The organism is Cupriavidus sp. F041, assembly GCF_057814235.1.
On the sequence record NZ_JBVASY010000001.1, the window covers coordinates 2,378,102 to 2,492,630 of the forward strand.

The 114,529-nt window shown below is 63.4% G+C and carries 98 protein-coding genes, 1 tRNA gene and 7 pseudogenes (1 of these 106 only partly in view); 55 read left to right on the forward strand and 51 right to left on the reverse strand.

Annotated elements, in window-relative coordinates; all coding sequences use genetic code 11:
• Positions 1-230 precede the first annotated feature (230 nt).
• The 3 genes from ACZY0R_RS10875 to ACZY0R_RS10885 form a co-directional block, all read right to left on the reverse strand.
• Positions 231-1,430 carry a benzoate/H(+) symporter BenE family transporter gene (locus tag ACZY0R_RS10875; RefSeq protein ID WP_488858359.1) on the reverse strand — a complete coding sequence of 400 codons (1,200 nt, stop codon included), beginning with the start codon at positions 1,428-1,430 and terminating at the stop codon, positions 231-233.
• A gap of 162 nt (positions 1,431-1,592) precedes the next feature.
• Positions 1,593-2,720: a muconate/chloromuconate family cycloisomerase gene (locus ACZY0R_RS10880; protein ID WP_488858360.1), complete on the reverse strand. Its 1,128-nt coding sequence runs from the start codon at positions 2,718-2,720 to the stop codon at positions 1,593-1,595.
• Positions 2,721-2,821: 101 nt separating this feature from the next.
• Positions 2,822-3,745, reverse strand: coding sequence for a LysR family transcriptional regulator (locus ACZY0R_RS10885; protein WP_276290552.1), 924 nt, complete (start codon positions 3,743-3,745; stop codon positions 2,822-2,824).
• A gap of 173 nt (positions 3,746-3,918) precedes the next feature.
• Here ACZY0R_RS10885 and catA point away from each other — a divergent pair, with 173 nt between their 5' ends.
• The 6 genes from catA (at position 3,919) to ACZY0R_RS10915 (ending at position 10,360) form a co-directional block, all read left to right on the forward strand.
• Positions 3,919-4,854 carry a catechol 1,2-dioxygenase gene (gene catA / locus ACZY0R_RS10890; protein ID WP_276290553.1) on the forward strand — a complete coding sequence of 312 codons (936 nt, stop codon included), beginning with the start codon at positions 3,919-3,921 and terminating at the stop codon, positions 4,852-4,854.
• 106 nt (positions 4,855-4,960) lie between these two features.
• Complete coding sequence (locus ACZY0R_RS10895) at positions 4,961-6,319, forward strand: Rieske 2Fe-2S domain-containing protein (protein ID WP_276290554.1); 1,359 nt, start codon at positions 4,961-4,963, stop codon at positions 6,317-6,319.
• Positions 6,316-6,804: a benzoate 1,2-dioxygenase small subunit gene (benB, locus tag ACZY0R_RS10900; protein WP_447432902.1), complete on the forward strand. Its 489-nt coding sequence runs from the start codon at positions 6,316-6,318 to the stop codon at positions 6,802-6,804. The genes ACZY0R_RS10895 and benB overlap by 4 nt, the downstream gene beginning before the upstream one ends.
• A gap of 38 nt (positions 6,805-6,842) precedes the next feature.
• Positions 6,843-7,865 carry a benzoate 1,2-dioxygenase electron transfer component BenC gene (gene benC, locus ACZY0R_RS10905; RefSeq protein ID WP_447432903.1) on the forward strand — a complete coding sequence of 341 codons (1,023 nt, stop codon included), beginning with the start codon at positions 6,843-6,845 and terminating at the stop codon, positions 7,863-7,865.
• Positions 7,862-8,638: a benzoate diol dehydrogenase BenD gene (benD, locus tag ACZY0R_RS10910; protein ID WP_488858361.1), complete on the forward strand. Its 777-nt coding sequence runs from the start codon at positions 7,862-7,864 to the stop codon at positions 8,636-8,638. The genes benC and benD overlap by 4 nt, the downstream gene beginning before the upstream one ends.
• Before the next feature lie 336 nt (positions 8,639-8,974).
• Complete coding sequence (locus ACZY0R_RS10915; protein ID WP_488858362.1) at positions 8,975-10,360, forward strand: MFS transporter; 1,386 nt, start codon at positions 8,975-8,977, stop codon at positions 10,358-10,360.
• A 149-nt stretch (positions 10,361-10,509) separates the two neighbouring features.
• Here the strand turns inward: ACZY0R_RS10915 and ACZY0R_RS10920 are convergent, their stop codons facing one another.
• From ACZY0R_RS10920 to ACZY0R_RS10940, 5 genes and pseudogenes are all read right to left on the reverse strand, one after another.
• Positions 10,510-11,601, reverse strand: a complete 1,092-nt coding sequence (locus ACZY0R_RS10920) for an amidase family protein (RefSeq protein ID WP_488858364.1) — start codon at positions 11,599-11,601, stop codon at positions 10,510-10,512.
• A gap of 120 nt (positions 11,602-11,721) precedes the next feature.
• Positions 11,722-13,182 (reverse strand): benzaldehyde dehydrogenase, encoded by a 1,461-nt coding sequence (locus ACZY0R_RS10925; protein ID WP_488858365.1) that lies wholly within the window; start codon positions 13,180-13,182, stop codon positions 11,722-11,724.
• 41 nt (positions 13,183-13,223) lie between these two features.
• Positions 13,224-14,576, reverse strand: coding sequence for an MFS transporter (locus tag ACZY0R_RS10930; RefSeq protein WP_488858366.1), 1,353 nt, complete (start codon positions 14,574-14,576; stop codon positions 13,224-13,226).
• A 76-nt stretch (positions 14,577-14,652) separates the two neighbouring features.
• The gene (locus ACZY0R_RS10935; RefSeq protein ID WP_488858367.1) at positions 14,653-15,735 is read right to left on the reverse strand and encodes an enolase C-terminal domain-like protein; all 1,083 of its coding nucleotides are present in this window, start codon (positions 15,733-15,735) and stop codon (positions 14,653-14,655) included.
• Positions 15,732-16,754, reverse strand: a pseudogene (locus ACZY0R_RS10940) (alpha-hydroxy-acid oxidizing protein); the annotation flags it as partial. The gene ACZY0R_RS10935 and the pseudogene ACZY0R_RS10940, both read right to left, overlap by 4 nt.
• A gap of 195 nt (positions 16,755-16,949) precedes the next feature.
• Here ACZY0R_RS10940 and ACZY0R_RS10945 point away from each other — a divergent pair.
• The 4 genes from ACZY0R_RS10945 to ACZY0R_RS10960 all read left to right on the forward strand — a co-directional run bounded on the left by ACZY0R_RS10945 (position 16,950) and on the right by ACZY0R_RS10960 (position 19,979).
• Positions 16,950-17,483, forward strand: a complete 534-nt coding sequence (locus tag ACZY0R_RS10945; protein WP_488858368.1) for a DUF6431 domain-containing protein — start codon at positions 16,950-16,952, stop codon at positions 17,481-17,483.
• Between the two features lie 129 nt (positions 17,484-17,612).
• Entirely contained in the window at positions 17,613-18,935 is a 1,323-nt protein-coding gene (locus tag ACZY0R_RS10950) for a DDE-type integrase/transposase/recombinase (RefSeq protein ID WP_488858370.1), read from the forward strand.
• 1 nt (position 18,936) lies between these two features.
• A complete protein-coding gene (locus ACZY0R_RS10955; protein WP_488858371.1) occupies positions 18,937-19,731 on the forward strand; it encodes an ExeA family protein in 795 nt (264 codons plus the stop codon).
• On the forward strand, positions 19,728-19,979 hold the full coding sequence (locus tag ACZY0R_RS10960; RefSeq protein WP_488858372.1) for a hypothetical protein: 252 nt from the start codon (positions 19,728-19,730) through the stop codon (positions 19,977-19,979). The genes ACZY0R_RS10955 and ACZY0R_RS10960 overlap by 4 nt, the downstream gene beginning before the upstream one ends.
• A gap of 87 nt (positions 19,980-20,066) precedes the next feature.
• Here ACZY0R_RS10960 and ACZY0R_RS10965 read toward each other — a convergent pair whose 3' ends face one another.
• Together ACZY0R_RS10965 and mdlC are read right to left on the reverse strand one after the other, a co-directional pair.
• Positions 20,067-20,321, reverse strand: coding sequence for an alpha-hydroxy-acid oxidizing protein (locus tag ACZY0R_RS10965; RefSeq protein ID WP_488858373.1), 255 nt, complete (start codon positions 20,319-20,321; stop codon positions 20,067-20,069).
• 19 nt (positions 20,322-20,340) lie between these two features.
• Positions 20,341-21,918 (reverse strand): benzoylformate decarboxylase, encoded by a 1,578-nt coding sequence (mdlC, locus tag ACZY0R_RS10970; RefSeq protein WP_488858374.1) that lies wholly within the window; start codon positions 21,916-21,918, stop codon positions 20,341-20,343.
• 107 nt (positions 21,919-22,025) lie between these two features.
• On the opposite strand from mdlC, the gene ACZY0R_RS10975 reads away from it, so the two are divergent.
• Positions 22,026-22,919 carry a LysR family transcriptional regulator gene (locus ACZY0R_RS10975; RefSeq protein ID WP_447432907.1) on the forward strand — a complete coding sequence of 298 codons (894 nt, stop codon included), beginning with the start codon at positions 22,026-22,028 and terminating at the stop codon, positions 22,917-22,919.
• 118 nt (positions 22,920-23,037) lie between these two features.
• Positions 23,038-23,329, forward strand: a pseudogene (locus tag ACZY0R_RS10980) (IS3 family transposase); the annotation flags it as partial.
• Between the two features lie 126 nt (positions 23,330-23,455).
• Here the strand turns inward: ACZY0R_RS10980 and ACZY0R_RS10985 are convergent.
• From ACZY0R_RS10985 to ACZY0R_RS11010, 6 genes and pseudogenes are all read right to left on the reverse strand, one after another.
• Positions 23,456-24,094, reverse strand: a pseudogene (locus ACZY0R_RS10985) (amidase family protein); the annotation flags it as partial.
• Positions 24,095-24,326: 232 nt separating this feature from the next.
• Positions 24,327-24,518, reverse strand: a complete 192-nt coding sequence (locus tag ACZY0R_RS10990) for a hypothetical protein (RefSeq protein WP_447431839.1) — start codon at positions 24,516-24,518, stop codon at positions 24,327-24,329.
• 104 nt (positions 24,519-24,622) lie between these two features.
• Positions 24,623-26,008 carry an FAD-binding oxidoreductase gene (locus ACZY0R_RS10995; protein WP_488858375.1) on the reverse strand — a complete coding sequence of 462 codons (1,386 nt, stop codon included), beginning with the start codon at positions 26,006-26,008 and terminating at the stop codon, positions 24,623-24,625.
• Between the two features lie 121 nt (positions 26,009-26,129).
• Positions 26,130-29,390 (reverse strand): ATP-binding protein, encoded by a 3,261-nt coding sequence (locus ACZY0R_RS11000; protein ID WP_488859638.1) that lies wholly within the window; start codon positions 29,388-29,390, stop codon positions 26,130-26,132.
• Positions 29,391-29,604: 214 nt separating this feature from the next.
• The gene (locus ACZY0R_RS11005) at positions 29,605-29,754 is read right to left on the reverse strand and encodes a helix-turn-helix domain-containing protein (RefSeq protein WP_488858377.1); all 150 of its coding nucleotides are present in this window, start codon (positions 29,752-29,754) and stop codon (positions 29,605-29,607) included.
• Positions 29,755-30,790: 1,036 nt separating this feature from the next.
• On the reverse strand, positions 30,791-31,384 hold the full coding sequence (locus ACZY0R_RS11010; RefSeq protein ID WP_488858378.1) for a J domain-containing protein: 594 nt from the start codon (positions 31,382-31,384) through the stop codon (positions 30,791-30,793).
• 303 nt (positions 31,385-31,687) lie between these two features.
• Between ACZY0R_RS11010 and ACZY0R_RS11015 the strand changes: the two genes are divergently transcribed.
• Positions 31,688-32,710, forward strand: coding sequence for a class I fructose-bisphosphate aldolase (locus tag ACZY0R_RS11015; protein WP_488858379.1), 1,023 nt, complete (start codon positions 31,688-31,690; stop codon positions 32,708-32,710).
• A 168-nt stretch (positions 32,711-32,878) separates the two neighbouring features.
• On the opposite strand, the gene ACZY0R_RS11020 is transcribed toward ACZY0R_RS11015, so the two are convergent.
• Positions 32,879-33,793: a LysR family transcriptional regulator gene (locus ACZY0R_RS11020; protein WP_488858380.1), complete on the reverse strand. Its 915-nt coding sequence runs from the start codon at positions 33,791-33,793 to the stop codon at positions 32,879-32,881.
• Between the two features lie 99 nt (positions 33,794-33,892).
• On the opposite strand from ACZY0R_RS11020, the gene ACZY0R_RS11025 reads away from it, so the two are divergent.
• The 4 genes from ACZY0R_RS11025 (at position 33,893) to ACZY0R_RS11040 (ending at position 36,755) form a co-directional block, all read left to right on the forward strand.
• On the forward strand, positions 33,893-34,786 hold the full coding sequence (locus tag ACZY0R_RS11025; RefSeq protein WP_488858381.1) for a pirin family protein: 894 nt from the start codon (positions 33,893-33,895) through the stop codon (positions 34,784-34,786).
• Positions 34,787-34,871: 85 nt separating this feature from the next.
• Positions 34,872-35,312, forward strand: coding sequence for a DoxX family protein (locus ACZY0R_RS11030; protein ID WP_045240288.1), 441 nt, complete (start codon positions 34,872-34,874; stop codon positions 35,310-35,312).
• 91 nt (positions 35,313-35,403) lie between these two features.
• Positions 35,404-35,832 carry a nuclear transport factor 2 family protein gene (locus ACZY0R_RS11035; protein ID WP_488858382.1) on the forward strand — a complete coding sequence of 143 codons (429 nt, stop codon included), beginning with the start codon at positions 35,404-35,406 and terminating at the stop codon, positions 35,830-35,832.
• Positions 35,832-36,755, forward strand: coding sequence for an NADP-dependent oxidoreductase (locus tag ACZY0R_RS11040; protein ID WP_488858384.1), 924 nt, complete (start codon positions 35,832-35,834; stop codon positions 36,753-36,755). The genes ACZY0R_RS11035 and ACZY0R_RS11040 overlap by 1 nt, the downstream gene beginning before the upstream one ends.
• 155 nt (positions 36,756-36,910) lie before the next feature.
• On the opposite strand, the gene ACZY0R_RS11045 is transcribed toward ACZY0R_RS11040, so the two are convergent.
• Positions 36,911-37,834, reverse strand: a complete 924-nt coding sequence (locus ACZY0R_RS11045; RefSeq protein ID WP_488858386.1) for a LysR family transcriptional regulator — start codon at positions 37,832-37,834, stop codon at positions 36,911-36,913.
• 146 nt (positions 37,835-37,980) lie between these two features.
• Between ACZY0R_RS11045 and ACZY0R_RS11050 the strand changes: the two genes are divergently transcribed.
• The 6 genes from ACZY0R_RS11050 (at position 37,981) to eno (ending at position 45,717) form a co-directional block, all read left to right on the forward strand.
• Positions 37,981-39,057 (forward strand): tartrate dehydrogenase, encoded by a 1,077-nt coding sequence (locus ACZY0R_RS11050; RefSeq protein WP_488858387.1) that lies wholly within the window; start codon positions 37,981-37,983, stop codon positions 39,055-39,057.
• A gap of 132 nt (positions 39,058-39,189) precedes the next feature.
• Entirely contained in the window at positions 39,190-40,158 is a 969-nt protein-coding gene (locus ACZY0R_RS11055; protein ID WP_488858388.1) for a tripartite tricarboxylate transporter substrate binding protein, read from the forward strand.
• Between the two features lie 93 nt (positions 40,159-40,251).
• The gene (locus ACZY0R_RS11060; protein ID WP_488858389.1) at positions 40,252-41,610 is read left to right on the forward strand and encodes a dicarboxylate/amino acid:cation symporter; all 1,359 of its coding nucleotides are present in this window, start codon (positions 40,252-40,254) and stop codon (positions 41,608-41,610) included.
• A 27-nt stretch (positions 41,611-41,637) separates the two neighbouring features.
• Positions 41,638-42,933, forward strand: coding sequence for a glycerate kinase type-2 family protein (locus ACZY0R_RS11065; protein ID WP_488858390.1), 1,296 nt, complete (start codon positions 41,638-41,640; stop codon positions 42,931-42,933).
• A 3-nt stretch (positions 42,934-42,936) separates the two neighbouring features.
• Positions 42,937-44,367, forward strand: coding sequence for a pyruvate kinase (gene pyk / locus ACZY0R_RS11070; protein WP_488858391.1), 1,431 nt, complete (start codon positions 42,937-42,939; stop codon positions 44,365-44,367).
• A gap of 42 nt (positions 44,368-44,409) precedes the next feature.
• Positions 44,410-45,717, forward strand: a complete 1,308-nt coding sequence (eno, locus tag ACZY0R_RS11075) for a phosphopyruvate hydratase (protein WP_488858392.1) — start codon at positions 44,410-44,412, stop codon at positions 45,715-45,717.
• Here the strand turns inward: eno and ACZY0R_RS11080 are convergent.
• Positions 45,703-46,446 (reverse strand): LysR family transcriptional regulator, encoded by a 744-nt coding sequence (locus ACZY0R_RS11080; RefSeq protein ID WP_488858394.1) that lies wholly within the window; start codon positions 46,444-46,446, stop codon positions 45,703-45,705. The genes eno and ACZY0R_RS11080 overlap by 15 nt on opposite strands.
• A 156-nt stretch (positions 46,447-46,602) precedes the next feature.
• On the opposite strand from ACZY0R_RS11080, the gene ACZY0R_RS11085 reads away from it, so the two are divergent.
• Positions 46,603-47,031 (forward strand): TOBE domain-containing protein, encoded by a 429-nt coding sequence (locus ACZY0R_RS11085; protein WP_488858395.1) that lies wholly within the window; start codon positions 46,603-46,605, stop codon positions 47,029-47,031.
• A 236-nt stretch (positions 47,032-47,267) separates the two neighbouring features.
• Here the strand turns inward: ACZY0R_RS11085 and ACZY0R_RS11090 are convergent, their stop codons facing one another.
• From ACZY0R_RS11090 to xsc, 9 genes are all read right to left on the reverse strand, one after another.
• The gene (locus ACZY0R_RS11090) at positions 47,268-48,269 is read right to left on the reverse strand and encodes a transketolase family protein (protein ID WP_488858396.1); all 1,002 of its coding nucleotides are present in this window, start codon (positions 48,267-48,269) and stop codon (positions 47,268-47,270) included.
• A complete protein-coding gene (locus ACZY0R_RS11095; RefSeq protein WP_488858397.1) occupies positions 48,266-49,111 on the reverse strand; it encodes a transketolase in 846 nt (281 codons plus the stop codon). The genes ACZY0R_RS11090 and ACZY0R_RS11095 overlap by 4 nt, the downstream gene beginning before the upstream one ends.
• Positions 49,112-49,155: 44 nt before the next feature.
• Positions 49,156-50,481, reverse strand: coding sequence for an MFS transporter (locus tag ACZY0R_RS11100; RefSeq protein ID WP_488858398.1), 1,326 nt, complete (start codon positions 50,479-50,481; stop codon positions 49,156-49,158).
• A gap of 79 nt (positions 50,482-50,560) precedes the next feature.
• The gene (locus tag ACZY0R_RS11105) at positions 50,561-51,310 is read right to left on the reverse strand and encodes an SDR family NAD(P)-dependent oxidoreductase (RefSeq protein WP_488858399.1); all 750 of its coding nucleotides are present in this window, start codon (positions 51,308-51,310) and stop codon (positions 50,561-50,563) included.
• A gap of 168 nt (positions 51,311-51,478) precedes the next feature.
• Complete coding sequence (locus ACZY0R_RS11110) at positions 51,479-52,357, reverse strand: LysR substrate-binding domain-containing protein (protein WP_488858400.1); 879 nt, start codon at positions 52,355-52,357, stop codon at positions 51,479-51,481.
• Positions 52,358-52,652: 295 nt separating this feature from the next.
• Positions 52,653-52,729 (reverse strand) — tRNA-Arg (locus ACZY0R_RS11115).
• 90 nt (positions 52,730-52,819) lie between these two features.
• Positions 52,820-53,581 (reverse strand): TSUP family transporter, encoded by a 762-nt coding sequence (locus tag ACZY0R_RS11120; RefSeq protein ID WP_488858401.1) that lies wholly within the window; start codon positions 53,579-53,581, stop codon positions 52,820-52,822.
• A complete protein-coding gene (gene pta / locus ACZY0R_RS11125) occupies positions 53,578-54,618 on the reverse strand; it encodes a phosphate acetyltransferase (protein ID WP_488858402.1) in 1,041 nt (346 codons plus the stop codon). The genes ACZY0R_RS11120 and pta overlap by 4 nt, the downstream gene beginning before the upstream one ends.
• A 77-nt stretch (positions 54,619-54,695) precedes the next feature.
• The gene (xsc, locus tag ACZY0R_RS11130; protein ID WP_488858403.1) at positions 54,696-56,534 is read right to left on the reverse strand and encodes a sulfoacetaldehyde acetyltransferase; all 1,839 of its coding nucleotides are present in this window, start codon (positions 56,532-56,534) and stop codon (positions 54,696-54,698) included.
• A 485-nt stretch (positions 56,535-57,019) separates the two neighbouring features.
• Here xsc and tauA point away from each other — a divergent pair, with 485 nt between their 5' ends.
• The 3 genes from tauA (at position 57,020) to ACZY0R_RS11145 (ending at position 59,769) form a co-directional block, all read left to right on the forward strand.
• Positions 57,020-58,033: a taurine ABC transporter substrate-binding protein gene (tauA, locus tag ACZY0R_RS11135; protein ID WP_488858404.1), complete on the forward strand. Its 1,014-nt coding sequence runs from the start codon at positions 57,020-57,022 to the stop codon at positions 58,031-58,033.
• A 73-nt stretch (positions 58,034-58,106) separates the two neighbouring features.
• On the forward strand, positions 58,107-58,883 hold the full coding sequence (locus tag ACZY0R_RS11140; RefSeq protein WP_045243183.1) for a taurine ABC transporter ATP-binding protein: 777 nt from the start codon (positions 58,107-58,109) through the stop codon (positions 58,881-58,883).
• 10 nt (positions 58,884-58,893) lie between these two features.
• Positions 58,894-59,769, forward strand: coding sequence for an ABC transporter permease subunit (locus ACZY0R_RS11145; RefSeq protein WP_045243182.1), 876 nt, complete (start codon positions 58,894-58,896; stop codon positions 59,767-59,769).
• A gap of 52 nt (positions 59,770-59,821) precedes the next feature.
• Here the strand turns inward: ACZY0R_RS11145 and ACZY0R_RS11150 are convergent, their stop codons facing one another.
• From ACZY0R_RS11150 to ACZY0R_RS11165, 4 genes and pseudogenes are all read right to left on the reverse strand, one after another.
• Positions 59,822-60,550 (reverse strand): IclR family transcriptional regulator, encoded by a 729-nt coding sequence (locus ACZY0R_RS11150; protein WP_428180526.1) that lies wholly within the window; start codon positions 60,548-60,550, stop codon positions 59,822-59,824.
• 284 nt (positions 60,551-60,834) lie between these two features.
• Positions 60,835-61,275 (reverse strand): annotated as a pseudogene (locus tag ACZY0R_RS11155) (IclR family transcriptional regulator); the annotation flags it as partial.
• 105 nt (positions 61,276-61,380) lie between these two features.
• A complete protein-coding gene (gene tnpA / locus ACZY0R_RS11160; protein WP_488858405.1) occupies positions 61,381-61,761 on the reverse strand; it encodes an IS200/IS605 family transposase in 381 nt (126 codons plus the stop codon).
• A gap of 86 nt (positions 61,762-61,847) precedes the next feature.
• Entirely contained in the window at positions 61,848-62,198 is a 351-nt protein-coding gene (locus ACZY0R_RS11165; protein ID WP_488857120.1) for a DUF6788 family protein, read from the reverse strand.
• A gap of 42 nt (positions 62,199-62,240) precedes the next feature.
• Between ACZY0R_RS11165 and ACZY0R_RS11170 the strand changes: the two genes are divergently transcribed.
• Together ACZY0R_RS11170 and ACZY0R_RS11175 are read left to right on the forward strand one after the other, a co-directional pair.
• Complete coding sequence (locus tag ACZY0R_RS11170; RefSeq protein ID WP_488858407.1) at positions 62,241-63,962, forward strand: IS1634 family transposase; 1,722 nt, start codon at positions 62,241-62,243, stop codon at positions 63,960-63,962.
• An 11-nt stretch (positions 63,963-63,973) separates the two neighbouring features.
• A pseudogene (locus tag ACZY0R_RS11175) lies at positions 63,974-65,167 on the forward strand (MFS transporter); the annotation flags it as partial.
• Here ACZY0R_RS11175 and ACZY0R_RS11180 read toward each other — a convergent pair.
• The 6 genes from ACZY0R_RS11180 to ACZY0R_RS11205 form a co-directional block, all read right to left on the reverse strand.
• Entirely contained in the window at positions 65,145-65,996 is an 852-nt protein-coding gene (locus tag ACZY0R_RS11180) for an EamA family transporter (protein WP_488858408.1), read from the reverse strand. The pseudogene ACZY0R_RS11175 and the gene ACZY0R_RS11180 sit on opposite strands and share 23 nt — an antisense overlap.
• Before the next feature lie 415 nt (positions 65,997-66,411).
• The gene (locus ACZY0R_RS11185) at positions 66,412-67,545 is read right to left on the reverse strand and encodes a 2-aminoethylphosphonate--pyruvate transaminase (RefSeq protein WP_488858409.1); all 1,134 of its coding nucleotides are present in this window, start codon (positions 67,543-67,545) and stop codon (positions 66,412-66,414) included.
• A gap of 89 nt (positions 67,546-67,634) precedes the next feature.
• Positions 67,635-69,365 (reverse strand): putative 2-aminoethylphosphonate ABC transporter permease subunit, encoded by a 1,731-nt coding sequence (locus ACZY0R_RS11190; protein ID WP_488858410.1) that lies wholly within the window; start codon positions 69,363-69,365, stop codon positions 67,635-67,637.
• Positions 69,362-70,462, reverse strand: coding sequence for a putative 2-aminoethylphosphonate ABC transporter ATP-binding protein (locus ACZY0R_RS11195; RefSeq protein ID WP_488858411.1), 1,101 nt, complete (start codon positions 70,460-70,462; stop codon positions 69,362-69,364). The genes ACZY0R_RS11190 and ACZY0R_RS11195 overlap by 4 nt, the downstream gene beginning before the upstream one ends.
• Before the next feature lie 98 nt (positions 70,463-70,560).
• Positions 70,561-71,592, reverse strand: a complete 1,032-nt coding sequence (locus tag ACZY0R_RS11200; RefSeq protein WP_488858412.1) for a putative 2-aminoethylphosphonate ABC transporter substrate-binding protein — start codon at positions 71,590-71,592, stop codon at positions 70,561-70,563.
• 90 nt (positions 71,593-71,682) lie between these two features.
• Positions 71,683-71,862, reverse strand: coding sequence for a hypothetical protein (locus ACZY0R_RS11205; protein WP_488858414.1), 180 nt, complete (start codon positions 71,860-71,862; stop codon positions 71,683-71,685).
• Between ACZY0R_RS11205 and ACZY0R_RS11210 the strand changes: the two genes are divergently transcribed.
• Genes ACZY0R_RS11210 through phnY form a run of 3 tightly spaced genes read left to right on the forward strand, consistent with a single transcriptional unit; the run spans position 71,861 to position 75,381 of the window.
• Positions 71,861-72,565 carry a phosphonate utilization associated transcriptional regulator gene (locus ACZY0R_RS11210; RefSeq protein ID WP_488858415.1) on the forward strand — a complete coding sequence of 235 codons (705 nt, stop codon included), beginning with the start codon at positions 71,861-71,863 and terminating at the stop codon, positions 72,563-72,565. The two genes, ACZY0R_RS11205 and ACZY0R_RS11210, sit on opposite strands and share 2 nt — an antisense overlap.
• 32 nt (positions 72,566-72,597) lie before the next feature.
• Positions 72,598-73,875: a phosphonoacetate hydrolase gene (gene phnA, locus ACZY0R_RS11215; protein WP_488858417.1), complete on the forward strand. Its 1,278-nt coding sequence runs from the start codon at positions 72,598-72,600 to the stop codon at positions 73,873-73,875.
• A gap of 42 nt (positions 73,876-73,917) precedes the next feature.
• Complete coding sequence (phnY, locus tag ACZY0R_RS11220; RefSeq protein WP_488858418.1) at positions 73,918-75,381, forward strand: phosphonoacetaldehyde dehydrogenase; 1,464 nt, start codon at positions 73,918-73,920, stop codon at positions 75,379-75,381.
• A gap of 1,037 nt (positions 75,382-76,418) precedes the next feature.
• On the opposite strand, the gene ACZY0R_RS11225 is transcribed toward phnY, so the two are convergent.
• Both ACZY0R_RS11225 and ACZY0R_RS11230 read right to left on the reverse strand, forming a co-directional pair.
• Positions 76,419-77,294 (reverse strand): TauD/TfdA dioxygenase family protein, encoded by an 876-nt coding sequence (locus ACZY0R_RS11225; protein ID WP_488858420.1) that lies wholly within the window; start codon positions 77,292-77,294, stop codon positions 76,419-76,421.
• Positions 77,295-77,328: 34 nt separating this feature from the next.
• Positions 77,329-78,303 carry a Bug family tripartite tricarboxylate transporter substrate binding protein gene (locus ACZY0R_RS11230; protein WP_488858422.1) on the reverse strand — a complete coding sequence of 325 codons (975 nt, stop codon included), beginning with the start codon at positions 78,301-78,303 and terminating at the stop codon, positions 77,329-77,331.
• A 107-nt stretch (positions 78,304-78,410) separates the two neighbouring features.
• Between ACZY0R_RS11230 and ACZY0R_RS11235 the strand changes: the two genes are divergently transcribed.
• The gene (locus tag ACZY0R_RS11235; protein WP_488858423.1) at positions 78,411-79,058 is read left to right on the forward strand and encodes an IclR family transcriptional regulator; all 648 of its coding nucleotides are present in this window, start codon (positions 78,411-78,413) and stop codon (positions 79,056-79,058) included.
• A 45-nt stretch (positions 79,059-79,103) separates the two neighbouring features.
• Positions 79,104-79,859: a DeoR/GlpR family DNA-binding transcription regulator gene (locus tag ACZY0R_RS11240; RefSeq protein WP_488858425.1), complete on the forward strand. Its 756-nt coding sequence runs from the start codon at positions 79,104-79,106 to the stop codon at positions 79,857-79,859.
• Positions 79,860-79,869: 10 nt separating this feature from the next.
• Here ACZY0R_RS11240 and ACZY0R_RS11245 read toward each other — a convergent pair whose 3' ends face one another.
• On the reverse strand, positions 79,870-80,520 hold the full coding sequence (locus tag ACZY0R_RS11245; protein WP_488858427.1) for a HugZ family pyridoxamine 5'-phosphate oxidase: 651 nt from the start codon (positions 80,518-80,520) through the stop codon (positions 79,870-79,872).
• A 367-nt stretch (positions 80,521-80,887) separates the two neighbouring features.
• Between ACZY0R_RS11245 and gdhA the strand changes: the two genes are divergently transcribed.
• On the forward strand, positions 80,888-82,231 hold the full coding sequence (gdhA, locus tag ACZY0R_RS11250; RefSeq protein WP_488858428.1) for an NADP-specific glutamate dehydrogenase: 1,344 nt from the start codon (positions 80,888-80,890) through the stop codon (positions 82,229-82,231).
• 275 nt (positions 82,232-82,506) lie between these two features.
• Here the strand turns inward: gdhA and ACZY0R_RS11255 are convergent, their stop codons facing one another.
• The 5 genes and pseudogenes from ACZY0R_RS11255 to ACZY0R_RS11275 form a co-directional block, all read right to left on the reverse strand.
• On the reverse strand, positions 82,507-83,823 hold the full coding sequence (locus ACZY0R_RS11255; RefSeq protein ID WP_488858429.1) for an RNA-guided endonuclease InsQ/TnpB family protein: 1,317 nt from the start codon (positions 83,821-83,823) through the stop codon (positions 82,507-82,509).
• Positions 83,801-84,340: pseudogene (locus tag ACZY0R_RS11260) on the reverse strand (IS607 family transposase); the annotation flags it as partial. The gene ACZY0R_RS11255 and the pseudogene ACZY0R_RS11260, both read right to left, overlap by 23 nt.
• A 119-nt stretch (positions 84,341-84,459) precedes the next feature.
• A pseudogene (locus tag ACZY0R_RS11265) lies at positions 84,460-85,646 on the reverse strand (IS3 family transposase); the annotation flags it as partial.
• Between the two features lie 57 nt (positions 85,647-85,703).
• Positions 85,704-85,796 carry a MerR family DNA-binding transcriptional regulator gene (locus tag ACZY0R_RS11270; RefSeq protein ID WP_488859641.1) on the reverse strand — a complete coding sequence of 31 codons (93 nt, stop codon included), beginning with the start codon at positions 85,794-85,796 and terminating at the stop codon, positions 85,704-85,706.
• A 78-nt stretch (positions 85,797-85,874) separates the two neighbouring features.
• Positions 85,875-86,471, reverse strand: coding sequence for a DJ-1/PfpI family protein (locus ACZY0R_RS11275; protein ID WP_428179043.1), 597 nt, complete (start codon positions 86,469-86,471; stop codon positions 85,875-85,877).
• Positions 86,472-86,562: 91 nt separating this feature from the next.
• Between ACZY0R_RS11275 and ACZY0R_RS11280 the strand changes: the two genes are divergently transcribed.
• Entirely contained in the window at positions 86,563-87,894 is a 1,332-nt protein-coding gene (locus ACZY0R_RS11280; RefSeq protein WP_488858430.1) for an aminotransferase-like domain-containing protein, read from the forward strand.
• Positions 87,895-87,962: 68 nt separating this feature from the next.
• Here the strand turns inward: ACZY0R_RS11280 and ACZY0R_RS11285 are convergent, their stop codons facing one another.
• Positions 87,963-88,460, reverse strand: a complete 498-nt coding sequence (locus ACZY0R_RS11285; protein ID WP_488858431.1) for a winged helix-turn-helix transcriptional regulator — start codon at positions 88,458-88,460, stop codon at positions 87,963-87,965.
• 266 nt (positions 88,461-88,726) lie between these two features.
• Between ACZY0R_RS11285 and ACZY0R_RS11290 the strand changes: the two genes are divergently transcribed.
• The 5 genes from ACZY0R_RS11290 to ACZY0R_RS11310 all read left to right on the forward strand — a co-directional run bounded on the left by ACZY0R_RS11290 (position 88,727) and on the right by ACZY0R_RS11310 (position 94,008).
• The gene (locus ACZY0R_RS11290) at positions 88,727-89,371 is read left to right on the forward strand and encodes a cysteine hydrolase family protein (RefSeq protein WP_488858432.1); all 645 of its coding nucleotides are present in this window, start codon (positions 88,727-88,729) and stop codon (positions 89,369-89,371) included.
• Positions 89,368-90,945 (forward strand): aldehyde dehydrogenase (NADP(+)), encoded by a 1,578-nt coding sequence (locus ACZY0R_RS11295; protein WP_488858433.1) that lies wholly within the window; start codon positions 89,368-89,370, stop codon positions 90,943-90,945. The genes ACZY0R_RS11290 and ACZY0R_RS11295 overlap by 4 nt, the downstream gene beginning before the upstream one ends.
• A gap of 106 nt (positions 90,946-91,051) precedes the next feature.
• Positions 91,052-91,369, forward strand: a complete 318-nt coding sequence (locus ACZY0R_RS11300; RefSeq protein WP_488858434.1) for a hypothetical protein — start codon at positions 91,052-91,054, stop codon at positions 91,367-91,369.
• A gap of 410 nt (positions 91,370-91,779) precedes the next feature.
• Complete coding sequence (locus ACZY0R_RS11305; RefSeq protein WP_488858435.1) at positions 91,780-92,394, forward strand: VOC family protein; 615 nt, start codon at positions 91,780-91,782, stop codon at positions 92,392-92,394.
• Between the two features lie 270 nt (positions 92,395-92,664).
• Complete coding sequence (locus tag ACZY0R_RS11310) at positions 92,665-94,008, forward strand: epoxide hydrolase family protein (RefSeq protein ID WP_488858436.1); 1,344 nt, start codon at positions 92,665-92,667, stop codon at positions 94,006-94,008.
• Positions 94,009-94,139: 131 nt separating this feature from the next.
• On the opposite strand, the gene ACZY0R_RS11315 is transcribed toward ACZY0R_RS11310, so the two are convergent.
• Positions 94,140-94,589, reverse strand: a complete 450-nt coding sequence (locus ACZY0R_RS11315) for an SMI1/KNR4 family protein (RefSeq protein ID WP_488858437.1) — start codon at positions 94,587-94,589, stop codon at positions 94,140-94,142.
• Positions 94,590-94,924: 335 nt separating this feature from the next.
• Between ACZY0R_RS11315 and pip the strand changes: the two genes are divergently transcribed.
• Complete coding sequence (gene pip / locus ACZY0R_RS11320) at positions 94,925-95,884, forward strand: prolyl aminopeptidase (RefSeq protein ID WP_488858438.1); 960 nt, start codon at positions 94,925-94,927, stop codon at positions 95,882-95,884.
• Positions 95,885-95,946: 62 nt separating this feature from the next.
• Here pip and ACZY0R_RS11325 read toward each other — a convergent pair whose 3' ends face one another.
• Positions 95,947-96,864 carry a sterol desaturase family protein gene (locus tag ACZY0R_RS11325; protein WP_488858439.1) on the reverse strand — a complete coding sequence of 306 codons (918 nt, stop codon included), beginning with the start codon at positions 96,862-96,864 and terminating at the stop codon, positions 95,947-95,949.
• A gap of 312 nt (positions 96,865-97,176) precedes the next feature.
• Between ACZY0R_RS11325 and ACZY0R_RS11330 the strand changes: the two genes are divergently transcribed.
• The 5 genes from ACZY0R_RS11330 to ACZY0R_RS11350 all read left to right on the forward strand — a co-directional run bounded on the left by ACZY0R_RS11330 (position 97,177) and on the right by ACZY0R_RS11350 (position 101,576).
• Positions 97,177-98,097: a hypothetical protein gene (locus ACZY0R_RS11330; protein ID WP_488858440.1), complete on the forward strand. Its 921-nt coding sequence runs from the start codon at positions 97,177-97,179 to the stop codon at positions 98,095-98,097.
• A 62-nt stretch (positions 98,098-98,159) separates the two neighbouring features.
• Complete coding sequence (locus ACZY0R_RS11335; RefSeq protein WP_488858441.1) at positions 98,160-98,453, forward strand: EF-hand domain-containing protein; 294 nt, start codon at positions 98,160-98,162, stop codon at positions 98,451-98,453.
• 26 nt (positions 98,454-98,479) lie between these two features.
• A complete protein-coding gene (locus tag ACZY0R_RS11340) occupies positions 98,480-99,193 on the forward strand; it encodes a response regulator (protein WP_488858442.1) in 714 nt (237 codons plus the stop codon).
• Complete coding sequence (locus ACZY0R_RS11345; protein WP_488858443.1) at positions 99,193-100,521, forward strand: ATP-binding protein; 1,329 nt, start codon at positions 99,193-99,195, stop codon at positions 100,519-100,521. Before ACZY0R_RS11340 ends, ACZY0R_RS11345 begins: the two co-directional genes overlap by 1 nt.
• Before the next feature lie 323 nt (positions 100,522-100,844).
• The gene (locus ACZY0R_RS11350; protein WP_488858444.1) at positions 100,845-101,576 is read left to right on the forward strand and encodes a DUF4410 domain-containing protein; all 732 of its coding nucleotides are present in this window, start codon (positions 100,845-100,847) and stop codon (positions 101,574-101,576) included.
• A 216-nt stretch (positions 101,577-101,792) separates the two neighbouring features.
• On the opposite strand, the gene ACZY0R_RS11355 is transcribed toward ACZY0R_RS11350, so the two are convergent.
• A complete protein-coding gene (locus ACZY0R_RS11355; protein WP_488858445.1) occupies positions 101,793-102,764 on the reverse strand; it encodes a LysR family transcriptional regulator in 972 nt (323 codons plus the stop codon).
• Between the two features lie 216 nt (positions 102,765-102,980).
• Between ACZY0R_RS11355 and ACZY0R_RS11360 the strand changes: the two genes are divergently transcribed.
• From ACZY0R_RS11360 to ACZY0R_RS11390, 7 genes are all read left to right on the forward strand, one after another.
• Entirely contained in the window at positions 102,981-103,955 is a 975-nt protein-coding gene (locus ACZY0R_RS11360; RefSeq protein ID WP_488858447.1) for a Bug family tripartite tricarboxylate transporter substrate binding protein, read from the forward strand.
• A 92-nt stretch (positions 103,956-104,047) separates the two neighbouring features.
• On the forward strand, positions 104,048-105,289 hold the full coding sequence (locus tag ACZY0R_RS11365) for a CaiB/BaiF CoA transferase family protein (protein WP_488858448.1): 1,242 nt from the start codon (positions 104,048-104,050) through the stop codon (positions 105,287-105,289).
• Positions 105,290-105,294: 5 nt separating this feature from the next.
• Positions 105,295-106,065, forward strand: a complete 771-nt coding sequence (locus ACZY0R_RS11370; protein ID WP_488858449.1) for an enoyl-CoA hydratase/isomerase family protein — start codon at positions 105,295-105,297, stop codon at positions 106,063-106,065.
• A gap of 113 nt (positions 106,066-106,178) precedes the next feature.
• Positions 106,179-108,566, forward strand: coding sequence for an acyl-CoA dehydrogenase family protein (locus tag ACZY0R_RS11375; RefSeq protein WP_488858451.1), 2,388 nt, complete (start codon positions 106,179-106,181; stop codon positions 108,564-108,566).
• 49 nt (positions 108,567-108,615) lie between these two features.
• On the forward strand, positions 108,616-109,611 hold the full coding sequence (locus ACZY0R_RS11380) for a Bug family tripartite tricarboxylate transporter substrate binding protein (RefSeq protein ID WP_488858452.1): 996 nt from the start codon (positions 108,616-108,618) through the stop codon (positions 109,609-109,611).
• Between the two features lie 267 nt (positions 109,612-109,878).
• Positions 109,879-110,367 (forward strand): GNAT family N-acetyltransferase, encoded by a 489-nt coding sequence (locus ACZY0R_RS11385; RefSeq protein WP_488858453.1) that lies wholly within the window; start codon positions 109,879-109,881, stop codon positions 110,365-110,367.
• A 124-nt stretch (positions 110,368-110,491) separates the two neighbouring features.
• Positions 110,492-112,963 carry an ankyrin repeat domain-containing protein gene (locus ACZY0R_RS11390; protein WP_488858454.1) on the forward strand — a complete coding sequence of 824 codons (2,472 nt, stop codon included), beginning with the start codon at positions 110,492-110,494 and terminating at the stop codon, positions 112,961-112,963.
• Between the two features lie 83 nt (positions 112,964-113,046).
• Here ACZY0R_RS11390 and ACZY0R_RS11395 read toward each other — a convergent pair whose 3' ends face one another.
• A complete protein-coding gene (locus tag ACZY0R_RS11395; RefSeq protein ID WP_488858455.1) occupies positions 113,047-113,775 on the reverse strand; it encodes a TetR/AcrR family transcriptional regulator in 729 nt (242 codons plus the stop codon).
• A gap of 229 nt (positions 113,776-114,004) precedes the next feature.
• On the opposite strand from ACZY0R_RS11395, the gene ACZY0R_RS11400 reads away from it, so the two are divergent.
• Positions 114,005-114,529: the 5' end (the start) of an FAD-dependent monooxygenase gene (locus ACZY0R_RS11400; protein ID WP_488858457.1), read on the forward strand. It continues 1,350 nt past the right edge of the window; only the first 525 of its 1,875 coding nucleotides appear in the window; its start codon is at positions 114,005-114,007; its stop codon lies beyond the right edge, outside the window.

Here is a 114,529-nt window from a genome sequence, read left to right on the forward strand (position 1 = left end):
ATGTCCGCATCGCCGACCACGAGCGTGCCTGCTACGACTCGGCAACAGGTGTGCGGAAGTCGTAACCACCCCCAGCCCGGCGTCCGCCGGGGTGGAATACTATAGAGCTTGTCCGTGGAATCCTTTCGCCAGGCAGCCACCTTGGGACAGGCGCCGCCTTCCGGCGTGCTTGTCGATCAGTGGCGGACGCACCTTGAGAAGAACACAGCCAGGTACGTCGCTGAGAGCTTCTATCCGGCGGTCCTTCGGAGCATGAGGTGCGCAGCCGATCCCAAGATGATTCCCCAGAATGCCGAACCAAGGCCCAGAAAGCTCATGTTCGAGGCGGTGGCGATGAATGCGATGAACGCTGCTTCCCGATGAGCTTCGTCTTGCACAAGTCCCACGATATTCGTAGCGATTGCTCCCAAGAGGGCCAGCCCCGCTAGAACCGCCACAAAAGCGTTAGGAAGTGCGGCGAACAACATGACCACCGTGCCCGCGAAGGTTCCGCCGATCAGGTAGAACAGCCCGTTCGCGATACCCGCAACATATCGACGCCGAGGGTCGCGATGCGACTCAGAGCCGGTGCAGAGCGCCGCTGTAATTGCGGCAATAACTATCGTTATTCCGCCGGTGAAAGCGACCAGAATCGACGTGACGCCTGTTCCCACCAAGACGGGACGACTCGGCGTCTCGTATCCCGAGACACGTAGGATAGCGAAGCCTGGAAGGAACTGGCCCGTCAGACTTACGATGACCAGCGGTACAGCCAGGCTGATAGTTGATTGCCAGTTCCACGTCGGCATTGTGAAAACCGGTTGGGTCACACGCAGGCTAACGGTGTCGAAATGCGTCAAACCAAGCGCCATTGCGAGTAGGCAACCGCAAGCGAGAACCAGTATCAGGCAGTAGCGCGCCGCCCAGCGCCGAAACACAAGGTAGCTACCTAGCATCCCGAAAGCGAGCAACGGACTGATGCTCACCGACTTAAAAATGTTGGTGCCAAACTGGAAGAGAATGCCCGCCATCATCCCAAAGGCAATCCCTGGCGGAATGCGCTTCGTAATCTGGTCGAACAGGCCCGTTAGACCGATTGCGAGGATGCACGCGCCGGCCACAATGTAGGCTCCAATTGCGTCACTGACAGGCATCCCCGGGAAGAGCGTCACAAGCAACGCCGTTCCCGGAGCGGACCAAGCTGTGATGATGGGTTGCTTCAGCCACCAGCTAAGCGTCAATCCCGAAACTGCGGCACCCATCGAAATCGACCATACCCAGGAGGCGACCACGTCGTTGCCGACATGAGCGGCATGCGCTGCCTGGAAGAAGATTGCCAATGGGCCGGCATAAGAGATGACGACGGCGAGCAGCCCGGCTGTGACTGCTGACATAGACCAAGTGCCATTGGCACTGATGGAATCCAACGTATCGTTCGCGTCCCGATTCATGAAGTTGCCGGCGTCATCAGCGAATCGAAGACGGATGACGCGCGAGCGGAGTTACCTGCACAGTCATGTATGGGGTTCTTACGAGATACAGCATGTCTCCTCCCGAGGCGGGACCCTCTTCCGGTAGGCCGGAAGGAGCGCCATGTCGATATAGATAGCCGTTTAAGCGTGCTTGTCACGACGGTAGAACGCGAGCTTGTCTTCGTCGATTTGCAGTCCGAGCCCTGGACCTTCGGGGATATGCAGATCGAAGTCGCGATACTGCGGACGGGCCGTCACGATGTCATCCTTGAGCAGCAGCGGGCCGAAAAGCTCAGTTCCCCACGTCAGTTGCGGAAGCGCGCTAAAGCCGTGTGCGGAAGCGATGGAGCCGATACTGCCTTCGAGCATCGTCCCGCCGTAGAGCAATACGCCCGCAGCATCTGCAATGGCGGCCGTGCGCATCATTCCGTAGATACCGCCGGATTTCGCAATCTTCAGCGCAAACACGTCGGCACAGGCATCACGCACGAGTTCGATTGCGTCCTCGGGGCCGGTAATACCCTCATCGGCCATGATGGGAACGGTGAATCGTGCCGCGAGCCGGGCAAGCGCTCCGCGGTGCTCGCGCGGCGTAGGTTGTTCGATGAGGTCGATGCCAGCCGCCTCGAGCGCTGCGATACCCAAAGCCGCATCGACTTCATTCCATGCCTGATTGACGTCCACGGTAACCTTTGCTCGGTCACCCAGTGCAGCTTTGATCTTGGAAACGTGAGCCACGTCGTCACGCACGCTGCGACGGCCAATCTTGAGCTTGAAGACGTTGTGGCGACGTTCGGCAAGAAGCATTTCGGCTTCCTCGATGTCGCGGTGGGTATCGCCGCTGGCGAGCGTCCAAAGGACTGGAAGCGTCTTACGGACGGCGCCACCGAGCAGCGCGGAGACGGGCACTCCAAGGCGTTTGCCCTGTGCGTCCAGCAACGCTGTCTCGATTCCTGACTTGGCGAACCGATTGCCCCGGGCGACCTTGTTCAGCTTGAGCATGGCCGCGTTGATGGTGGTCGCATCCTGTCCGATCAGCGCCGGCGCCAGGTAGGTGTCGATGGTCAGCTTGATGCCTTCGGGACTCTCTTCCCCATAGGACAGACCACCGATGGTCGTGGCTTCGCCAATGCCTTCAATGCCGTCGCTCGAGCGCAGGCGGATGATGACCATGGTTTGCTGCTGCATCGTCGCCATGGAAAGCTGATGCGCACGAATGGTCTGAAGGTCGACCAGAATCGCTTCGATGGATGTAATTTTGGCGTTCATACCTGGGAATGGCGAAGTGGAAAGTTGCAGTATTGCGTCAGCACTATTCGGCTGTCCAAGACCATCAACGTCTAGGGCCATACCGCCGAGGTATGATCGTCTTACTGGCCATTCTCCGTGCGAGGTGCGAAGGGAATCCGCTCTTCCTCGTATAGCCGATAGATCAGTTCCAGGATTTCCTTGATGTCACGCGACTCATCCATCGCTCGCATACTCATAATGATTGGCGACGTGAGGGTGGGGTCATCTAGCTCCATGTAGCTCACGTCGTCGCGCTTCAGCCCATAGACACTGCTCGGCACGACCGAAATCCCTTCTCCTGCTGCAACAAGCCCCAATGCAATCTGCAAGTCCCGAACGTCATAGATACGCCGAGGCGTAAGCGCCCGCTCCTGGAAGGCTGACAAGACCTGGTCCGCATAGCTAGGCCTCGGTGCATTTGGGAAGACGATGAGAGTTTCGTAGATGAGGTCCCGAAGCGAGAGCACCGGTTTCGACACTGAGAGCGGATGACCGACGGGAAGTGCAACAATCATTTTCTCCTCGCGGAGAATGACCCGGCGGATGTTCGCGTCCTCATGCCGAATTCGACCGAATCCTACATCGATGCGTCCGTCCTTGAGAGCGCGAATCTGGTCCATCGTCGACATCTCGTGCAGGCTTAGCTCGACCGATTTGTTCTCGTCCCGGAACCGCCGAATGATCTTTGGCAGCATGCCGTAGAGCGTGGAACCCACAAAGCCGACAGACAGACTGCGCTCGATGTTGCCAACGCGCCTCGTCATCGATTCCAACTCGTTCGTCTGCGCAATCAGATGCACCGCGTGCGAGTAAAAAAACTTGCCCGTCTCGGTGAGCCTGAGCGGACGAGAGTTCCGCTCGAATAGCTGCACTCCCAGTGCTTCTTCGAGCTGATGTATTTGGCGGCTCAGCGGCGGCTGAGCAATGTGGAGCCGCTTTGCCGCGCGCGTAAAGTTGCACTCTTCTGCAACCGCTACAAAGTAGCGGAGATGTCGCAGCTCCATACAATACCTCCAGGATATAGTCTGATACTAAAACAGTGTTGGACTGGGGCGTTTGCCGCCTCTATTCTGCTCTCAAGCCCAGTTTCAGGGATCGATTATACCTTCTGGGTAGATTAAGATCGGCCTGAAATGAGGGTTAACCCCACCAAAAACACAGAGAGTTAGGAGCAGACATGAGTGCCAAGGTATTCGACTCGAAGGAAGTGCAGGAACTGCTGCAGGCCGCTGCCAATCTGGGCAACAAAGATGGCAACGCTCGCACCAAGCAGATCACCCATCGCCTGCTGAGCGACCTTTTCAAAGCCATCGACGACCTGGACATGACGCCCGACGAGATCTGGGCGGGCGTGAATTACTTCAACAAGCTCGGACAAGATGGTGAGGCTGCACTCCTGGCCGCAGGCCTTGGTCTCGAAAAGTATCTCGACATCCGCATGGATGCAGAGGACCGAGAAGCCGACATCCACGGCGGCACCCCGCGCACGATCGAAGGCCCGCTGTATGTTGCGGGCGCCCCGGTGCGTGATGGCGTCTCCAGGATTGACCTCAATGCTGACGAAGACGCGGGCCCGCTCATCATCCGTGGCACGGTGACCGGACCGGACGGCAAGCCCGTGGCCGATGCGGTCGTCGAATGCTGGCATGCCAACTCGAAGGGCTTCTACTCGCACTTCGACCCGACCGGCGCGCAAGCCGATTTCAACCTTCGCGGCGCGGTGAAGACAGGCGCTGACGGTAAGTACGAGTTCCGCACACTGATGCCGGTTGGCTACGGCTGCCCGCCCCAAGGAGCCACGCAACAACTGCTTGACGCGATGGCCCGCCACGGCAACCGCCCGGCGCACGTGCACTTCTTCGTCACGAGCAACAAGGCGCGCAAGCTCACGACGCAGATCAACATCGAAGGCGACCCGCTGATCTGGGATGACTTCGCTTATGCGACGCGCGAAGAGCTCGTACCGCATGTGGTCGAAAAGACGGGTGGCGCTGCGCTCGGCCTCAAGGACGACGCATACAAGGAAATCGAGTTCAACATCGAGTTGACTCCGCTGGTGCAAGGCAACGACAACCAGCTTGTGAATCGCCCTCGCGCATCCGCCACGGCGTAACTTCTCACGCGACGGCCTTTCTCTTCAGGCCGTCAACCTCTCTGCACGAACTATCTGTACCGATGCCACTGCGCTTGACCGCGAAGTCAGCATAGGGAGACGACTCATGTCCGCAACTATCGATAAAGCACGACAACTGGACGACTTGCTGAGCAATGCCGTTCAGGATGACAAGGAAAATGGCGTCTTCCGTTGCCGCCGCGACATCTTTACGAACGCCGATTTGTATGAGCTCGAGATGAAGCATATCTTCGAGAGCAACTGGGTCTACCTCGCGCACGAAAGCCAGGTTCCCAACAACAACGACTACTACACCACGTGGATTGGTCGCCAGCCGATTGTCATCACGCGTGACAAGACCGGTGAGTTGCACGCGGTGATCAATGCTTGTGCACACAAAGGCGCCATGCTGTGCCGTCGCAAGCACGGCAACAAGGGCAGCTTCACCTGTCCGTTCCACGGCTGGACGTTCTCGAACTCAGGCAAGCTTCTGAAGGTAAAAGACGAGAAGACGACCGAGTATCCGGTGCAGTTCAACAAGCAGGGCTCCCACGACCTCAAGAAGGTCGCGCGCTTCCAGAACTATCGTGGCTTCCTGTTCGGCAGCCTGAGCGATGACGTGATGCCGCTCGAAGACTATCTCGGGGAGACGAAGGTCATCATTGACCAAATCGTCTCGCAGGCGCCGGAAGGTCTCGAAGTGTTGCGCGGCAATTCTTCGTATATCTACGACGGCAATTGGAAAATGCAGATGGAGAACGGCTGTGATGGCTATCACGTCAGTACCGTGCATTGGAACTACGCCGCAACGATGGGCCGCCGCAACGACGAAGGAACCAAGGCCGTCGATGCAAACGGTTGGAGCAAGTCAGTCGCGGGCGTATATGGCTTCGAGCACGGCCATATCCTGCTCTGGACCAACACGATGAATCCTCAAGTACGTCCGGTGTATCAACATCGCGACGAAATCGCTGCTCGCGTCGGCGAAGACAAAGCCAAGTACATCGTGAATCAGACACGCAACCTGTGTCTGTATCCGAACGTGTTCCTGATGGACCAGTTCAGTACCCAGATTCGCGTGGTCCGTCCGATTAGTGTCGACAAGACTGAAGTCAGCATCTTCTGCTTCGCACCGAAAGGCGAAAGCGCAGAAAGCCGCGCCATCCGCATTCGCCAATACGAAGACTTCTTCAATGTCTCGGGCATGGGCACCAGCGACGATCTCGAAGAATTCCGTGCGTGCCAGGCTGGTTACGCCAACACGACGTCGATGTGGAACGACATGTCGCGTGGCGCACCGTTGTGGGTGCACGGACCCGACGAGAACGCGAAGGGCATGGGGTTGAACCCGCTTATCTCGGGCGAGCGCAGCGAAGATGAAGGTCTCTTCGTGGTGCAACACGAATATTGGATGCAGGTGATGCGCGAAGCCCTGCGCAAAGAACAGGCGGAGGCGGCCGTATGAACATCGACTATCAGACAATCTGTCATGCGCTCTATCAGGAGGCGCGCTATCTGGATGACCGTCAGTGGGACGAGTGGTTGGCCTGCTACGCGGAAGACGTCACCTACTGGATGCCGGCCTGGGACGACGATGACAAGCTCACCGAAGACCCACAAAGAGAAATTTCGCTGATGTATTACGCGGGCCGTGGCGGCTTGGAAGACCGAGTGTTTCGTATCAGAACCGAGCGTAGCAGTGCGTCGATGCCGGAGCCGCGTACCAGCCACAACGTCACCAATGTCGAAGTGCTCGCTGAGCGGGATAGCGAAGTCGACGTTCGATATAACTTCAACACGCTGAGCCACCGTTATAAGGTGACGGATCAATTTTTCGGCACCGTCTACCTCACTTTCCGTAAGGTTGAAGACCGTTTGCTGATTTCGAGCAAGAAGATTGCGCTCAAGAATGACTATATCCGCCAGGTTCTCGACGTTTACCACGTCTGATGCCACGGGCCGGAATGAGAAAGGACGCAGGAGGCAACATGTCCAGCTACAACATCGCACTGAATTTTGAAGACGGCGTGACCCGTTTCGTCGAATGCAAGGCCGGCGAAAAGGTCCTTGATGCCGCTTTTCGCGCCAAGATCAACCTGCCGATGGATTGTTCCGACGGTGTGTGCGGCACCTGCAAATGCCGCGCCGAGAGCGGCAGCTACGACTTGGGCGACGACTACATCGAGGACGCGCTGAGCGACGACGAGAAGGCTAGCGGTCTCGTGCTCACGTGCCAGATGGTGCCGCAGAGTGACTGCGTCATCGCGGTTCCGGCATCGTCGACGGTGTGCAAAACCGAGCAAAGCAAATTTGCGGCGACGGTGACCAAAGTCGAACAGCACAATGATGCGGCGGTGGTCCTTGAGTTGGACGTAGATAGCATTCCTCCGGTCTTCCTCGCTGGCCAGTATGTAAACATCGACGTCCCCGGCAGCGGAAAACACCGCTCGTACTCCTTCTCGTCGGCGCCCGGTGCATCAAAAATCAGCTTCCTGATCAAGAAGATCCCTGGCGGCGTGATGAGCACCTGGCTCGAATCGGCGCAGCCGGGCCACAACGTACAACTGACCGGCCCTCTGGGCAGCTTCTACCTTCGGGCAGTGGAACGTCCCTTGTTGTTCCTGGCTGGTGGAACGGGCCTGGCCCCGTTCCTGTCGATGCTGGAAGTATTGGTTCGGGCGAACTCACAGCAGAAGGTGCATCTCATCTACGGCGTGACACGAGACCTCGATCTTGTCCAGGTTGAGGCTATCGAGGCGTATGTCGAGAGATTGCCGAACTTTACGTTCAGCACCGTAGTCGCGGAAGCGGAATCGAGCCATCCTCGGAAGGGCTGGGTGACCCAGCATATGCCGGCTGATTGTCTGAACGATGGCGATGTTGACGTGTACCTGTGCGGACCTCCGCCGATGGTCGACGCGGTACGCAAGTATTTCGACGACAACGGTGTGAAGCCCAACAGCTTCCACTACGAGAAGTTCACGCCCAACGCAGCCCCGGTGACCCCATGAGCGCCCAGCGATTCGAAGGCAAGGTGATGGTAGTCACCGGTGCCGCCCAAGGTATAGGGCGCGGCGTCGCACTACGCGCAGCGGCGGAGGGTGCGAAGGTCCTGTTTGTCGACCGCGCCGACTTCGTTTCCGAAGTCGCAGCGCAAGCAGTGGGGGCCGACACCGCCGGCTTCATTGCCGACCTCGAGACCTATGAAGGCGCAGCCTCCACGATGGCGTTCGCGGTGGAGAAGTTTGGCCGAATTGACATTCTGGTCAACGGCGTGGGCGGAGCCATTCGCATGCGGCCCTATGCCGAATTCGAACCGGCTCAGATTGATGCAGAAATTCGCCGCTCGCTCATGCCGACCTTGTACGCCTGCCACGCGGTCCTTCCGCACATGCTCGCGCAAGGTGGCGGAACGATCGTGAACGTTTCCTCGAACGCAACGCGCGGTATCCGCCGCGTGCCGTACTCGGCTGCGAAGGGTGGCGTCAACGCGATGACGCAGTCGCTGGCGATGGAGTATGGCGAGCACAACATTCGCGTGGTCGCTGCCGCACCCGGCGGAACCGAGGCGCCTGCCCGACGCGTGCCGCGCAACGCGGCTGGGGATAGCGAGCAAGAGAAGGCCTGGATGAGGGAGGCGGTGACGCAGGTTACTGAGTCGACGTTTCTCAAGCGATACGGAACGCTCGACGAACAAATCGCGCCGATTCTCTTCCTTGCCTCCGACGAAGCTGGCTACATCACGGGTGCCGTGCTACCGGTTGCAGGCGGCGACAACGGCTAGAACTCGTCGAAGACGCCGCGAAGGGGGACTACCAGTGAACGAACGTAGAACCGTTGTTCGCGCTGGGATGGAGACGGTCCACGAAAGATCCTGCACGCGGCATGTGTACGCGCCCAGCCAGAGTCGTCGAAACACTAAGCAAAGCTGAAGGGCTGCGTGAAGGACCGCCTCACCCGCTACAAGTATCAGCGCACCATCACATCCCTGCCCACGCTGCCAGGACGGCGACTGGCAAATTCAACGTTTCAGGCTCAGAAAGCCGGCGGCCACCTACGTGAACCGCAGACGCCGCGGGGGATGCCGCGGCCATTCCTAAGACAACGGAGGAGACAAATCATGCGTCACATTGACGTTCACAGGCTTGCGGACGACGCGCGCTTCAACAAATTCCATGCTGGCCTGCTATTCTGGTGCGCGCTCATCATCATCTTTGACGGCTACGACCTCGCCGTGGTGGGCATTGCGCTTCCTTCCATCATGAAAGACATGGGCGTCGACGCGACCCGCGCAGGCTTCATGGTCAGCTCCGCTCTGTTCGGCATGATGTTCGGCGCAGTCATCATGGGAACCATTGCCGATCGCATTGGCCGGCCCAAAGCCATTGCAGTCTGTATCGCGCTCTTCAGCGTCTTTACTGCTGCGGCGGGCATGACGCACGATCCGGTCACGTTCAGCATTACACGCTTCCTTGCCGGTCTGGGAATCGGCGGGGTGATGCCCAACGTCGTCGCTCAGATGACCGAGTTTTCGCCGCGCAAGATCCGCGGAACGATGGTCACGCTCATGTTCAGTGGGTATTCCGCAGGCGGGATGCTCGCAGCATTGATGGGCAAATCACTGATCGAAACGTACGGTTGGCAGTCGGTTTTCCTGGCTGCGAGCGCTCCCATACTCATCATCCCCGCTGCGTTGAAGCTGATGCCGGAGTCGTTGCCTTTCCTGATCCAGCGCAATCGTCTGGACACCCTCAAGGCAGTACTGGTCCTGATGGACCCCACCTACCGCGCCCAGATGACAGACCGGTTCGACTTGCCTCAGGCCGAGAAAGGTGCCAGCGCTCCCATCAGCATGCTGTTCCGTGATGGCCGGGGATTCAGCACCGTGATGCTGTGGGTTGCCTTCTTCATGTGCCTGTTCATGGTCTATGCGTTGAGCTCGTGGCTCACGAAGCTCATGGCCGGCGCTGGCTATAGCCTGGGCTCGGCACTGACGTTCGTCCTGGTGCTGAACTTTGGCGCGATGGCCGGCGCAATCGGCGGCGGCTGTCTGGCAGACAGGTTCAATATCAAATACGTGCTGGTCGGCATGTACGCACTTGCCGCGATATCCATCACGCTGCTTGGCTACAAGATGCCGACCGAGGCCTTGTTCTTCGTGGTCGCCCTTGCCGGAGCCTCCACGATCGGCACGCAGATTGTGACGTACGCCTATGCAGCCCAGTTCTACCCGGCTACGGTGCGGGGTACGGGCATTGGCTGGGCCTCCGGTGTCGGGAGAAGCGGTGCAATCCTCGCGCCCATTGTCATCGGCGTGCTCGTAAGCATGTCCCTGCCACTCCAGCAGAATTTTGCCGCAATGGCAGTGCCTGCTGTCATCGCCGTGCTGGCTGTGCTCCTGATCGACCACAAGCGATCGGCATCGGCGATCGATAGCAAGCCGGCCCAGGCCGCAGAGGATGCAGACCAGACCGTCGTTCTGCGTACACAACACCGCAGCTCCTGAGGTCGAGGTAACCGCTGCAGTCGAGAGGTGCGGAACCACTCTCTTCGGCGGTTCAGGATCTGAAAAAAGGCAGGCTCTCGCGGAGACGAAGAGCCTGCCATCAAAGATTACAAAAGGGCACATCCCATCCGGTTAGCGGCGGTGGCCCGCTAAGTCTTTGGCGAAGGCAAAGTACCTAAAAGCCTTTCCATCGAGATGCCTATAGCCAGAAGCTGGCGATCACTACCCACTGGCCCATCCAGCGAAATCCCGACTGGGAGGCCACCTTCGGTCATGCCTGCGGGCAACGTGATACCCGGAATACCCACAATCGAGCCAGGATCGCAGTTTCGGATGAATGTCTCGAACTCGTTGACCGGTGGTCCTCCGTTGATGCTCACTGTCGAGGATCCCTTCTCGGCATCGATGTGAACTGCCGCCAATGGCGTGGTCGGCGACAGGATGGCATCCACAGCATTGATCTTGAAGTATGCGTCGAACTGCGCGCGCATGGCCGGACGGAAGACGCTGACAGCGTTCGCATACTCCTGCTCGTTGGCGGGACTGCGCTGAAGCACTGCCTGGAACCCGGCTTTGACATCTGGATTCGCAATCGCCGCAGCGATCCGCTCCACTGTGATATCAGTCGCCCCACTAGCTGCGAAGTACTTTGGCATATCGAGTGCAGCCTCGTGAAACACCAGGCGAAAACCCGTCTTTGCAGCCAGCGAGCGGACGTTCGGCAAATCGACCTCGACGAAGGTCACACCGGCATGTTCCAGCTTTGCCATTGCTGCCTTCATGACGGAGAGGACCTCTGCATCCACCACATCCCAGTAGGTGGTCGGGATACCCAAGCGCAACCCACGCAGCGGTGCTGAATCGGCCACGTCTGTGCGGGTAATCGCTGCGTCAAGAAGGGCAACGTCCTCGACCGTGCGTCCCATGGGCCCAACCGTGTCGCGGGTGTGGCTCAGCGGCAATACACCCGTTCCGTCATAGCGACGCTCCTTACCGCCGTTGCCCACCGACGGCCGAAGCCCCGCGATTCCGTTCAGGGCAGCCGGGATCCGAACCGAACCACCAGTGTCAGTTCCCAAGCCGCCCGGCGCGATGCGCGCCGCGATCGCGACGCCGGTGCCACCGGATGTAGCAGGCGCGGGTCCCGCGCATCCAGACGCACCCGATGCGATGGTCGGAGACACCGCAACAGCGCCCGTCTTCGATACAAAACTGCGGCGACTCATCTTATGCTCCGTCATGTTTTCCTCCGCACTATAAGCGGTCAGAAGTTTGCTACCAGGATGCATTAGCAAATGCTGCCACCACCTCGCCTTTGGGGCGGGGTTGGTGGCAGCTTTGGACGCGAGCGGCGCGGGCGCTCAGAACGGATAAATGATCGGCTTGTCGAGCGCACTCACCCACTGCGTTTGTGTGAACTCATGGAAATTCGCCGGCCCCCCAAACCTGCCGCCGTTGCCCGACGCACCCATGCCACCAAAAGGCACATGAAACTCGTTATTCACGGTCTGATCATTGACGTGCACCATCCCGGCTCGAATTCGCGACGAGAGCGCGAGGCCCCGCGAGAGCGATTTGGTGTGAATGGCAGCAGCCAGGCCGTATTCGGATGCATTAGCCAGGGCGACGGCTTCGTCATCGTCACTAAACACGGTGATCGGCGCCACCGGGCCGAAGATCTCGTCCGAGAACGCAGGCATTTCCGGGGTCACCTCGGCAAGCACCGTCGCTTCGTAGAACAGTTCGTCGTAGCGGCCACCGGCCAGGAGCTTGGCCCCGGACAAGATGCTTTGTTTGACAATGCCGTCGATGCGATCGCGTTGCTTCTGGTTGATCAGCGGGCCCAGATGCACTGCTTGCTGATGCGGATTGCCCACCTTCAGGTTTCGCGCGCGCTCTGCCAGCTTGGCGGCATACTGGTCAATGATCGAGCGATGCACCAGATGACGCCCGGTCTGCATGCAGATTTGTCCTTGGTGCAGGAACGATCCCCACGCGCCATTAGACGTCGCGGCGTCGATATCGGCATCGTCGAGCACGATAATCGCGTTGTTACCGCCCAACTCGAGAGCGACCTTTTTCAGCATTCGACCGCAGATTTCCCCGATCGATCGCCCGACGGCAGTGGAGCCGGTGAAGGAAATCATGCCGACCTTGGGGTGACGCACCAGGGCGTCCCCAGTAACCGGTCCTCCAGGTATCACGTGAAAGACCCCTGGCGGCAGGCCCGCATCCTCAAACACCTTGGCCAGAAGCAAGCCGCCGGCTACGGCGCTTTGCTGGTCTGGCTTGAGGATGACGGCGTTGCCTACCGCCAAGGCCGGAGCGATAGACCGCATCGCGAGGAGAATCGGAAAGTTCCACGGCGCAATAACGCCAACGACACCGATCGGCACGTGGCGGCAGATGTTGAGACGGCCTGGCATCGACGAGGCATACAGTGCGCCTTCCGGCTGCATTGGCATGGCGGCCGCCATTTGCAACTGCTCGTACGTTGCCTGAAGTTCCCACTCCGCCTTTGCACGCGTGGAGCCGCACTCGCGGACATTCCATTCGTTGATCTCGTCTGCTCGGGATTTCAGCAGGCGGGCTGCCTCGCGGATGACCTCGGCACGGCGGTCGAAACTCGTCGAAGCCCAGGACGGTTGCGCTGCACTTGCTGCTGCTGCCGCACGGTCGATGTCCTCCGGAAGACCGGTCCCGATCGTGGCGAGATTTTCCCCAGTCGAAGGTTCGACGACATTGGCTACGTCACCCGTGCCGTGTACCCAGCCATTCGAGAAGATTCGACCTTCCCATACAGATGCACTGCTGTTCGTCATGACTTGCACTCCGCGTAATTTATGTGACAGTTTATTCAGAATTAATCCACGGTGCTCGCCAGTGGCTGCAGTGCCGCCACGGTACGTTTGGACTGCGTGGCAATCAGCAATACCGCTACCGCGGCCACTACGCCGGGGATGGCAAACACCATGAAATTGAACGACGTGGGGAACTGCTGGCTAAGGAGGTATCCACCGAGCGCCGGGCCTGACACTGCACCGAATCGGCCCGCCGCTGCAGCCCAGCCAACACCGGTCGAACGGATTTGCGACGGATAGATCTGTGCTGCATAGGCATGCACGATGCAAAGCGTCCCGATGGTCGTCGCACCGGCACACATGAGAAGCGCATTCAGTACGAAAGGCGACTGCTTGTAGCCGAGCATGCCGATCGAGATGGCGGCAAAGACGAAGAAGAGAACCAAGGTCGGCTTGCCACCATAGCGATCAGCCAGCCAGCCACTGCACAGACCGCCTAGCACAGCGCCCACGTTAAGCGTAATGAGGAAAGACAGGCTCGATCCCAGGGAGTACCCGTTCGCTGCCATCAGCTTGGGCAGCCATGTGTTCAGCCCATACACCATTAGCATGCACATGCCAAACGCAACCCAGAGCAGCAGGGTATTGACCGCACGTCCATGCCTGAACAGTTCTGCAGTACGGGCTCCCGATACGGTCTCCCCTTTCGATTCGTCCATAGCCGTCGCGAGGCTGGCCAGGCTTCCCTTGTATTGGGGTGCGTAGCGGCGCAGCAGTGGCTCGGCTTCCGCGAGACGGCTGCGCGCCAAAAGGAAAGTAATGGATTCCGGCAACCAGCGGTAGAGCAACGGAAAGGTGAGGAGCGGCAGTCCAGCAATCAGGAAATTGGCGCGCCAGCCGTACTCAGGTGTCAGGGATTTTCCAAGAACGGCTGCGATGACGCCGCCGACGGAATAGAAGCTCAGCATGATGGTCACCATGATGTTGCGCTTGCTGGGCGGCGCCATCTCCGTCATGAGTGCAACAATGTTCGGCACCATGCCTCCCAGTCCGATGCCTGTCACAAAGCGAAACACGGCGAACTGGGTGGTCGTTTCGCAGAACCCATTGGCCAGCGCGGCGAGGCTGAAGATCACCAGGCAGACCAGGATCACGCATTTGCGACCGAAGCGATCTGATGAACTCCCCAGACTAAGCGCACCTACCATCATGCCAAAGAGCGCACTGCTACCGATGAATCCTGCCGTGACAGGCGACAGATTCCAGTCGCTCATCAGATGTGGCAAAACCGACCCATAGATCACCAGGTCATAGCCATCAAAGAGCATCAGCATCGAGCACCAGAACATAATCATGAGGTGGAACGAGTTGACGCGCGTGTCCTTCAGCACATCGTCTGCGATGTTCTGGTTCATAGTTGTCTCCAAATGTGGTTATGTGCCGGTCCGTGCCGGCTTGCCGTACGTAGTGCGTGTCTTGCCTCAGTGTTTGTCACACCGTGAAGCGTTCAACCTGGTCTTCGCGCCAGAGAATGCCTGCGCCCGGTGCGTCGCCGAAGATCGCCATGCCATCCTTGAAAGCGAGGACAGGCTCGAGAATCGGGCCGGCGAGATCCATGCGCTCAAGCCAATGGCGGGTCGGAGTGACGGCAAGGAGATGAGCGCTGAATTCCTGGAAGATGTGGTTCGACATGGGGAGACCTCTTTGCTCTGCCAGAGCGCTTGCACGAAGCCACCCGGTTACCCCGCCGATTTTCATCAGATCCGGCATGCATAGGTCACACGCACGCGCATCCAGCGCCTTGCCCATGTCTTCAGTACCGAACCAGTTTTCGCCCATCTGTACGGGGACGTTCAGCGCATTCCGGACGCTCGCATGCCCTTCATAGTCATGCTGAAGCGTTGGCTCTTCGAGCCAGGCGATGCCTTCCTGCTCCAGTGCTCGACCACGGCGGATGGCCTCTGGAACGGTAAGGCCCTGGTTGTAGTCGACGAAGATCTCGACATTGCTTCCGACCGCTTCGCGAATGGCACGAACCACGCTAATGTCTTCTTGCAGCGTCGAGTAGCCAATCTTGGTTTTGATTGCCTTGAAGCCAGCCTCTGCCGCACCTCTTGCTCGCTTGGTGCCGAGCTCGACACCGTCCATGCTGTGACTGTCATAGGCGCGCAGAGGTCGCGCCTTTCCACCGAGAAGTTCGACAAGCGGTAGGTTGCTGGCTTTCGCCAGTGCATCCCACGCCGCCATGTCAATACCGGCTGTCGCCATTCGCACGATGCCCGTGTTACCGATGAGCCGGAAGCGCGATTGCAGAAGTTGATCGATTGCCACAGGCGCCAGTTCCATACCGGTGACGACGACGGCGAGGTCTTCGACCATCTTCTGAACCGATTTCAGAGCGAGCGGGGTGTAGGTGAAGACATACGCGCTTCCAGTCGTTTCCGCGTCCGTCGTCAGATCGATCAGCACGAGCGGCGAGGTGGCGACTGTTCCCACGGCCGTCTTGACCGCATATTCCAGAGGAACGTTGACGGACCGGGCGCGCAGTCCCGTGATCTTGATGTCGTGCTTCATCGCGTTGCGTAGAGAAGGGGTTTTTGGGAAGACAGGTCTGTGTGAACCTGCTGCGGGCCTGGCCAGATGAAGTCCCGGTTCAATTGCGGAATGGCTGAGCAGCCGATCTGCGCGAGCGTGGTGTCGATCTCGCTCTGGAGCAGCGATAGGACAGCTTCCACGCCTCGCTGGCCGTCAGCGGCGAGCCCATAGAGAGTCGCGCGCCCAACCAAAACCGCGCTCGCGCCCAGCGCGACCGCTTTCACTATGTCCGACCCGCGCCGAATTCCGCTGTCGATGAGCATCGGCGCGGCGACACGCTCGGCTGTCTCAGCAAGCGCGTCCATCGGTGAAATCGCGCCGTCGAGCTGTCTGCCGCCATGGTTCGAAAGAATGACGCCGTCGGCTCCCATCGCGATGCATCGCTCGGCGTCGTCGACGCGGCTGATTCCTTTAATGAGAAGCGTATGTGGCCAGAGGTCGCGCAGCCATTGCAGGTCATTCCAGGCGAAGCTGGCGTCCATCTGCCGGCTCATCAGTGCCGCCTGTACTTCGGTGTCAGTGGCCTCCGCCGATGCGAAGTTGGCGAGTTGCGGCATACCATGTCGCAGCAAATCCAATGACCAGCGCGGATGCAGAGCGCCGTCCATTAACGTACGCAGGTTGTAGCGGACCGGCAACGAGAATTCATTGCGCATATCGCGCTCGCGTTTGCCGTTGACACCAACATCAGTGGTGAGGATAAGCGTCGTGTATCCGGCAGCAAGGGCCCGGCGCACAAGGCCCTCGGCAAGCTTGCGATGCACGATGTATAGCTGGAACCAGAGCTCGCCCGAGGCGGCATCGGCGACAGCTTCGATCGACGCCGTCGATGCTGTCGAAAGCGCGAAAGGAATGCCGAATCTTCCCGCAGCCCGGGCAAGCGCCAGATCACCATCGGGCCAGAACACACCATTCAAGCCCGTCGGTGCAATGACCATCGGTGTCGGCAAAGATTTGCCGAACAACGACGACTGCGTGCTGCGTGTGCTGACGTCGACAAGGCGTCGTGGTTGGTGTTACGTCCCGCAGAATTTGAGGCCTAGCAAGGGGGATTCATCGCGGTTTCGGCGAGAGCAAGTTCAGGAACGTCGCCTTGAGTAACGCGAGACACGACGGACGTAAAGAGGGCCAGTACTCCTCTGATATCGTGAGATGTTTGCCAACCTCACACGAACATTAGAACAGACCGGCCCATGCATCGGATTGTATTCGCATTCCCCACGCTCGAACAACATCTTCGCGCCGTCAGGTCCACGCCGCAGTCGTATCGGCCCCAGGCCTGCGGCCATTGCGGTGGCACCTGCCTCTGGTGCCACGGCTGCTATCACCGCAAGGCCGACCGCAGCGCCGTCGCCACGCTCAATCCAGTGCCGGTGCTGCGCTTTCGTTGCCCGGCATGTCGCCGCACATGCTCGCGCTTGCCGTTGTGCATCTGTCCACGCCGCTGGTACGACTGGGCCTTACAGCAGCAAGTCCTGCTGCTCCTGCTCATCGGCGCGCCGCTACGCCGTGTCAGCGCCGTGTTCGCACTGAGCTTTGACACCGTGCAGCGCTGGTGGCGTTGGCTCCAGACCCACAGCGCGACCAGCATGTTCCATCTGCGCAGCCGCTTTGCCGAACTGGGACGCACCACCGACACCGCCGCGTTCTGGCTTACCTGCTTCGCGCGAATGCCGTTGTGCGAAGCCATGGCCTGGCTCGAGCAAGATGGCCTGGATGTCCCATGATGCGCTGACTCCAGCGTGGTGCGCGATGGGCCAATCCGCGCTGTAGCCAGCGCTACACACAGTTTGCCCACTGCCGCCAGATTCGGATTGCAGGTCTCATATCGGCTCCTTCTTTGACTAGGAACGTACATGAACGACATCGATCCGAAGGCCTTGTTTCGCCTATCCGTGCTCGGCCCGCTGGTCAGCCGAGAGAAGCTCGGCCGCGGTGAGCTGCAGCAGATGCTGCGGCAACTCGCCCAGCAGGAGTACGCCATTCCCGGCAGCCGACGGCGCCACATCGGCGAGAAGACGCTACAGGCCTGGTATTACGCCTGGCGACGCGAGGGCCTGGCAGGCCTGGCCGATAAGCCCCGCGCCGATACTGGCCGCTCCAAGCTCCCCGAGCCGGTGCAAACCGCAGTGCTGGCCGCCAAGCGCGAGAACCCGCGCCGCTCGATTCGCCAGATCCGCCTGCTGCTCGAGGCCGCCGGCGTCGTGCCGCGCGACTCGCTCTCGCGCTGCGCGGTGCACCGTCTGCTCCAGGCGCACGACCTGTCGCGCATTGCCGGCCCAACCGTCGTGCCTGACGAGAAGCGCAGCTTTGTCGCCGAACACGCCGGCTCCATCTGGTACGGCGACGTCATGCACGGCCCCACGCTGTCGCTCGGCGGCCGGCGTATGAAGACCTATCTCGTCTCGCTGATGGACGACGCCTCGCGGCTCATCGCCCATAGCGCGTTCTGCCTGTCGGAGACCGCGCTGGACATCGAGGGCGTGCTCAAGCAGGCGCTCTTGAGACGCGGCGTCCCCAAGATGATCGTCGTCGACAACGGCGCGGCCTATCGCGCCTCGACGCTGCAAGCCATCTGCGCACGCCTGTCGATCCGACTGGTTTATTGCAGGCCATACGCGCCAGAAGGCAAGGGTAAGTTGGAACGCTGGCACCGGACCCTACGCGACCAGTTCCTCGGCGAGCTCGACATCACCCATCTGCACGACCTGGCCGACCTAAACGCCCGTCTGTGGGCCTGGGTCGAGGAGGTCTATCACCGCAGCAAACACAGCGCGCTCGGCGACCAGACGCCGCTGGCCCGCTATCAGCAGGACCTGCCCAGGATCCGCCTGCTGGGCGCGCTGGCCGCGCAACTCGATGAGCTGTTCCTCCATCGGGTCGCGCGCCATGTGCGCCGCGATGGCACCGTGTCGTACCAGGGCAAGCGCTATGAGGTCCCGTACGAACTCACCGGCAAGACGGTGATGCTCGTCGTCGATCCCCACACCGCGACGGTCAAGCGCGTCGAGAACGAATCCGGACAGCCGCTGGGCGCCGCCACCGAACTCGACGCCGTCGCGAACCGCACGCGGCAACGCCGCAGACCCCAGCCGGAACCGTCTACCGGCGAGTCCGCCGCGCCGGGGCCCAACCTGATCGAGATGGTCCACCAGCGTCACTATCAGCAGGGAGAATGACATGTACCGACAACACTTCGGCCTGCGTCGCGCGCCGCTGGACAAGGATTCGACCGAACTGTGGGACGATGGCGCGCTCGCCCAGTTGGCCGAGCGCTTCCAGTGGCTGCTGAGCAGCCCCGGCATCGGCCTGCTCACTGGCGAGCCAGGCGTGGGCAAGACCGCCGCGCTACGCCACATCGCCAGCACACTCAACCCGCATCGCTATCTGGTCATCTATCTGGCCGAAACCGAGTTCGGCCGCGTCGATCTGTACCGGGCGCTGGCCCGCGCGCTGGGCCTCGAACCCAGCTATCGGCGTGCCGACCTGTGGCGCGACCTGAAGCTGCGCATCACCGAGCTCGCCGACAGCAAACAATTGCTGCCCGTATGGATCATCGACGAAGCCCAGAACCTGCCGCCCGAGTTCTTCCGTGACTTCCCATCGTTCCTGAACTTCGCCTTCGATGCCCGTGACCTGCTCACCGTCTGGCTCGCCGGTCATCCGAGTCTGGCCAGTACGCTCGAGCGCGCGCCGTACGCCGCCTTGTATGGACGCATTCAAGCGCGCGTGCAATTCAAACCGGTGATCGAGCGCGAACGCTTCGCGCAACTCATCGCGCACGCGCTCAAGAGCGCCGGCTGCACCCACACGCTGCTGGCCGACTCCGGGCTCGAACTGCTGCGGCAGGCCTCGCGTGGCCTCCCCCGGCAGGCCGGGCGCATCCTGCGCACCGCCATGCAACTGGCTGTTCCCAAAGGTCTCAATCACCTGCCTGACGAACTGCTGCAACAGGCCATCGAGGAATTGCGATGACCACCAACCCGCACAAAGAGGCTTCCAGTATGCGATCAAAGAAGAAAAAGAAGACCAGCACCGTCCGTCTTGCTATGCCTCACCTACCAGTGCCGCCGGAACTCTCGGACGAAGCCGCGGCCCAGATCCAGCACTTCCTCTCCGAGTGGTTCTTGTGGTTCAGCGCCACGTACCGCGATCAGATCCGGCGCTACTATGAACCATGGCACTACGTACCGCCGCGACACCGTATCGACGATCCGTTCTAATCGACAGCCCCGGCCCAAACCGCCGGGGCTGTTTGCACTCCGGCACCTACATCGCGCGACGGCTTCCTGACGCCGCCGCGTTCCATCTCACGCTGCACAAGATTGCCCGTCTCCTGCCGCAGCGCGCGACGACCTCCGCCGTCTCACCTCGAATAGCTCGCGAAACCGAACCTCATACAGCCCGAGACGTAACAGTTGGAATCGAATGTTCTCAAAGGCCTCACGATTGTGGCGCAGGCCAGTTTCGTCCTCGGCGCCTCCATCAAGGTAGTCGAAGACCATTCGCGGCAGGCGCTTTTTTGCAAGCGCGCGGAAGTCCGCAGTATTGACTGGTTTTACCATGACACTAGACCCCTTCCGCTCAAGCCCGAGTCTCCACCTCGATCAGCACGGGCCGGTCGCTGGACAGTGCCTTCCTGAGTGCGACGACGAGTGCCTGGCTACTGTCGGCTTGCAGCGCGTCGACGCCATAGCCGCTGGCCAAGGCGCAGAAGTCCAGGCCGGGAACGTCGAGGCCGGGCACGTTTTCGGCTTCGAGCACACCGGCAAACCAGCGCAATGCGCCGTAGGTGCCGTTCTTCATGATGATGAAGATGGCAGGGATCTTGTATTGAGCTGCCGTCCACAGGGCTTGAATCCCGTAGTTGGCGGAACCATCCCCGATTACGGCAATGACGCGTCGATCCGGCTTGGCCAACTGAATGCCGACTGCCGCCGGCAGTGCAAATCCAAGGCCGCCTGCTGCCGCGAAGTAGTAGCTGCCTTGCTCCGTCATTCTGAGTCGCTGCCACAAGATGTTGGTTGTGGAAGTGGATTCGTTCACATAGATGGCATCCCGTGGGGCCATCTCGTCAATCATGTCGAAGACCCGTTCCGGCGAGAGTGGGCCAGTCTCGTCTTGCGCCAGTGCCGGGCGAATGCGCAGGGCAGGCAGTGGGCGGGAGGCCTTGCTCACCGAGTCTGCGAGCGCGCGCAACGTGCCATTGATGTCGGCGATGATCGCGTCGCCCATTGGCGCCCTGGCCGCTTCATTCAGGTCGCATGTGATGGAGATAAGCCGTGTACCCTTCGGAAGAAAGTCACCGGGTTCATACTGGTGGTATCGAAACACCGGCGCGCCGACGACCAGCACGAGATCGTGGCCATCCAGCAATCGGCTGATGCTCGCGATCCCCGCAGGCAGCAGGCCACGGAAGCAGGTATGCGTCGTCGGGAAGGAGCAGCGCGGGGCAGAGGGCGCCATCCACACCGGCATTGCGAGTTTCTCCGCCAATGCAACGGCCGAGCCGTTCGCCTGGGTGGCGTCAACATCGGGCCCCACGACCATGACAGGGTTCACGGCCCCTTCGAGCGTCCTTACCAGGCGCGCGAGCGCTTCCTGGCTCGGCATACCCGCCATTTCGACGCGCCGGTTCGAGAGGTGCTCTACGCCCGGACCGGCTTGCTGCTTCCAGTCATCGTAGGGAATAGAGAGGTACACCGGACCAGGTGCCGGTGTAGCCGCCATATGAATGGCGCGGCTCAGTGCCAGCGGCACTTCTTGCGCACAGCTTGGCTCGGCACTCCATTTGACCAAGGGACGCGGGAGGGTTGCGGCGTCTACGTTGGCGAGCAATGCCTCTACCCCCACCATGGGGCGGACCTGTTGACCTGCCGTTACCACGAGCGGCGTGTGCGAATTCCAGGCATTAGCCAGAGCACCCATGGCATTGCCAGTGCCAGCCGCCGAATGAAGATTGACCAGAGCCGGCCGGCCAGTAGCCTGAGCATAGCCGTCCGCCATGCCTACGACAGCACCCTCATGGAGGCCCAGCACGTACCGGAAGTCCGCAGGGAAGTCCTTGAGGAAGGGCAATTCGTTGGAGCCCGGGTTGCCGAAGAAAGTGGTCAATCCCTGTGCGCGGAGGATCTCGTAAGCGGCTTGATGAACGGTAGTCATGGCAAATTTCCTTGTAACTGACCCATCGTAGGGGGCGGTCGAAAATTAATCCAATCATCATTTTTTCGATCTTATAATAGACACCATCTATATTGATGACGTCGCTCATGACTACCGATCTCAACCTCATCCGGACCTTCGTTGCTATCTATGAGACGAAGAGCGTGAGTGGCGCCGCGAAACGGCTTAGCGTGACGCAACCGTCGGTTAGCTACGCATTGAATCGCTTAAGAGACGTACTGCATGACCCTCTCTTCACCCGCACGCGGGATGGGATGGTTCCCACCTTCAATGCCACTCAGCTCTTCCATTCCTTTCGAAATGCGCTGAACAGCATCGAGTCCGCCATATCCGCTACACGCCACTTCGACCCCCAGCAGTCGACGAGAACTTTCCGACTGGCGCTTTCGGACTTGGGCGAGTTGTATTTCCTGCCGCCGCTGGTTCAGGAGTTCAAACGAATCGCCCCCCATGTCGGCCTCGACGTGGTTCAGATGGACAGTGAACGGATTGGCGATTGGCTGCAGGCGGGGAGCGTTGACGCAGCGGTCGGCAACGTGACGATCGCCGGGGGACGCGCGCGGAAAAAGACGATGTTCACTGAAAGCTATTCCTGCCTTTTGAGAACCGCTCATCCGACAATTTCAGACTCGCTATCTCTTGAACAATTTGTCGGGGCTAGCCACGTCGTGGTCGCACCATTCACCGGCCATCATCTCGTCGAAGATGTGATGAATGGAATGGGACTCGAACGCAAGGTCGCGCTGAGGGTTACCCACTTCACGAGCTTGGTGGCCGTCGTCGCATCCACAGATCTGTTGCTAACTCTACCCACCCGCATCGCACGTGCTTTTGCCAGTGAAGGCAGCATGCGGGTCTTGCCACTGCCCTTTCCCATTCCGTCGTTTGAGGTCAACCTGTATTGGTACCCGCAAACCGAAGACCTGGCGGCTCAGCAATGGCTTTGCGACACTATCAACCAGGTGCTCAGCACTCTTTGACGCGCGATCTGACGCACGCTACCTCTCTTCGATGGTTGGCGCGCTCGATTGCTCCTTTCTGATCCAGTCGATTTATCGTAAGCGCCAAATCCAGCACACCTTGAGGATTCCGGTTGTTAGCCAGTATTGCAGCAATGAGTTCCAGCGCGCCATGCGCGACTGGGGCATGCGCTCGTCCGTGAGTCGGAAGGGGAATTGCCAGGATGCACCGATCGAAAGTTTCTGGGGGACGTCTCAAGACCGCCTGTTTGCACGGAAGACAGTTCGCCACCCGGCGAGAGGTCATGGACGCGGTGCTCGACTGGATAGCCTTTTATGATCACCGACGGTTGCATTCCACGCTCGGATATCTCAGCCTCATGCAATACGAGCAACGCTGGCATGCGGCACAGCGTAAAAATGCCGCATAACCCGACAGCTAAGAGCTACACCAGACAGGGGCAACATCACAACCAGGTTGGTTCCGTCTTGGGAGCCATCACCCCGACCGCTTTCCGTGATCGCACACGGCGGTCGGGGTAAGGGGAGGTTGCCGCTTACACCGCCGAGACGCCGCTCGCTTGCGTCGCTGCGCTGAAGATCGGCGGTGCAGTGACGATAGAACGAAGCGCGGGCTCGGCAGGCCTGAGGGCGGCGAGGTCGGGAACGGGGCGGCGCAATGCCGCCGATGCGGCAAACGCCGCTTCCATCGCCTGGGCCACGCCCAGGGTTTCACCGTCGCCCCGGAAACGGCCGGTCACCTGCAGGCCGAACGGCATGCCGAGGTCGTCGGTGCCGCAGGGCAGCGAGATGGCAGGATGCGTGGTCAGGGTCACGACATACGTCAGGGCCAGCCAGCGGTAGTAGTTTTCCTGCTTCTCGCCGTTGATGGTATCCGCGTACAGGCTGGTCCACGGGAACGGCGAGACCGGCGTGGTGGGTGACAGGATGACGTCGTAGTCCCGATAGGCCTGCTGGAAGCGCTGCAGGATGCGGTTCTGCTCGGCCTGCGCCCACGCGCTATCGGCCAGTGACATCTTCGCGCCCATCTCGTAGTTCGCACGGGTGTTGGGGCCGAGGCTGGCGGGATCGCGCTGGTAGGCCTCGTGCATGCCGGCGACGAAGCTCTCGGCGCGCAGCACGTCGAAGCAGTGGTGCACGTCGCCCAGGTCAAAGGTTACCTCGTCGCACTGCCTGCCTTGCCTTCTCTCTTCACTGTGCCTGCCTTCTGCCTTCCTCGTGCCTCTTTCCTGCGCTCTTCCAAGGAGGCAAGGACGAAGGAAGGCAAGAAGAAGAGAAGGAGACCAGGGCGTGGGATACCGCTCAGATGCAGGCAGTGCTCAAACGTCTCGCCGACCTCGGCTGTCACGTCGAACCCATTGCTCATGCTGTCTAACGCTTCTTGGTAGGTCTCCCGCAGGGCCAGGCCTATCGCAACAGATAGAGCGAAAACTGCCCACCGTTTATCGGGAAAGCTGCGCCAGCCAATTCACCGAGCGCTTCCATTGCACCCAACCCACCCATCGATATGCCGCCGGCACAGTCCACGCTCCTCCCGGCGTCAGTGCAGGCAGTGAAAAGCACCAGGGCTACGAGCCCGGCCCAAACCAGCTTGCTCATGAACTTCTCCTCGCGATTCCGGCAGGCAAGGGGAGCGGGAGCCGCCGGGAATCAGGGCGGCGAGTCCCACGATGATTTCAGCAGTCGCAACCTTCGTCCCACGCTCAGGCGGGCCTGATGTTCTGGTTCACGCGGAACAGGTTTGCAGGGTCGTACTTGCGCTTGATCTTCGCCAGGCGCGCGTAGTTGTCGCGATAGGCAGCCTTCACGTTGTCGTTGCCTTCGTCCATCATCATGTTGATGTAGCCGCCGCCAGCCGAGTGCGGATGCAGCGCCAGCCAGTAGTCCTTGGCCCACTGCACGATGCGGTCGTTGTTGGCCGGGTCGGGATCGACGCCGACAATCACGCTGGCGAAGCTCGCATCGCGGTAGCTGAACGCCGTGTCATTGGGGCCCGCGCGATGCGCCGCGCCATTGATGGGATACAGGTGCATGGTCGAGTGCATGGACGGCAACTGGTGCCCATACTTGATGTGCAGATCGATGGCCTTGTCGCTTAGGTCGCTCACGAAGTCGGCTTTCCAGTACCACTGCAGGCCAGGCGGATACAGCGCATCGAACAGGCTCTGCAAGACCGGCCAGGGAATGGGGCCGGCAAAGTCCACCGCTGGCGGCATGGCGTCGCGAATCGGCTTGAAGCGCGCCGCGGCCTGATCGAGTGGACCCGTGTAGCACCACACCACGGCGCACATCTTCTGCAGGTGGACAGACTCGGGGAACGGCGGCCCGGGCGGCACCGTCACAAAGCCGAACCAGCCGTTGATGTCCTGCGGCGCAGTCAGGATGAAATCGCGCCACCACTTCATCAACTCGCGCGCCTGGTCCATCGGCCACAGCATCGGGCCGCCGTAGACCGTGCCGACGGGATGGGCCTTGAACTCGAATGAGGTGACCACGCCGAAGTTGCCGCCACCGCCGCGCAGCGCCCAGAACAGGTCCGCGTTCTCGTCGCTGCTGGCATTGACCAGTCGCCCGTCGGCCAGAACGACCTCGGCGCCAAGCAGGTTATCGATCGTCAGGCCGTAGGCGCGGCTGAGGTAGCCAATGCCCCCGCCAAGCGTCAGCCCACCCACGCCCGTGGTCGAGATGAAACCGCTCGGCGTCGCCAGTCCATAGGCGCTGGCGGCGTGGTCCACATCGCCCCAGGTGCAGCCGCCACCAACCCGAATGGTGCTGCGCTTCGGATCGACAAACACGCCTTTCATCGGCGACAGGTCGACCACCAGTCCGCCGTCGCATGTGCCGAGCCCCGCGCCATTGTGCGCACCGCCACGTACGGCCAGCAGCATGCCGCTGTCTCGCGCGGCGTTCACCCCCGCAATGACGTCCGCGACATCCGTGCAGCGCGCGATCAGCGCCGGGCGCCTGTCAATCATGCCGTTGTACACCGCGCGTGCCTGGTCATAGGCCGCATCGCCAGGCTGAATCAATTGCCCCCGAAAATGCGGCTTCAGCGCGGTGGCGACGGTTTCACCCAGAGCCCCTTCCATGGTTGTCTCCTGTCCGGTTGGTATGCAGGAGTTTTATCAACCTCGGCGTTTGAAAGGCGTTAGGCGCACCGTTATATGCGCCAATCTCCGGCGCGGTTGGCCCGGAGCGGCCAAACCATCACTAGCGCGCCAGTAACGCGCGCGCCCGGACGATGTCGGGCTGGTCGAAGCCCTCAGTGAATCGGGCGAGCGGCGGCTCGACCACTCGGCGCGCGCCGATACCCTCCCGCGGCTCGCGCAACGCCGCCAGCGACAGCGCGGCGCGTAGCTCGAGAGGGCGAGCCCGTTGGGCGGTGGCGATCTCGATCGCCTTGATCAGCGACGATTCGGCTTCGGCCAGATTGGCGCTGCGTTGCAGCAGAAGCTCGCCGCGCAGGCGATAGAGCTCCGCGTCCAGCCAGTGCTCGCCAGTGTGCTCCGCATGATGGAGCGCCTGATCCAGCGCCGCAAGCGCGGCCTCGGTCTCGCCCACGTCACCCAGGCATTCCGCCAGCATGCCGAGATACAGCGGCAGCCGCAGGCGCGCGCCGGTGCCATGAAAGCCCTCGATCGCCGCCCGCATTGCCGCCACGGCGTCGGCACCGGGCGACTGCTTTGCATTGGCCCAGGCGAGCAGCACGTCAGCCCAGGCAAGGTAGTAGCCGACGTGGTACTGATCGGCGATCGAACGTGCCTGTCGGGCGTAGTGAAGCGTGAGACCGTGCTGCCGGCGCAGGGCATGCTGCGTTGCAAGATAAGACAGCGCCAGCGCCTGGGAGAACGGGTGTGCCAGCCGGTTTGCCACCTCCAGCGCTTCGCGTCCACGCCGGAGGGCCTGATCGGCTAGCCCGGTGAACCAGAATGCATGGGCCGACCACGCCGAGGCCAGCACGCCGAAGTTTCCGCCCATCAACGACACATGCTCGGCGTGCTGGGTTTCGTCATAAGCGCCGATCGCGCGTTGATACGCTGGCTCCGCCGCCACCCAGTCACCCTGCTGGACCAGGCTCCCCATGATGTTGGTCCATGCCATCGACGCGTAGGTACCCGACCCGGAAGTGCCCAATCCCGCGATGAGTTCCTCGCTCAGGCTCCGTGCCTGGGCAAGCTCCGCACTGACGACGAGAAAGAAGGCAAGGCTGACCTGGGCGCGCGCCTGCTGACCGAAGTCGCCCGTCTGTCTGCTGAGCTCCACGGCGCGCCGCAGTGGCGCGTCGAGTTCCGGTGCCGCCCACCCACGGGAAATGCGAATCGGCGGCGCAAGGTCGAGTTGCAATGCCAGCGACTGCTGAGCGCGCTCTTGCGGATCGACGATCTGATCGGCTTGCGCCAGCCCGCGCTGCAGCAGGGCGATGGCATCGTCATAGGCGTACACACTCTGCGCAACGCCGGCCGCGCGCCGATAGAACGCGGCTGAATCGGTTGGCAGGCCCGCCTGTTCGTAGTGCGCGGCAATCTGCGCGCTGGCAGCGTCGAGATCATCGTCCGGCGCCTGTTCAAGTGCGCGTGCCACGCGTTGATGCAGGCGGCGGCGTTGCAGCGGACTGACCTCGGCGTAGGCCACGTCCCGGATCTTGTCGTGGCTGAAGTCAAAGGCAATGCCCCCGCTGTCTGGCTGGCGCACGATGCCTCGTTGCCAGAGTTCGTCCAGCGCATTCGTGAGGGCGTCCTCGCGCACGTCGCTCGCCTGGGCCAGCACATCGGCGGTGAATGCTCGCCCGATGATCGCCGCGACGCCGACGATATCGCGCGCGGCAGGCGACAGTTGCGCAAGACGGTTCGAGATTACCGTGTACACCTTGGGTGGCAACTTCGGGACCGTGCCGTGCGGCGTGCCGCCGGCCGTCGCGGTGCCGGACCGGGCGCGCATCATCTCGACCGTGAACAGGGGATTGCCTTCGCTATCCTCGAATAGCCGGGTTGCCTCCGCATCGGCCAGCGGCCGATTGATGATCTGCGCCGCGATCTTCGCAGTTTCGGCGGCATCCAGCGCGCCCAGCAACATCTCCGTGAGCTGGTCGTCGCGCCGCAAGGCGTCAAGCAGCCGGCTCACGGCGTGCAAGGGCGTGATGTCTTCATGCCGCGCCGTGGCGACCACGAGGAGCTTCGCGCTCACGTCGAAGCGCATCAGGAAACGTAGCCATTCAAGCGTCTCCGCGTCGCACCATTGCAAATCGTCGAGCAACAGCAGCAGCGGCCCGTCTGTCGCCAGCACGGCGCGCGCCAGCGCTTCGAAGAACCGCTGGCGCTGCCAGTATTCGGTGAGTGGGGAGGGCGGAGGCAGGCCGGGTTGTTGCGTCAGCAGCTCTGGCAACAGGCGCGCGACTTCGGTCAGCCACAGTCTGTCGAGTCCGCTCATCGCTTCGTGCAAGGCGGGGCTGCGCAGCCAGCCGGTGACCGGCGCAAACGCGACCCGCCCCTCGGCCGCGTACGCGCGCGAGTGGGTCGTGGTGAAGCCTTGCCCGGAAAGGTGCACGAGCAATTCCTCCGCCAGGCGCGACTTGCCGATGCCCGCCTCGCCCGAGATCAGGGCGAACTGCTTGTCGCCAAGCTGACTACGCTGCCACACTTCGAGAAGCCGCCGCCATTCGTCGTGGCGTCCGATCATTGACAGCATGGGGTCCCGTGGGCGTCGACGCGGTGTTGGCGCAGCCTGGGCAGCAAGGCGCGCATAGGCCTCGCGCAAGGCTTCACTGGGCACGATGCCCAGCTCGCGCGTGAACGTTTCAACGCAGTTGCGATAGGCGCGCAGCGCGGATGCATGATCGTGATTCAGGGCATGCAGGCGCATCAACGCCATATAGGTGGGCTCGCGCAATGGGTCGAGCCGCTGCAACTGCTGCGAGTGTTTCAACGCCTTTGCGTAGTCGCGTCTGTCCTCGCTCAACTGGCTGAGCCGCACGAGCGCCGCGATGCACGCTTCGCGTAACTGATCGCGCTGCGGGGCGATCCATTCATCGTAACAACTGGCTAGCAGGTCGCCCCGATACAGTTCCGCTGCATGCGTCAGGAGCTCTTCCTCGGTGGCCGCGTCGTTGTTGCTTGCGGCCCGCGCCGCGGTGGCCAGGGCCGACTGAAACTGCGCGACATCGAGATCGAACGCGGAATCGGGCAACCATCGCACCATTTGCGCATCGGCGTGGACGAAACTGGCTGCGTGCGGCCATGACTTGCGTAGATGAAACAGGAGCTGACGCAATGCGTTGCGTGCCTGCGCTTGCGTGGAATCGGGCCAGAACAGGAAGGCGAGTTGCTGGCGCGACTGCGGCACGTCCCGATGCAAAATCAGATAGGCAAGCAGCGCCTGCAAGCGGGGAGAATTCGCGTCAGGCATCGGCGCGTCGGCGCCGTCGAGATGGAACTCGCCGAACAGGCGGACAGAGTAGCGAGCTTCAGGCGCCATGCTGGTCACCGGCGATCTAGGCGACTTCGGCGGCGTCGTGGAGGCCGGCCCACGTCCTGGTACGCTGGACTGCCGATGGCGGTGCGGACGCACTCGACAAACGTGCGTAATCGCGCAGGCACGCATCGGACTTCAGCGTGGGCGATGTCAATGGACTCCGGAGCCGGAGGCGATGCGCCATTCCGGGTAGGCGCCAGCCGTCGTGTCGTGCGTCTCAGCAGGGTCGCTCCCAAAGAATTTTTTCCAGATCGGCCAAGCGCTCGCTGACGACGGATTTGGACAGATGGAGGCGGCGCGCGGCCTCGCTGATCGCGCCAGCCTCCACTACGGCGACGAAGCCGACCACGCCTTCGAGCTTGCGCATTGTTCGGATCATCCGGATGGCAGTTCTGCGTTCTTCAGTCTAGTGCGAACTACGCTCGCCGCAGAGGCTTGCCGGGACGAAAGCGAAACCGCTCGACGGGTTCGCGGCTTGACAAGTGCATTTAACGCCATAATCTCCACGCGGTATGTGCGCTGCATCATGGGATCAGCCTCGACGCTTTCGTCGAGATGTCACGCCGGTGCGATATGCGGTCTCAGGAAGAGTTGGATGAAGCGCTGAGACTTCATCACGCGAATCTATTGGCCACTTTGGAACACGTCGCGTCGAGCCACTTTGAGGTCGTCCTGGAGCTCGTCCTGCGTGACACAAAAAAGCTAGACGAATGTATTGCGGCACCATTCCCTCGCCGGACAATTGTGGTCTGCGTCTGGAGTCCACTTCCAGCTTTTTGAGGAGCGCGAACGCGCCAGGCCAGGTGGCAGCAGTAGTTCGACGCGCAAGATTGCTTTGGTCCTCATCGAAACACAAACGGCTCGGTAAAAGCTGAGGCGGTTTCTCACTGCCCGATAATCAAAGCGCCGACTTGCATTGCCCGAAGCGCCAGGGCACGCTGACAGGGCTATGACAGCTCTTGTCAGACGCCCACAGCGGACCGAACTCAATTGCCGGATTCAAGCGTACTGCGAAGCCGGCTTAACCGGGCGACCGAAACTGCTTGGCTTCCGCCATCGGGGCCCGTGGGACGGAGGTCGGCTATTCGGCCTTTGCCGCCGTTCGGCAACGGGTCGTCGGCGTATAAAGAGATCGCAGCGGCCGGCAGGTTCGCGCCGAGGCCACCCAGCGCAATCGCCGCGCGCTGGCGGCAGGAGGTCCCTTAGAAGGCTTGACGGAGCTTGCGTCGCTTGGCGTAACGGGCCCGTTCACACATGTGCGTTTCGACTATGTGCTCCAGGACGCGCCGTGCGAAGACGAAATGATGGCCGCGAGCCGATACGATACGGCAGCGCTCCGATCGCGCGGATCGGCGTGGTAGGGCGGCATCGTCATGATGCCGTTGGCGCAGCCCGCTCCGCCCCTATGAGCGGAGGCCGAACAAGCCGTGCCAGAACGAATCGAAGGCGCCGGGGTGACGCCTGGGCCGCGTCACCTCGTCGGGGTTTGACGCCGTCGCCCCGGCGGCCTCGGTGTCAGGCGCGTCCGCGGCCGGCACGGTTGCCCGCCGCGACTCCTGCAAGGCCCATGTGCTGTCCGCGATGCGTGCCGCCAGTTCCGCGTCGCAGTCCCGGCCGAGCAGCACGCCGAAGATGACGTCGCGGTTGTGGCCGTCGCCGGCAAAGCGCATCGCGGTGGCGACCATCTTCTCATAGTGTTCCTGCGCGACGCGCTGGCCCTCGCGTTGCGCCTCGCGCTCCTGTTCTTCCTGCGCCTCGCGCTCGGCCTGGCAGCGCCGCATCTCCCGCTCAAATACCTCGTCGTAGATCTGGCGCTGCCCGGCATCGGAAAGAATGGTGTAGGCATCGCGGATCTCCTGGAATGCCTCGTGCGCCTGCGCCTCGCGGCCAAGGTTGCGGTCGGGGTGCCACTTCATCGCGGCGCGGCGGTAGGCGCGCTTGATCTCGTCCAGGGTGGCGTCCGATTGCACGCCGAGGGTCGCGTAGAGGGTGGTCATGGGCCTGGGGCAGCTGCTGGGGGGCTTTTATCCTAGCACGGGGTGACGCGCCAGCAGCGTCACCGCCGTGTCAATGTGGTGCTGTTACTGGTAGTGCACTTCTACGCATATCGACGCCATTCGGCACGGCGCACGCCTACGGCAGCCCCGGGGAGATCGCCGCTTGGCTCGAGCAGGCCAAGGGCAAGCTGCGCGAAGTGTTCGGCCGGCCACCATGGGCACTGGCTGCGCGCCCCGGCTCGCTTGCGCGATTGCGCTTATGAGTAAATGCTTGTTTCCATGTCACCTTTACGGAGCCACATCATGGACACACGAAGTGAGCTGCAAGCCACTGTGGACGCCCTGGTTCAAGCGGGCAAAGGCCTGCTGGCCGCCGACGAGAGCGGGCCAACGATCGCCAAGCGGTTCGAGCGCATCGGTGTGGCATCGAGCGAGGAGAGCCGCCGGGCGTGGCGCGACCTGCTTCTGTCGACACCAGGTCTTGGTGAGTTCATCAGCGGCGTGATCCTGTACGAGGAAACGCTGGGCCAACGCGCCGACGATGGCACGCCGCTGCCGGAGCTGGCGGCGCGCCATGGCATCGTGCCAGGCATCAAGGTGGACAAGGGCAAGCTCGCGCTAGCCCACGCTCCCGGCGACGAGATCACCGAGGGCCTCGACGGGCTGGCCAAGCGGCTTGCCGGCTATCGCCAGCAGGGCGCGCGCTTTGCCAAGTGGCGCGCGGTGTACAACGTGTCCGACAAACTGCCCGGCCGGCTTGCCATCCAGGCCAATGCGCAGGCGCTGGCACGCTATGCCGCGATCTGCCAGGAGACGGGCGTGGTGCCCATCGTCGAGCCCGAGGTGCTGATGGATGGCGCGCACTCCATGGCGCGTTGCGCCGAGGTCACCGAGACCGTGCTGCACGAAGTCTTTCACGCTTTGCACCGGCATGCGGTGGTGCTCGAACACATGCTGCTGAAACCCAGCATGGTGCTCCCCGGCAAGGAGGCCGGGCACGCGCCGCCGGCCGAGGTTGCCATGCAGACCCTGCAGGTGCTCAAGCGCACGGTGCAGGCGGCGGTGCCGGGTATCTTCTTCCTGTCCGGCGGTCAAACGCCTACTGAGGCCACCGCCAATCTCGATGCCATGAACCGGCTCGGCCCGCTGCCCTGGCGGCTGGCCTTTTCCTACGGACGCGCCTTGCAGGAGCCGCCCCTGCTGGCCTGGCGCGGCGAGGCCGCTAACGCGGCGCAAGCGCAACGGGCGCTGCTGCAGCGCGCCCGGCTGAATGGCATGGCCTGCCTGGGGCAATACGAAGCGGCGCTGGAGACCGCTGCGGGCTGAGCCTTCGGCAGGCGCGGTCTGGACCGGGCGCTCAAACGCTTGCGCGCCACTGACCTGAATTGCCTGCATCAGGCGCCCGCTCTGCTCGGGTTCTGCGGGCGCCTTGTAGACGGAGTGACGTGACCGCGAGCATCACATGCTCGCGCTTCCAGCTTGCGGTAAGCGCGCTCAGTATCGGTGCAGAAAAGGTCGCTGCGAAGTCTGCTTCAGCCGGTTGAGGAACCAGCGGCCGGCGGGGCCGGGCGGCGTGTCCTTGCGGTAGACCGCGAACATGGCGATCGGCGGGGTACGCGGCTGGAAGTCCAGCCGCAGCGCCACCAGGTCGCCCGCATCGATATCCCCCTGCACCATTGCCGCTGGCATGTGCCCCCAGCCGAAGCCGGCGCGCAAGAAGGCATGCTTCGCGCCCAGATCGGCCAGGCGCCAGGTCAGCGGCGAGAAGACGCCGAAGGTCTCCCCCTCAGTCAGCGTGGTGCGGTCGGTCAGGACCAATTGCACGTGGCCCTCCAGTTCGCGTACCCGGATAGCCCCCTTGCGCGATGCCAGAGGATGCGATGGCGCGGCCACGGTGACCATTGGCACGTCGAGCAGCTTTTCCGCATCCAGCGTCTCGGGAACCGCGGGCATCGATCCGCTGATGCCAAGCCGGCAAACGCGCTCGATTACGGGGCGCATGACCGCGCCAAGCGCCTCCACATACAAGCGCAGCGGGGTGTGTCGAAACGCATCGCGGAACTCGCCCACTGTCACCGTCAGCGACGCCATCGGGTACATGACATCCACCACCACAGACAGCTCGGGTTCAAGTCCTTCGGCAATCGCGCGCGCCTTGGATTTGAAGCCGTCCATGCCGCTCACCACCAGCCGCGCCTGCGCCAGAAGCGCGGCGCCCTGCTCGGTCAGGCGCGGATAGCGGCCGCTGCGATCGAACAAGTGGACATCGATTTGCCCCTCCAGGTTGGCAAGCGTCTGGCTCACCACCGACTGCGCGCGCCGCAGCTTCCGCCCCGCCGCGGAGAAGCTGCCCTCGTCGGCGGCCGCGATGAAGGTGCGTAGCTGGTCCAGGGATACGCCATCAAGCATGTATCTATTCCTTAGATGGATTTCATCTAGAAATATAGGCTACCAATATATATGTCAAGCACCTAACCTTCGGTCATGTCATCACCGAAGGAGATTTTCATGGAGTATGCAACGCAGACCCGTCACGCCGGAGACGCGGGCCAGACCCAGCACCACGCCGCGCAGCCGGATGCGGCGAGCCATCGTGCCATCGTGCTGCGTACCGGTGGCCGCCGGCATGGTCCCGTTTCACGGATCGTCAGTCCCGGCGACGTTGGCAAGCTGATCAAGCCCTTCGTCTTTCTCGACTACTTCGATTTTGCACCCTCAGGCGACGCGTTGTTCCCCATGCACCCGCACTCGGGCATCGCTACCCTCACCGTGCTGCTCGAGGGCGAACTGCACTACGAAGATACGACCGGCGCGGCCGGCGTGTTGGCGGCGGGCAGCGTCGAATGGATGCGGGCGGGCAACGGCATCTGGCACGCAGCCAGCCCCGCGAAGGGGAGCCGCTTCCAGGGCTATCAACTGTGGATCGCCCTGCCGCGCAGCCTGGAGAACGGCACGCCACACAGCCAATACCTTCCGGCGTCCTCGATACCGCAATCAGGACCGGTGCGCCTGGTACTGGGCTCACTGGATGGAAAAGACAGCCCGGTTGCCGCGCCGTCCGGCGTGGCACTGCTGCACGTGCGCCTGGCGGCGGGCCAAAGCTGGCGCTATCAGCCGCCCGCAAGCCACACCGTGGCCTGGGCACACGTCAACCGTGGCACGCTCGCGACGGGTGGCGAGTTGCTGCAGGACGAACTCGCGGTCTTCTCACAGTCCGAGGGCGCGCTCGATTTCACCGCCGAAACAGATGTGGATTTCATCGTCGCGTCGGCGGTCCCCCATCCGCACGACCTGGCACTTGGCTACTACTCAGTCCATACATCGAACGACGCGCTCCGCAGGGGCGAAGCCGAGATCGCCAGGATCGGGACGCAGTTGCGTGCCGATGGTCGTCTGCGGTGATGCGAGTGACTCCCAGGCAAGGCATTTACCGCTTTATCTCCACGTTTCATTCTTGATTACTTACTTTCCATTTCTTCACCCAAGGATGCACACCATGAACTCGACGACCGCAACTTCGCGCCTGGCCCTTCCCCTGATCGGCCGCACCCTCATCGCCACCATCTTTCTTGTCAGCGGCCTTGGCAAGCTGATGGCACCCGGTGCGACCATCGCTTACATCGGCTCGCTCGGCCTGCCTGTGCCGCTGCTGGGCTATCTCGGTGCGCTGGTGCTGGAACTGGCGGGCAGCGTGCTGTTGATTGCCGGCTATCGCACGCGATTGACTGCTGCGCTGCTTGCCGCCTACGCCGTGGTCACGGCGCTGATCTTCCATCACGCGCTCGGCGATCAGAACCAGATGTTCCACTTCCTGAAGAACCTGGCGATGGCCGGCGGTCTGCTGCAGGTGGTGGCCCATGGCGCCGGCGCGCTTAGCATCGACGGTCGCCGCAGCACGACCGGCACGCGCGCCGTCGCGGCGCATTGAATGCAACGTACCCAACAATCCGGGAGCACGTAGTTGCAGGTTCGCGGCAAGAATCTCCGCTACCACCGCGCCCGACACGCAAGGAAATATCATGAGCGTCGCAGCAGAGTTGTTGCAGCAACACCTCCAGTGGCTGGTTGATGACCACCAGCAATGGCAGGAACTGATTGCCGAGGACATCGTATGGGAACTGCCCTACGCGCCGGGCATCGGGCATCCGTCGAAATTGAGCGGCCGGGACGCGGTGATCCGCCATGTCTCCTGGTTCATTGGTGCGGTATCGAATTTCCGCTTCTTCGACGCCGAGATCCTACCCTCGGCAGACCCTCGTCAAGCCGTTGCGCGGGTGCACGCCGAAGGGCTGATCCAGTCGACCGGCCGCATCTACCGGCAGGAGTACGTCGTGTTCCTGACGGCCCAAGACGGCAGGATCGCGCATCTGCGTGAATACTTCGACCCGGTGCAGGCTGCGCTGGCACTCGATACCCCGATTGTCGGCATTACCGCAAGGAGCCTTTGATGAAAGCCATTCGTGTAGCCGCCTACGGCGGCCCCGATTCCCTGTCGCTGCAGGAACTCGATGATCCTCGCCCCGGTGATGGCGAGGTGCTGATTGATGTCGCCGCCACCTCGGTCAACCCGATTGACTGGAAGATCGTCAGTGGGGCCATGCAGGCCTTCATTCCGCTAACCCTTCCCTTCACGCCCGGGGTGGATGCTGCGGGGACCGTCATTGCGGTCGGACGCAATGTCACCACACTGGTGCCGGGAGACGAAGTGCTGGGCTTCATCGGCATCGTCGGCGGCTATGCAACGCGCGCCGTGGTGGATGCGGGTCGCCTTGCCCGCAAGCCGAAGGGCCTCGGGTTCCTGGAGGCCGCTGGCATTCCCGCGGCGGCTTTGACTGCCTGGCAAGCGCTGCACGACCATGGCAAGCTTCAGGCGGGACAGAAAGTCTTGATCCACGCCGCAGCTGGCGGTGTCGGTAGCGTGGCCGTGCAGTTGGCGAACCTGGCCGGCGCACAAGTGATCGGCACCGCTTCGGCCGCCAACCGGAGCCACCTGCAAGGCCTGGGGGCGACAGATGTGATCGATTACACCGAGGACGATTTTGCCGCCAAGGTTTTGAATGTCGATCTTGTACTCGACCTGGTCGGCGGCGACACGCAAGTGCGTTCCTGGTCAGTGCTCAAGCGCGGTGGCACGCTGGTATCGAGCGTCAGCCCGCCGGATGCCAGGCGCGCCCATGAAGTCGGCGCCGACGGAAAGCACTTTGCGACGCGCCCTGATGGTGCCCAGCTCTCCGCGCTGGCCATGCTTTACGCATCAGGCAAACTGCGTGTCGAAATTGAGTCCACTTATCCACTGGCTCGAGCCGGAGAGGCAATGGCGAAGAGTATGGCCAGGCATGTGCGCGGCAAGGTGATTATCCAAACGGCATAAGGCGCCGGCTGGCACGCGCGCGAGGCGCTGCCATCTATCTTCCGCCCGCCGAACGGCCGGTGAAGGGGCGGGGCCGCCGGTCCGACTCTACGTGCGGTCCCCTTTGCGCGCCATCGGTACGGCAGGCGTGGCGCCCGATTCATCGCAACGTCCGTCTACCAAGACGAGGTACCCCCGCGCGCCCTGAGCAGTTTTCCTTCAAAGTGCGCAACCAGGAAGTCGAGGAACGCCCGGACCTTGGCCGACATGTTCAACCGCTCCGGGAAGACGGCAAAGATGTCGGCTGGTGGCAAGGCATAGTCTTCGAGCAGCAAGACCAGGCGGCCACTTCGGAGGTACTTGGCAAGGTCCCACTCCGCGCGCTGCAAGATCCCTTGCCCGGCCAGGCCCCAGGTCAGCGTCACTTCGCCATCATTGCTGCTCAGGGCGCCGCGCACCTTTACCGTTTCCGTCTTCTTGCCTTTGACGAAGCGCCAGATGCCATAGGCGGAGTCGTTCTGGCGCAGCACGATGCATTGATGCTGGGTCAGATCGTGTGGCGTGATCGGCGTGCCGTGTGCTTTTAGATAGGAGGGCGCGGCGCAGACCAGGCGCCGGTTGTCGGCAATCTTCCGCGCTATAAGGCGTGTGTCAGGAATCTCGCCGAACCGGATCCCTATGTCGAATCCCTCATCGCCCAGGTTCATCGGCCTGTCCGTCAGATGGAGCTGCACCTCCATTTGTGGATACCGTTTCGCGAAATCGGATATCGCGGGCGCGATGTAGGTTCGCCCGAATCCCAGCGGGGCATTGACCCGCAACGTCCCGCGCGGCGCCACATGGCTGCTGGAGATCAGTTGGTCGAGATCCTCGATCTCCACGAGCAGGCGCCGGGCGTGCTCGAGGTAGACCTCTCCCTCGGCAGTCAGGCCGATGCGCCGCGTCGTCCGGTTCAGCAACCGCACGCCAAGCCGCTTTTCCATTTGAGCCAGCCGTTTACTGATGGCCGCGGGGGTGACGTCTTGTTCACGCGCTGCCGCTGACAAGCTGCCCGCCTTGGCCAGGCCAGCGAAGAAGGCAAGTTCCGAAGGCTGTCCCATCTTCAACCTCAAGTTAATATTAGTTTGAAATTAAGTTTATCTTACTCCCTCAGTTTTCAACGATAGTTAGCTCACAGAAGGCGCCGGCATGCCTGGCGGTTGAAAGCGGCCTTCGGTGTGTGGAAAACAATGAGAGGAGCAACGCTATGCGTGAATACAAGATTGCAGCCATTCCTGGCGATGGCATCGGCCCGGAAGTCATCTCTGCCGGTTTGCAAGTGCTGGAGACCCTGGCGGGACAAGATGGCGGCTTCAGGCTGAGCGTCGAGCATTTCCCTTGGAGCTCCGACTACTATCTGGAGAAAGGCTACTACATCCCCGAAGGCGGGCTGGAGCGCCTGAAGCAGTTCGACGCCATCTTCTTTGGCGCAGTGGGCGCCCTGAACGTACCCGATCACGTGTCGCTGTGGGGCCTGCGTCTGCCTATCGCCCAGGGCTTCGACCAATACGCCAATGTGCGTCCGGCGCGCGTCCTGCCGGGGGTGAAGAGCCCGCTGGCGAATGGCAAGGACATCGACTGGGTCATCATCCGCGAAAACTCGGAAGGCGAGTATGCAGGCAACGGCGGTCGTACTCACCGTGGCCTGCCCATCGAGACCGGCACTGAAACAGCTGTCTTCACGCGAGCCGGGGTCGAACGGATCCACCGCTTCGCATTCGAGATCGCACAGAAGCGCCCCCGCAAACACCTCACCCTGGTGACCAAGTCGAACGCGCAACGCTTCGGCATGGTGATGTGGGACGAGATCTTCTATGAAGTCGCCAAGGGCTATCCGGACGTCAAGGTTGACCGCGAACTGGTCGACGCCGTGACCACGCGCATGGTGTTGAAGCCCCATACGCTGGACGTGGTGGTTGCGACCAACCTGCATGCCGACATCCTGTCCGACCTGGCAGCAGCGCTGTCTGGCAGCCTCGGCATCGCGCCGACGGCCAACCTGAACCCGGAACGCCTGTTCCCGTCGATGTTCGAACCGATCCACGGTTCTGCCTTCGATATCACGGGCAAGGGCGTGGCGAATCCGATCGCCACCTTCTGGACCGCGGCCATGATGCTCGAGCATCTGGGCGAGAAGCCCGCGGCGGACCGCCTGATGGCAGCCATCGAGCAGATCACCGCCAACGGCGTCTTCACCCCGGATCTGGGCGGCAATGCGACCACCGCGTCTGTCACCGAAGCCATCTGCAAGGTGTTGGCCGATCAGGTCAAGAAGGCGGCCTGAAGCTGGAAAAGTAGTGCGGCTTGCCGCGCCGCGCCGCAGCAAACCGCTAGCGGGTTAGCACCGGCACAGGTGCCCCGCACCGTGCCGGCCCTGAATGGGCCGGCCAACAAAGAATTCCATCAGGAGACAGGCATGCAATCCGTTATCCGGACTGCGGTGGCTGCGTTCGCCCTCGCTCTCGGCGCCGGCGCCGCTTTCGCCCAGGCATATCCCACCAAGCCCATTCGCCTCATTGTCCCGTTTCCCCCGGGGGGCACCACCGATGTCCTTGCCCGCACGGTGGGACAAAAGCTCACGCAGGCGCTGGGCCAGCCCGTCATTATCGAAAACCGGCCGGGCGCTGGTGCCACCATCGGCGCGGACGCCGCCGCAAAGTCTGCGCCGGATGGCTACACGCTGCTCATGGGCGCGGTTCATCACACCATCGCACCGAACGTCTACAAAAAGCTCTCCTACGACTTCCAAAAGGACCTGACACCGGTCTCCGTCGTTGCCATCGTGCCGAACGTACTCGTCGTCAGCCCGAGCTTCCCGGCCAGGAACGTGCAGGAGTTGGTTGCCTATGCCAGGGCCAACCCAGGAAAGCTGACCTACGCGTCCAACGGCAACGGCACGGCCCATCACCTGATCGGCGAGCAATTCAAGGCACAGACCGGCAGCAACATCGTCCACGTTCCCTACAAGGGGAGCGCCCCGGCTATCACCGACCTGATGGGCGGCCAGGTCTCGATGATGTTTGACACCGCGTCGTCCGCGCTGCCTTACATCAAGGCGGGCAAGCTGAAGCCGCTGGCGGTCGCCACGGCCAGGCGCTCTTCCGCACTGCCGGATGTGCCTACCCTTGCCGAGTCGGGCTTGCCAGGATTCGACATCGCCTCCTGGTTCGGCATCCTTGCCCCAACGGGAACGCCGCCTGAGATCGTGAACCGGCTTTGCACGGAAATCACCAAGGCCCTGGCACTCCCCGATGTGAAAAAGCAATTTGCCGCCATCGGCGCAGAACCGGTCGGCAACACCCCGGCCCAGATGACGGCCCAGATCAAGGAAGAAGTCACCCGCTTCGGCAAGCTCGTCAAAGAGGCGCGCGTAAGCATGGACTGACCAGGAGGCACGGCCGTCGCGAAGACGTCGGCCGCATCCGTTTGATGAAGGCAAGACAGGCTGCGCTGCAAGTGCGTCGCCACAGGAGACATCATGAAAAGGCGACTCATAAGCTCACTGTATGTCCAGGTGCTCATTGCCGTGGCGGCGGGCATCCTGCTGGGTATCTTCATGCCCCATATCGGCAGCGAGCTCAAGCCACTTGGCGATATCTTCATCCGCCTCATCAAGATGGTGTTTGCACCCATCATCTTCGCGACGGTCGTGCTCGGCATCGCCAAGATGGAAAGCATGAAAGACCTTGGCAGGGTAGGCTGGCGTGCCTTGCTGTACTTCGAAGTGCTGTCGACATTTGCGCTGCTGCTCGGCGTCATCGTGGTCAACGTGGTACAGCCCGGCCACGGCATGAACGTCGACCCGGCGACGCTCGACACTAAGAGCATTGCCGCCTATACGGCGCAGGTGAAGCATGACGGCGTCATGGACTTCCTGCTCAACCTTGTGCCGATGAGCATTGTGGATGCACTGGCCAAGAACGACATCCTGCAGATCCTCGTGTTCTCGGTATTCATGGGCGTGGCCCTGGCCCATCTTGGAGAGCGCGGCAAGCCGTTCGTCGCCGCCCTGGACTCGTTCGCCAATGCCATGTTCGCGATCGTCGGCATGATCATGCGCCTCGCGCCGATTGCCGCGTTCGGCGCGATGTCATTCACGGTGGGCAAATATGGCTTTGGCTCCATTGCTTCGCTTGGCAAGCTGGTCGCCACCATGTATGGGACCTGCGCGCTGTTCGTGCTGATTGTGTTGGGTGCCATTTGCCGCATCTGCGGATTCAGCCTGTTCAAATTTCTGAAGTACATCAAGGACGAAATCCTGACCGTGCTGGGAACGAGCTCGTCCGAATCCGTCATTCCGCAGTTGATGCGCAAGCTGGAGAACGTCGGCGTGTCGAAGCCCGTCGTGGGGCTGGTGGTGCCGGCGGGGCTTACCTTCAACCCCGATGGCCAGTGCATCTACTACACCATGGCCGCGATCTTTATCGCACAGGCAACCAACACGCCATTGACCCTCACCGACCAGTTCGTCGTGCTTGGCGTGCTGCTGCTGACGTCGAAGGGTTCCGCGGGCATCACCGGCTCGGGTTTCATCACCCTGGCGGCAACGCTCGCGTCGCTGGGGAAGATTCCGGTGGCTGGGATGGTTCTCCTGCTTGGGGTGGACCGCTTCATGTCGGAGGCGCGCGCCATCACCAACACCATCGGCAACGCGGTTGCGACCATGGCGATTGCCAGGTGGGTCGGCGCACTCGACGAGGACCGCGTCCAACGCGTGCTCAATGGCGAAGTCGACCCCGAGGACCTCGATCAACTCTATGAAGGTGTCGCCCCGGAACCCGTCCCGCTGGTGCCGCTGCAGCCGAACTATGCCGCCGACGCCCGCAAGAGCGCTTGATACCGGAACGGAAACAGGTAGCGCATCGTGAAACACCTCGCCATTGAACCCCCTCGTGCATTCCTGGAGTCGCTTTTCCGGACTGCCGTATCCGCAGCGGACCCGCGGGACTGCCTGGCGTCCGCATTACCCGAGCCGCCTGCCGGTCGCACCATCGTCGTCGGGGCCGGCAAGGCCGCCGCCAGCATGGCCCGGGCGCTGGAACAGGCGTGGCCGGGCCCACTCGCTGGACTGGTTGTGACGCGGTACGGCCACGCCACGCCGACCTCGCGCATCGAAGTCGTCGAAGCCGCGCATCCGGTACCCGACGCGGCTGGCCAGCGCGCCGCGGTTCGCATGCTGGATTTGGTCTCAGGGCTGGGCCCGGACGATCTGGTCATCTGCCTGATATCCGGCGGCGGATCCTCGCTGCTTAGCCTTCCGCTGGCCGGCATAAGCCTGGAGGAAAAACGCGCCGTCAACCAGGCGCTGCTGGCCAGCGGCGCGACCATCTCGGAGATGAACTGTGTGCGGCGGCATCTTTCCGGCATTAAAGGCGGAAGGCTTGCCGCTGCGTGCCATCCGGCTCGCGTCGTTACGCTGCTGATCTCGGACGTACCCGGCGACGACCCGGTCAATATCGCTTCCGGACCGACGGTATGCGACGCGACCACGTGCCAGGACGCGCTGGATATCGTCCGGCGCTACGGGATCCTGCTCCCGGCCAGCGCGGAGCGTCTCCTGGCGTCCGGCAGCGGGGAGTCCGTCAAGCCTGGCGACGAACGGCTCGCGCACAGCGAGGTGCGCATGATCGCGACGCCTGCCATCTCCCTTGCCGCCGCGGCGCAGGCAGCGGCGGCCGCGGGCATCCAGCCCTATGTACTGGGGGATCGCATCGAAGGCGAGGCCACCGACGTCGGCAAGGTGATGGCTGGCATCGCCTTCCAGGCCGCGCAGGGAACGGCGCCATTCCAGCTTCCGTGCGTGCTTCTGTCAGGGGGCGAGACCACCGTCACGGTCAGAGGCAATGGCCGCGGTGGGCGCAACGTGCAATTCCTGCTTTCCCTGGCCATTGCGCTGGACGGCCACCCGGGTGTCTTTGCGCTGGCCGCCGATACGGATGGCGTGGACGGCATCGAAGAGATCGCAGGGGCATACGCCGACCCCACGACTCTCTCGCGAGGCTGGCAAAGGGAGATGGCGCCGCACGCCTTTCTCGCCAACAACGACGGACACACCTTCTTCGAGGCGCTAGGCGACGCCATCGTCACGGGCCCCACTCTTACCAACGTCAACGACTTCCGCGCCTTGCTGATTACCAGCCCGGCCGGGAAAGGATGCTAGATCATGCGCCGCACTCGAAATGCCAAGATTGTCGCCACCGTTGGACCGGCCAGCAGCGATGCTGCAACCCTTCGCCGCCTGTTCATGGCCGGCGCCGACGTTTTTCGGCTGAACTTCAGCCACGGCACGCATGCCGACCACAAGGCACGCCTCAACCTCATCAGGGATCTGGAGACGGAGCTGGGACGGCCTATCGGCGTCTTGCTGGACCTGCAAGGGCCAAAGCTGCGCGTGGGCCAGTTCGGGAACGGTCCCGTTACGCTCGTGCGAGGCCAGACGTTCCGGCTTGACATGGACAAGGACCGCCCGGGCGACGCGACCCGGGTTGCGCTGCCCCATCCGGAGATCTTCGCGGCACTGAAAGCGCAGACCGACCTGTTGCTCGACGATGGGAAGCTTCGCCTCCGGGTAAAGGCATTCGGGCCGGACTATGCCGAGACCGAAGTGATCGACGGTGGGGTGCTGTCCGACCGCAAGGGCGTTAACGTGCCAGGCGTCGTGCTGCCGCTGTCGGCCTTGACCGCGAAGGACCGCGAAGACCTGGACTACGGCTTGTCGCTCGGGGTCGACTGGATCGCATTGTCTTTCGTCCAGCGTGCGGAGGACATTCGTGAGATCAAGGAGATTGTCGGAAACCGGGCCAGCATCGTCGCCAAGCTGGAGAAGCCCGCGGCCATCGCGGAGCTGCATGCCATCGTCGCCGAAACCGACGCGGTGATGGTCGCCCGCGGCGATCTTGGCGTCGAAATGCCTGCCGAGCAGGTGCCGTCCATCCAGAAACGCATCGTGCAGGCTTGCCGCAAAGCGGGCAAGCACGTTATCGTCGCCACGCAGATGCTGGAATCCATGGTGAGCTCGCCTGTACCGACGCGCGCCGAAGCATCCGACGTTGCCACCGCCATTTACGACGGCGCCGACGCCGTCATGCTCTCCGCAGAATCGGCCTCGGGGAAATTCCCCGTCGAAGCCGTGCAGATGATGAACAGCATCATTGTGCAGACGGAGGCAGACCCGCACTACAGGGAGGTCATGGAGGCGTCGCAAACACCACCGGAGCCGGACATCGCCAACGCAATCGGCAGTGCAATGCGCCGCGTGGCCGGGCTTCTCCACGTAGCCACCACCGTGGCGTACACGAGCTCAGGCTATTCCGCCATGCGCATGTCTCGCGAGCGTCCCGATGCCCCCATTATCGGCATGACCCCAAACCTGCATGCTGCGCGTGCCATGGCACTCGTCTGGGGTGTGCATGCGGTCATCATCCACGAAGTGGAGAGCGTCACCGAGATGACGACCTATGCCTGCGACACGGCCGAGAGCGAGGGCTTTGCCACTTCGGGGCAAGTCATCGTGATCTCCGCGGGCATGCCATTTGGCACGCCTGGCACGACCAACCTGCTTCGCATCGCAACGGTTGGCCAGCCGGCCGCCTGAAGACCCTCGGCACCCACGACATCACTATTTGAGGCATTCATCATGACCGTCATCCGATCCATCCGAGGCTTCGAGGTATTGGACTCCCGCGGCAATCCCACCGTGGCCGCAGAGGTGACACTGGCCGATGGCGCCTGTGGATATGCGGCCGCACCCTCGGGCGCCTCCACCGGCAGCCGGGAAGCACTGGAACTCCGGGACAATGACCCGGCTCGCTACGGCGGCAAAGGGGTCCGGCAAGCCGTCAAACACGTCAACGAAGACCTGAGCGCAACGCTGGTCGGTTGCGACGCGGCGGACCAGGCGGCCGTGGATGGCCTGCTCCTGCAAGCGGACGGTACGGAGACGAAGTCCCGCATGGGCGCGAATGCGCTTCTGGCGGTGTCCCTTGCCGCCGCCAGGGCAGCGGCTGCATCCCAACGGGTGCCGTTGTACAGGCGCTTCTCGACGGCCGACCGCTTCGTGCTGCCGGTACCGATGATGAATGTGATCAACGGCGGCGCTCACGCCGACAACAACGTCGACATACAAGAGTTCATGATTCTGCCGGCAGGCGCCGCTTCATTTGCCGAGGCGATCCGTTGGGGTGCCGAGGTATTTCACTCGCTCAAGAGCGTGCTGCGAAAGCGTGGCCTCTCCACTGCTGTGGGTGACGAGGGCGGGTTTGCCCCTGATCTTCCCTCCAATGAGGCTGCGCTGGAAGCGATCATCAGTGCAATCGAGCTCGCCGGCTATCGGCTTGGCCCCGATATCGCGCTGGGGCTGGACGTCGCCAGCTCGGAGCTCTATGAAAACGGAGTGTATAGCCTGGCCTCGGAAGGCAAGCGCTTCGACGCCAGCGGCTTCTGCGACTATCTCGCGGCGCTGGCGAAGAACTACCCCATCGTCACAATCGAGGATGGAATGGCAGAGGACGACTGGATAGGATGGAAGCTGCTGACGGAGACGCTCGGAGAACGCATTCAGCTTGTGGGCGATGATCTGTTTGTCACCAACACGGCCATCCTGGAGAGAGGCATCGAAGAAGGAATCGCCAACTCCATCCTGATCAAGCCGAATCAGATCGGTACCCTGACAGAGACTCTGGCCGCCATATCGATGGCCACTGCGGCAGGATACACCGCGGTCGTGTCCCATCGCTCCGGTGAGACGGAAGACACGACGATTGCCGATATCGCGGTAGGGACTTCGGCCACCCAGATCAAGACAGGCTCACTCTGCCGCTCGGATCGTGTGGCCAAGTACAACCGGATACTGCTGATCGAAGCCGAGTTGGGAGAACTGGCTACGTATGCGGGATCGACCGCGTTTGGGCCGCCAGCCCGCCGCGCGCGTTCAAGGCGGCGCTGACATCTCCTGCAAGAGCGGTGCCTTGTCGTTCACTGCCGAGCCAATCAGCGCAAAGCCGATAGTGCGTCCTGTCGCCGGATCGGAGCAGATGGCCCGGATGCTGTTGCGCACATCGTGAGGATGCAGCGCAATGCTCCACGCGCCGCTGGGATGCGTTGGTGTGGCGATGACGGCCGGGGTGGCAGCCGTTTTCAGGCTAGCGGGCATCACCGGAAACACCACGCGTTGCGGGTTGCCGGCCAGCGTGCGCGCGGCGTGCATGATGGGCGGCACGTATGGCTGGAACAGCCCTTCCATTTCCGCGCAGTCACCGAGCGCGTAAATGTCCGTGGCGCTGGTCCGGCACCAGGCATGGGTACAGATGCCGTGGCCGACATCCAGCCCGGCCCCTTGCGCGAGTCCGATGTCCAGGTAGTCCGGGCAAGCTATGCGGAAGGTGCGGGTGGCGGTGGCCGGGTCGAACGGCAGCGCCGGATTGAGGATGCTGGTCATGCCGCGCAGTGCCTGCGATACCGGCTCGATCATGGCCAGCGCCTGCGTGGTGGGCACCATGCGGGTGCCGCTGCGCACCAGCAGCGGGTCGCCGGTCATCTCGCGCCGCCGCCGCAGTGCAACACTGATCGCCGGCTGGGACTGGCCCAGCAGGACCGCTGTGCGGGAGACGCTGCACTCGGTCAGCAGGGTATGCAGGATGCGGAGCAGCTGGAGGTGTAGCGAGGCTTTGGACATCACGATTGGGCAAGGTTGGTTATCAGGACGGGAGGCATTGCCGCCGCTTGCGAACGCGGTATGATCTGGCGATCCATGGCCCGGACGCCAGCGATGCTCCGGGACGGTGCACTTGCGGCCAGGCGGTGGCCGCCGACATAACGCGGTGAGGGAAAGATGAAAACCAGCGCAAGAAACAAGCTGACCGGCAAGGTGACGGCAGTCCACCAGGGCGCGGTGAACGACGAGATCGAACTCGAGGTTGCCGGCGGCGCGAAGATCGTCGCTACCATCACCAGCGACAGCACCAAGCGGCTCGGGCTCGCGGTAGGCAAGGAAGCCATTGCGCTGATCAAGGCGTCGTCCGTCATCGTTGGCGTGCCTGAACCGGACATGCTGCTCTCCGCCCGCAATCAGCTTGTGGGCACGGTTTCGGGGGTCAAGACCGGCGCCGTCAATGCCGAAGTCGTCATTGGCCTGAAGCAGGGAGGCGAGATCGTGGCCATCATCACCAATGACAGCGTGAGCAACCTGGGGCTGGTGCAAGGCGGCGCGGCCGTCGCCATCTTCAAGGCCTCCAGCGTTTTGCTGGCCACTCGCGCCTGACCCTGCCTACCGTGCCGCCGGCGCCGCGAACACTTCCAGGCTGATCAGCCTGGAGACGTAGCGCCCGGCCTAGCCGTCGTTCGGGACTACCAGCCGGGCAAAACCGGTGGCGGTTGCCGGCGCCGCCGGATATGCCGGCGTTTGCGGAGATCGTGCGGTGGATTCGGGAGGGGCGGTGGGTGGTTATCCCACCGCCGCCGAGCCGCGCTTGCCTGCCTGCGGCCTTTCGTCACTCGTCAGCCTAGCCAGCCCTTGATGGTCGCCGCCATGACGTTGGCCGAGATGCCGTAGCGATCGTGCAACGTAGGCAGTGCGCCAGCGTCCAGGAACGCGTCCGGAAGGCCAATCTGCCGGAATGGCGCGCTAACGCCCGCGCGCATCAGCGCAGTCGCCACCCCTTCGCCGAGACCGCCGATTACCGTATGGTTCTCGGCGACGACGATGAGCCGGCCGGCGCGCTTTGCCTCTCGCACGATGGTTTCGGTGTCAAGGGGTTTGATCGTCGGCACGTGCAGCACGCCAACGCCCACGTGATCTGCTTCCAGCGCCTTGGCGACTTCGAGCGCACGCATTGTCATGATGCCAGACGAGATAACAAGCACCTCCGCGCCGTCGCGCAGCAATTTTGCCTTGCCAAGTTCAAAGCGATAGTCATATTCATCGAGCACCATGGGGACGTTGCCGCGCAGCAGTCGCGCGTAGACAGGACCGCGATGTGCCGCGATGGCGGGCACCATTTGCTCGGTGTCCAGCGCATCGCACGGATCGATGACGGTCATGTTCGGCATCGCGCGCATCAAGGCCAGATCCTCGGCGGCCTGATGGCTTGGTCCATAGCCTGTCGTGAGGCCGGGAAGCGCACAGACGATCTTCACGTCCAGGTTGTCTTCGGCGATGGCCTGGTGCATGAAGTCATAGGCGCGGCGCGTGGCAAAAACCGCGTACGTGGTGACAAAGGGCTGTGCCCCCTCGTGCGCCAGGCCGGCGGCAGCGCCCATCAGCAACTGCTCGGCCATGCCCATCTGGTAGTAGCGTTCGGGGAACGCCTTCGCAAAGAGATGCAGGTCGGTGTATTTGCCGAGGTCGGCCGTCATGCCGATTACGTCGGGCTTGTTGCGGGCCAGTTCCACCAGCGCATGTCCGAACGGGGCAGGGCGGGTCGCCTGGCCCTCTCCGGCAATCGACGCGATCATTGCGGATGTCTTCAGACGCGGCTTGTTCAAGGTTGCGTTGCTCATGCTTGCCTCCCGGCTTCCAGTGCTTCCAGCGCGAGCTGCCACTCGTGGGCGTCGACGCGGATAAAGTGATTCTTCTCGCGTTGCTCCAGGAAAGGAACACCGCAGCCCATGCGCGTATCGCAAACGATCATGCGTGGCTGCGCGCCCGGATGCGATCGCGCCGTATCGAATGCCGCTGCTACCGCCTCGATATTGTTGCCATCGACGCGCTGCGTAAACCAGCCAAATGCCTCCAGCTTCTCCACCAGCGGTTCGAATGCCATGATCTGCGTCGATGGCCCGTCGGCCTGCTGGTTGTTGACATCGACAATTGCGATGAGGTTGTCCAGCTTCCAGTGGCTCGCGGACATGATGCCTTCCCAGATCGCGCCTTCATCCAGTTCGCCATCGGAGAACAACGTATAGACAAAGGCATCGGAGCCCTTGCGCTTGAGGCCAAGGCAACGGCCAACGGCTATCGTCAGGCCCTGCCCCAGAGACCCGCCAGACATCTCCATGCCTGGCGTGTAACTTGCCATGCCTGACATCGGCAGGCGGCTATCGTCGCTGCCATACGTCTCCAGCTCTTCCGCCGGGAGAATGCCTGCTTCGAACAAGGCGGCATACAGCGCGATCGCGTAGTGCCCGTTGGACAGGAGGAAGCGGTCTCGCCCTTCCCACTCCGGGTCTTCCGGCCGGTAACGCATGGCACCGAAGTACGCGACGGCAAGGACGTCTGCGATGTCGAGTGCCTGCCCGATATAGCCCTGGCCTTGCACTTCACCCATCAACAGGGCATTCCTGCGGATTCGATAGGCGCGCTCTGGCAGTGCCACGGGCGCTTCGGATGAGGATGAATTCATATTCGTCTCCTGCGTATATCTGATGGTCAAGGGGATGGAGAAGCTCAACGGTTGACAGTCTTCGCCGGGACAAGGAAGACAAGCAGTGCGCCGAGCACGATGACGCCTGAGATAAAGATCAGGCCGGCCGTCGATTTTCCGGTCAGGTCGTTGAGCCAGCCTACGATGGCCGGGGAAAAGAAGCCGGCAAGGTTCGCGAAGCAGTTGACGGCTGCGATCCCGGCCGCTGCCGACATGCCGCCCAGCAAAGCGGTGGGCAATGCCCAGAACTGCGACGAGGACGTCAGGATTCCCGCCGCCGCGATGCTCAGGCAAACGATCGAAGCACCGACGCTGCCAAGCAGAGGAAGCGTCGCAAAGCCAGCCGCCGCCACCAGCATCGGGATCGCCAGGTGCAGGCGCCGCTCGCGGCGCCGGTCCGCGCTCAAGCCGACCAATGGCAGCGCAATAATCGCGCACAGGTACGGCAAAGCGGTAAGGATGCCCACCCACAAGGGGTCCGCGACGCCGGACTTCCTGACGATGGTCGGCAACCAGAACGTCAAGCCGTACTGTCCGAGCACGACGCAGAAGTAGATGGATGCCATCAGCCAGAGCCGGCGATCGGCGATGAACGCGCGGATCGACACGTGCGAGACCTTCTGGGCGTTGTCGCCAGCGACGTTGCGCGCAAGCAGCGCTTTCTCCGCTTCGGTGAGCCACTTCGCACTCTGGATGCCGTTGTCCAGGTAGAGCAGGATGGCGATGCCGAGAACGAGCGATGGCAGCGCCTCCAGCATGAACAGCCACTTCCAGCCGGCCAGATCCAGCACGCCGTGGAATGTGTGCATGATGTAGCCGGACAGTGGTCCGCCCACGATGCCCGCCAGCGGTATCGCCATGAAGAACATCGATAGCGCTTTGGCTCGCCTTTCCGACGGAAACCAATAGGTCATGTAAAGAATGACCCCGGGCGCGAATCCGGCCTCCGCGACGCCTAGCAAGAAGCGCAACACGTAGAAGGAGGTGGGCGTGCTGACAAACGCAAAGCTCGCCGAGATGATGGCCCACGTCAGCATGATGCGCGCGAGCCAGTTGCGCGCACCCACCTTGTGCAGAATCATGTTGCTCGGGACTTCGAAGAGGAAATATCCAAGAAAGAAGATGCCGGCGCCAAGGCCATAGATCGTTTCGCTGAAGCGCAGGTCATTGAGCATCTGCAGCTTGGCAAATCCCACATTGACCCGGTCCAGATAGGCGCCGAGGTAGCAGAGCATGAGGAACGGTATCAGGCGCCGTACCACTTTCGCGTAGGTTTTGGATTCAAAGGTGGCGGCATCCGTGTGCGCCATCACATCGCCCGCGACGGGCGAAGCGTACTTGGTCTTCATGTTGTCTCCTGCCAGGCGCCCCGGGTTAGCCCGAGTGCGCCGATTGTTCCGCCAGGTGAAGGCGGCAGTCGAGGGACGGTCAGTGAATCAGCATCCCGCCATTGACGTCGAGTGTGATGCCGGTGAGGTAGGCGGACAGATCGCTGATCAGGAAGAGGCAGGCGTTGGCCACATCGGCGGCATCGCCGAGACGCCCGAGCGGAATGCCTTTGATGATGTCGGCCCGCATTTCCGGCGTTAGCTTGTCGCCGGTGATGTCCGTCTGGATCAGGCCTGGCGTAATGGAGTTGACGCGAATGTGGTCGCCGCCAAACTCCCGGGCCATGGCGCGTGCGAGGCCAAGCACGCCCGCTTTCGCCGCGCTGTAGTGCGGACCGCCAAAAATGCCGCCGCCACGTTGCGCGGAAACCGACGACATGCAAACGATGCTGCCGTGCTGCTGCGCCTTCATTTGAGGGATGACGGCCTGCGACATGTAGAGCGTGCCGCGCAGGTTCACATCGACGACGGCATCGAAGTTGGCCGGTTGGATGTCCAGCGTCCGCAGGGGCTGCGTAATGCCGGCGTTATTGATCAGGCCATCGATGCGGCCGTATTTTTCGAGGGCGGCGCGCGCGGCCAGTTGGCAGGCCGCGCGGTCCGTGACATCGCATGCAATGCCGAGGTGATCTTCGCCAAGGTCCAGTGCCGCCCGCTCCGCGTCTGCCTGCCGCAGATCCAATATGACTACCCTGGCGCCTTGCGCGGCCAGCGCGCTTGCCGTTGCCTTGCCGATACCGCGGGGGGATGCGGCACCGGTCACGATCACAACCTTGTTCTCGAGCATCATGTCTGTCTCCTGACTGTTGAAATGATGGTTCGAGTCTGGTGCCTCGCGCGGCTCCGATCAACGCAGTCCGTCTCAGCTATTGCTGAGAAATTTTCAGATGAGAGATGTGATTCCAGGAGGTAAATTCCTGGTGCGCTGCACCATGCGTGAGCCGCATGGGCCGCATGCCTACTTCAATTCCCGGTCGATCCAGTCGAGGAATCGCTGTACCCGAGGCAAGTCCGCATTCTGGGATGGGCAGACGATGTGATGCGCGCCCACCTCCACGGCATACGTAGGGTCAAAGACCGGTACCAGCGTCCCCTTGCTGAGATGGACCGACGCCAGCAGCATGCTTTCCAGCGCCACGCCGATGCCAAGGGCCGCCGTCTCCAGCGACATGTACGAGCGGTCAAAGGAAAAGTCGAACGCCTGGTGCTCGCCTGAGACGCCGAATCTGGCAAACCACTGCTGCCACTGGACGAGAGGCGTCTCGGAGAAAACCAGGCGCTGGCCCAGCAGGTCGGCCGGAGTGCGGATAGGGTGTCGGGCAAGATATTCCGGGGAGGCCAGGGGAGCAATGAACTCGTTGCGCACTGTCTTGACCTGCAGATCGCGCCAGTGCGCGGAGCCGTAGCGGATATCGACGTCGTAATAGCCGCTTGTGAAGGAGATGTCCTCATAGGAGCAGGCTACGTTCAACTGAATGTCGCCGTTGTCGGCCTGAAACGATTTCAGCCGAGGCAACAGCCACATCAAGCCGAAGCTCGGGCTCGAATGCACCCTGAGAATGTCGACTTCAGCCTGGCTCGATGCACGCTCGGTCGCGCGGTTCAGTTCAGCGAGCGACCCGGTCACGTCTCGCAGGTATTGCTCCCCGACCGGCGTGAGGGCCAGCCCCCGGCCCTGCCGGAAGAAGAGCGGCTGGCCAATGATGGACTCGAGGTTGGCAATCTGATGGCTCACCGCCGAGGCGGTCAGGCCCAGTTCCTCGGACGCCCGGCTTACGCTCTTCGTTCTCGCGACGCTCTCGAACGCAATGATCGACTTCAGCGGCGGAATGCGCATATTCAGCTCTCCGGTGACGGCGGTAAGAGTGGTTTGTACTTGGAGCGGCCTCGGCAACTGTCCCCGGCCGGCTGGGGATACGCCCGGGACATGGCAAGGAGCGACAGAACTTCACCGCTGCCCTGGCGGGATCCATGATGATCATATCGCGTTGGTGGTCTCGCGCGTCGAAGTTGCCGACGTGTAGCGCTGGCGAAGAGGACTCCCGCAAAGGCCCGTCAGCAATGCTGCGTAAAAGCAAAAACGGCTTAGAGACTCAAATTCTCTAAGCCGTTGATTTGCTAAACGTAACAGGTGGTGCGGCTGGCAGGATTCGAACCCACGACCCCTTGGTTCGTAGCCAAGTACTCTATCCAACTGAGCTACAGCCGCACGCGAGGGCGAGACTATATCGCACCCTGGGGCAAATACAAGTATTTCCGCAGATAAGAGAACACACGGGGGGCGCGGGGGGCTCAGCCACTAAGTGACGAGGTCAATCAAGCCCGGCAACATCAGGTACGCCCCAATCACCACCAGCACCCCGAACGCAATCCGCCGCGTTGCCACCGCCGAAAGCGGTGGTGGAAATCGCCGGGCCGCAATCGTAGTCACGGCCACGACAGGCACCGCGAGCGCTGCCTGCACCCAGATATCGGTGCCGAGCTGCCCCTGCCACGCGCTGAACAGCGTCCGAGTAACCGAGGTGGCCGTGAACACAAGAATCAGCGCACAGCGAATCTCCACCATCGACAGCGGCTGGCGGTAGAACTGGAAAATCAACGGTGGCCCGGACACGCCGAACATGCCGCTGAGCAGCCCGCCAAAGATGCCGCTGACGAAGAAGCTGCGGTCGCCGGAGCGCCGCACCAGCGGGGCAGGGCGCAGCGCGGCGCTCAGCCCGCCATACAGGACCACCGCGCCCAGCAGCACCTGCAGGATGCCGGCGGCGGCGCCGCTCAGGTAGTCGAGTATCAGCACGCCGGCCACCACGGAAGGCAGGATGCCCAGCGTGGCCGCGCCGACGGCACGCCAGTCGATATGGTGCATCTTGCCCGGCAACGCCACCGCACTGTTGGCCAGCGTCACCAGGCTCACCAGCGTGGCGACGGTGGCGACCGGCGCGAGGCCCAGCCCGCTGGTCGCGCCCATCACGATCATGCCGAGGCCAAAGCCGGTTACCGTCTGGAAGTAACTTGCCGCGCCCATCAGTGCGAGCAGCGGCAGCAAGTGGTCAGCGGTCATGACAGTTGCGCGGCCATCGGGGCTTCCGTCCGGGCTTGCGCGGCGGCTTGCGCCTGCACTGCCGTTACGGCAATCACATAGAACACATCGTCCGCGCTGCAGCCGCGCGAGAGATCGTTGGCCGGCTTCTGCAAGCCTTGCAGCAAGGGCCCGATCGCCTTGGCGCCGCCCACGCGCTCGGCCAGCTTGTAGCCGATATTGCCGGCTTCCAGGCTGGGGAACACCAGCACGTTGGCGCGGCCTTCCACCCTGGAGTGCTCGATCTTCTTCATGGCGATTTCGGCAACGATGGCGGCGTCGAGCTGCACATCGCCATCGATCGCCAGGCCGGGCCGCTGCGCAGTGACGAGGCGCGTGGCCTCCACCACCTTGTCGACGGCCGCATGCCGCGCGCTGCCGCTGGTGGAGAACGACAGCATCGCCACGCGCGGCGTGTCCATCAGCAGGCTTTGCGCGCTGTCGGCCGCCGCCATCGCGATCTCGGCCAGTTCGCCGGCATCGGGGTCCACCACCAGCCCGCAATCGGAAAAGATCAGCCCGCCCTTCAGTGCGTGGAAGGGCTCGCACAACATCATCAGGAAAAAGCTCGACACCAGCTTGAACGCAGGGTGGATGCCGATGACCTGGATGGCGGTGCGCACCACGTCGGCGGTGGTGTGCACCGCGCCGGCCACGGAGCCGTCCGCATGGCCCAGGCGCACCATCAGGTTGGCAAAGCACAGGGGTTTGAGCACCTCGCGCCTGGCGTCTTCCAGTGTCATGCCCTTCTTTGCCCGCAGCGCGAACAGTTTCTGCGCGAAGGACGGCGTTAGCGCGGAGCTGGCCGGGTCGATCACGTCCATGCCGGCAAGGCCGATGTCAGCAGCGGCGGCGGCCTGGCGGATGCGCGCGGCATCGCCCACCAGCACGATGCGTGCCGTGCCCTCGCGCGTGGCGCGTTGCGCCGCCTGCAGGATGCGTGGATCCTCTGCCTCGCACAGCACGATGCGCTGGGGCGCCGCGCGTGCGCGCTCGATAATGCGGTTGATCGCTTTCATGATGGGGTCGCTCAGAATGGAATATGGCCGGAAGCAGCGGACGCCGCTTCCGGCCAGACGTCCGCTACTTCACTGGCTCAAACGTAGTCCTTGTACTTGTCGAGCATGCGCACGGGCTTGGCCAGCGCATCGCGGCGGAACGGGTCGCCCAGCTCGCGGGTGCACATGATCTCGATGATGGTGGTCTTGCCGTGGTTCATCTGCAGGTCGATGGCGCGCTTGAGCGCCGGGCCCACATCCTCCAGCTTGTCCACCACGATGCCTTCGGCGCCCATGGCGCGCGCGATCTCGGCAAAGCTCTGGTTGTCCAGTTCGCCGGCGACGAAGCGGCGGTTGTAGAAGTCCACCTGGTTCTTCTTCTCCGCGCCCCACTGGCGGTTGTGGAACACCACGGCCGTCACCGGGATGTTGTGGCGCACGCAGGTCATGGTCTCCATCAGGCTCATGCCCCAGGCGCCGTCGCCGGCATAGGACACGGCCGGGCGGTGGGGTGCCGCCACCTTGGCGCCGATGATGGTGGGGAAGGCATAGCCGCAGTTGCCCCAGCTCATGGCGGCGAAGAAGCTGCGCGGCTTGTTGAAGCGCAGGTAGCTGTTGGCCACCGAGTTGATGTTGCCGATGTCGGTGGAGACCATCACGTCTTCCGGCATGGCCTTCTCCAGTTCGCGCAGGACCTGGCGCGGATGCAGGTAGTGGCCGCCGCCGGGCGTGCGTTCCTGCTTCTGCTCCTCGATCATGTCCAGGCTGTAGGGGTCACGCTCGTGGGTCCACTCGTCGAGCTCCTTCTCCCACGCAGCCTTCTCGGCGGCGATCTGGCCGGCGCGGTCTTCGCGGGAGGCGTCGCACACCAGCGTGCGTCCGGCGAGACGCTCGGTCAGCGCCACGGCGGCGGCCTTGGCGTCGCCGCAGATGCCCACCGAGATCTTCTTCACCAGGCCAAGCATCTTATGGTCGGCATCGATCTGGATGATCTTGGCGTTCTTGGGCCAGTAGTCCATGCCGTGCTGGGGCAGGGTGCCGAACGGTCCGAGGCGCGAGCCGAGGGCGATGACGACGTCGGCGCGGGCGAGCAGCTTCATGGCCGCCTTGGAGCCCTGGTAGCCCAGCGGGCCGCACCACAGCGGGTGGCTGGCGGGGAAGGAGTCGTTGTGCAGGTAGCTGTTGACCACCGGCGCGCCCAGCCGCTCGGCCAGCGCCTGGCACTCCGCGATGGCATCGGCCATGACCACGCCGCCGCCGGAGATGATGACGGGGAATCTGGCCTGCGCGAGCAGTTCGGCGGCTTCGTTCAGGCGCTGGTCGCCGCCGGGGCCGCGGTCCAGGCGCTGGGGCTGGGGGATATCGGCCTTGATCTGTCCGTAGAAGTAGTCGCGGGGGATATTGAGCTGGGTGGGGCCCATCTCGGCCATGGCGCGGTCGAAGCAGCGGCCGGTGAATTCGGCCATGCGGGCCGGGTGGGTGACGTGGCCCTGGTACTTGGTGAATTCCTGGAACATCGGCAGCTGCTTGGCCTCCTGGAAGCCGCCCAGGCCGATGCCCATGGTGCCGGCCTCGGGGGTGACGATGACCACGGGGCTGTGGGCCCAGTAAGCGGCGGCGATGGCGGTGACGCAGTTGCTGATGCCGGGGCCGTTCTGGCCGATGACGACGCCGTGGCGGCCGGAGACGCGGGCATAGCCGTCGGCCATATGGCCGGCGCCCTGCTCGTGCACGACGGGGATCAGGCGGATGCCGGCGGGGGCGAAGATGTCCATGGCGTCCATGAAGGCCGACCCCATGATGCCGAACATGTCGGTCACGCCGTTGGCGGCGAGGGTCTCGACGAAGGCTTCCGAGGGGGTCATGGCCTGCGGGCCGGTGGCGGCGGCGCCGTCGGCGGGTTGGGTCTTGAGGGATTCGGGCAAGTGTTCGCTCATGGTGTCAGGTCTCCGGTCTATCGATCTCAAAACGGAACCAAATGTTCCGAAAAGTGTTCGTGAGTCGAAATGTAGGATGTGAGCGCGAGATGGTCAATAGAAGAATTCGATAAACGGAATGCCGCGTACCTAAAAACGGTAGTAAATACCCTTTAAAGTGCGGCAAAGTCAACCTGGCGGGGCGTGTGGACCCACAGTTGGTCCCCGCTGGCTCTAACCCGGCGAGGGCCGGCTTTCTACCATAGGGCTACACCGCGCTCAGGGCTTGCTTCAACAGCACCCGGTGCGCGCCGGGCTGACTCTCCGCAGAGAAGAGCGCCGCTAAAACGAGAGGACGCAAAGACGTCCCAACCAGACGGAGACATTGGCATGCTTCATGCACATCACCTCTTCCTCCTCGAGCAGGCACCGCCCTGGTGCCAGGCTTCCCGTGCCGGCGATCTCCGCCACAGCACACCACACAGTCAATCTTGAGGAGGTTCATCATGCGTTGGATCAAGCAGCTTGCAGCAAGCGTGGTCATGGCGGCGGTCGTCGCCCCGGGCGCCTACGCGCAGACCAAGGAAGTCGTCATCGCCTACCAGGACATGGTGGTGCCGTGGCGCTACGCGCAGGACATGAAGGAAGTCGAGAAGCAGACCGGCTACAAGGTCTCGTTCCGCCAGTTCGGCGGCGGCGGCGACGTGATCCGCGCGATGGCTTCAGGCCAGATCGCGATCGGCGAAGCCGGCACCTCGCCGATTGCCTCGGCGCTGTCGCAGGGGCTGGACGTGGAGCTCTTCTGGATCCTGGACGACATCAACGCGGCCGAGGCCATGGTGGCGCGCAACGGCAGCAATATCAACAGCGTGGCCGACCTCAAGGGCAAGCGGGTGGGCGTGCCCTTTGTCTCCACCACGCACTACCACATGCTGGTAGCGCTGGAGCAGGCCAAGATCAATCCCAAGGACGTCAAGATCATGAACATGCGGCCGCCCGAAGTGGCCGCGGCCTGGGAGCGCGGCGACATCGACGCCACTTTCATCTGGGATCCGGTGCTGGCCAAGCTCAAGCAATCGGGCAAGGTGCTGGTGACCTCCGGCAAGATCGCCGCCGAAACCGGCAAGGCGACCTTCGACGGCATGATCGCCAACAAGAAGTTCGCGCGCGAGAACCCCGAGTTCATGGTCAAGTTCGTCAAGATCCTGGCCGCGGCGGATGACAAGTATCTCCAGGACAAGGCCGCATGGACCGCGGAATCGCCCATGGTGAAGGCGGTTGCGAAAGTCTCCGGCGCCAAGGCCGAAGCCGTGCCGGCCAGCATGGCGCTGTACGGATTCCCCACGCTGGAGGAGCAAGCCTCGCCTCGCTGGCTGGGCGGCGGCGCGGCCAAGGCGCTGCAATCGGCGGCGCAGTTCCTGAAGGAGCAGGGCACCATCCAGACCGTGCTGCCGGACTACGGAACGGGCGTCAATGCGGAGTGGGTGAAGCGGGCTCTCGCTACCAGGACGCCGGCCTGATTGTCTTGTGCGCCGCGGAGCGGGCGATGTCCGCTCCGTGGCCTTGAATGACCTTTTCCGGAAGTTTGCAGCTATGGCCAAACTCGAAATCGACAACCTGAGCGTTAACTACGGCGGCCGTGGCGGCGCCGAAACGCTGGCCCTGTCGCAAGTCAATCTCACTATGGAGCGCGGCGATTTTGTCGTCGCGCTGGGCGCCTCCGGGTGCGGCAAGACGACCTTGCTGTCGTGCATTGCCGGCTTCATGCAACCCTCGGAAGGCGAGATCCGCCTCGACGGCAAAACCGTGCACGGCCCTGGTGCCGAGCGCGGCGTGGTGTTCCAGAAGCATGCATTGATGCCCTGGCTCAATGTGCTGGACAACGTGGCGCTGGGCCTGCGGCTGCGCGGCGTGCCGCGCGCCGAGCGCTTGCGCATCGCGCAGGAAAAGCTGGCGCTGGTCGGCCTGGAGAAGGTGGCGGCCAAGCCTGTCTACCAGCTCTCCGGCGGCATGCAGCAGCGCGTGGGCATTGCCCGCACGCTGGCCAACGACCCTGCGGTGATGCTGATGGACGAACCGCTTGGCGCGCTGGATGCGCTCACGCGCGAAACCATCCAGGCGCTGATCCTCAAGCTGTGGGCCGCGGAACAGAAGATCGTGTTCTTCATCACCCACAGCGTCGAGGAGGCGTTGTTCCTGGCCACCCGCCTGATCGTGATGACACCTTCGCCGGGACGCATCGCGCATACCTACGAGCTGCCCTTCGCGCGGCGCTTCATTGCCTGCGGTGATGCCCGCGAGGTCAAGTCCGATCCCGAGTTCATCCGGTATCGCGAAGAAATCGTCGACCTGATCCATGCCACGCCCTGAGGAGTCCGACATGACTGCTACCGCCCAACGACTCGAACCCCCTCCCGGGGCCGGCGCCATGCCCGCCAGGCCGGCCGCGCGCCGCATGAAGGCCGTCTCCGGCTACCGCCTGCCAGGCGAGGGCTCAAGCTCGCGCATCTCCACCATCACCGTGGTCTCGCTGCTGGCGCTGTGGTGGATCGCCAGCCACCTGCGCTGGCTGCCGCCACTGTTTCTGCCCACGCCGGAATCCATCATCAATGCCTTTGTCGATGCCTGGAACGGCAATGTGCAAGGCGGCCTGCCGCTGACCGAGCATTTCCGGGCCAGCATGGTGCGCGTGTTCGGCGCCTTCGCGCTGGCCACGGTCACGGCGGTGCCGGTCGGCGTGATGATGGGCGTGTCGCGCATCGCGCGCGGCGTGTTCGATCCGCCCATCGAGTTCTACCGGCCGCTGCCGCCGCTGGCTTACCTGCCGCTGATCGTGATCTGGTTTGGCATCGATGAAACGTCGAAGATCCTGCTGATCTTCCTGGCCTGCTTCGCGCCGCTGGCGATGTCGGCGCAGGCGGGGGTGCGCTCGGTCACTATCGAGCAGATCAACGCGGCGTATTCGATGGGCGCCAACCGGTGGCAGGTGATCCGCCATGTGGTGATTCCCGCTGCGCTGCCTGACATCCTGACCGGCATGCGCATCGCCATCGGCTTCGGCTGGACCACGCTGGTTGCCGCCGAGATGGTGGCCGCCACGTCGGGCCTTGGCCAGATGGTGCTCAACGCGTCGAACTTCCTGCGCACGGATGTGGTGATCATGGGCATCGGGCTGATCGGCCTGATTGCCTATACCTTCGACCTGCTGATGCGCAAGATGGAGAAGTGGCTGGTGCCCTGGAAGGGAAGGATGTAAAGCCGAAGCCTGTGTTGTGCCGGGCGGCAGTATGCGCCGCCCGTTTCCCCGCCTAGAACGTAGCGGCCAGCTCCCTGGCCGTTTCCTGCAAGCGCGGCACGAACTCCAGCGAGCGCGACAGCGGCGAGCGTGCCGTGGGCGCATGCACCGCCAGGGCCGCCACCACCTGCCCGCGCTCGTCGCGCACCGGTACCGCCACGCAGGAAATCCCCGCCACGAATTCCTCGTTGTCCACGCCAAGCTGCTTGTGGGCGCTGCGGTCCAGCTCGGCTTCGAGCAGTTCCACATCGGTGACGGTATTGGGCGTGAAGCGCTCCAGCGGCAACTGCCGCACCAGCGCGGCGCGCTGCTCGCGCGGCAGCAGCGACAGCAGCAGCTTGCCGCTGGCCGAGCAGTGCAGCGGCACGCGCGATCCTGGTTTCAGGTCCAGCCGCAGCGGCCACGGGGCTTCCATGCGGTCCAGGTACAACACCGAGGTTTCGTGCAGCATGGTCAGGTTGACCGTTTCGCCGATATCGGCCACCAGCCGTGCCAGGATGGCATGGCGCAACTGGCGCGTGCCCGAGTGCGTGACGATGGCCACGCCCAGCCGGGACAGGCGCGGCCCCACCGCGTAGGCATTGCGCGCGCCGGGCTCGCGAATCACCAGCCCGCCCGCTTCCAGCGCGCCAAGCATGCGGTGCAGGGAAGCCTTGGGCGCTTCGAAACCCTGCATGATTTCCGCCAGCGACAAGGGCCGGTCGGCCGCCACCAGGAATTCCAGCAGCGCGAAGGCGCGCAGCGTTGGGGTGTCGCGGTCCGCCGCCGCGTCGGCTGCGGCGTTCGGGACCGGCGCCGTGGCGGCCGGTTCTTCCAGTCGCAAGGGTGCCGCCGCGCGTGCGCCTTTGGCGGATTTTTCCTTGGGTGCCTCAGGAGGCGCTTTTCTTTGTGCTGCTACTGTTGCCGATTTCAATTCGGACTCCGTTCCGGAAAACGAGACAGATTGATTGTATTCCACTTCAGACCTTCGCTTGTGGGCGCCATCAGCCGGCGCGTCTGCCGCCCCCATCGGGAGCCGGCAAGGGCTTAGCGTTCGTCGCAAAGTACTTTTGCCATGCCGCGCGCAGCCTCGCGCAACGTCGGTACCGCTCGCACCAGCGCCTCCAGCGATACCCGGGCCGTGGGCGCATGACAGGCGATAGCCGCGATCACGGGGCCATCCGGGGCGGCGCTGTCAGCCGTGCCGCCGCCGGCGCGCACGGGTACCGCCACCGCCGTCATGCCGCGGACGAATTCTTCGTTATCCACGCCGATACCCTGGGCGCCGAGGCGGTCCAGTTCAGTGTCGAGCGCGCCGATGTCGGTCAGGGTGCGCGGCGTATAGCCGCTGATTTCCAGGCGCCGCAGCGTCTGCTGCCGCTCCGCGCGCGACATGGCCGCAAGGAACAGCTTGCCGCTCGCCGTGCAGTGAAGGGGCACGCGGATGCCCGGTGAGAGTTGCAGGCGCAGGGGCTCATCCGTCTCCACCCAATGCGCGGGAGGCTCCATCCAAATCGGCGCGTCGCGTAGCGACACATAGGCGGCGCCGTCCGATTTGGTTGGAGGGGGATAGCGCCCGGCTCGCAGAGCCGGTTAGTCGTTAGGGCGAGCTTGCTGCTGGATGTATTGCTTGATGACGTCCAGTGGCGCACCGCCGCAACTCAGGATGCAGTAGCTTCGGCTCCAGAGCACTGGCTTGCTGTAGTAGTAGCAGTAGCGCGCCAAGTGTTCCTTAAACTGGTTTCTCCGCCGGCGGCTGGTGCCTGTCTTTAGGGCATTCACGAAGTCAGCCGTCGCGACGGTAGGCGGTAGCTCCAGCAAGAGATGAATGTGGTCGGCTTCGCCGTTCACTTCCAGCAGCGTCCCTTCCCAGGCCACGCAGCGCTCCCGCGCTTGCGTGCCGAAGGCGCTCAGCATGGCATCCGTCAGACATTTTTTGCGGTACTTCACTACAATGACTAGATGGTATTGCAACGCCTAAACGCAGTGGGATAGGGACTTGACTTACTTTCCGCAGGTCGCCGATTGAATTTCCGCGTAATTTCCCGGGCGCCGGTAGGTCAGGGTTTGCGGGGCGCTTCGGCGTCTATCAGGCGTTCGGTTTCGTCCTCCCAGGCCTGCATCAGCCTCTTCGCCTGCCGGTAGTTGGCGATGGCACGCCGTAACACGGCGGCTTGCTCGGGTGAGACCGTCCGATGGACAAGCTTGCCGTCTTTCATGTGCCCCCACTCATAGTACGGGCCGTGGCGTGCGTCGGGATCCTGCGCGCAGCGGCAGCCCGGTTTGCCGCAGACCTTCATGCGTTCCAGTAGCGTCCCGGAACACAGATAGTCGATCGCATTTAGCCTCTCCCGGATGCGCTCGATCCGCTCGCGAGCTTGCTTGATGATGGTTTCGGGACGGCGTGGCATAAACTTGACTTTTAGGCGTCTGTCGCTAAGCTTAGCGACAGAATGAAAGGCACGCAAGAACCTTCTCCGCACAAGGCTCGCTTCATCCTTCACAGCGAGCGATTGGGTCCTTTACCCCTCATCAATCACTTCATTCAACGCATTGGCCTGGAGGACGTGCTCGATCGACACGTCCCCTCGGACGCACGCTGTGCGGTTCCTCACGCCAGAGCCCTGGGCGTCCTGCTGCGCTCGATCATCGTCGAACGCGAGCCGATTTACCGCCAACACGACACCGTGCACGGCTTCGCCAGTGGGATGTTCGGCATCCATGCGGAGGAGATGGCGCACCTCGGCGATGATCGGCTCGGACGCGCGCTGGATCGGCTGTTTGACGCCGACCGGGCGGCCTTGTTGACCGAGGTGGCGTTGGCAGTCGGGGAGCGTTTCGGCGTGAACTTCGACGAGTGCCATAACGACAGCACTTCGATCCGCTTCTGCGGCAGCTATCGTGGCGCCTCAGGCCGCAAGATTCGCGGGCGAACCGCACCGGTGATCACCTATGGCCACTCAAAGGACCATCGCCCCGATCTGAAGCAGTTGCTGTTCATCCTCACCATGACCGCCGACGGCAACATCCCCATCGCGTTTCGCTGTGCCGATGGCAACGCGAGCGACTCGCGTACCCACATCGAGACCTGGAATACGCTGCGCGCCGTGGCAGGGCGCAGCGACTTTCTCTATGTGGCCGATTCAAAACTGTGTTCGCGAGAAAACACGGACTACATTGATCGCGCGGGCGGGCGCTTTGTTACCGTGATGCCCCGCAACCGGTTGGAAGACAGCGAGTTCCGCCACTGGATCCAGACCAACACCCCTGATTGGACCTGTGTGTGCGACCACCCCAATCGACGCCACAGCGACGGGCCGCGCGACTGCTGGTATGTCTATCGGGCGCCGTTACCGTCTGCCGAAGCCTGGCCAGTCGTGTGGGTCTGGAGCCCGCTACTCACGCTACGCCAGGAGGCCCGGCGGCGCAGAAACATTGCCGCGGCCATTGAAGCGCTCCAACAGTTACGCGCGCGGCTCGCCGGCGCGAAGACGAGACTGCGGGGCGCCGCCGAGATCGATCTGCAGATCAAGGGGATTCTCGAGAAGCACCACGTCGGCCGCTACCTGAAAGTCCGCCGCACCGTGCGCGAAGAACATCAGTACAAGCAGACGCAGCGGGGTCGCCCCGGACCCGAGACCGCTTACCGCAAGATCACCAAGCGGCGCTTTGACATCGAGTGGACCACGGACGATGAGGCGATCGCCTATGACCACAAAAGCGATGGCATGTACCCGCTGATGACCAACGTTCGCAGCCTGTCACCGGCCCAGGTGCTGGAAGCCCACAAGGGCCAGCCCATGATCGAAAAGCGCTTCGAACAGGTCAAGACCGTGCACGAGATCGCGCCCGTGTTCCTGAAGGACGAGGGCAGAATCGAGGCGCTCTTCACCCTCTACTTCCTCGCGCTACTCGTGCAGGCGCTCATCGAGCGCGAGCTACGTCTTGCTATGAAGCGCGAGCACATCGATGAACTTCCTCTGTACCCGGAGCAGCGTCAGTGCAGACGCCCCACTACCGAACAAATCTTACGTTTATTCAGTCTCGCTGAGCGCCACAAGTTGATCGAAGGTGCGCACACCGTGCAAGTCTTTGACGTGCCGCTCACGGATCTGCAGCGTCAGGTGCTCACGTTACTCGGCGTCTCAGAGCACGCCTTTCGGACGCCAGGCTAGCAACGAAATTCGCGTCAAATTGTGTCCTCGACGTGCGGAATGTAAGGCTGGTGGCAACCATGCTGGCCTACACGACCTTCGCGGTCGGGTTCCTGACGCGGCCGCTTGGCGGCGTGATCTTCGGCCACTTCGGCGACCGCATCGGCCGCAAGAGCATGCTGTTGATGACGCTGATGATCATGGGCGTGTCCACATTCCTGATCGGGCTCGTGCCGACCTACGACAGCATCGGCTTGTGGGCACCCGTGCTGCTGTTGCTGTTGCGCGTCTTCCAGGGGATCGGGCTGGGCGGGGAATGGGGCGGGGCGGTGCTGATGGCTTATGAATACGCGCCGGCGCACCGCAAGGGCTTCTACGCCTCCCTGCCGCAGATCGGCCTGTGCCTGGCATCGGGCGTGGTCGCCTTGCTCTCGCTGCTGCTGACCGACGCCCAGTTCCTCGCCTGGGGCTGGCGTGTTGCCTTTATCGTGTCGGCGGCGATGGTCTTCGTCGGCATGTATATCCGCCTGAACGTCAAGGAAACGCCGGAGTTCGCCGCGGTCAAGCGGCAGAACGCCGAGACGCAGATTCCTTTCGTCGACATGATGCGGCGTTATCCGGGCAATATCCTCAAGGGCATGGGCGCGCGGTATATCGACGGCGTGTTCTTCAATATCTTCGGCGTATTCTCGATCACCTACCTGACCCAGACCATCAACATCTCGCGTACCCAGGCCCTGGTCGGCGTGATGGCGTCCGCGGTGGTGATGTGTTTCTTCATCCCGTTCTTCGGCGGCCTGTCGGATCGCATCGGGCGCACGCGTGTCTACTTCTGGGGCTCGCTGATCACCGCTTTCTCGTCGTTCCCGGCCTTCTGGCTGATGCTCAACGGCGGGCAGAACGTGATGCTGCTCTGGCTGGCCATCGTGGTGCCCTTCGGTATCTTCTACGCGGCCGTGTACGGGCCGGAGGCCGCTCTGTTCTGTGAGCTGTTCGACGCCAGGGTGCGCTATACCGGCATCTCCTTCGTGTACCAGTTCTCGGGTATCTTCGCCTCCGGCATCACGCCCATCGTTGCCACCGCCTTGCTCAAGAGCGGCGGCGGAGCGCCGTGGCAGATCTGCGCCTATGTGGTCTTCGCCGGTGTGGTGTCGGCACTGTGCGCCGCTTTGATCGGGCGGCAGATGCGCCGGGTGTCCACGATCAGCGCGCCAACTGTAGCGTGACGATGCCCGCCACCACCAGCGCCGTCGCCACCAGGCGGCGCTTGTCGAACGGCTCGCGCAGCAGGAAATGCCCGAGCAGCGCCGCAAAGATCACGCTGGATTCGCGCAGCGCCGCCAGCTTGGTGACTGGCGCCATCGTCATAGCCCAGAGCATCAGCGCGTAGGAACCCACGCGGTTGATGCCGCCGATCCAGGCGCGTTTCCATTCCTGGCGGAACAGGGTCAGCAGCGTTCGCCCGCGCTGGCTGAAGGCAAAGCCGGGCATGAAGATATGCGACAGCAACTGCAGCCAGGCGATATAGGAGAAGACGTCTCCATATCGCTTGACCGCGGTGCCATCGATCACGGTGCCGCCGGCCAGGCATGCGCCCGCCAGCAGGGCGAAGGCCATCAGGTCGAGGGACTGGCTGCGCCAGCGTACCAGGCTGACCAGGCCGATGCAGATCAGGGCGATGCCGGCATAGCCGCCGGGGCCGAGCCGCTCGGCGCCGGTCAGCAGGAGGATCATGGCGACCATCAATGGGGCGGAGCCGCGCATCAGGGGGTAGGCCTGGCTGAAGTCGCCGCGGTTATAGGCGGCTACCAGCGATAGTTTGTAGCCGACTTCCAGTGTGACGGTGGCGAGCAGGAAGGGCCATACCTGAGGGGCGGGCAGCGGTACCAGGAATATCATTGGCAATGCCACCAGGAAGCAGAAGGTGTCGATCAGCGCCATTGACGATAGGCGGTCGCCGCCGATCTTGACGATGGCGTTCCAGGAGGCGTGCATGATCGCGGAGAGCATGACGGCTAGGAAGGGGGTGGCGGGGAAGTCGGGGGGGAGGGGCATTTGGGGAAGGGGGGCTCGGGGCTGATGCAACGGCTTAATGTCAAAGTCAAAAGCCTAAAGTCAAAAGCAGTTTCACCACCCCTGCGGGGCGGCGACCTACTTTCTTGTCTTGCCAAGAAAGTAGGCAAAGAAGGCGCCCCATACGGCCTGGTACACCTACACGGCTCGCTTCGCATCGCGCTGGGGTGTGGACCGCCCTTGGGGGCGCTCCACACGGCTACACCGAATCGTTGATCTGGTGGCGCCGCCGTCGTTTGATGCCCTCGGATATCAAGCGTTATGGCTAGCGTCCGGTACCTGCTTCTGCCGGCGAGCCGCCGCTTGCCATCCACTGGTTTTCTCCCCTCTCCCGCTTGCGGGAGAGGGGACGGGGGAGAGGGCCGGCATTCGCCTGGGCGACGGCGGTGCAAGTGCCTCAAGCCGCCCGCGCCAGCGGTGCCTTCATTTCGATGCCCATTTCCCGGAGCGCTTCGCCGATTGCGCTCACCACGTTGCGCATCTCGTTGGCGTCGATGGCGCCGATGCAGCCAACGCGGAATGTCTCGACTTGTGTCAGCTTGCCGGGGTAGAGAATGTAGCCGCGTTCGCGTACCTTGGCGTAGAAGGTCTTGAAGTCATAGCGCGCATCGGACGGTGCATGGAACGTTACGATGATCGGCGCCTGCACGGCGGGCGAGAGGAAGGGGCGGAAGCCCAGTTCCGCCATGCCGCTTACCAGCGTTTCATAATTGGCGCGATAACGCGCACCGCGTACCCGCTGCCCGCCTTCTTCCAGGAACTGGTCGAGCGCGGCACGGAAGGCCGCTACTACGTGCGTGGGCGGCGTGAAGCGCCACTGGGTGGTCTTCTGCATGTAGGTGTACTGGTCGTACAGGTCCAGCGCCAGCGAATGGCTGTTGCCCTGGCTGGCTTCCAGCACGGTCTTCTTCACCAGTACGAAGCCCATGCCCGGTACGCCTTCGATGCACTTGCCCGTGGCCGCCACCAGCGCGTCGAACGGCATGGTGCGCGCGTCGATTTCCAGCGCGCCGAAGGAGCTCATGGCATCCACGATCAGGCCCTTGCCCAGGCGCGCGCATAGCGCGGCGATCTCGGGCAGGGGGTTGAGCACGCCGGCGCCGGTTTCGCAATGGACCTGCGCCACATGGGTGATCGACGGATCGCGGGCGAGCGCGGCTTCGATCAGCGCGGCGGCCGCTGGCTGGTCTTCGGGGATCGGCAGTTCCACGCTGGCGCGGCCCAGTACTTTGCAGATCTTGAGGATGCGCTGGCAATAGGCGCCGTTCTGCGGTACCAGCACCTTGCCGTCGCGCGGCACGACGTTGGCGATGGCGGCTTCCACCGAGAAGGTGCCGCTGCCCTGCATGGGCACGCAGACGTGGCTGCCCTGTCCGTGCACGATGGCGATGAGGTCGTTGCACAGGCTGCGGGTGATAGCGTTGAAGCTGATGTCCCAGGATCCCCAGTCGCGCAGCATGGCTTGCTTGGTGGCGAGCGAGGTGGTTAGGGGGCCGGGGGTCAGCAGGATGGGGTCGTTGCCGCGGATCATGGTTGTGCTCCAGGGATGGATTCAGGGATTGGGATCGTTGGAGTGATGGCTTGCGTGCCTCGTGGGCACGGAATGCCGTTGGGTTGCGATCAGTCGTTGCGGCCGGATTGCCGCCAGGCCTGCGTCTTTGCATCGAGCACGCGCTGCAGCAGGTAGTACAGCAGGCAGGCGAAGGCGGAAGTCAGCACCACCAGCGTGGCCATGGCGGCGGCGGGACCGATGTCGCCGCTCTCGTCGAGGTTGACGATCTCCACCGAGGCCAGCTTGGTATCCGCGCCATACAGGAAGACAACCGCCGATACGGTGGTCATGGCGTTGATGAACAGGTAGCGCGAGATCTCCAGGATGGCGGGCAGGCAGGCCGGCACCGTGACCTTGAGGAAGGTGGCGTAGAAGGGCACCTTGAGCGAGGCGGAAACGGCTTCGAACTCGCTGTCGAGCTGCTTGAGCGCGGTCACCGCGGTCAGGTGGCAGGAGGCGTAGTAGTGCACGATGGTCACCAGCACCAGGATGCCCAGCGTCTGGTACATGACGTTGAGCGGGTTGGCCGCCGGCACGAAGAAGAAGATGTAGCCCAGCCCGAGCACCAGCCCCGGCACGCCCATCGGCAGCACCGCCATCAGCCGCACGAAGCCGCGCAGCCAGTCCAGTCCGCGCGTCTTCTCCAGCAGGTAGGCTGTGCTGAAGATGAAGACGGGTCCCAGCAGCGCGCAGGCAATCGCCATGCGCAGGCTGTTGAAGTACGAGTCCACCACGCCGCCTTCCACCAGGCCAACCCGGTAGTGATCGAGCGAGAGCGAGAAGTTATAGGGCCACAGCTTGACGAACGATGCGTAGATCGCCATGCCCATCACCGCCACCATCAGCGCTGCCATGATCCAGCAGAACGCGGCCATGGAAAGATCGAAGCGGCGGCTGCGGCGCGGCACGTACGGCACGGAGCGGGCGGTCATCAGCGCCATCTGGCGGCGCTGCACGCGCGCGTCGATGTAATAAGTGACGGCCACTGGCACCAGCAGCATCAGCGATACCACCGCCCCCTGCGAGAAATCCTGCATGCCGATCACCAGCTTGTAGATATCGGTGGCCAGCATATGGAAGTTGCCGCCGATCACCTTGGGAATGCCGAAGTCGGAGATCGCATAGGTGAACACCACCATGGCCGCGCTGACCAGCCCGTAGCGCGCGCCGGGCACCGTGATGGTGAGGAACTTGCGCAGCGTGGAGGTGCCGAGCGCATCGGCGGCTTCGTACAGGCGCGCGTCCGTCAGCGACAGCGCGGTGATCAGGATCATCAGCGCATGCGGGAAGGTGGCGAACACCATCGACGCGACGATGCCCAGCGGGCCGTAGATCTGCGTCTCGCCCATGTAGGGCTTGAGCAGGCCCTGGTTGCCGAACCAGAAGATAAAGGAGATCGCCGCCAGCAACGAAGGCGCCAGCAGGGGGATCATCGCCAGGTTGCGCAGCATGCCCTTGCCGGCGATGCGGCTGCGCGTGAGCGCATAGGCGAAGGTGAAAGCCAGCGGCACGGTCAGCGCGGTGGCCAGCGCCGATACCCACACGCTGTTCCACACCGAGCGCAGCAGCGCGGGAGACTCCAGGTAGGCGCGGAAGTGCGCAAGGCCGGCGAGACTGCCGTCGCGGTTCTGCACGCTCTTGGCCAGGATCATCACGATGGGCGCCAGCACGAAGCACAGCAGGGCCAGCGCGGCCACGCCCAGCAGGGCAAGCGCCAGGCGGTCGGTCCAGTGCGCGCGCACGCGGGTGGCGGCGGGGGTGGCTTCAGCCACCGGGGCGGTGGATAGGCTGAGGCTCATGCTTGGCGGAAGATGCGGATGCGGTCGGCGGGAATGGCCAGGCGCAGCAAATCGCCGGCGCTGGGGCGCAAGTCGTGCAGGTCGTTCAGCGAGAGATCGGCGTAGAGCGTGGCGCGGTCGCCGCCCGTGTCCGGCAACCTGAGCGTGAGGCGGGAAAACGCGCCCAGGAACTCGATCTTGTCGACGGTGGCGTCCAGCACATTGCCGCCGTGCTGCTCGATGCCGCGCACGCAGACATCCTCTGGCCGGAAGAACACCTGCACGGATTCATCCGTGCAACAACCGGGCGGCGTCGCGCAGCGCATGCGCGTGCCGCCAAGGTGTAGTTCGCCGTCGCCGCCCACGCGCGCCGCCAGCATATTGGTGCGGCCGACAAAATCGGCTGCGAACGGCGTGGAAGGGCGCTGGTAGATCTGCGCGGGCGTGCCGATCTGCTCGATGGCGCCCTGGTTCATCACCGCGATGCGGTCGGCCATCGACAGTGCTTCTTCCTGGTCGTGCGTGACCAGGATGGTGGTGATGTTCAGCCGCTGCTGCAGCGCGCGGATCTCGCCGCGCAGCCGCCCGCGCACGCGTGCGTCCAGCGCGGAGAGCGGCTCGTCCAGCAGCAGCAGGCCGGGCGAGGTAGCCAGCGCGCGGGCGATGGCAACGCGCTGCTGCTGCCCGCCGGAGAGCTGGGCCGGGTACTGCCCGCCGCGCTCGGGCAGGCCGACCATGGTCAGCAGTTCCGCCACGCGCTCCAGCCGCCGCGCGCGCGGCATGCGGCGGTTGACCAAGCCATAGGCCACGTTGTCCGCCACGGTGAGATTGGGGAACAGCGCGTAGGACTGGAACACGATGCCGTAGTCGCGTTCCATCGGCGGCAGGGTGGAGATGTCGCGGCCGGCCTGGATGATGGTGCCGGCGCTTTGCGATTCCAGCCCGGCGATGATGCGCAGCAAGGTGGTCTTGCCGCAGCCGGAGGGCCCGAGGAAACACAGCAGTTCGCCCTGGCGTACCTCCAGGTCGATATGTTGCAGGGCGGTAAAGCCGCCGAAGCGCTTCTGGATGCCTTGCAGGCTGAGGTAGCTATCGTGCCTGGCGGTCATGTTTTGCATGGCGTGTCGCCTCTTGTGGGGGTGAGGACTGGCTTGGCTCGCTGCCGCGCAAGGGCATGGCGTCATGCCCTTGCGCGCTGGCGGCCATATTGTTTGCCTTATTGCTTCTCCGACTTGCCGCTATAGCGCTTCTGCCATTCGTTGAGCACGCGCTCGCGGTTCTTGGCGATATAGCTGAAGTCGTTCTTGACCAGCATCTTTTCGTAGTTCACCGGGATGCTCTCCACCTTCTTGGCGATGCCGGGATAGGCCACGATGGCCCAGTCGCGGGCGAACAGTTCATTGGCTTCCTTGCTGGCCAGCCAGTCCAGGTAACGCTGCGCGGCTTCCAGCTTTTTGGTGCCCTTGACGATGCCGGCGGCCTCGATGTCGTAACCCAGCCCCTCGGTCGGGAAGATCATGTCGATGGGCGCGCCCGAGGCCCTGGTCTTGTGCGCGCGCAGCTCGAACGAGATGCCGATCGGGAACTCGCCGGCGCCAGCCTGCTTGCACGGCTTGGAACCGGAGTGCGTGTACTGGGCGATGTTCTCGTGCAGCGCGTCCATGTACTTCCAGCCTTCCTGCTCGCCGAACAGTTGCAGCCATGCGGTCACGTCGAGAAAGCCTGTGCCGGACGACGCCGGGTTGGGCATCACGATCATGCCCTTGTAGACGGGCTTGGTCAGGTCGCGCCACGTTTCGGGCTTGGGCAGGTTGCGCTTCTTGGCCTCCACGGTGTTGAAGCAGATGGTGGCACCCCATACGTCCAGGCCGACCCAGTTAGGCGGCGTGGCCTTGTCGCTGTAGTCGCGGGTGAGACGGTCGAAGCCCTTTGGCGAATAAGGCGTCAGCATGTTTTCCTGTTTAAGCAGTTCCAGGCTGGATGCAGCCAGCCCGGCGATCACGTCGGCCTGCGGATTGGCTTTTTCCGCGAGCGCCTTGGCGGTGATCACGCCGGTGGAATCCCGCACGTACTTCAGTTCGATGTCCGGGGCGACCTTGGCGAAGCCCTCGGCGTAGGGCTTCAGCGTTTCGATCTCCCACGCCGTATAGACGGTGAGGGTGGTCTTCTGCGCCATCGCGGCACTGGCGCAACACAGGGCGAGGGCGCCGGCGGCCAGGTGCGGAACGAACTTGAACGTCGCTTTCATGTTGGGCTCCTTGTGGCATTCTAGGTGGTGTTGTATGTCAATTTGGTGAATTTGTTGCAGTGCTTTGGGGCATGTTGCACCACCAGCGCATCACCACATATCACCGTTAAACTCTTGTTTTACAACGCTTGTAAGACGTGTGCCCGGACTTTCCGGGATGCTGAGCGGCGCTTCGTGCTCTTCACCGATAGCTAGTTTGTTGACAATATACAAACTGCTTGCTTTAATGACAACCAGGAATTTCGATGGTCCCGAATCAGGAGTCTTCATGTCACGGCCAGCCGCTCAGTCGAGCGATATTGCGATCCTGCAGAGCCAGTCGCTGACCACCCTGGTGCAGCGCGAGCTTGAAATGCGCATCGTGTCCGGCGGTCTGCTACCCGGCGCCAGGCTCAATGAAATCGAACTCGCAGGCGAGTTCAATGTGTCGCGCGGCCCGCTGCGCGAAGCCTTCCGGGCGCTGGAGCAGGCCGGCCTGCTGCGCACCGAGAAAAACCGCGGCGTGTTCGTGCGCGCCATCTCCCTGGAAGAAGCCGACGAAATCTATGCGCTGCGCGCGGTGCTGGACGAATACGTGGGCCGCCTGCTCGCCGCCAACATCACGGCCGAAGGCGTGCGCGAGCTGCGCGCGCTGATCGAGGCCATGGGCGCGGCCAGCACCGCGCGCGATCTCGACGAATACTCCCGCCTCAACCTCGCCCTGCACGACCGCATGGTGGAGCTCGCCGGCAACCGCAAGCTGGTGGATACCTATCGGCGCCTGGTCAAGGAACTCACCCTGTACCGGCGCGAGGCGCTGTCCGCGGACAGCAACGCCATTCCCACCTCGACGCGCGAGCACCGCGAGATCGTGTCCGCCATTGCCGGGCGCGACGTGGAGCTGGCCGGCAGGCTGATGCGCGAGCACGTGGAACGTGGCCGCGCCCGCATGCATGCCGCCGTGGATGGCGGCGCCGCTACCCATACGCCCTGAAGCCTTTCCTCTCCCGCACAGGAACCCCCGATATGTCGAACCCGAATCTTTCCAGCGTCGCCGCACCGAGCATCACTGTCAATCAGCGCACCTACCAATGGATGAAACAGCCCGTGGTGGTGGTCTGCGTGGACGGTTGTGAATTCGATTACCTGGAAGCGGCGGCGGCCAGCGGCAGCGCGCCCTACCTGAAACGCCTGCTGGCCGAAGGCGCCAGCTTCCGCGGGGCGTGCGTGGTGCCCACCTTCACCAACCCCAACAACCTCTCCATCGTGTGCGGGGCGCCGCCGGCGGTGCACGGTATCTGCGGCAACTACTTCTTCGATCGCAGCGCCAACGGCGGGCGCGGCGAGGAAGTCATGATGAACGACCCCAAGTACCTGCGCGCCGGCACCATCCTGGCCGCCTTTGCCGATGCCGGCGCCAGCGTGGCGGTGGTGACCGCCAAGGACAAGCTGCGCCGCCTGCTCGGCTACGGCATGCGCGGCATCTGCTTTTCCTCGGAGAAGGCCGACCAGGCCACGGTGGAGGAGAACGGCATCGACAACGTGCTGGAGCTGGTCGGCATGCCGGTGCCGGACGTGTACAGCGCGGAGTTGTCCGAGTTTGTCTTTGCGGCAGGCGTGCGGCTGATGGAAACGCGGCGGCCGGACCTGATGTACCTGTCCACTACCGACTACATCCAGCACAAGTTCGCCCCTGGCTCGGACGGCGCCAACGCCTTCTACGCCATGATGGACAAATACCTGGCGCAGCTCGACGCGCTCGGCTGCGTGGTGGCGCTGACCGCCGACCACGGCATGAACGCCAAGCACGACGACGCCACCAAGGCCCCCAACGTGATCTACCTGCAGGACCAGCTCGATGCGTGGCTGGGCCGCGGCGTAGAGGCGGGCGGCGCGCGCGTGATCCTGCCGATCACCGATCCCTACGTGGTGCACCACGGCGCGCTCGGCTCGTTTGCCACTGTCTATCTGCCGGAGGATGCCGACCGCGCCGCGCTCAAGGAACGGCTGGCGGCGCTGCCGGGCATCGAATGCGTGCTCGATAACGCCGAGGCCTGCGCGCGCTTCGAGCTGCCGCCGGACCGTGTGGGCGATCTCGTGATCGTCAGCGGCAAGCATGTGGTACTGGGCACCAGCCAGAGCCGGCACGACCTGTCCGGCCTGGACGCGCCGCTGCGCTCGCATGGCGGCGTGTCGGAGCAGACCGTGCCGCTGGTGTTCAACCGCGCCACGGCGGGCATTCCCGGCAAGGCGCAGCTACGCAACTTCGACATCTTCGACGTCGCGCTCAATCACCTGCACTGAGCGCAGCCCCATTTCGCCCGAATCCTTGACGCGAGAACCGACATGAATGCCCCCCAGTTTTCCGCCGGCCAGGTCAGCCCGCATTTCCGCGCCGAAGCGCTGCGCATCGACGGCAAGAAAATCACGCGCGAGCGCGTGATCGAAGTCTGCAACCCCTACGACGGCTCGCTGGTCGGCACCGTGCCGATGGCCAGCGTGGAAGACGTGCGGCATGCCTTTGCCGTGGCGCGCGCCTACCGCTCCACGCTGACCCGTTTCGAACGCGCCGCCATCCTCAACCGCGCCGCCGCACTGCTGCGCGAGCGGGTGGAGGAAGCGTCGGACCTGATCACGCTCGAATCCGGGTTGTGCAAGAAGGACTCGCTCTACGAGATCGGCCGGGTGGCCGACGTGCTCGGCTTTGCCGCCAACGAAACCCTGCGCGACGACGGCCAGTTGTTCTCCTGCGACCTGACCCCGCACGGCAAGAAGCGCCGCGTGATGACCCAGCGCTCGCCGTTCCTTGGCGTGATCTGCGCCATCACGCCGTTCAACCATCCGATGAACCAGGTCGCGCACAAGGTGGCGCCGTCCATCGCCACCAACAACCGCATGGTGCTCAAGCCGTCGGAAAAGGTGCCGCTTTCGGCCTGCTACCTGGCCGACATCCTGTATGAAGCCGGCCTGCCGCCGCAGATGCTGCAGGTGGTGACGGGCGACCCGCGCGAAATCGCCGACGAGCTGATCACCCATCCCTCGGTGGACCTGGTCACCTTCACCGGAGGCGTCGGCATCGGCAAGTACATCGCCAGCAAGGCCGGCTACAAGCGCGTGGTGCTGGAGCTGGGCGGCAACGACCCGCTGATCGTGATGGACGACGCAGACCTGGAGCGCGCCGCCGACCTGGCGGTGCAGGGCTCGTACAAGAATTCCGGGCAACGGTGCACTGCAGTCAAGCGCATGCTGGTGCACCAGGCTGTGGCCGACCGCTTCACCGAGCTGGTGGTGGAAAAGACCCGTGCCTGGAAATATGGCGACCCGATGGATCGCACCGTGGATATGGGCACCGTGATCGACGCCGAGGCCGCCGCGCTGTTTGAGTCCCGCGTGAAGGAGGCGGTGGCGCAGGGGGCGCGGCTGGTGCTGGGTAACCATCGCGACGGCGCGCGATACTCGCCTACCGTGATCGATCGTGTCGATCCGGCCATGACGGTCGTGCGCGAGGAAACCTTTGGGCCCGTCTCGCCCATTATTACCTTCCGGGATATCGATGACGCCATCCGTATTTCCAACGGTACCGCGTTTGGATTGTCCTCGGGTGTATGCACCAACCGGATGGACGACTTTGCCCGCTTTGCCGATGAGTTGCAGGTGGGTACGGTCAACCTGTGGGAGGTGCCTGGTTATCGTATCGAACTGACGCCGTTTGGGGGGATCAAGGATTCGGGGCTTGGCTATAAGGAAGGTGTGCAGGAGGCGATCAAGAGTTTTACTAATTTGAAGTCGATTACGATGCCTTGGGGGTAGGGGTTGGGGTTGTCGCTACTTTTTGGGGCGGTGTTGGTTTTTGCACCCCAAAGCGTACGACATCCCCCCTGCGGGGGGACGCCGACTTTTCTTTGCTTCGGCGCCTCGGCAAAGAAAACTAAGGAAAACTAACGAAAAGAAAGCCGACCCTGCCGGGGGCAGAGCAATCAGGGTATTGCGTGTTGGTGGTTGCGTCGTGCGGCCCAAGGTGTTGGCTGGCGTGCCTTACCGGCTCGAAGGGCAGCGTAATGGCATTACGCAGTGGTTTCGTGGTGCGGCCCCTGATTGCACCCCCCAGCGCCCATTCGGCCATCTGCCGTTCGCGGTGCAAAGGGCCACGATTATTCGAGACTTACTGGTTTCGTGGTTTTGTCTCTGACGGCAAGCGCGGTGATTGTTCGGTCCCTGTCGTTCGCGGGGGTGGGCGCCGCGTAACTTCGCAATGATGGGTTTCGTGGTGGGCGCGGTGGCCCGTGCTCCGTCACCTGAGGCCTCGCTCATGGAGTGGTAGCGAACCGCACAACACCATCGCCAGACTCTTCCGAGTTTGCTGACCGGGCCACGGTGCCCACCACGAAACGAAGACGGTTGTATTCAGTCACGGCCAGCGCCGGTACGGCAGGGTGTCGAATGGCAGGGTATTCGCCGTCAGAGACAAAACCACGAAACCAGCAAGGTATGAAATGCCGTGGCCCATTGCACCGCGAACGGCAGATGGCCGAATGGGCGCTGGGGCGTGCAATCAGGGGCCGCACCACGAAACCCGTGTGGCGCGCAGCGGTATTGCCGTTGAAGTCGGTAGGACATGCCAGCCGAAGCCACTGCCCGCACGACGGAATCACTGTCGCCAAATAGCCTGATTGTTCTGCTCCCGGCAGGGTCGGCTTTCTTTTCGTTAGTTTTCTTTGCCGACGACGCAAAGAAAAGTGACCGGCGTCCCCCGCAGGGGGATGTCGTATTCCTTTGGGTGCAAAAACCAACACCGCCCCAAAAAGTAGCGACAACCCCCAAAAAAATCCCCAAAAGCCAACCAATCCTCATCCCCCCACCGCCAAAACCCGATCCCCAGCAATCGTAGTCCGATGCAACTCCCGATCGAACCCATCATAGTCATTCATCGCCAGATGCTGCGTACACCGGTTATCCCACACCGCCAACGCCCCCCGCGTCCACCGGAACCGGCAAGTAAACTCCGGCCGCACCGCATGGCTATACAGGAACTGCAGCAACGGCGCGCTCTCCTCCTCGGTCATGCCTTCGAAACGCAGCGTATAGGTGCTATTGACATAGAGCGCCTTCTTCCCGGTGGCGGGGTGGATGCGCACCACCGGATGCGAGACCTCGCTGCTGGCGCGCTCGTCGGTGCGTACATCCATCTTGTGCGCGGGATCGCCATTGTTGACGACCGCGCCGCCGGCGCCGTATGAACGCACCGGACTATGCACGGCACGCAGCTTGTCCAGAACCTCCTTCATGCCGTCCGACAGCGCATCGTAGGCGCGATACATATTGGTCCACATGGTGTCGCCACCATAGGGCGGAATCACGCGGGCGTACAGCGCGGACCCCAGCGGTGGGGTTTCCGCATAGCTCATGTCGGTGTGCCACAGCCCGCCAAAATTGCGTTTGGTCTGCTCGGTCCTGCCCTTCATCACCGGCAGGATCTCGGGATGCCCTTGCAGCGCGCGGATGAACGGCACTTCCAGCAGATCGCCAAAGCGCGCGCTGAACGCCTTGTGCTGCTCGGGCGTCAGTTCCTGGTCGCGAAAGAAGATCACCAGGTTGTCGTGCAGCGCCGAGCGGATCTCGGCGAAGGTCTCGTCGGACAGCGGCCGGGCAAGGTCGATGCCGCGGATTTCCGCGCCGAGCGCGCCGGCAATGGGGTGGATATCGATAAGGCGGTATTGCGACATGGCTTGTCTCCTTGGTGGTGGACGGTGTCTGGCCTTACTGGACCGTGATATTCGCGCCGCGCACCAGCGTGCTCCACTTGCGCGATTCCGCTTCGATATAGCGGCCGAAAGCCTGCGGCCCGGCGCCGGAGACGATGCCGCCCATCTCGTCGAGCTTCTTGCGCACGTCGGGCATCTTCAGCACGGCCTCCAGCTCGGTGTCGAGCCGGGCGACGATGGCCTTGGGCGTGGCCGCCGGCACCAGCACGCCGAACCATCCGGCGATTTCGTAGCCCTGCAGGCCGGCTTCCGCCATGGTGGGCACATCGGGCAGCTGCGCGGAGCGTTGGGCGCTGGTGATGGCCAGCGCGCGCAGCTTGCCCGCCTTCACCAGCGGCAGCGCGGAGGGCATGTTGTCGAACATCACCGGCACATGCCCGGCCATGGTGTCGTTCAGCCCCGGCGCGCTGCCCTTGTAGGGGATGTGGGTCATCTTCACGCCCGAGGTGGTGGCGAAGAGCTCGCCCGCCAGGTGCAGCGAGGTGCCGGCGCCCGGCGTCGCGTAGCTCAGCGGGGCTGGCTGCCGCTTGCCGTAGTCGATCAGGTCGCGCACCGAATGCACCGGCAGCGCCGGATTGACCACCAGCAGATTAGGCACCGCCATCAGCATGGTCACCGGGGCCAGGTCCTTGAGCGGGTTGTAGGGCAGGTCCGGATACAGCGAAGGGTTGATGGCGATGGGGCCGATATTGCCCATCACGATGGTGTAGCCATCGGCCGGCTGCTTGGCCACGTAGTCGGTTCCCACGTTGCCGCCGGCACCCGCCTTGTTTTCCACCACCACCGGCTGGCCGAGCCGCTCTCCCAGCTTCTGGCCGACGATGCGCGCGAGCATGTCGGTCGAGCCGCCGGGCGGATAGGGCACGACCCATTTGATCGGCTTGGCGGGCCAGGCATCGGCGGCCTGCGCGGCCGGGGCCAGCAGCGCCAGGGCGAGGATGGAAGCAAGTGCGGGGGCGATGGTCTTCATCTTGTCTCCTGTGCAAGAGGTGAGGCGCGGTGCTTGCCGCCGCCTTCTTTCTGCTTTAGTATGTTCACCTAATGAACGATATGTACTCTAGGTGAACGAAATATCGGATGAAGAATAATAGATCGATCCAGCGGTGTCTAGCGATCCTGCAAGCGTTCCGCCACAACGGCCGGCCAACGCTGGCGGAGCTGTCGCGCGCGGTGGACCTGCCGCACCCCACCGTGCTGCGGTTCTTGCTGACGCTGGAAGAGGACGCGTATGTGGCGCGGGAAGGCAATCGCTGGCGTCTCACCACGCGTATCTTCGAGATCGGCTTTGCCGCGCTGGAAAGCCTGGGCGTCACCGACGCCGTGCAGGAAGGGCTGCAGAAACTGGCCGACGCCTACTCCGGCACGGCCAACCTTGGCGAGGCCAATCCGGAGGGCGTGATCATCATCGGCCGGGCGATGGCGCCGGCCGAGCGGCGCCGGCTGGTGGTCATGAACCTGCGGGTGGGCAGCGTGCTGCCGGCGGCCAGCGCACTGGCGACGGCCTTGCCCTTGCCGCCCGGCGAGTGGAGCGTGCTGGCGTACCCGGAGAGCAACCAGGTATCGGTTGCGGTGCCCCTGCCGGCGGCGGGCTCGCGGACATTGTCGCTGGGCATTTCCACCTCGGCGGGCGAAGCCACGCCAGAGCGCATCCCCGCCGAAATCGTGCCCGCGTTGCAGCAGGCCGCGGCCAATATCAGCCGGCTGATCGGGCTGGCCCCGGTATGACGGGGTTAGAATCCACCTTTGTTTTTCCTATGCAGCGGAGTCCACGTGCTGGCTGAGCAGCGGCAAAAATTCATTCTCGACCAGCTCGCCGCCAGCGGCGCGCTGGCGATCAGCGAACTGGTGAGCGAACTCGATGTCTCGCGCGAGACCGTCCGCCGCGACCTCAATGCGCTGGCGGCGCGCGGCCTGCTGATCCTCACTCACGGCGGCGCGCTCACACCCGAGCGGGCCGAGCCCGACACCCAGACCCGCGCCGCGGTCAATGCCGAAGGCAAGCGCGCCATCGGCATGCGCGCGGCGGAGCTGGTGCCCGACGGCGCCTCGCTGATCCTCGACTACGGCACCACCACCCACACCGTGGCCCAGGCCCTGCACGGCCACCATAACCTGCTGGTCTACACCAACGACATCTCCATCGCCATGCTGCTCGGGCGGCGCAACGGCAATCGTGTGGTGGTGCTTGGCGGGGAACTGCAGGATAACGAGGACGCTACCCACGGCTGGGACACCATCGAACAGCTGTCGCGCTACCACGCCGACTTCGCCTTTATCGGCACCGGCGGCATCACCGCCGATGGCCAGATGAGCGATTTCTCGCGCTCAGCCGCCGAGCTGCGCAGCCGCATGCTGCTGGCCGCCAGCGTGGCCTGCGTGGTGGCCGATCACACCAAGTTCGGCCGCAACGCCGGCGTGCTGGTCAAGCATTTCGAGAAGGCCGCCTACCTGATCTCCGATATGGCGCCGGAACCTGAACTGGCGGCGGCGCTGAAGGAACGCGGGCCGGTGCTGCGGATCGCCTGAGCGGGCGCGCTTAGCCGAGGCCGGCCACAAGCCCGAGGACTGCCTGTTCCATTGCCTCAACCGGCATGGGCGCGGCGGGAAAGCCCCGGCGCTTGCGCAGCCCGGCAATTTCATAGTCGATGCCGTGGCAATCCACGCCCAGCACGCGAACGCCGGCCGGGGCGGCCAGGGACATCGCTTGCACGAGTCCGGCCTCGGTGTCCGGCGGCACCTGCGGCAATGCCCGCCATGCATCCTCCCCGATCCAGCCCATCCGCGCGATGCCGCCGATAAACCGGATGGTTTTCGGGCTGATGCGGAAGAAGTGGAAATCCAGAGCCAGCAGGGGCTCCGCGGCCGGTTCATAGCGCAGGTATCGCGCCAGCTCGGCTGGCCCCGGCTCGAAGCGGGCCGCATCGCCTGCCAGCGTCAGCCGGCGCGCGTTCTGCACGTCCGTGGCGCCTGGCTGCAGCACGGACAGGCTCACTCGCGGATCGGCCAGCAGATTCCGGGTGTGCTCGGCCAGCGCGCTGACGCAGATAACGGGCGCGTTGGCGTGGTCGGCCACGAATGGCACGACCGTGGCATAGGGGTAGCCGGGCAGGGCGGCCGCGTTGGTGGCCAGGGTGCCGTAGGCCGCCTCGTGGATAAGACTGACCGCCTGATCGATGGGAATTTCCACGCGCTTGAGCCTCGTCCGGGAGCAATCCGCCGATTGTACGGCGCGCGGCTTCCCGTTGCGATCCACTCCATGTGGCCGTTGATCGCACAAAAATACATGCAAACAGCCTTTATATGTCTCATCATCAAAGGTGTTTTGACTGTCGTGCGTGGCCGCGCCAATGCTAAGCTTCGCCCCTGGCGATACATCCAGCCCCAATCCTGAATGTATTGACATGCTCCGGCAGCGGCTGCTGCCGGGCTTTGCCGCGTTTGCGCGCCCGAGCCGTTCCGGGCGCACCGTGGCATCCCTCGGCACGCCCGCCGGACAAGTATCCGCGGCGGCCGTCTCCTGCCAAGCACCAGCACATCGAATCGAAGAGACACTTGTGACATCCGCTTCCCTTGAAACATTCCTGGCCGGCGTTGCCCGGCGCGACCCTGATCAGCCCGAATTCCTCCAGGCCGTGAAGGAAGTCATGATGACGCTGTGGCCCTTCGTCGAGCAGCATCCGCGCTACGGCGAGCAAGCGCTGCTGGAGCGGCTGGTGGAACCCGAGCGCGTGATCCAGTTCCGCGTGGCATGGACCGACGACCGCGGCCAGGTGCAGGTCAACCGCGGCTTCCGCGTGCAGCACAGCTCCGCCATCGGCCCCTACAAGGGCGGCATGCGCCTGCACCCCACGGTGAACCTCTCGGTGCTCAAGTTCCTCGGCTTCGAGCAGACCTTCAAGAACGCGCTGACCACGCTACCCATGGGCGGCGGCAAGGGCGGCTCCGACTTCGACCCCAAGGGCAAGTCCGACGGCGAAGTCATGCGCTTCTGCCAGGCCCTGATGACTGAGCTATACCGCCACCTTGGCCCGGACACCGACGTGCCCGCCGGCGATATCGGCGTGGGCGCGCGCGAGGTGGGCTTCATGGCCGGCATGATGAAGAAACTGTCCAACAGCTCCGCCAGCGTCTTCACGGGCAAGGGCATGGCCTTCGGCGGCAGCCTGATGCGGCCCGAAGCCACCGGCTACGGCACGGTGTATTTCGCGCAGGAAATGCTCCATCGCAAGGGGCGCGGCTTCAACGGCCTGCGCGTGCTGCTCTCCGGCTCGGGCAATGTGGCCCAGTACGCCGCCGAGAAAGCCATCGAACTCGGCGCCAAGGTACTCACGGTATCGGACTCCGGCGGCGTGCTGCACTACCCCAAGGGCATGAACAGCGAGCAACTCGCCGCGCTGATGGCCTTCAAGAACGAATCGCGCGGCCGCCTGGCCGACTTCGCCGCACAGCAAGACCTGCACTTCGAAGCCGGCCGTACACCCTGGCACGTACCGGCCGACGTGGCGCTGCCCTGCGCCACACAAAACGAGCTGGACGGCAACGATGCCGAACGCCTGCTCGCCAACGGCGTGTTCTGCGTGGCCGAAGGCGCCAACATGCCCTCCACGCTGGACGCCGTCGACCGCTTCCTCGCCGCGCGCATCCTCTACGCGCCGGGCAAGGCCAGCAACGCCGGCGGCGTCGCCACCTCGGGCCTGGAAATGTCGCAGAACGCCATGCGCCTGTCGTGGCACCATGCGGAGATCGATGAGAAACTTCACGCCATCATGAAAGACATCCACGGCAACTGCATCCACTACGGGCAGAAGGCGGACGGGTATATCAATTACGTGGAAGGGGCCAACGTCGCCGGGTTTGTGAAGGTGGCGGACGCGATGCTGGCGCAGGGGGTGGTTTGAACGCGGGCTTCTGCGGGTAAGCCGGGGAGCCTGGTGGTAAGCGAAGCGGGATGGGCGGTGGTGCCATCCCGCTTTTTTTGGGTGTATCGCCGAATCGCGGGATGGGCAGCGTCACGCTGCCAGCTTGGCGCAAGGCGCATACCTGTGGCCAGACTCCGCAGGGAAGTCGCGCGATGGATTGCCCGCGCGGCCAAAGCACCGTTTCGAGAAACCAGCGATCGTCGATAACAAGTCGGCCAGGGCGGGGCGGGTCCTCCCAAGTCGAGACTGCTATCCTAAACGTGCACAAATGTGAACGCATCCGACCCTCGCGGGTCTTCCAGTTTCTGCCCCGATCCCCCTTGTTGGCGGTGATCGTCTCTGACAGACGTAACTTTCCCGATAGCCTCGGGTAGTAAAACAACCTGCTCAAGGTTTTGACTTGCGTTGAAGTCCCGATCATGTGTCGTGCCGCAATGCTGGCACTTCCATGTCCGATCGCTCAACGTCAGGGCCCCGTTAAGTTCACCGCAGCTAGAGCAGCGCTTTGAGCTCGGGAAGAAGCGGTCCGCTTCGATCAACGTTGTCCCATACCAAGCGCTCTTATAGCGGATTTGGCGACGAATCTCGCCAAACGACACATCCAGGATGGCCCGGTTTAAGCCGGATTTCTGCCGGACACGCTTGCCCGGCCTCTCTGCCGTGCCCTTCGCACTCGCTGTCATCCCTTTAACGCTCAACCCTTCCATCACAACCGTTTGGTTTTCGCGGCTGATCTCCGTGGTCATCTTGTGCGTAAAGTCATTGCGAATACACCTGATCTTTCGATGTTGATCAGAGAGCCTTCGCGATGCCTTCTCGCGATTCTTCGAAGCAACGATGCGCGTCCCCTTCGGGACGCGATCCTTTTGCGACAGACCCATGGCCTTCTTTTGCGCCTCAACCTTACGCGATACCGAACGCTGCAGTTTTGCCAGTCGGCGCTGAGCCTTCTTGAGCGGGCGCGGTGCCTCATATCGCTTGCCGTTCGAGCAGACGATTTCATTCACGTTAAGGTCGACGCCGACGACCGGCCGACGATCCACCTTGGTCAGCCAGCAGACATCGAGTTCGATCTGAACCGCCAGAAACCAGCGTGTTCCGTCCCGCGAAACCGAGGCGCCTTTCACTGTGCCACCAAAGCGCATCGATTCCTTCATGGCAACGCGGCCAATGAGGGGCAAGCGAACGCTGCGCTCACCAAGCGTCAGCTTGTCATTGGCCACGTAAAAGGAATCGCGGGACTTCCCCTTCTTCTTGAACACAGGCTTGTTGGCCTCGGCACCATCCTTCTTCAGATCATCAAAAAAACGACTCCATGCCCTCGCCAGGTTTGAGAACGGCTGTGCATGGGCGTCGCGATGCACCTCTTTCATCCACGGGAACTCGCTGTACTTCAGTGCATTGAACCGCTTCTTCATGGCCAGTGCATTGGGCCGCTGACCTGCTGCGTACTGCCGATTCCATTCTGCGAGTGCCCAGTTCCAGACGAACCGGGCCGTTCCGCAGGCTCGGCGGAAATAGCTCTCTTGGTCAGGACTCGGACTCAGTTCAATGCGATGGGCGATCAGCATCCAGGGCTTCCTGAAGTTTCTTCTTGTAGTTCCTCAGACCATATAGCCGGGACGAAAAGCAGTGAACAATGGTCATCAGGTCCTGCACCATCTCTTGCTCTGGCGACAGTCGCTCCTGATTTAGTACAAGGATCTCACAGCCGTTCCTCCTCGCATAGTGCTCGAACCACTCGTACCCAAATCGGGTTAGCCGATCGCGGTGGGCAATCACAAAGCGTTCTCACTTCTCGCCGACCGATCTCGTCCATCAGCGCCAGAAATCGCTTCCGCTGAAAATTGAGGCCACCCCCAATTTCCTCGATGAAATCAACGTTCGCCAGGCCTTTGGCCACAACGAATTCCTCAAGCACTCGCCGCTGATTGGCTAGGTCTGGCCTTTGCGCTGCGCTGGACACTCGCAATAGGCGACCAATCGCGTCGGCGCCTGACCACCACTACGCTGCAAGCCAAGAAACTCACGCAACTGCGATTCGGTGTACAACCGCCTGTTGCTATCGCTGCGAGCCGCGGGAATAAAGTGGACCCCTCAGTCAAGACAGCTTTCAACCGAATTTAAGCTGCATCCATTTCTTCACATGCAGCGGAACAGCGCTGCCCTGGTTGTGCGCGGGGAGAATCCCCTGCGCAGCGTAGCGGAGCAGGGGATTCTCCCCGCGCACCGCCGAACTTATCGACAATCATTGCCCCACCGCCCTCGCCGCTGGCATAGACGGCATCCGGCGTTTTGTAGCCCAGCGACTGGTGCGGTCGTTCCTCGTTGTAAAACGAGAAGTACTGCGCCAGCCCGATCATCAGCTCCGCCATGTTGGCGTACCCCTTCAGGTACACATCCTCGTGCTTCACGTTGCGCCACAGCCGTTCGACGAAGATGTTGTCCAGCGCCCGGCCGCGACCGTCCATGCTGATGGCGATGCCCTCGCGCTTGAGCACGCGCGTGAAGACGTGGCTCGTGAACTGGGAGCCCTGGTCGCTGTTGAACATCTGCGGCCTTCCATACTCGCGCAGCGCATCCTCCAGGCAGTCCACGCAGAACGACGCGTCCATGCTGTTGCTCAGGCGCCAGGACAGCACCTTCCGGCTGTACCAATCGATGATCGCCACCAGGTAGGCAAAGCCGCGCGCCAGCCGGATGTAGGTCACATCGGTCGACCACACGTGGTTCGGCCGCGTCACCGCCACGCCGCGCAGCAGGTAGGGGTAGACCTTGTGCTTCGGATGCTTGGCGCTCGTCGCCGGCCCTGGCGCCATGCCCGCCAACCCCATCTCGCGCATCAGGCGCTGCACACGCTTGCGGTTCACCACGCAGCCCTGGCCGCGCAGGAACACCACCATGCGCCGGCTGCCGTAGAACGGCCGGTTCGTATATTCCTCGTCGATCAGCCGGCACAGCCGCAGATCCTCGTCGCGCTCTTCCCGCGTGCTCTTGCCCAGCCGCCGATACACCGTTGCGCGCGACACTTCCGCCAGGTCGCACTGCCGGCTCAAGGGCAATTCCTCCGCGCCATCGATCCATCCCATCCGGGCTTCCCGGCTCATTCCCCCAACTTTTTTTTGAGCCAGTCCACCTCCATCTTCAGCCGCCCGATCTCGCCGTACAGGCGATCCTCGCCGCTCTTGTCCTCGGCCGGCTTCGGGCCGCGCCTGGCTTCGAACAGGGCGCCGGCCCGCTCAAGAATTTCTTTCTTCCACTGCCCAACCAACACCGGATGCACGCCGTATGTCTGCGCAATCTCGCTGATCGTCTTCACCCCGCGCACCGCCTCCAGACCAACCTTGGCCTTGAATTCCGCCGTGTGCACCTTGCGTTTCTTGCCTTCACTCATTCGCCATCACCCCGTCAAGGACGACAGCTTAAACTACCGCCTGATCACTGCCTCAAATCATGGGTCCACTTTAGGAATGAGCCTTCCCTCGCGCTCCCAGCGCTGCAGGGTCTTGACGGTAACGCCAAGAATCGTGGCAGCACTTACCAGTGCTTAACGTGTTTTCCATGGACACGATAATACACGGTAGAGCACATCATGAAAGATTTGAGGCTATCTCCGTGCGCATTAGAGGAATGGCAAAATGTTCGCCATCGCGCGCGTCACGTAGGCCTCCTTTTCCCCCACTGGCGCCACATAGTGAATCGCGCTACGTGCCGCCTCGACGCCTTCCAGGCGTGCGATGAACCAGGCCGCCAGATACTGCGACGACAGGCACCCGCCGGCGGTCGCGACGTTTCCCTTGGCCACGAATGGCTGATTGAGCACAGCCACACCTGCCTCCTCGACCCACGGCTTGGTGGTCAGGTCCGTGCAGGCCGGGACGTCGTCCAGCAGGCCCAGCTTGGCAAGCATGAGCGTGCCCGAGCACTGCGCGCCCAGCAACTGGCGCGTCGGGTCGAACCTCAGTTGCGACATCAACGCGGCATCAGCGACGACGTCACGGGTCCGTATCCCACTACCCACCAGCACGGCGTCCGCGTCGCATGCGTCCTTTAGCGACGCTTGCGCCTCCATCACCACACCGTTCATCGAACGCACCTTGTCCGCCGGACTGGCGATCGACACCCGCCAGCCCGGCTGCTTGACCCGGTTGAGGATGCCGAGCGCGATCAGCGAGTCGAGTTCGTTGAAACCTTCAAAGGTCAGGATGGCGATGTGCATGGGGGGCCTCGTGCGAGTGGAGACGTTGTATTGCGCCATCGTAGAACCGATAATCAATACATTCAAATAATTGTCATGGATACGTTCAGGCATGCCTCAGCCCCGCTACAAACAACTGGTCGACCGTCTCGCGGCGGATATCCGTGCGCGGCGGCTGCGTCCCGGGACGCGACTGCCAACGCACCGTGAGCTCGCGGCTCGCGAAGGACTGGCACTGGTCACGGCCACGCGCGTCTACGCGGAGCTGCAAGCGATGGGGTTGGTGAGTGGGGAGACCGGTCGCGGCACGTTCGTCAAGGAGGCGCTCCCTCGCGGACAAGGCATTGATCTGCATGCCTGGAGCGCTGACACGGTGGACCTGACCTTCAACTATCCCTCGTTGCCGGATCAGGCAGACCTTCTCCGGGCAGCGCTGCGCCAGCTTGCAGCCGCAGGCGATCTGGAGGCCCTGCTTCGATACCAGCCCCACGGCGGGCGCGAGCACGAGCGGGCGACCGTGGCGCGCCACCTGGCCAGCCGGGGGCTGGCGGCATCGGCCGAAACTGTATTGCTCGTGAGCGGTGCGCAGCACGGGCTGACGACAACCGCCATGGCCCTGCTCGAGCCCGGCGACGTGGTGGCCGTGGACGCGCTGACGTACCCGGGATTCAAGCTCGCCGCCGAGGCCAGTCGGCTGGAACTCGCCCCGATTCCCGCCGCTGGACACGGCCCGGATCTGGACGCATTGGCGGCGCTGTGCAGGCGACGGCGAGTACGCGCCGTGTACGCGATGCCGACGCTCCATAATCCGCTCGGCTGGGTGATGAGCACAAAGCGACGTCGGGAACTGGTCGCCATGGCTCGCCAACATGGACTGATGCTCATCGAGGACGCGGCCTACGCGTTCCTGGCGGAAAGCGCCCCACCTCCTTTGGCATCGCTTGCCCCGGAGACGACGGTCTATGTGTCGAGCTTGTCGAAGAGTGTCGCCACCGGGCTGCGCGTCGGCTTCGTCTGTGCCCCGCGCGAATGGGTTCCCAGGCTCGAACGGGCCATCCGGGCCACGACCTGGAACACCCCGGCAACCATGACGGCTATCGCCTGCGGCTGGATCGAGGACGGCACCGTGGCCAGGCTTGAAGCCGACAAACGGCGGGATGCCACGCTGCGCCAGGGCCTTGCCACTGAAGTCCTGGGCGGGCTGAAAAGGATCAGCCATCCCGCGTCATACTTCGTCTGGCTTCCTTTGCCACAGGAGGTCCGGGCAGACGCGATCGCGATGGCGTTGATGCGCGAGCATATTTCCGTGTCGACAGCCCATCCGTTCGCGACGGCAGCGCATGTGCCTCATGCCATCCGGTTGGCACTCGGCTCCGTCAGCCTGTCCACGTTAAAGCAGTCCCTGGAAACGGTGGCCCGTGTTGTTGCCGATCAAGCCTATTGACCCACGGATGCGGCGGCGCAATCCGGCAGGGCGGTCGCAGAGCTTTCTGATGGCTGATCCGTATCGCCCTATTTCCTCTTGAAAACAGCGCGTCGTTCTGCGCGCTCCGTCGCAAATTGGCTGCCAAGTGATGCATCCAAGTCCTCTCGCTGCACCTCGTTCCCACATTGCGGACACACACTGGCGAGACCCACATCGTGGCCGCACTTACGATGCACAAAGTGCATGGCGACTTCTTCGTTGTCGTCCTTACACCACGTTTCTCCCCACGCCCGCAATGCGTAGACGACGGGATAGAAAGCCCACCCCTTTTTGGTCAGACGATACTCATAACGCAGCGGCCTCTCGTTGTACGGTTGACGCTCAACCATGCCATCCGTCTCGAGCGCCTTCAAACGCGTAGCGAGCATCTGAGGCGTCGCATTCGTCTGGATCTGTATCCCTTCGAAACGCGTTTCACCCATGTACAACTCGCGGAGCACCAGGACTGTCCACCGGTCGCCGACGATATCCAGCGAGCGCGCCACCGGACACACCGTATCTGCCTTCTCCGTCACAAGTGCCACGACTGATCTCCCACGGTTACTATTAATTTCATAGTAGCACAGGACGCGATGTCACATTCCTTTCAGATCGAGCTGCACGCGGTCGTGGCCAACCTGCCGCTCGCGAGCAGATCAGCCAGACTTCCCTGTTTTTCTTGACACTATGATTTTCATAGTTATACTTCGTCGTACCGATGTGTGAGGCGTCACGCATACCCACTCAAGCAGCCCGGCGCCACTGCGAAAAGCGACTTCGATCGCACCTATCCTTTGAATGGAGAACCGAAATGGCTAATCCTGTGTATCGCACGGAGCGAAACGGCCTGTTGCTGGTGGACCCGTACAACGATTTCCTCTCGGATGGCGGCAAGCTGTTCCCGATGGTCAAGGACGTCGCCAACGAAGTCCGACTGCTCGACAACCTGCGCGATTCGGTGGCGGCAGTACGCAAAGCCGGCATCCAGGTCTTCTACGTGCCGCATCGCCGCTGGCAACCCGGCGACTACGACAACTGGGATCATCCGAATCCAACTCAACGTCTGGTGCAGAAGCGTCACACCTTCGCAAAGGGGACGTGGGGAGGCGAATGGCATCCCGACTTCGTACCTCAGGACGGCGACATCATCATCCAGGAACACTGGGCCCAAAGCGGCTTTGCCAACACCGATCTCGACTTTCAATTGAAACAGCAAGGCATTACGCATGTCATTGTCGTCGGCCTGCTGGCGAATACCTGCATCGAATCGACGTCTCGCTTTGCTATGGAACTTGGCTATCACGTCACGCTCGTGCGCGATGCAACGGCCGCTTTCACCAAGGAAATGATGCATGCCGCGCACCATCTGAACGGCCCGACTTTCGCGCATGAAATCCTGACAACTGCCGAGCTGATTGCTGCGCTCCCCGTCACGTCTCAAGGAGGGCAAGCATGACGCTCAATGGCAATCTCCTTATCGGCGCCCAGGAAGTGGGCGCAACCGCGGGCAGTATGAAGGCCCTGAACCCCGCGACGAATCTCGAGATCGAACCCTCCTTCGCATTTGGCGACATGGCAGAAGTTGATCGTGCCGCTCGGCTCGCCGACGACGCATTCGACAGCTACAACAACACAAGCCTGGAAGTACGTGCCGCGTTCCTGGAACGTATTGCCGATGGGCTCGACGCCATTACGCCGGAACTGGCCCAGCGCGCATCGCTGGAAACCGGCTTGCCCGTCGCCCAGCTCGAAGGCGAAGCCGCGAAATCTGCGACCCAGCTTCGCCAATTCGCTACCGTCGTGCGTCAAGGACGCTTTCGCCAGGCGACGATCGATCCCGCTCAACCGGCGCGTCAACCTCGCCCGCGGATGGATCACCGTATGCAGAAGATAGCGCTGGGTCCGATCGCGATCTTTGGGGCAAGCAATTTCCCGATCTCGTATTCGGTCGCCGGCGGCGACACCGCGTCGGCACTGGCCGCTGGGTGCCCCGTCATCCTGAAGGCACACAACGGCCATCCTGGTACATCGGAACTGATGGGCCGTGCGATCCGCCAAGCCGTGAAAGACTCGGGTCTGCACGAAGGCGTGTTTTCCCTGGTCCGTGGTGGCGGCAATGCCATTGGCGAGGCGCTGGTAGATCATCCGCTCATCAAGGGTGTGACCTTTACAGGATCGGAAGGCGGCGGCATGGCACTGTTCCGGCGCGCACAGCTGCGCCCGGACCCGATCCCGGTCTTCACTGAAATGACAAGCGTCAATCCGACATTCGTCCTTCCAGCCGCGCTTTTCGCGCGTGGCAGGGAAATCGGCGACGGCTTCACCGAACGTATGCTGGTTACGGTGGGTCAGGCCTGCCTGAAGCCCGCGATCCTGCTCGCCATCGATGGCATCGGCTACAGCGAACTGAAGCAGGCGATGATCGCCCGCGTCGAAGCGATGCAGTCCCGCACAATGCTGACGCCAGGTATCTCCACGGCGTATCGCAAGAATGTGGACCGGCAGCTCGGCGCCGGTGCAGAACGCATTGCAGCGGGCGGCGAACCGCTGGGCCCATGGGACGGACAGTCGTTTCTCTTTGAAATCGACGGTTCGCGCATGCTCGACGAGCCGTCATTGTCGGAAGAAGTGTTTGGCCCTGCGGCGCTACTGGTGCGCGTGAAAGACGTTGAGCAAATGATTGCCATCGCCAGGCAGTTTCGCGGCCAACTCTCGGCGACGATGCAGATCGACCGCGCCGATCATGCATTGGCTGCGCGCCTCCTGCCCGTTCTCGAGCGTCGCACGGGACGAATCGTCATCAATGCGTTTGCGCATCCGCAAGAAGTGTCATACGCGTCGATCCACGGGGGACCCTTTCCCGCAACGTCAGATGGCCGCTTCACCTCGGTCGGCATGAGTTCGATCGAGCGGTTCCTTCGGCCCGTGTGCTATCAGGGGTTCCCTGACGAGCTATTGCCGGAAGCGCTCAAGCATGACAATCCGCGCGGCATATGGCGCCTGACGGATGGCGAATTGTCGAAAGCCTGATCGGGTTGCAGTCTGCGCGGACAGCGCCAGTAGTCTGCACGCGCCGCAACGGCGCGGGCCACGAAATCATCGTACGCAGCAACGATTTGCTCATAGGATATCTCCCATGCAGTTTCTTGTCCTGGTTTCCCTCGCCGTCCCCACTCCCCAACAGACGCCCACACGCCAAGAGCGCGAAGCCGAGTCCGAGGTCATCCGGCACCTCTATGTCGATAGCGTCGTCAGGCAGATCTGGCTGCGGGGTGATGGTGGCGCATGCATCGTTGCTGAGAGCGAAGATGCAGAGACCCTCTCGGTCAAGTTCTCCACCTTACCTTTGGTGAAATCTGGGTACCTTCAACCCCCAAAGGTAATTGCACTGAAGCCGTATGCCGCTTTTGGCCCGACCATATCAAACTCTGACTTTCAAGGAATTCGATCATGACTACCAACATTGCCAAGCGGTTTTAATTCGCCGTCGCCCTGGTTGCTGCTGCCGGTGCGCAGGCCGCCAGCCCGTCCCACGCGGGCGCACGTGACCCGTTCACGGAGGGTGCCCGTTCGATAACCGATGCAAGCGATCCGTACGCCGACGGTGCGCGCACAGTGCAGGAACCGCGCAGCCCATACTACGACGGCACCCACACACATCGCTGAACGATCACGGAGCGCATTTCACACCCATAGCCATGACGTCCCGGCCCGGATTGGAGCATCCGAACGTCATGGAGTTTCCTAAGGCTCAGCCCGATGCTCACTTCCAGGAGGCATCCGCAATGGACGCGAAGCATCGCGGCCGACCACGAGGACGTTGGCCGGATCCAGCCAATCCCATCCCTCTGAAGGAGTTCTATTGTGAAGACTATTGCCACGAACGATATGAAGCTCGAAGTTGTCGTCATCCAAGTTTCGGACGTGGATCGCGCCAAGCGGTTTTACGGCGGCTTGGGCTGGAAGCTCGACGCGGACTTCACCAAGGGCGACGCGTTTCGGGTCCTGCAGTTCACGCCTCCAGGCTCGTCGTGTTCGATCCACTTCGGCACGGGAATCACGTCGGCAGTGCCGGGCTCGGCACGGGGACTCTATCTCGTCGTGTCCGACATCGGGGCCGCGCGCGCCGAGCTCGTCGGTCGCGGTGTCGACGTGAGCGAAGTGTTCCACCGTACAGTCGGGGAACCCCCGCAGAGTGGCCCGCATCCGCAGCGGCAGACCTACTCCTCGTACGCCACGTTCAGCGACCCGGACGGCAACAGCTGGCTGTTGCAGGAGGTCACCGCGCGATTGCCCGGGCGCGTGAATGCGGACACGACATTCACCTCGTCGGCTGAACTCGCGGCCGCGCTCCAGCGTGCGGCGGCTGCACATGGCGAGCACGAGAAGCGCAACGGCGGCAAGCACGATGAGAACTGGCCGGCCTGGTATGCGGAGTACATCGTGCGGGAACAGTCTGGCGAGGTGTTGCCGGAGTAAGCAGCGCCCGCGACGTGATCGTCACCAGAGGCGGCTCGTCCGGTCGCAAGCTCGCGGGCGCCACGCCGCAGGGTGTGGACGCCGAGGCCGTCCTTTCGCTGTCCATGCGCCCTATACGGTGATGCAGCGCGTGGTCCACATCCACCACTGGCTGATGGATCCAGACTTCATCACCACGGCGCTAAACGCAGACGCATCAACACGATAACGCTAACGGGCGCGTAGCCCTGCGCGCGTACAGACTCGCGCGGTCTTATACGGAAAATTACCATGTTTATAGTATCGTCAGCGCCAACCCGGCCCAGCTTTCTTGCATCAACTGCGGCTGTAATTGGCCTTGTTCTGGCCACTGCCTTCAGTTGCGCCAATGCCGTTCCGGCTTCGGATCAGCCTTCCGCGAAACCGCGTGCAACGGCTGAAGACGGCTCGATCCGCCCGTTCCCAAAAGTCCATGTGCCGCAGGAAGCCATTGACAAGCTTCGCAGACGGATCGCCGCCACGCAATGGCCGGAAAGGGAGACCGTCACAGATTCTTCGCAGGGCGTGCCGCTCGCGACCATGCAAAAGCTCGCGCACTATTGGGCAACGGACTACGACTGGCGGAAGGCGGAAGCGAAGCTGAATGTTTTTCCGCAGTTCGTGACGACGATCGACGGCGTGGACATCCACTTTATCCATGTGCGCTCGAAGAACCCCCATGCGCTTCCATTGATCATCAACCACGGCTGGCCCGGCTCCGTGCTCGAACAGACCAAGCTCATCGGATTGCTGACGGACCCCGTCGCGCACGGCGGCAAGGCCGAAGACGCATTCGACGTCGTGATTCCGTCGATGCCAGGCTACGGCTTCTCCGGCAAGCCGACGAGCACCGGCTGGGGTCCCGAGCACATGGCGCGCGCCTGGGCGGAACTGATGCGCCGTCTCGGATATACGCACTACGTCGCTCAGGGCGGCGACTGGGGTGCGTTTGTCGTCGATCAAATGGGCTTGCAGTCTCCGCCGGGACTGCTCGGCATCCACACAAACATGCCCGCGACGGTTCCGGCCGAGATCGACAAGGCGCTCCAGACCGGCGCCCCGGCGCCCGCCGGTCTGTCAGCGGAGGAGAATCGCGCATACGAGCAGCTCGCCCTTACGTTCAAGGAAGTGGACTACGCCCGGATAATGGGGTCGCGCCCGCAGACGCTCTACGGCATTGCCGATTCACCTGTCGGCCTTGCCGCTTGGCTTCTTGACCACAATGATGCTGATGGGCAGCCTGCTGCGGCGGTCGTCTCGGCACTGACCCGGACCACCAGCGCCACAGGCGAACTGACGCGTGACGAGATCCTCGACAACATCACCCTGTATTGGCTGACCAACACTGGAGTCTCCGCATCTCGTCTCTACTGGGAATATAAGGGCGGTTTCTTTAACACCAAAGGCGTCAAGATCCCGGTGGCGGTGAGCGTGTTCCCCGGCGAGCAATATCAGGCGCCGCGAAGCTGGACGGAGAAGGCGTACTCTAACCTCATCTATTACAACCGCGCTGAGAAAGGCGGCCACTTCGCCGCATGGGAGCAGCCGGTGATCTTCGCTCAGGAACTTAGGGCGGCATTCAGGCCGCTGCGCTGAGTTAGTGGACGCCGACGGACTTGCCTCTGGCCGGGAAGGGCTCCTTGACGTCAGGCAACTGGTTTCCCACTCACCAGCCACGTCAGGGCGCGTTGATAGCACGCTGCAAACAATGTGGCGGCTATGTTCGATTACGCCGGACCATTCGAAGTCCGACCCGCAATTTCGTCGTACCGCGCCTTCTTCCGACCCCACAGTTGAAGTATTGAGCTGTCCAGATAGGTAATCTCATCCCCGTCTTCCGGCCACCATTCGAAAAGCCTTCCCGAATCGATCTCGATTCCCCAACAGGGCATCATGCCAGGATCACCAAACATGATTGCCCGATCCCAAAGGCTTGGCTGAATTGCCTCCACTCGAAGTCCCAATGTAAGTGCGACGGCGGTCTGATCGTTAAACGGTTGTGGCGATAGCAGCGGATATAGAAATGCCGCGTTGGTTGGGCCGCGAAATCCATCTGCCATGCGATAGATGGCTAGCAGTTCTTCGGGCAGTGCATGTCCCAGTGCTTGTTCAGCCCGCTGGATATCAGCCTCATCGACTGGCGAACCGTGGGGAAATGCCAAGATATCGAACGTCATGCTGACCATCGCAGGTTATCGGAACACAAGCATGATATACGGTGCTCTAGTCCTGTTGCTTGTCCGGATACGTATGGCTTGCCGCAGCTAAAAATCACCGAAACTGGCCGGACGCAGCCGTCTGAACCTATCCCTGGACTACACCGCACCGCCGCCTCGGCACCCCCATCCCGCAATTCGGCGACGCCCCCTTTTTTTGCCGGTCATGCGCAAGGGCGTCAAGCGCGGCCATGCGCAAGCTGTCCGGCAACCGCCCGTTGGCTAGCCAATCCGCCACACGCACCTGCGACGGCGATACACTCTGACATTTCGGACGCATTAACCGGACCTGATCCATGCCACAACTTCGCTCGCTCTATCCCGCTATCGAACCCTATGAAACCGGCACGGTGGATGTCGGTGACGGCCACGTGGTCTACTACGAACGCGTTGGGACGCGCGGTGCCAAGCCGGCGGTTTTCCTGCATGGGGGTCCTGGTGGCGGCATATCGGCCGATCACCGCCGCCTGTTCGATCCGGCGCGTTACGACGTCATGCTGTTCGACCAGCGCGGCTGTGGCCGTTCCACGCCGCATGCGGAGCTGGAAGCCAATACCACGTGGCATCTGGTGGATGACATCGAGCGCCTGCGCAATCTGGCCAACGCCGATCGCTGGCTGGTCTTTGGCGGCTCGTGGGGTTCGACGCTCGCGCTGGCCTATGCGCAGAAGTATCCCGAGCGGACCAGCGAACTGGTGCTGCGCGGGGTATATACCGTCTCCCAGGCGGAGCTGGACTGGTATTACCAATACGGCGTCTCAGAGGTGTTTCCCGAGAAATGGGCCCGCTTCCAGGCTCCCGTTCCGGAAGCCGAGCGCGGCAACATGATGGCCGCCTATCGCAAGCTGCTGACAGGCAGCGATATGGAGAAACGGCTGGAAGCGGCCCGCGCGTGGAGTGTGTGGGAGGGGGAGACGATCACGTTGCTGCCCGATCCGGCCAACAGCGCGAAGCATGCCGACAGTCATTTCGCGCTGGCGTTCGCGCGGCTGGAGAACCACTACTTCACGCATCGCTGCTGGCTGGAAGACGGGCAGTTGTTGCGCGACGCGCATCGCCTTGCCGGCATTCCGGGCGTCATCGTGCACGGCCGCTACGACATGCCGTGCCCGGCTCGCTATGCCTATGCGCTGCACCAGGCGTGGCCAGATGCCGATCTGCATCTGATTGAAGGCGCCGGGCACGCATGGACCGAGCCCGGCATCCTTGATCAGCTCGTTGCCGCTACCGACAGGTTTGCGGCGGCGGGGGCATAGCCGGGCGCTGGCAGCCTTGGGGCGCGGAGGCTGGCAACTCGCCACGACCGCGCCGCACTCTTTCAGTTGCTGCTCACGGAGACCGCGCGGCGTGCGTCGCAGTGCTGCCGGCGCAGATTCTCCGTGGTTTCGCCAGTGCCGTCCGCGCGCCAGCCCGGCGGCATCATCACGTAGCTGATTGCGGTCCACACATTGCCCGCCGACGTGATATCCCGTGCGAGGCTGACCCAGTGTTCGAACTGGTTGACGAGCGGATTGCGCGAGTGCGTCGGCGTCACGAGGCCGTAGCGGCAAGGTTCGTCGGCGCGTTCTTCGATATAGGTGCCGAACAGGCGGTCGAACACGATCAGCACGCCACCGTAGTTCGCGTCGAGGTAGTCGACATTCGATGCGTGGTGCACCCGATGCGCGGACGGCGTGTTGAATACGTATTCGAGCCAGCCGAGCTTGGGCATCCACGTGTTATGCAGCCAGAACTGATACAGGAGGTTGAACATCAGCGTTGCGAGCACGACCTCCGGGCGCACGCCGAGCCAGACGAGCGGGGCGAAGAACATCGCCGTGCCGGTCAGCTTGCCGGTCCAGCCGAGCCGGTAAGCGGACGACAGCGTCAACTGGTTCGGCGAATGATGGACCGCATGTGTCGCCCAGAAGAACCGGATGCGATGCGAGGCGCGATGATACCAGTAGTAGCAGAACTCCTGGCCGACAAACAGTAGCAGCACCATCAGCACGCTGTTGATCGAGACCGTAAAGAGGCGATGTTCCCAGACGAAAGAGAAGATCGGCGTCGCCAGCGAAAGCGGCAGCAGCGCGAACAATTTGCGGCCGGCGAGATCGGCCAGCGACAGCCATGTTTCACTCCAGTCGAACGGCGTGCCGCTGTTGCGGTTCTCTCGCGTGAGCACGCAGGCCTCGACCAGCGAGACGGCGACGATGAACAACGTGACATAGAGCGTGATTTTTCCGGTAGTAAGCATGATGAGCACAGGTAAGGTCGGGGGGAGGCGCGCTGTCTGCGGGAATGACCGCCGTCGCGCCGGATGAGCCAACTCTAGTGGGCGGGCGCGGCCAGGAACAGGCGGAAAGTATTTCGCCCGATGTCACCGAATCGGTTCGCCAGCCCGGGAGGCTTGCGGGTGCGGCGGATGGCAATCGGCGCGCACCGTCTCTGCGGTCCGGTGTAACACCGCGACATTTTTTCCAAGGCGATTAACTGGCGATGTCGTCCTATAGTTCGTCCCGTTGCCACGCCGCAGTGCGTGACCCGACCCGAACCAGAAGGACATCCGATGAAACCCCGTTACCTCCTTACAGCGACGGCCTCGCTGATCTTCCTCGCCAGCACCCCGGCCTTCGCGGGCTGGTCCGGCCACGGCACGGCCTACACGCCGCACGGCGTCTATAACGGCGCGCACTATGGATCATGCGGAGGCGGAAGCTGCTCGCACGCCGGCGGCGTCGTCGGTCCCTACGGCGGGCTCGCGACAAACACCGGCACGGTGACCCGTACCGCGCCAGGGCAGTTTTCGAACTCCGGCACCGCGACCGGACCGAACGGGCGTTCGGTTCAGCATGCTGGCGACACCAGTTGCGCAGGCGGCACGTGCTCGCATACGGGCAACCTCACCGGGCCCAACGGACAGACCGCTTCCACGGCGGGCAGCGTGACACGTGATGCGCCGGGGCAGTACTCGTCATCCGGCACGATCACCGGTTCGAACGGCAACACCGTCAGCCACGCGGCATCGACGAACTGCGCCGGCGCTACGTGCGACCGCTCGGGGACCGCGACCGGCGCTTACGGCGGAACCGTCACGCACTCGGGCTCTGCGACCCGCGTTGCGCCGGGTGTCGTGACGACCGCAGGCGGCACTACGGTCGTGCATGGCGGGACGGTAACGACCGTAGGTGCCACGGTTGCGGTCGGTACCGCGCCGGTGGTCATCGCGCCTGCGCCGGTGGCTTATGTGCCGCCTCCGCCAGTAGCGTATGTGCCGCCCCCGCCGCTGGTCTATGTGCCGCCGCCTCCGCCGCCGAAGACGGTCTATGTCGCCCCGCCGCCGCCCAGGGTGGTGTACGTCGCGCCGCCGCTGCCGCCGAAGGTTGTGTACGCGCCGCATCCCGTCTACGCGGCGCGGGCGCCAGGTCCTGCGGTAATGGTGCCGGGACACTGGGTCGGCCGCGTCTGGGTACCCGCGCACTGGGCGTGACCGCAGTACCGGATCGATCACCCACGCCGCCGGCGAGTGTCGGCTAAACCACGGAGAAAGCCATGAAGAAGATGATCGCGATTCTTGTTTTGTGTATTGTTTCAGCAGGTGCGTCCGCCCAGAGCGCCGCACCGCCGGCGGGAAACAGCGCACGGGTTGAGCGTGCGATGCAGCAATTGCAGACGCGCTTCGCCAGTGCCAACACGACGCACGACGGCAAGCTGACCCGAGACCAGGCAGCGGCCGGCATGCCGGTGGTCGCCAGCCGCTTCGACCAAATCGACACGCAGCGGGCCGGCTACGTCACGTTGCCGCAGATCGAGCAATACCTGAGTCAGAAAATGATGGCCCGCTGATTCCCGGCCATCGCCGGAGACGCGCCATGGAGCAGGTGAACAGAATTATCGTGCTCGATGATGAAGCCGAGTTGCGCAACATGCTGCAGCGGTTCCTGACCGGGCACGGCTTCCAGGTGCGCGTGATCGCCGACGGCAAGCAGCTCGACCGCTACCTGCAACGCGAGCCATACGACCTGCTGGTGCTGGACCTGATGATGGAGCCCGAGGATGGTCTGACCATCTGCCGCCGGCTGCGCGCCGCGGGACAGACGCTGCCGATCCTGATGCTGACCGCGAAGGGCGATCCGGTCGACAGGGTGGCCGGGCTCGAGACCGGCGCCGACGACTATCTTGCCAAGCCGTTCGTGCCGGACGAACTGGTGGCACGGATCCGCGCGCTGCTGCGCCGCCAGAAAATGGCGGCGGGCGATCCGACCGTGACCTCGCAGACCCTGCGCTTTGGCGAGTTCGAGTTCGATGTCGGCAAGCAGACGCTGCTGCGCCGCGGCGAACCGGTCGAGGTGCATTCCGCGCAGATGCTGTTGCTGCACGCGCTGGGTTCGTCGCCGAACCGGGCGGTGAGCCGGGATAACCTGCTTGCGCGGGCCCGCGGCCGCGACCACGACGCGCTCGACCGCAGCATCGATGTACAGATCCTGCGGCTGCGCCAGGTCGTCGAAGATGATCCTTCCAAGCCGCGCTTCATCAAGACCGTGTGGGGTGTCGGCTACATGCTGGTGGCCGGCATCGAGTCGTAATGCGGCTCGCGCTGCCCCGTTCGCTGCTCGCGCGGAACATCGCCTTGCTGGTGGGGCTGGTCATGCTCACGCAGGTCTGTTCGCTCATTGTCTTGCTGCATTTCGTGCAGCGCCCGCACATCGAACGCGCGGCGATCATCTTTTCCGATTACGTGAAACTGCTCGACGGCGTGTTTGCCGCCATGCCGGCCGATGAGGGCCGCGCGGCGGCCGCGCGGCTCGGTGGGCAGGCACAGCCGCCGGAGCATGTGGTACAGGATCCGCACCCCAGTCCGATCCGTATTTTTCGCACGTATCAGCGCGACGTCTTCGTCGATGCATTGCAACGCTATCTGCCCCCGGACATGCCGGTGCGATGGCAGACGGGGGACGGGGGGCGGCTATGGATTCGCGTGCACGTCGCCGGCACGCCCAGCTGGATCGCCTTGCCGGTGACCGAAGACGCACAGGCGAGCGGCATCACCGCCGCGCTCGTGCTTTCAGTGGCCTTCGCGTTGCTCGCTGCGCTGACGGGTTATCTGATCCAGCTGCATATCAACCGTCCGCTGCAGGACCTGGCGCGGGCGGCGCGTCACCTCAGCGCCGGCGAAGCCCCGGTGCCGCTGCCCACCGACGGACCGACGGAAATCGCCCAGGTAAGCAGCGCGTTCAACCAGATGACGCAGGCATTGCAGCAGGCCGATGCGACGCGCACGCTGATGCTGGCCGGCGTGTCGCACGACATCCGCACGCCGCTCACCAAGCTGCGTCTCGCGATGGCGATGGCGATTCCGCGCGGCGCCGACGAACCCTTCGTGGCATCGGTGGAAGGCTATCTCGACCAGATCGACACGATCCTTCAGCAGTTCATGGACTACGCGGGCAGCGGCGAACGCGAGGTGCCGGAGCCCGGCGATCTCAATGCGCTCGTCAGTCACCTGACGGCGGATTTTGCGGGGCTCGGGCACGAATTCGAGCTGTCGCTCGGCGACATACCAGTGATTTCGTTCAGGCCGGTGAGCCTGATGCGCCTGCTGATGAACCTGATGCAGAACGCGGTTGTCTACGGCCGAACCGGCCTTTTCATCCATACCTGGGCCGAAGGCAATACGGCGTATATCGCCGTATGCGATCGTGGCAGCGGCCTCGGCGCGGAGGAGCTTGAGCAGCTCAAGGCACCCTTCAGCCGCGGCAGGAACGCGCGCGGCCATTCGGGCGGCACCGGCCTGGGGCTCGCGATCGTCGAACGTATCGCGCGCCTGCACGGTGGCTCATTGCAGTTCCGTGCACGCGACGGTGGCGGTCTCGAAGCGGTCGTGGCATTGCCGCTTGACCGGCATTCCGCGTAAGGCCGGGCTCACACATCCACGCATCGACGCGGCCATGCGTCCCATATGCCCGAGCACAAGGAAAGGGTGACATCGGGCGAAATAATTGCTGCATGGCGGGCGTAGCCGGTTTCTCCCATACTGGCTTCAGCGGGTTGCGGCTTACTCCGATAGCAAATGAGCCGCACCCAGGCAGGCGTGATCTCCGATGGCTTGTGATCCTGCGGATCGAATGATTGTCGGCGACGGCTTTACGGCTTTACGGTAATTGACGGCACGATGGTGCCGAGGACAGGATCGACATGCAGACTTCATTCAAATCCCTCGCAGACGGCGCCACGCGCATGGCGGTTGCAGCTTTCGCGACGGCATCGCTCCTGACGGCGGGCTGTGCCTGGGGCGATACAGGCGTGAATCAAGGCGTGGGTCAGGCCAGCGTCCAATCACAGGTGCGGGCGGACGTCATCTATGTGTATTCGTTCGATGCGAGCCCGGATCAGGTGAAACTGGACAGCGGCATGGGCCAGAAGCTGAAGACGATGGCCGCCGGCGGTTCGGCCGCCAGCGAGCAGTCCCAGACGGCGCGCGAAGCGCGTGAGCAGGTGTCCGACGAAATCGTGCGCAAACTGCAGTCGATGGGGCTGCACGCGGTACGCGCGGACGGCCCCGTGCCCGCGGACAGCAACGCGCTGATCGTCGAGGGAGGCTTCCAGAAGATCGATGAGGGCACGCGCCGGCGTCGCTTGCTGATCGGTCTTGGCGCCGGCAAGAGCGAGGTTCGCGCATCTGTCCAGATCATGTACAAGCCCGCGAACGGTTCGCCGGTGGTGCTGCGAAGCTTCTCTGCCGATGCGGACAGCGGCCACATGCCGGGCGTGGCCGAAACGGCCGGCGTCGGCGCAGCCGCGGGCCATCTCGCGGAGTCCGCCGCGGCGGGCTCGGGCCTGCATGGGATGTCCGAGGCGAAGCGCGACAGCATTTCCGCGGATGCCGCGCGGTTGGGCGATTCGATCGCGCAACAGGTGGCGGCCGCGATCTCGGCGAACGGGTGGATGCCGCCCGGGCGGGCAGATTGAGGGAGAGCATGCGAGGAATGCGCACGGCCGCTGCCTGGACCAAATGGCTGATCCCGGTCGAGTGTTGCACTCTTGAATGAAATTGCGATGCTCGCATGCCTCCAATGTTCAGCCGCGCGGACGGACCTGCGCGAACAAAGGTGGGCACTGTCACCTTGCAAGCCGGTTGCGGCTCTTCACGACAAGTCTTGCTACTTGTTGAGGTGGCAGGCGGCGCTATGCCGCTGTTTGCTGTCTGGCATGCATGACTGCTGGCCAGCTGCCATCCGCAATCAAAGCATGCACGGTTTCCACCAGCAGCTCCTGCACCGCGGACGCTGCAATCGACAGCGGCATGGTGGCCGAGCGGCACAGGTAGACCGGGCGTGAAACGGCTGGCTGACCGATGCGTGCTGCCGACAGCAGACCTTGGAGCACTTCGGAGGAGACCGACGCGTAGGAGAGCACCGTGTAGCCGATACCCGCCGACGCCAGCGCAATCAGCTCCGGGATGGTATTGACTTCCGCCAGGATGCGCAGGTCGACTTCGTGTGCCCGCAGATAGCCGTCGAGGAGGGCGCGAAGTCCGTGCTCACCGGCAGGCAGGATCATTGGATACTTGCTCAGGTCCCGGAAGCGGACAGTTCTGGTCAGCGGCATGGCGCTTTTGCCGCCGCTGGCGAACTGCCCCGCTGGTGCCACAAGGACAAGATCCTCGTCTACCAGATGGCTGCACAGCAGGCCGGAATCGGTCTTGTTTTGGAACGTCAGGCCGATGTCGATATGTCCGGTCAGCAGGTGGCTGGGTATATAACCCGTGCTGAGTTCAATGACTTGCAGCCGCACCTTGGGCCAGCGCCGGATCGTCTCCCGGACCAGCGGAACCGTCAGGATCTTGGCCATCGATTGCGGCAGGCCGATCGCCACCCGGCCCTCGGGATCGTTCATCACGTCACGCACGTGCTCGCAGGCGATGTCGAGTCGCCTCAGGATGTCGCGGGCGTGAATCACCAGGCGCTGGCCAGCCGCGGTCGGCACCACGCCCTTGTGGCTGCGCATGAACAACGCCACCCCCAGCGCTTCTTCCAGATGCCTGATCTGAATACTCAGGGCGGGCTGCGCAATGTGCAGGACTTCCGCCGCACGGGAGATCGAGCCTGCCGTCGCCACGGCAAGGAAGCACTGTAACCCACGCAGATCTACCGGCATTCCCAATGCTGTCTCCCTTCATCGCTTCCGGTGCTATGCCGGTGCGTGCGGTCGCGCCAGTCCAGTCTCGCAGCCCCTTGTTCCGAGGGTATATCGCGAAATGATAGCTGGCATAAAGAATATATCTTGGACATATATCTCGCGGAAAGCAATAGTGCGGTCCTGGACCCGCCGCGCGGCTTACGCGGATCGGCGCTGACATTGATGGGAGATGCGATGAGAATCACTCGCCGTACTTTTTTGGCAGGCGCAGGTGTCGCGCTGTTGTCGCGCCCGCTCCTGGCGAGCCAGTGGCCCTCGCGGCCAATCCGGCTGGTCGTGCCATTTGCGGCAGGCGGGCCCGGTGATTTCGTGGCGCGGCAGATCGCCTTGCCGCTGGCACAGAAGCTTGGCCGGCCGGTCGTGGTGGAGAACAAGCCGGGAGCCGGCGGCAACCTGGGTACGCAAAGCGTCCTGGATGCGAGCGCCGATGGCTATACGATCCTCCTCAACACCGTCGGCATGCATGCCGTCAACCCGCTGATGTTCCCCGACCTGCGCTTTCAGCCACGGCGCGACCTGACGGCCGTCGGCGTGATTGCCACAGTGCCGAACTTGCTGGTGGTACACCCCACCAAGCTCGATGTCAGCAGCCTGGGCGACCTGGTCCGGCTTGGCCGGCAGCGGCCGGACCGCCTCAGCTACGCTACCTATGGCGCCGGCAGCTCCCCGCACATCTATGGCGCCCTGCTGCTGAAGGAGGCCGGATTCAGCGCTGTGCCGGTGCCCTACAAGGGCAGCGCGCCAGCCAGCAGCGATGTCATGGCGGGCAATGTGGACTTTCTCTTTGACAGCATGACCACATGCATCGGCCAGATCAAGGGCGGCAAGCTCAAGGCGTTGGCAATCACCTCGGCCGCCCGTTCCCCCCTGCTGCCGGATGTGCCGACCCTGCAGGAAGCTGGCTACCCGGCGCTGGACCTGAAGTTCTGGCTTTCGCTGCAAGTCTCGGCCAGGACACCGGGCACTGTCGTGAGGGCGCTGCGCGAGGCCGTTGCCGAATGTACCCAGGATGCCGCCTTCGGCAAGGCCCTGGTTGCGCGCGGCGCCGAACCGTTCCAACTGGCGCCGGCGGACGTCCAGGACTTCGTCAACCGCGATTCCGCACGCTGGACGGCGCTGGCGCGTTCCATCGATATCAAGCCCGAATAGGGTAGCCCGCGGGGCTGCGATCCAGCCCCGTACGTTGGCACCATGCCGCGCGCGGTACGGTGCCGGCATCGAACCGCTCCGGATGGATACACATGATTGGACTACAAGGAATTCGCGTACTGGACCTGAGCAAGGTGCTGGCCGGCCCGCTGTGCGGCCAATACCTGGGAGAGCTGGGTGCCGAAGTCATCAAGGTCGAGCCGGTGGGCCGCGGTGATGACACGCGCGCGTGGTTGCCACAGGACCGCGGCGAGTCTGCCACCTTTCTGGCCGTCAACCACAACAAGCGCAGCCTGGCGGTTGACCTGAAGACCGGGGAGGGCAGGCAGATCGTACAAGCGCTGGCGGCCCGCGCCGACATCGTGCTGCAGGGCTTCGGCAGCGGAGCCGCCGCCCGGCTGGGCGTGGACTACGAGACGCTGTCGGCGCGGAACCCGGCGCTGATCTACTGCGAAATCTCCGGCTACGGGCGTGCGGGGCCGTTAGGCAAGGAGCCTGGCTACGATGTGATGCTGCAAGCGTTCAGCGGAATGGTCAGCACCATGGGCGAAGCCGGCGGCAAGCTCGCGCGCGCGAGCTTCTCGCCGGTGGACCTGGGTACCGGCATGCACGCTTTGAGCGGCATCCTGGCCGCGCTGCTCGAGCGCCAGAAGACCGGCAAGGGCATGCTGCTGGAGGTGTCGTTGCTAGACACGGCCATGGGGTTCATGGGCTATCTGGCGCAGAACTACTGGTGCAGCGGGAAGCTGCCACGGCCCATGGGAACAGCGCATCCAGCCATGGCGCCCTATCAGGTGTTCGAGGCTGCCGACGGGCCGGTCATGATCGGCGTCGGCAACGATGCCCAGTGGCGGCGTTTCTGCGCGGTTGCCGGGCTGCATGACGCCGTCGATGCACCCCGGTTTGCCACCAACGCGGCACGCGTCGCGCACTTCGACGAAACCGTGGCCATGGTGCAGGCACGTATCGTCACGCAGCCGGTTGCGTACTGGCTGGATGCGCTGCGCAAAGCCGGCGTGGCTTGTGCCCCGATTCATACGCTGGGCGAGGCGCTGGCGCATCCGCAGCTGGATGCGCGCGGGCTGATCGTCGAGTCCGAGCACCCGGTGCTTGGCAAGATCCGCAACATCGGCCTGCCAGTCCGCTTTCGCGGTGAAGAACGCAAGGCACACCGTCCGCCACCCCTGCTCGGCGAGCACACCGATGAGGTGTTGCGCCAGGCTGGCTATGGACCCGGCACCATTGCCGAACTGAAGGCCAGCGGCGTGGTCGCTGCCGCCAACGCCCCCGAAGCCAGCCTCGGGCCCAAAGCTTTGCCACTTATTGACCAATGACTGCCATGTCTTCCGTTTCCTATGAAGTTCGCGACCGCGTCGCGGAAATTCTGCTCGACAGCCCACCCGTCAACGCGCTGAATGAAGGGATGATTGACGCCTTGCTGCAGGCGCTGTACCGCGCGGCCGAAGACAGCGCGGTACGTGCGGTGATCCTTGGCAGCGCGGTACCGCGGCGATTCTGCGCCGGGCTGCAGCTCGGCGAATTGGTTGGCGCTTCGCCAGCACGCAGCTACGCGCTGGTCGACAAGCTATACAACGGCTTGTGTGATGCGCAATTCCGCCTTGGCAAGCCGTCCATTGCAGCGGTTGGCGGCACCGCGCGCGGCGGTGGCATGACATTGGCCATTCATTGTGACATGATTGTCGCCGCCGATACGGCTTCCTTCGGCTATCCGGAAATCGATGTCGGGCTGACGCCAGCCATTCACTACACACATCTGCCCCGCATCGTTGGCCGGCACCGCGCTTTTGACCTGCTGTTCACGGGGCGCACCTTTGACGCAGGGGAAGCCATGTCATTGGGGCTGGTCAGCCGCGTGGTTCCCGAGCAGGACGTCATGGAAGAGGCGCGCGCACTGGCGCAGGTCCTGTGCCGGAAGTCGCCGGAGATCATGCGGATGGGGCGCCTGGCGTTCATGCGTGCGAACGACTCCGACTACCGTCGCGGCGTGGCTACCGCTGTCGAGACGTTTGGCAACGTCATTGCGACCGAAGATGCAAGAGAGGGCCTCGCGGCGTTCGTGGAAAAGCGCAAGCCTCGCTGGCAAACCTGATGTCCGGCAATCGGCAATCGGCAATCGGCAATCGGCAATCGGCAATCGGCAATCGACGATAAGCGCCACGCGGATCCTGTTGCCCGAATTGAACATCCATGAAGGAACAGAAGATGTCGCACCTGTCAGACTCCGGATCGGTTCAACGCACTGACGAGGCATTCCGCAAGGAAATCCGCGCCTTCCTGCAGGAGGCAGTGCCGCCCGATATCCGCGCTGCGACGCGCGCCCATTGTCTTGTCACCCGGGAGCAGGCGGCCCGGTGGCATCGCATTCTGCATGCGCGCGGCTGGGCGGCGCCGGGTTGGCCGGCCGGACACGGCGGGCCGGGATGGTCGCTGGTGCAACAGGCCATCTTTCGGGAGGAGTTGGCAGCCAGCGACGCGCCGTATATCGAAAACCTCGGCATCGATACCATCGGCCCCACATTGATCCGCCACGGCACACAGGAACAATGCCGCCGATTCCTGCCCGGGATGCTCTCCTTTGACGATTTCTGGGCACAGGGCTATTCGGAGCCCGACGCGGGCTCGGACCTGGCCGCGCTGCGCACCACGGCACGTCGCGATGGCGGCGCATGGATCGTGAATGGCTCCAAGGTCTGGCAAAGCCTGGGGCATTGGGCCAACTGGGCCCTGGTGCTGGTACGCACCGATCCGGCTGCGTTGCGCAAGCAGGATGGCATCTCCGTGCTGCTGATCGACTTGCGCTCACCCGGCGTGACGGTGCGGCCAATCCGCTATATCAACGGCGCGTTGTTCCACGTCCAGATGTTCTTTGACGATGTGCGGGTGCCTGAAGCCAATCTGGTCGGCAAAGCGGACGGCGGATGGGCTATCGCCAAGGGACTGTTGGTGATCGAACGTCTGTTCGTGGCTCGGGTGGCTGAGTGCAAGGCGGAGTTGGCCCGTGCCGCCGAAATGGTCCAGGCGCGGCGCAACGAGGAAGGCAAGCCTGTGAACATGGAGCACGCCATTGAGCACGCCCTGGTTGCGCGCCGCCACGCCGCATTGGACATTCGCCTGCGCGCGCTCGAAGCGGCGTGGTGGCCAGCCGTGCGGCAGGCAGCGGAAGGGGGCAGTCCCGACCTCGAAGCGTCCCTGCTGAAACTCGAAGGCATTCAGTTGCTGCAGGATCTTCACTTGTTTCGAATGGATGCGCATGGTGCCGCCTCCCTGCCGTTCGATCCTGAGGCGCTGGAAGGCCGGCCACAGGCTGGGCAGGGGCCTTCAGCCCACGCAGGTAACACGACTCTGCATATGTGGCGCTATCGTGGCAGCTCGCTGGCGGGCGGTTCCTCGGAGATCCAGCGCCAGATCGTTGCAAAGGCAATATTTGCCGGGCAGACCGAACTCGACCGGCCCCGCAATGATCACCTCGGCGAAGAGCAGGCCATGATGGCCGATACCGTGCGCCGCTGGCTGGATGGCCACTACAGCTTCGAGCGCCGGCAGAAGATCATCGGCATGCAGGGCGGCTTCGACAATGAGGCCTGGGCAGGTCTCATCGACCTGGGCTTGACCAACCTGACAATGCCGGAAGCGTTTGGCGGCTTGGGCCGGTCCATGGAAGACCTGCTGCCTCTAGTGGAAGCACTGGGGGAAGCGCTCGTGCTGGAACCGCTTCCCTGGAGCGCGGTACTTGGGGTCCAGGCCCTTCTTGCGCTGCCGGCCAGTGCCACGCGCGATGCGCGACTGGCGGCGCTGGCCAGTGGCGATGCGCGTTGCGCGGTGGCCTGCGGCGATGAGCCCGTCGCGGGGCGGACGCTGCGCCCGACGATAACCGCGCGGCGGGTTGGTGGAGGCTGGCAGGTCGATGGTATCAATCCACTGGTAATGGGTGGCGCCCAGGCGCACCACTTCATCGTCGCCGCGAAGCTGGAAGACGGCAGTCTTGGGGTATTCGACGTGCCGGCGGAAGCCCGTGGTGTCGTGATACGCGCTTATCAGCTCCACGACGCGCGCGGCGCGGCTGACGTGCGGCTGGACAACGTTGCGCTGGCGGCCGGCGCCCTGATCGGCCGCGGGGACGACGCGGTAGCGGCAATGGAGCATGCCATGGCACTGGCCACCATCGCCCTGTGCGCTGAAAGCGTCGGTGCCATGCGGCGCGTGCTGGGCATCACTGTCGAGTACCTGCGCACACGCAAGCAGTTCGGACGCACCCTGGCGGAACAGCAAGTCTTGCAGCATCGCATGGTCGATCACTATCGCGCCTGGAGCGGTGCACGTCATCTGGTGCGGCGGGCATTGATCGGCTGGCATGCCGCGCTCCCCGACGAACGCAGGCGCCGGGTCAGCGCCGCCAAGTACCTGTCCGGCATGGCTGGTCGCGCTATCGCGTTTGATGTCTTGCAGCTGCATGGCGCTGTCGGACTGCAACACGAGACGCCGGTCAGCCATTACAGCAAACGGCTCATCGGCAATGAGCTGCTGCTCGGCAATGCCGCCATGCACCTTGGCCGCTTCGCCGCGGCCGCGGATGCGGCACCCGTGCCCTGACATGGATCGGTCGGAGAATCCGACGCAGTACATCCAGGAGACAAACAGTATGAGAGCACTCTGTCCATCGGGACGTCCGGTAGTGTCCTTCGCCTGCGGCCTTGTGGCGCTGGCGTTCTCCGCTGTCGCGGGTGCGCAGTCCGAGACCGCCTGGCCGACACGACCCGTCACGATCGTCGTACCCGGTGCGCCTGGCGGTACGATCGACATTCCCATCCGCCTGCTGGCATCAAAGCTCAGTGCACGCCTGGGCCAGCCCGTCGTCGTCGACAACCGACCCGGCAGTGGCGGCATCATCGGTACGCAAGCCGCCTTGCGTGCGCCGGCCGACGGCTATACCCTCCTGGCCGGCAACGTTGGCCCGCAAGCCATCAACTACAGCGCCTACAGGCGCCTCACGTACCAACCATCGGATTTGACGGCGATTACCGATGTCATTGCCTTTCCCAATGTCCTGGTGGTCAATGCCCAGTCACCGGTCAAGAGCGTGGCTGACCTTGTCGCCCAGATGAAGCAACACCCCGGCAAGCTGTCCTTCGGCTCCGCGGGCATCGGCCAGACCAGCCACCTGGTGGGCGAACTCTTCAAGATACGCACTGGCACGGATGCCATTCACGTGCCATACAAAGGCTCCACGCCTGCCACGACCGCCTTGCTTGCGGGGGAAACGACGTTCCAGTTCGACAATCTGACGCAGGCGCTGCCATATATCCGCTCCGGCAAGCTGCGCGCACTAGCGGTGGCCGCGGCGCAGCGCGTGCCGAGCCTGCCCGATGTGCCGACCATGGAGCAGGCCGGATTTGCCAGTATCGTCTCGACGGCATGGATTGGCATCTTCGTCGCTGCAAAAACGCCTCCGGCCGTCGTCAGCCAGCTGGAACACCACCTCGGTGCAGTCATGCGTGATCCTGACCTCGTGTCACAGCTGCGGCAAATGGGTGGGATTCCGGGCGGGCAGCCACCGGCAACGTTTTCTGCCTTTGTGGCTGGCGAGCGGGAAAGGTGGGGAGAAGTCATTCGCGCATCGAACATGACGCTTGATTGACGACTATGTCTACCGCCGATTCCCTGACCTGACGTAGCCGGGCAGGGGCCGGGCGAGGCGCGCGGAAGTCGTGGCTGCGCCGAACGCGGGCCACGGAAGTCGGGCTTGTGCTTCTCCATGAAGGCGCGCGCCCCTTCGCGGGATTCCCCGGCGCCGTCATGCAGGCGTTGCGCCTCGGATAGAATTTGATGCGGCGCCATGGCGCCGGCGCTTACCGGCCGGGTGCCGCCGGGTAGCGGACAGCCATATCAACCTTCGAAAACCAGCATGAACATTGCGCTTGAAAGCCCAACGCAAGCAGAGGTGATCCGGCTTATCGACGAACTCGACGCGTACCAGAAGCCGCTATATCCGCCGGAGAGCCATCACGGCATTGATATCGAGGCGCTGTCGCAACCCAACGTGCTGTTTGCCGTGGTGCGGGACGGGCAGGGCGTTGCCGTCGGTTGCGGGGCGATCGTCTTGCAGCCGGAGTTCGGGGAAATCAAGCGCATGTACGTGCGCCCGGAAAATCGCGGCGAAGGCATTGCGCTGGCACTGCTGACCCGGCTCGAAGGCGAAGCCATCGCCAGGGACTGCCCGCGCTTCGTGCTGGAGACCGGTGTCAGCCAGCCCGAAGCACTCGCCCTGTACGGACGGGCGGGTTACGTCCGGTGCGGGCCGTTCGGAACCTACGCCGACGACCCCCTCAGCGTGTTCATGCAAAAGGACGCGGCTCGGCCTGCGGGCCGGAACGCGGCCACCCGGAGCAAATAGCCCTGGCGGTGGGGCGCGGGCGGGGTATCATCTGCCTCTCTCGGCACTTTGCCCGGCCAGGATGTTCCGTATTCCCTCCATCATTTGTTCCCGACAAGGCCGCCGCGTTGCCCGGCTTTCCCGAGTGCTCGGCGCCGCGGCGCTGGCGCTCGCCTGCACCGCCGGCATGCCGCCTGCCGCGCTGGCCTACGATATCGGCGAAGTCATCGACGCCATGCGCCTGGGCCGGTATCCCCTGAACGCGCCGGAGCGGCGCGTGTGGGGCACCGAGAACGCGCGCGATGCGCTGCTGGTCGGCCAGGTCGAGAACCGCTTGTTTTTCTATCGCTACCTGCGCGAAGGCGGGACATACACGCTGGCGTTCCGCTCGCCGGCGCTGGTGATCGATCCGGACGCATGGCGTCCGTCGCGCGAGGAGAGGGTGACGGTGGCCCAGCCCAGGGGCGAACAGGTCTTCTACTGGGTGGCCTATACCTACAGCGAAGCCGATGGCAAGCAGGTGAACGGCTACCTTGTTGACGCCACGGGCGAGGCCGCCACGGTGCGCGCCGATGCCAGCACGGCCACGGTGACGAGCACGCGGCCCTGGGGCGCGGCACGACAGGCCCAGGCCATGGCGACCTTGCGCAGCGCCCCGGTGAGCTATCCGAGCCGGCTTGCGGCCGTGCCGCCCGATGTGCGCTTCGTGCAGCAGGCGCCCGCCGATACGCTGGCGGCCTTCCGCGCGCTGCACCAGGCGGCGCTGGCCATACCCCGCGCGAAGACGGCGGAATTCGGCCGCGCGCTGGCGCAGCTGCGCACCTTCGTCATGGAGCACGACTACCGCGAGATCGATCCCAGGGGCGAAAGCGCCGGCACGCTGCTCGCCTTGAACGACTATGCATTCTGGCTGGCCGAGACAGGCGACGCGGCCCAGGCCGACCTGATCCTGGGCGAGGTGCTGCGGCGGGACCCGTCACGTACCGCCGCCTACCTGAATCGCGCGGATGCCCGCTGGCAGCAAAGCGGACGCGAACGCGAGCCGCAAAAGCGCGACTATTACCTGGCGCTGGCGCGCGAGGACTACCGCCAGTACTGCACCCTGCGGATGGCGTCGAATACGGCCATCCCGTCGAACGTGGCAGCCCGCATCGGCGCCGCGCTGGGCGAGCCGGCGTTGACGCCGGCCGCGTGCCGGCCGCGGCTGGAGATTTTCGCGGCGATCAAGGCGGGCGACCTGGAGGCGCTGCGCGCGCAGCTTTCGCGTGGCCAGGATCCGGACGGGGTCAACGAATATGGCGTGTCGGCGCTGGGTTCGGCGGTGTACCACAAGCAGGCGGAGATCGTCCGCACTTTGCTGGCAGCCGGCGCCAAGGCGGACGGGCCAGGCACGGGCCGGGCCATGCTGGCAGGCGCCATGCCGGTCGGGCGCGATACGCGTCCCCCGGCGCAGCGCTACGCCATCGCCGACATGCTGCTGGCGGCGGGCGCCTCGGTGGAGGCGCCCGACCACAACGGCACGCCCTTGCTGATCACGCGCACGTCCTACTATGGGGAAGATCGCGACACGCTGGAGTACCTGCTGTCCCACGGCGCCAACCCGAACGCGCGCGACAAGAAGGGCCGCAGCGTGCTGCACGCGGCCATCTCCAACTACCGCACCCGCGGGTTTGCCGAACAGTTGCTGGACAAGGGCGCCGACATCAACGCGGCCTACATCAGCATGTATTACGGCGATCGCGCCATGTGGGAAACGCCGTTGCTGGAAGCGCTGCGGGCGTCGTACGGCGAGTTGAAGCCTGGCGCGGCCCTTGCCGTGCCGGAACGCGTGGCCTTCGCGCTCGATCATGGCGCGGATGCTTCGGTGGGCGGCTACGGCGGCAAGACCGGGGTGGCGCGCAATGGCATGGACGAAGCGCTGAGCCTGTCCGCGCGCTACCTGCAGCCGGCGCTGGTCGACCAGCTGATGCAGGCTTCGCGCAAGCCGGCGGCGCCGCTCACCAGCGAGCCCATGTCGGCGCTGTTGCGTACGTGGAGCGAGCTGGAGTCGCGCGCGGCCGCCAGCAAGGATAGTCCTGCCTGGGACGGACTGCGGGCCAGCGCACGTGCCGTGGGCGAGCGGATGGTTGCCGCCGGCGTCAGCCTGAAGTACTTGGATAGCGCGCAAGGCATGAAGAACAACGGCATCGCGCCGCTGAGCCTGCCGTGGCTGCCGGATGACCTGTACCTGGCATGGCTGAAGGCAGGTGCCGACCAGACCGACCGCACCGACGCGGGAGTGCGTATCGCAGGGGTGGACCAGCCCGATGCCTTGCCGCTGGTGACCATGATGATGATGGGCCAGCAAGCCAAGGTGAAGATGCTGCTTGAACACGACGGCGCCCTGTATCGCGACCCGCGGCGCTGCGGCATGGCGGTGGCGGATTTGTTGTCGTGGCAGTTGGGTCGTGGCGCAGAGGCCGGTCCGGAGCTGGCGGGCGTGGTCAGCCAGGTGATGGATGGCGCTGCCAGGACCGGCAACTGCGATATGAGCATGACGGCGCGCGCCAGGCCTTTTGCCGGCGTGCGGGCCGACGAGCTGGCGCGGCGCGCGGCCGGGAGCGTTGCCTTTCGGTAGGGGCGAAGGTCCTTGCGGGCTCCGCTGCGGAGTGCCCGCAAGGCAAGACGCCTGCGGCCACGCAGCGGCGTAACGTCGCGGAACTAGCCGGGCTTTGCCGTACGCCGTCTGCCTGGCCGGTGGGCTGCCATGCCATTCATCAGCACATCGATGACCTGTTCCGCATGCTGGTCCGCCTGCGCGGGTGTCATGGGCCCCACGCCATAAAGCCGCTTCAGCAGATGGGTAGCCGATTGCACCGCCGTCAGCATGGCGGTCATCATGACGCTGGCATGCTCAGCCGGGTAGGGCTTCAGCAATTCCGCCGCATGGCACTCCGCAATCAGCGCATCGAGCTTCTCATGAAACGGCTTCATGTAGTTGTCCACCAGCCAGTCCAGTCTTGGACCGTCCTGCGCGACTTCCATGAGGACAAGGGAGTGCGCTGCCGGATGCAGGATATTGCTCACCGCGAAGGCCCTTAGCGCGGCTTGCAAGCGGGCGAGCGGATCCGAGCGATCGAGTGCATCCGCCGCATGCCTGGATGCGGCAAGGGATCCCGCGTACGCATTCTCCACTACCGCGCGCCAGAGCCCTTCCTTGCTGCCAAAGTGGTAGTTCAGCAGCGGTTGCTTCACGCCCGCGCGGTTGGCGATCGACAGGACCGAGGCGCCGTCGAATCCTTTTTGCGTGAACTCGCTCTCGGCGGCTTCGATCAGACGCTGTCGCCCCGATACCTCGACCGCGGGGGAGGCGGGTGTCGTGGCGGCGGATGCTTCGGTGGCGCGCTTTCGGGCGGGAGTCTTGGTGCGCCGGCTATCGACAGGGGGCATGGTGGCTCAGGACGTGTTTCGCTCACGGTAACGATCCCGGCATTCTCCCACATGCCTGGGGCTTGCCCCCTGGCATCTTCCTGGGCGGCAGCTTTGCCGGGCTTCCCTTCGCGTCCTCATCGAAGTCGTCCTGATATAAGTATAAGTACCAGTGTGCTATTGACTTATAGTTGTATAAATTCACGTCCCAAGGCGGCCGTGAGGCGGCCAGCAACATTGGGAGGCAGGGATGCGCGAGTTGGAAGTTCCGGTATTGATCGTAGGTGCTGGCCCGGTCGGCATGCTGATGGCAGCGCTGCTGGCGGACCAGGGCATCGAGTCGCTGCTGGTCGAGCAGCGCGATGACCTGCATCTCGCGCCGCAGGCGCATGTCATCAACACCCGGACGCAGGAGATCCTGGCCGGTATCGGCGTCACCGATGAGGCACTGGCGGGTATCACGACCCATTCCGCCGAAGCGCGCTTCGTGACCTGGCGGCAAAACCTTGCCGAAGGGGATCTGGCCCGCATCGATATCGGCAGCGCCGGCTACCTCGCCAGCATGGCGGCCGCCAGCAGCAAGCGCACCGCGAATATTCCCCAGCATCATCTTGAGCGCCTGCTGTTCGCCCAGGTGTCGCGCCGCGTTCGCTGCCAGACGCGCTTCGGCCATGCCTGGCAGGGCGCGGAGCACAGCGGGCACGGCGCCGTTTCGTCGGTAAAGGATGTCGCGACCGGTGAGACGTACCGGGTGCGCAGCGACTGGCTGATCGCG

Coding starts and splice junctions, on each gene's coding strand:
- ACZY0R_RS10875 (WP_488858359.1), bottom strand. CDS start 1,430: ATGAATCGGGACGCGAACGATACGTTGGATTCCATCAGTGCCAATGGC.
- ACZY0R_RS10880 (WP_488858360.1), bottom strand. CDS start 2,720: ATGAACGCCAAAATTACATCCATCGAAGCGATTCTGGTCGACCTTCAG.
- ACZY0R_RS10885 (WP_276290552.1), bottom strand. CDS start 3,745: ATGGAGCTGCGACATCTCCGCTACTTTGTAGCGGTTGCAGAAGAGTGC.
- catA (WP_276290553.1), top strand. CDS start 3,919: ATGAGTGCCAAGGTATTCGACTCGAAGGAAGTGCAGGAACTGCTGCAG.
- ACZY0R_RS10895 (WP_276290554.1), top strand. CDS start 4,961: ATGTCCGCAACTATCGATAAAGCACGACAACTGGACGACTTGCTGAGC.
- benB (WP_447432902.1), top strand. CDS start 6,316: ATGAACATCGACTATCAGACAATCTGTCATGCGCTCTATCAGGAGGCG.
- benC (WP_447432903.1), top strand. CDS start 6,843: ATGTCCAGCTACAACATCGCACTGAATTTTGAAGACGGCGTGACCCGT.
- benD (WP_488858361.1), top strand. CDS start 7,862: ATGAGCGCCCAGCGATTCGAAGGCAAGGTGATGGTAGTCACCGGTGCC.
- ACZY0R_RS10915 (WP_488858362.1), top strand. CDS start 8,975: ATGCGTCACATTGACGTTCACAGGCTTGCGGACGACGCGCGCTTCAAC.
- ACZY0R_RS10920 (WP_488858364.1), bottom strand. CDS start 11,601: ATGACGGAGCATAAGATGAGTCGCCGCAGTTTTGTATCGAAGACGGGC.
- ACZY0R_RS10925 (WP_488858365.1), bottom strand. CDS start 13,182: ATGACGAACAGCAGTGCATCTGTATGGGAAGGTCGAATCTTCTCGAAT.
- ACZY0R_RS10930 (WP_488858366.1), bottom strand. CDS start 14,576: ATGAACCAGAACATCGCAGACGATGTGCTGAAGGACACGCGCGTCAAC.
- ACZY0R_RS10935 (WP_488858367.1), bottom strand. CDS start 15,735: ATGAAGCACGACATCAAGATCACGGGACTGCGCGCCCGGTCCGTCAAC.
- ACZY0R_RS10945 (WP_488858368.1), top strand. CDS start 16,950: ATGCATCGGATTGTATTCGCATTCCCCACGCTCGAACAACATCTTCGC.
- ACZY0R_RS10950 (WP_488858370.1), top strand. CDS start 17,613: ATGAACGACATCGATCCGAAGGCCTTGTTTCGCCTATCCGTGCTCGGC.
- ACZY0R_RS10955 (WP_488858371.1), top strand. CDS start 18,937: ATGTACCGACAACACTTCGGCCTGCGTCGCGCGCCGCTGGACAAGGAT.
- ACZY0R_RS10960 (WP_488858372.1), top strand. CDS start 19,728: ATGACCACCAACCCGCACAAAGAGGCTTCCAGTATGCGATCAAAGAAG.
- ACZY0R_RS10965 (WP_488858373.1), bottom strand. CDS start 20,321: ATGGTAAAACCAGTCAATACTGCGGACTTCCGCGCGCTTGCAAAAAAG.
- mdlC (WP_488858374.1), bottom strand. CDS start 21,918: ATGACTACCGTTCATCAAGCCGCTTACGAGATCCTCCGCGCACAGGGA.
- ACZY0R_RS10975 (WP_447432907.1), top strand. CDS start 22,026: ATGACTACCGATCTCAACCTCATCCGGACCTTCGTTGCTATCTATGAG.
- ACZY0R_RS10990 (WP_447431839.1), bottom strand. CDS start 24,518: ATGAGCAAGCTGGTTTGGGCCGGGCTCGTAGCCCTGGTGCTTTTCACT.
- ACZY0R_RS10995 (WP_488858375.1), bottom strand. CDS start 26,008: ATGGAAGGGGCTCTGGGTGAAACCGTCGCCACCGCGCTGAAGCCGCAT.
- ACZY0R_RS11000 (WP_488859638.1), bottom strand. CDS start 29,390: ATGGCGCCTGAAGCTCGCTACTCTGTCCGCCTGTTCGGCGAGTTCCAT.
- ACZY0R_RS11005 (WP_488858377.1), bottom strand. CDS start 29,754: ATGCGCAAGCTCGAAGGCGTGGTCGGCTTCGTCGCCGTAGTGGAGGCT.
- ACZY0R_RS11010 (WP_488858378.1), bottom strand. CDS start 31,384: ATGACCACCCTCTACGCGACCCTCGGCGTGCAATCGGACGCCACCCTG.
- ACZY0R_RS11015 (WP_488858379.1), top strand. CDS start 31,688: ATGGACACACGAAGTGAGCTGCAAGCCACTGTGGACGCCCTGGTTCAA.
- ACZY0R_RS11020 (WP_488858380.1), bottom strand. CDS start 33,793: ATGCTTGATGGCGTATCCCTGGACCAGCTACGCACCTTCATCGCGGCC.
- ACZY0R_RS11025 (WP_488858381.1), top strand. CDS start 33,893: ATGGAGTATGCAACGCAGACCCGTCACGCCGGAGACGCGGGCCAGACC.
- ACZY0R_RS11030 (WP_045240288.1), top strand. CDS start 34,872: ATGCACACCATGAACTCGACGACCGCAACTTCGCGCCTGGCCCTTCCC.
- ACZY0R_RS11035 (WP_488858382.1), top strand. CDS start 35,404: ATGAGCGTCGCAGCAGAGTTGTTGCAGCAACACCTCCAGTGGCTGGTT.
- ACZY0R_RS11040 (WP_488858384.1), top strand. CDS start 35,832: ATGAAAGCCATTCGTGTAGCCGCCTACGGCGGCCCCGATTCCCTGTCG.
- ACZY0R_RS11045 (WP_488858386.1), bottom strand. CDS start 37,834: ATGGGACAGCCTTCGGAACTTGCCTTCTTCGCTGGCCTGGCCAAGGCG.
- ACZY0R_RS11050 (WP_488858387.1), top strand. CDS start 37,981: ATGCGTGAATACAAGATTGCAGCCATTCCTGGCGATGGCATCGGCCCG.
- ACZY0R_RS11055 (WP_488858388.1), top strand. CDS start 39,190: ATGCAATCCGTTATCCGGACTGCGGTGGCTGCGTTCGCCCTCGCTCTC.
- ACZY0R_RS11060 (WP_488858389.1), top strand. CDS start 40,252: ATGAAAAGGCGACTCATAAGCTCACTGTATGTCCAGGTGCTCATTGCC.
- pyk (WP_488858391.1), top strand. CDS start 42,937: ATGCGCCGCACTCGAAATGCCAAGATTGTCGCCACCGTTGGACCGGCC.
- eno (WP_488858392.1), top strand. CDS start 44,410: ATGACCGTCATCCGATCCATCCGAGGCTTCGAGGTATTGGACTCCCGC.
- ACZY0R_RS11080 (WP_488858394.1), bottom strand. CDS start 46,446: ATGTCCAAAGCCTCGCTACACCTCCAGCTGCTCCGCATCCTGCATACC.
- ACZY0R_RS11085 (WP_488858395.1), top strand. CDS start 46,603: ATGAAAACCAGCGCAAGAAACAAGCTGACCGGCAAGGTGACGGCAGTC.
- ACZY0R_RS11090 (WP_488858396.1), bottom strand. CDS start 48,269: ATGAGCAACGCAACCTTGAACAAGCCGCGTCTGAAGACATCCGCAATG.
- ACZY0R_RS11095 (WP_488858397.1), bottom strand. CDS start 49,111: ATGAATTCATCCTCATCCGAAGCGCCCGTGGCACTGCCAGAGCGCGCC.
- ACZY0R_RS11100 (WP_488858398.1), bottom strand. CDS start 50,481: ATGAAGACCAAGTACGCTTCGCCCGTCGCGGGCGATGTGATGGCGCAC.
- ACZY0R_RS11105 (WP_488858399.1), bottom strand. CDS start 51,310: ATGATGCTCGAGAACAAGGTTGTGATCGTGACCGGTGCCGCATCCCCC.
- ACZY0R_RS11110 (WP_488858400.1), bottom strand. CDS start 52,357: ATGCGCATTCCGCCGCTGAAGTCGATCATTGCGTTCGAGAGCGTCGCG.
- ACZY0R_RS11120 (WP_488858401.1), bottom strand. CDS start 53,581: ATGACCGCTGACCACTTGCTGCCGCTGCTCGCACTGATGGGCGCGGCA.
- pta (WP_488858402.1), bottom strand. CDS start 54,618: ATGAAAGCGATCAACCGCATTATCGAGCGCGCACGCGCGGCGCCCCAG.
- xsc (WP_488858403.1), bottom strand. CDS start 56,534: ATGAGCGAACACTTGCCCGAATCCCTCAAGACCCAACCCGCCGACGGC.
- tauA (WP_488858404.1), top strand. CDS start 57,020: ATGCGTTGGATCAAGCAGCTTGCAGCAAGCGTGGTCATGGCGGCGGTC.
- ACZY0R_RS11140 (WP_045243183.1), top strand. CDS start 58,107: ATGGCCAAACTCGAAATCGACAACCTGAGCGTTAACTACGGCGGCCGT.
- ACZY0R_RS11145 (WP_045243182.1), top strand. CDS start 58,894: ATGACTGCTACCGCCCAACGACTCGAACCCCCTCCCGGGGCCGGCGCC.
- ACZY0R_RS11165 (WP_488857120.1), bottom strand. CDS start 62,198: ATGCCACGCCGTCCCGAAACCATCATCAAGCAAGCTCGCGAGCGGATC.
- ACZY0R_RS11170 (WP_488858407.1), top strand. CDS start 62,241: ATGAAAGGCACGCAAGAACCTTCTCCGCACAAGGCTCGCTTCATCCTT.
- ACZY0R_RS11180 (WP_488858408.1), bottom strand. CDS start 65,996: ATGCCCCTCCCCCCCGACTTCCCCGCCACCCCCTTCCTAGCCGTCATG.
- ACZY0R_RS11185 (WP_488858409.1), bottom strand. CDS start 67,545: ATGATCCGCGGCAACGACCCCATCCTGCTGACCCCCGGCCCCCTAACC.
- ACZY0R_RS11190 (WP_488858410.1), bottom strand. CDS start 69,365: ATGAGCCTCAGCCTATCCACCGCCCCGGTGGCTGAAGCCACCCCCGCC.
- ACZY0R_RS11195 (WP_488858411.1), bottom strand. CDS start 70,462: ATGCAAAACATGACCGCCAGGCACGATAGCTACCTCAGCCTGCAAGGC.
- ACZY0R_RS11200 (WP_488858412.1), bottom strand. CDS start 71,592: ATGAAAGCGACGTTCAAGTTCGTTCCGCACCTGGCCGCCGGCGCCCTC.
- ACZY0R_RS11210 (WP_488858415.1), top strand. CDS start 71,861: ATGTCACGGCCAGCCGCTCAGTCGAGCGATATTGCGATCCTGCAGAGC.
- ACZY0R_RS11205 (WP_488858414.1), bottom strand. CDS start 71,862: ATGAAGACTCCTGATTCGGGACCATCGAAATTCCTGGTTGTCATTAAA.
- phnA (WP_488858417.1), top strand. CDS start 72,598: ATGTCGAACCCGAATCTTTCCAGCGTCGCCGCACCGAGCATCACTGTC.
- phnY (WP_488858418.1), top strand. CDS start 73,918: ATGAATGCCCCCCAGTTTTCCGCCGGCCAGGTCAGCCCGCATTTCCGC.
- ACZY0R_RS11225 (WP_488858420.1), bottom strand. CDS start 77,294: ATGTCGCAATACCGCCTTATCGATATCCACCCCATTGCCGGCGCGCTC.
- ACZY0R_RS11230 (WP_488858422.1), bottom strand. CDS start 78,303: ATGAAGACCATCGCCCCCGCACTTGCTTCCATCCTCGCCCTGGCGCTG.
- ACZY0R_RS11235 (WP_488858423.1), top strand. CDS start 78,411: ATGAAGAATAATAGATCGATCCAGCGGTGTCTAGCGATCCTGCAAGCG.
- ACZY0R_RS11255 (WP_488858429.1), bottom strand. CDS start 83,823: ATGCTGATCGCCCATCGCATTGAACTGAGTCCGAGTCCTGACCAAGAG.
- ACZY0R_RS11275 (WP_428179043.1), bottom strand. CDS start 86,471: ATGCACATCGCCATCCTGACCTTTGAAGGTTTCAACGAACTCGACTCG.
- ACZY0R_RS11280 (WP_488858430.1), top strand. CDS start 86,563: ATGCCTCAGCCCCGCTACAAACAACTGGTCGACCGTCTCGCGGCGGAT.
- ACZY0R_RS11290 (WP_488858432.1), top strand. CDS start 88,727: ATGGCTAATCCTGTGTATCGCACGGAGCGAAACGGCCTGTTGCTGGTG.
- ACZY0R_RS11295 (WP_488858433.1), top strand. CDS start 89,368: ATGACGCTCAATGGCAATCTCCTTATCGGCGCCCAGGAAGTGGGCGCA.
- ACZY0R_RS11300 (WP_488858434.1), top strand. CDS start 91,052: ATGCAGTTTCTTGTCCTGGTTTCCCTCGCCGTCCCCACTCCCCAACAG.
- ACZY0R_RS11310 (WP_488858436.1), top strand. CDS start 92,665: ATGTTTATAGTATCGTCAGCGCCAACCCGGCCCAGCTTTCTTGCATCA.
- ACZY0R_RS11315 (WP_488858437.1), bottom strand. CDS start 94,589: ATGACGTTCGATATCTTGGCATTTCCCCACGGTTCGCCAGTCGATGAG.
- pip (WP_488858438.1), top strand. CDS start 94,925: ATGCCACAACTTCGCTCGCTCTATCCCGCTATCGAACCCTATGAAACC.
- ACZY0R_RS11325 (WP_488858439.1), bottom strand. CDS start 96,864: ATGCTTACTACCGGAAAAATCACGCTCTATGTCACGTTGTTCATCGTC.
- ACZY0R_RS11330 (WP_488858440.1), top strand. CDS start 97,177: ATGAAACCCCGTTACCTCCTTACAGCGACGGCCTCGCTGATCTTCCTC.
- ACZY0R_RS11335 (WP_488858441.1), top strand. CDS start 98,160: ATGAAGAAGATGATCGCGATTCTTGTTTTGTGTATTGTTTCAGCAGGT.
- ACZY0R_RS11340 (WP_488858442.1), top strand. CDS start 98,480: ATGGAGCAGGTGAACAGAATTATCGTGCTCGATGATGAAGCCGAGTTG.
- ACZY0R_RS11345 (WP_488858443.1), top strand. CDS start 99,193: ATGCGGCTCGCGCTGCCCCGTTCGCTGCTCGCGCGGAACATCGCCTTG.
- ACZY0R_RS11350 (WP_488858444.1), top strand. CDS start 100,845: ATGGCGGTTGCAGCTTTCGCGACGGCATCGCTCCTGACGGCGGGCTGT.
- ACZY0R_RS11355 (WP_488858445.1), bottom strand. CDS start 102,764: ATGCCGGTAGATCTGCGTGGGTTACAGTGCTTCCTTGCCGTGGCGACG.
- ACZY0R_RS11360 (WP_488858447.1), top strand. CDS start 102,981: ATGAGAATCACTCGCCGTACTTTTTTGGCAGGCGCAGGTGTCGCGCTG.
- ACZY0R_RS11365 (WP_488858448.1), top strand. CDS start 104,048: ATGATTGGACTACAAGGAATTCGCGTACTGGACCTGAGCAAGGTGCTG.
- ACZY0R_RS11370 (WP_488858449.1), top strand. CDS start 105,295: ATGTCTTCCGTTTCCTATGAAGTTCGCGACCGCGTCGCGGAAATTCTG.
- ACZY0R_RS11375 (WP_488858451.1), top strand. CDS start 106,179: ATGTCGCACCTGTCAGACTCCGGATCGGTTCAACGCACTGACGAGGCA.
- ACZY0R_RS11380 (WP_488858452.1), top strand. CDS start 108,616: ATGAGAGCACTCTGTCCATCGGGACGTCCGGTAGTGTCCTTCGCCTGC.
- ACZY0R_RS11385 (WP_488858453.1), top strand. CDS start 109,879: ATGAACATTGCGCTTGAAAGCCCAACGCAAGCAGAGGTGATCCGGCTT.
- ACZY0R_RS11395 (WP_488858455.1), bottom strand. CDS start 113,775: ATGCCCCCTGTCGATAGCCGGCGCACCAAGACTCCCGCCCGAAAGCGC.